General features: G+C 67.4%; 105 protein-coding genes, 1 pseudogene, 1 riboswitch and 1 other annotated feature (1 of these 108 running past the window's edge). Of the genes and pseudogenes, 60 read left to right on the top strand and 46 right to left on the bottom strand.

What is annotated here, in order from left to right; all coding sequences use genetic code 11:
- A protein-coding gene (locus ACW17V_RS00805; RefSeq protein ID WP_492107012.1) for a metallopeptidase family protein crosses the window boundary here: on the top strand, positions 1–105 show its final stretch. Its footprint begins 297 nt before the window's first position; 105 of the gene's 402 nt are visible here — the last part of the coding sequence; its start codon lies off the left edge, out of view; the stop codon is at positions 103–105.
- Positions 105–518, top strand: coding sequence for an SWIM zinc finger family protein (locus ACW17V_RS00800; protein WP_492107011.1), 414 nt, complete (start codon positions 105–107; stop codon positions 516–518). Before ACW17V_RS00805 ends, ACW17V_RS00800 begins: the two co-directional genes overlap by 1 nt.
- A gap of 151 nt (positions 519–669) precedes the next feature.
- Here the strand turns inward: ACW17V_RS00800 and ACW17V_RS00795 are convergent, their stop codons facing one another.
- Positions 670–1,182: a GFA family protein gene (locus ACW17V_RS00795; protein WP_492107010.1), complete on the bottom strand. Its 513-nt coding sequence runs from the start codon at positions 1,180–1,182 to the stop codon at positions 670–672.
- A gap of 206 nt (positions 1,183–1,388) precedes the next feature.
- Positions 1,389–1,730 carry an endonuclease domain-containing protein gene (locus ACW17V_RS00790; RefSeq protein WP_492107009.1) on the bottom strand — a complete coding sequence of 114 codons (342 nt, stop codon included), beginning with the start codon at positions 1,728–1,730 and terminating at the stop codon, positions 1,389–1,391.
- 286 nt (positions 1,731–2,016) lie between these two features.
- Here ACW17V_RS00790 and ACW17V_RS00785 point away from each other — a divergent pair, with 286 nt between their 5' ends.
- Positions 2,017–2,796, top strand: a complete 780-nt coding sequence (locus ACW17V_RS00785; protein WP_492107008.1) for a retropepsin-like aspartic protease family protein — start codon at positions 2,017–2,019, stop codon at positions 2,794–2,796.
- An 823-nt stretch (positions 2,797–3,619) separates the two neighbouring features.
- On the opposite strand, the gene ACW17V_RS00780 is transcribed toward ACW17V_RS00785, so the two are convergent.
- Positions 3,620–4,333, bottom strand: coding sequence for an NAD-dependent deacylase (locus ACW17V_RS00780; protein ID WP_492107007.1), 714 nt, complete (start codon positions 4,331–4,333; stop codon positions 3,620–3,622).
- Positions 4,334–4,475: 142 nt separating this feature from the next.
- On the opposite strand from ACW17V_RS00780, the gene ACW17V_RS00775 reads away from it, so the two are divergent.
- From ACW17V_RS00775 to ACW17V_RS00765, 3 genes are all read left to right on the top strand, one after another.
- On the top strand, positions 4,476–5,603 hold the full coding sequence (locus tag ACW17V_RS00775) for a ferritin-like domain-containing protein (RefSeq protein WP_492107006.1): 1,128 nt from the start codon (positions 4,476–4,478) through the stop codon (positions 5,601–5,603).
- A gap of 90 nt (positions 5,604–5,693) precedes the next feature.
- On the top strand, positions 5,694–6,224 hold the full coding sequence (locus ACW17V_RS00770; RefSeq protein ID WP_492107005.1) for a lipocalin family protein: 531 nt from the start codon (positions 5,694–5,696) through the stop codon (positions 6,222–6,224).
- A 4-nt stretch (positions 6,225–6,228) separates the two neighbouring features.
- Positions 6,229–6,762 carry a lipocalin family protein gene (locus tag ACW17V_RS00765; protein ID WP_492107004.1) on the top strand — a complete coding sequence of 178 codons (534 nt, stop codon included), beginning with the start codon at positions 6,229–6,231 and terminating at the stop codon, positions 6,760–6,762.
- On the opposite strand, the gene ACW17V_RS00760 is transcribed toward ACW17V_RS00765, so the two are convergent.
- Positions 6,759–7,946, bottom strand: coding sequence for a hypothetical protein (locus ACW17V_RS00760; RefSeq protein WP_492107003.1), 1,188 nt, complete (start codon positions 7,944–7,946; stop codon positions 6,759–6,761). The two genes, ACW17V_RS00765 and ACW17V_RS00760, sit on opposite strands and share 4 nt — an antisense overlap.
- A 185-nt stretch (positions 7,947–8,131) precedes the next feature.
- Here ACW17V_RS00760 and mmcB point away from each other — a divergent pair, with 185 nt between their 5' ends.
- Entirely contained in the window at positions 8,132–8,584 is a 453-nt protein-coding gene (gene mmcB, locus ACW17V_RS00755; RefSeq protein ID WP_492107002.1) for a DNA repair putative endonuclease MmcB, read from the top strand.
- Here mmcB and recQ read toward each other — a convergent pair.
- On the bottom strand, positions 8,581–10,425 hold the full coding sequence (gene recQ, locus ACW17V_RS00750; protein ID WP_492107001.1) for a DNA helicase RecQ: 1,845 nt from the start codon (positions 10,423–10,425) through the stop codon (positions 8,581–8,583). The two genes, mmcB and recQ, sit on opposite strands and share 4 nt — an antisense overlap.
- Before the next feature lie 232 nt (positions 10,426–10,657).
- Between recQ and ACW17V_RS00745 the strand changes: the two genes are divergently transcribed.
- From ACW17V_RS00745 to ACW17V_RS00725, 5 genes are all read left to right on the top strand, one after another.
- Positions 10,658–12,619 (top strand): transglycosylase domain-containing protein, encoded by a 1,962-nt coding sequence (locus ACW17V_RS00745; protein ID WP_492107000.1) that lies wholly within the window; start codon positions 10,658–10,660, stop codon positions 12,617–12,619.
- Between the two features lie 141 nt (positions 12,620–12,760).
- Positions 12,761–13,714, top strand: a complete 954-nt coding sequence (gshB, locus tag ACW17V_RS00740) for a glutathione synthase (protein WP_492106999.1) — start codon at positions 12,761–12,763, stop codon at positions 13,712–13,714.
- 118 nt (positions 13,715–13,832) lie between these two features.
- Positions 13,833–15,383 carry a YifB family Mg chelatase-like AAA ATPase gene (locus ACW17V_RS00735; RefSeq protein WP_492106998.1) on the top strand — a complete coding sequence of 517 codons (1,551 nt, stop codon included), beginning with the start codon at positions 13,833–13,835 and terminating at the stop codon, positions 15,381–15,383.
- Between the two features lie 52 nt (positions 15,384–15,435).
- On the top strand, positions 15,436–16,989 hold the full coding sequence (locus tag ACW17V_RS00730; protein WP_492106997.1) for a response regulator: 1,554 nt from the start codon (positions 15,436–15,438) through the stop codon (positions 16,987–16,989).
- A gap of 33 nt (positions 16,990–17,022) precedes the next feature.
- The gene (locus ACW17V_RS00725) at positions 17,023–18,723 is read left to right on the top strand and encodes an AmpG family muropeptide MFS transporter (RefSeq protein WP_492106996.1); all 1,701 of its coding nucleotides are present in this window, start codon (positions 17,023–17,025) and stop codon (positions 18,721–18,723) included.
- A 3-nt stretch (positions 18,724–18,726) separates the two neighbouring features.
- Here the strand turns inward: ACW17V_RS00725 and ACW17V_RS00720 are convergent, their stop codons facing one another.
- From ACW17V_RS00720 to rlmN, 4 genes are all read right to left on the bottom strand, one after another.
- Positions 18,727–19,560 carry a S1 family peptidase gene (locus ACW17V_RS00720; RefSeq protein ID WP_492106995.1) on the bottom strand — a complete coding sequence of 278 codons (834 nt, stop codon included), beginning with the start codon at positions 19,558–19,560 and terminating at the stop codon, positions 18,727–18,729.
- A gap of 25 nt (positions 19,561–19,585) precedes the next feature.
- Complete coding sequence (locus ACW17V_RS00715; protein ID WP_492106994.1) at positions 19,586–20,014, bottom strand: DUF350 domain-containing protein; 429 nt, start codon at positions 20,012–20,014, stop codon at positions 19,586–19,588.
- Between the two features lie 87 nt (positions 20,015–20,101).
- The gene (locus ACW17V_RS00710) at positions 20,102–20,491 is read right to left on the bottom strand and encodes a hypothetical protein (protein ID WP_492106993.1); all 390 of its coding nucleotides are present in this window, start codon (positions 20,489–20,491) and stop codon (positions 20,102–20,104) included.
- On the bottom strand, positions 20,488–21,690 hold the full coding sequence (gene rlmN / locus ACW17V_RS00705; protein ID WP_492106992.1) for a dual-specificity RNA methyltransferase RlmN: 1,203 nt from the start codon (positions 21,688–21,690) through the stop codon (positions 20,488–20,490). Before rlmN ends, ACW17V_RS00710 begins: the two co-directional genes overlap by 4 nt.
- Before the next feature lie 150 nt (positions 21,691–21,840).
- Here rlmN and ACW17V_RS00700 point away from each other — a divergent pair, with 150 nt between their 5' ends.
- Entirely contained in the window at positions 21,841–23,091 is a 1,251-nt protein-coding gene (locus ACW17V_RS00700; RefSeq protein WP_492106991.1) for a UbiH/UbiF/VisC/COQ6 family ubiquinone biosynthesis hydroxylase, read from the top strand.
- Positions 23,092–23,098: 7 nt separating this feature from the next.
- Here the strand turns inward: ACW17V_RS00700 and ACW17V_RS00695 are convergent, their stop codons facing one another.
- Genes ACW17V_RS00695 through ACW17V_RS00685 form a run of 3 tightly spaced genes read right to left on the bottom strand, consistent with a single transcriptional unit; the run spans position 23,099 to position 24,937 of the window.
- The gene (locus tag ACW17V_RS00695) at positions 23,099–23,305 is read right to left on the bottom strand and encodes a Trm112 family protein (protein ID WP_419253144.1); all 207 of its coding nucleotides are present in this window, start codon (positions 23,303–23,305) and stop codon (positions 23,099–23,101) included.
- Positions 23,306–23,345: 40 nt separating this feature from the next.
- Entirely contained in the window at positions 23,346–24,017 is a 672-nt protein-coding gene (locus tag ACW17V_RS00690) for an LON peptidase substrate-binding domain-containing protein (protein WP_492106990.1), read from the bottom strand.
- Positions 24,018–24,028: 11 nt separating this feature from the next.
- Positions 24,029–24,937 (bottom strand): tetratricopeptide repeat protein, encoded by a 909-nt coding sequence (locus tag ACW17V_RS00685; RefSeq protein ID WP_492106989.1) that lies wholly within the window; start codon positions 24,935–24,937, stop codon positions 24,029–24,031.
- Between the two features lie 86 nt (positions 24,938–25,023).
- Here ACW17V_RS00685 and ACW17V_RS00680 point away from each other — a divergent pair, with 86 nt between their 5' ends.
- Positions 25,024–25,557 (top strand): hypothetical protein, encoded by a 534-nt coding sequence (locus ACW17V_RS00680; protein WP_492106988.1) that lies wholly within the window; start codon positions 25,024–25,026, stop codon positions 25,555–25,557.
- Here ACW17V_RS00680 and ACW17V_RS00675 read toward each other — a convergent pair.
- Together ACW17V_RS00675 and ACW17V_RS00670 are read right to left on the bottom strand one after the other, a co-directional pair.
- Positions 25,554–26,060, bottom strand: coding sequence for a prolyl-tRNA synthetase associated domain-containing protein (locus tag ACW17V_RS00675; protein WP_492106987.1), 507 nt, complete (start codon positions 26,058–26,060; stop codon positions 25,554–25,556). The genes ACW17V_RS00680 and ACW17V_RS00675 overlap by 4 nt on opposite strands.
- Before the next feature lie 9 nt (positions 26,061–26,069).
- Positions 26,070–26,624 (bottom strand): AAA family ATPase, encoded by a 555-nt coding sequence (locus ACW17V_RS00670; protein ID WP_492106986.1) that lies wholly within the window; start codon positions 26,622–26,624, stop codon positions 26,070–26,072.
- A 102-nt stretch (positions 26,625–26,726) separates the two neighbouring features.
- On the opposite strand from ACW17V_RS00670, the gene ACW17V_RS00665 reads away from it, so the two are divergent.
- Positions 26,727–27,470: a DUF6065 family protein gene (locus ACW17V_RS00665; RefSeq protein WP_492106985.1), complete on the top strand. Its 744-nt coding sequence runs from the start codon at positions 26,727–26,729 to the stop codon at positions 27,468–27,470.
- An 11-nt stretch (positions 27,471–27,481) separates the two neighbouring features.
- On the opposite strand, the gene ACW17V_RS00660 is transcribed toward ACW17V_RS00665, so the two are convergent.
- The gene (locus ACW17V_RS00660) at positions 27,482–28,210 is read right to left on the bottom strand and encodes a DUF899 domain-containing protein (protein ID WP_492106984.1); all 729 of its coding nucleotides are present in this window, start codon (positions 28,208–28,210) and stop codon (positions 27,482–27,484) included.
- 48 nt (positions 28,211–28,258) lie between these two features.
- Here ACW17V_RS00660 and ACW17V_RS00655 point away from each other — a divergent pair, with 48 nt between their 5' ends.
- The 5 genes from ACW17V_RS00655 (at position 28,259) to ACW17V_RS00635 (ending at position 32,016) form a co-directional block, all read left to right on the top strand.
- Positions 28,259–28,705 (top strand): MarR family winged helix-turn-helix transcriptional regulator, encoded by a 447-nt coding sequence (locus ACW17V_RS00655; protein WP_492106983.1) that lies wholly within the window; start codon positions 28,259–28,261, stop codon positions 28,703–28,705.
- A gap of 106 nt (positions 28,706–28,811) precedes the next feature.
- Positions 28,812–29,213: a VOC family protein gene (locus ACW17V_RS00650; protein WP_492106982.1), complete on the top strand. Its 402-nt coding sequence runs from the start codon at positions 28,812–28,814 to the stop codon at positions 29,211–29,213.
- Between the two features lie 108 nt (positions 29,214–29,321).
- Positions 29,322–29,870 carry a hypothetical protein gene (locus ACW17V_RS00645; protein ID WP_492106981.1) on the top strand — a complete coding sequence of 183 codons (549 nt, stop codon included), beginning with the start codon at positions 29,322–29,324 and terminating at the stop codon, positions 29,868–29,870.
- Positions 29,871–29,872: 2 nt separating this feature from the next.
- Positions 29,873–30,181: a winged helix-turn-helix domain-containing protein gene (locus tag ACW17V_RS00640; protein WP_492106980.1), complete on the top strand. Its 309-nt coding sequence runs from the start codon at positions 29,873–29,875 to the stop codon at positions 30,179–30,181.
- 89 nt (positions 30,182–30,270) lie between these two features.
- Positions 30,271–32,016, top strand: a complete 1,746-nt coding sequence (locus ACW17V_RS00635) for a gamma-glutamyltransferase (RefSeq protein WP_492106979.1) — start codon at positions 30,271–30,273, stop codon at positions 32,014–32,016.
- An 18-nt stretch (positions 32,017–32,034) separates the two neighbouring features.
- Here the strand turns inward: ACW17V_RS00635 and ACW17V_RS00630 are convergent, their stop codons facing one another.
- Together ACW17V_RS00630 and glmM are read right to left on the bottom strand one after the other, a co-directional pair.
- Positions 32,035–34,371: a PAS domain S-box protein gene (locus ACW17V_RS00630; RefSeq protein ID WP_492106978.1), complete on the bottom strand. Its 2,337-nt coding sequence runs from the start codon at positions 34,369–34,371 to the stop codon at positions 32,035–32,037.
- Between the two features lie 153 nt (positions 34,372–34,524).
- Positions 34,525–35,871: a phosphoglucosamine mutase gene (gene glmM, locus ACW17V_RS00625; protein WP_492106977.1), complete on the bottom strand. Its 1,347-nt coding sequence runs from the start codon at positions 35,869–35,871 to the stop codon at positions 34,525–34,527.
- Positions 35,872–36,019: 148 nt separating this feature from the next.
- On the opposite strand from glmM, the gene glmS reads away from it, so the two are divergent.
- Positions 36,020–37,840: a glutamine--fructose-6-phosphate transaminase (isomerizing) gene (gene glmS, locus ACW17V_RS00620; protein ID WP_492106976.1), complete on the top strand. Its 1,821-nt coding sequence runs from the start codon at positions 36,020–36,022 to the stop codon at positions 37,838–37,840.
- Positions 37,841–37,885: 45 nt separating this feature from the next.
- On the opposite strand, the gene ACW17V_RS00615 is transcribed toward glmS, so the two are convergent.
- Positions 37,886–39,067 (bottom strand): class I SAM-dependent methyltransferase, encoded by a 1,182-nt coding sequence (locus ACW17V_RS00615; protein WP_492106975.1) that lies wholly within the window; start codon positions 39,065–39,067, stop codon positions 37,886–37,888.
- Between the two features lie 57 nt (positions 39,068–39,124).
- Here ACW17V_RS00615 and ACW17V_RS00610 point away from each other — a divergent pair, with 57 nt between their 5' ends.
- Positions 39,125–39,586 (top strand): SAM-dependent methyltransferase, encoded by a 462-nt coding sequence (locus ACW17V_RS00610; protein ID WP_492106974.1) that lies wholly within the window; start codon positions 39,125–39,127, stop codon positions 39,584–39,586.
- A gap of 6 nt (positions 39,587–39,592) precedes the next feature.
- Here ACW17V_RS00610 and ACW17V_RS00605 read toward each other — a convergent pair whose 3' ends face one another.
- Together ACW17V_RS00605 and ACW17V_RS00600 are read right to left on the bottom strand one after the other, a co-directional pair.
- On the bottom strand, positions 39,593–40,057 hold the full coding sequence (locus tag ACW17V_RS00605; RefSeq protein ID WP_492106973.1) for a nuclear transport factor 2 family protein: 465 nt from the start codon (positions 40,055–40,057) through the stop codon (positions 39,593–39,595).
- 87 nt (positions 40,058–40,144) lie between these two features.
- Positions 40,145–40,549, bottom strand: a complete 405-nt coding sequence (locus ACW17V_RS00600; RefSeq protein WP_492106972.1) for a YkvA family protein — start codon at positions 40,547–40,549, stop codon at positions 40,145–40,147.
- A gap of 54 nt (positions 40,550–40,603) precedes the next feature.
- Here ACW17V_RS00600 and ACW17V_RS00595 point away from each other — a divergent pair, with 54 nt between their 5' ends.
- Complete coding sequence (locus tag ACW17V_RS00595) at positions 40,604–41,386, top strand: SDR family NAD(P)-dependent oxidoreductase (protein WP_492106971.1); 783 nt, start codon at positions 40,604–40,606, stop codon at positions 41,384–41,386.
- 129 nt (positions 41,387–41,515) lie between these two features.
- Here ACW17V_RS00595 and ACW17V_RS00590 read toward each other — a convergent pair whose 3' ends face one another.
- From ACW17V_RS00590 to ACW17V_RS00580, 3 genes are all read right to left on the bottom strand, one after another.
- On the bottom strand, positions 41,516–42,109 hold the full coding sequence (locus ACW17V_RS00590; protein WP_492106970.1) for a CC0125/CC1285 family lipoprotein: 594 nt from the start codon (positions 42,107–42,109) through the stop codon (positions 41,516–41,518).
- Between the two features lie 107 nt (positions 42,110–42,216).
- Positions 42,217–42,846 carry a LysE family translocator gene (locus tag ACW17V_RS00585; RefSeq protein WP_492106969.1) on the bottom strand — a complete coding sequence of 210 codons (630 nt, stop codon included), beginning with the start codon at positions 42,844–42,846 and terminating at the stop codon, positions 42,217–42,219.
- Positions 42,847–42,888: 42 nt separating this feature from the next.
- The gene (locus tag ACW17V_RS00580) at positions 42,889–43,293 is read right to left on the bottom strand and encodes an MAPEG family protein (protein WP_492106968.1); all 405 of its coding nucleotides are present in this window, start codon (positions 43,291–43,293) and stop codon (positions 42,889–42,891) included.
- 199 nt (positions 43,294–43,492) lie between these two features.
- Between ACW17V_RS00580 and ACW17V_RS00575 the strand changes: the two genes are divergently transcribed.
- Complete coding sequence (locus tag ACW17V_RS00575) at positions 43,493–43,693, top strand: KTSC domain-containing protein (RefSeq protein WP_492106967.1); 201 nt, start codon at positions 43,493–43,495, stop codon at positions 43,691–43,693.
- A gap of 7 nt (positions 43,694–43,700) precedes the next feature.
- Here ACW17V_RS00575 and ACW17V_RS00570 read toward each other — a convergent pair whose 3' ends face one another.
- From ACW17V_RS00570 to ACW17V_RS00555, 4 genes are all read right to left on the bottom strand, one after another.
- Positions 43,701–45,185, bottom strand: coding sequence for a SulP family inorganic anion transporter (locus ACW17V_RS00570; RefSeq protein ID WP_492106966.1), 1,485 nt, complete (start codon positions 45,183–45,185; stop codon positions 43,701–43,703).
- Between the two features lie 54 nt (positions 45,186–45,239).
- Positions 45,240–45,293 (bottom strand) — a sequence feature (sul1 is cis-regulatory element that is thought to sense ions involved in sulfur or methionine metabolism; They are found in Alphaproteobacteria).
- An 89-nt stretch (positions 45,294–45,382) separates the two neighbouring features.
- Positions 45,383–46,615, bottom strand: coding sequence for an argininosuccinate synthase (locus ACW17V_RS00565; protein WP_492106965.1), 1,233 nt, complete (start codon positions 46,613–46,615; stop codon positions 45,383–45,385).
- A 70-nt stretch (positions 46,616–46,685) separates the two neighbouring features.
- The gene (locus ACW17V_RS00560) at positions 46,686–47,048 is read right to left on the bottom strand and encodes a hypothetical protein (protein ID WP_492106964.1); all 363 of its coding nucleotides are present in this window, start codon (positions 47,046–47,048) and stop codon (positions 46,686–46,688) included.
- Positions 47,048–49,024 carry a potassium transporter Kup gene (locus ACW17V_RS00555; protein WP_492106963.1) on the bottom strand — a complete coding sequence of 659 codons (1,977 nt, stop codon included), beginning with the start codon at positions 49,022–49,024 and terminating at the stop codon, positions 47,048–47,050. Before ACW17V_RS00555 ends, ACW17V_RS00560 begins: the two co-directional genes overlap by 1 nt.
- Before the next feature lie 183 nt (positions 49,025–49,207).
- On the opposite strand from ACW17V_RS00555, the gene ACW17V_RS00550 reads away from it, so the two are divergent.
- The 6 genes from ACW17V_RS00550 (at position 49,208) to ACW17V_RS00525 (ending at position 53,394) form a co-directional block, all read left to right on the top strand.
- On the top strand, positions 49,208–49,630 hold the full coding sequence (locus ACW17V_RS00550) for an Rrf2 family transcriptional regulator (RefSeq protein WP_492106962.1): 423 nt from the start codon (positions 49,208–49,210) through the stop codon (positions 49,628–49,630).
- A 269-nt stretch (positions 49,631–49,899) separates the two neighbouring features.
- Positions 49,900–50,505 (top strand): flavodoxin family protein, encoded by a 606-nt coding sequence (locus ACW17V_RS00545; RefSeq protein WP_492106961.1) that lies wholly within the window; start codon positions 49,900–49,902, stop codon positions 50,503–50,505.
- A gap of 215 nt (positions 50,506–50,720) precedes the next feature.
- A complete protein-coding gene (locus tag ACW17V_RS00540) occupies positions 50,721–51,521 on the top strand; it encodes an SDR family NAD(P)-dependent oxidoreductase (protein WP_492106960.1) in 801 nt (266 codons plus the stop codon).
- Positions 51,522–51,579: 58 nt separating this feature from the next.
- Positions 51,580–51,936 (top strand): ArsR/SmtB family transcription factor, encoded by a 357-nt coding sequence (locus ACW17V_RS00535; protein WP_492106959.1) that lies wholly within the window; start codon positions 51,580–51,582, stop codon positions 51,934–51,936.
- Positions 51,933–52,469 (top strand): SRPBCC family protein, encoded by a 537-nt coding sequence (locus ACW17V_RS00530; protein WP_492106958.1) that lies wholly within the window; start codon positions 51,933–51,935, stop codon positions 52,467–52,469. The genes ACW17V_RS00535 and ACW17V_RS00530 overlap by 4 nt, the downstream gene beginning before the upstream one ends.
- A 199-nt stretch (positions 52,470–52,668) precedes the next feature.
- Positions 52,669–53,394 (top strand): hypothetical protein, encoded by a 726-nt coding sequence (locus ACW17V_RS00525; protein ID WP_492106957.1) that lies wholly within the window; start codon positions 52,669–52,671, stop codon positions 53,392–53,394.
- 43 nt (positions 53,395–53,437) lie between these two features.
- Here ACW17V_RS00525 and ACW17V_RS00520 read toward each other — a convergent pair whose 3' ends face one another.
- Complete coding sequence (locus ACW17V_RS00520; RefSeq protein WP_492106956.1) at positions 53,438–54,133, bottom strand: MarC family protein; 696 nt, start codon at positions 54,131–54,133, stop codon at positions 53,438–53,440.
- Between the two features lie 97 nt (positions 54,134–54,230).
- Here ACW17V_RS00520 and pyrF point away from each other — a divergent pair, with 97 nt between their 5' ends.
- Both pyrF and ACW17V_RS00510 read left to right on the top strand, forming a co-directional pair.
- Positions 54,231–54,932, top strand: a complete 702-nt coding sequence (pyrF, locus tag ACW17V_RS00515) for an orotidine-5'-phosphate decarboxylase (protein ID WP_492106955.1) — start codon at positions 54,231–54,233, stop codon at positions 54,930–54,932.
- 4 nt (positions 54,933–54,936) lie between these two features.
- Positions 54,937–55,260, top strand: a complete 324-nt coding sequence (locus ACW17V_RS00510) for a low molecular weight protein tyrosine phosphatase family protein (protein WP_492106954.1) — start codon at positions 54,937–54,939, stop codon at positions 55,258–55,260.
- A 26-nt stretch (positions 55,261–55,286) separates the two neighbouring features.
- Here the strand turns inward: ACW17V_RS00510 and ggt are convergent, their stop codons facing one another.
- Positions 55,287–56,966 carry a gamma-glutamyltransferase gene (gene ggt, locus ACW17V_RS00505; protein ID WP_492106953.1) on the bottom strand — a complete coding sequence of 560 codons (1,680 nt, stop codon included), beginning with the start codon at positions 56,964–56,966 and terminating at the stop codon, positions 55,287–55,289.
- 434 nt (positions 56,967–57,400) lie between these two features.
- Here ggt and ACW17V_RS00500 point away from each other — a divergent pair, with 434 nt between their 5' ends.
- On the top strand, positions 57,401–58,201 hold the full coding sequence (locus ACW17V_RS00500) for a suppressor of fused domain protein (RefSeq protein WP_492106952.1): 801 nt from the start codon (positions 57,401–57,403) through the stop codon (positions 58,199–58,201).
- A complete protein-coding gene (locus ACW17V_RS00495) occupies positions 58,198–58,608 on the top strand; it encodes a hypothetical protein (protein WP_492106951.1) in 411 nt (136 codons plus the stop codon). Before ACW17V_RS00500 ends, ACW17V_RS00495 begins: the two co-directional genes overlap by 4 nt.
- A gap of 104 nt (positions 58,609–58,712) precedes the next feature.
- Here the strand turns inward: ACW17V_RS00495 and ACW17V_RS00490 are convergent, their stop codons facing one another.
- Positions 58,713–58,922: a DUF1674 domain-containing protein gene (locus ACW17V_RS00490; protein WP_492106950.1), complete on the bottom strand. Its 210-nt coding sequence runs from the start codon at positions 58,920–58,922 to the stop codon at positions 58,713–58,715.
- A 97-nt stretch (positions 58,923–59,019) separates the two neighbouring features.
- Between ACW17V_RS00490 and ACW17V_RS00485 the strand changes: the two genes are divergently transcribed.
- From ACW17V_RS00485 to ACW17V_RS00465, 5 genes and pseudogenes are all read left to right on the top strand, one after another.
- Positions 59,020–59,424, top strand: a complete 405-nt coding sequence (locus ACW17V_RS00485) for a hypothetical protein (RefSeq protein ID WP_492106949.1) — start codon at positions 59,020–59,022, stop codon at positions 59,422–59,424.
- Positions 59,425–59,487: 63 nt separating this feature from the next.
- Positions 59,488–60,771 (top strand): RsmB/NOP family class I SAM-dependent RNA methyltransferase, encoded by a 1,284-nt coding sequence (locus ACW17V_RS00480; RefSeq protein WP_492106948.1) that lies wholly within the window; start codon positions 59,488–59,490, stop codon positions 60,769–60,771.
- 238 nt (positions 60,772–61,009) lie between these two features.
- Positions 61,010–61,672 carry a ribulose-phosphate 3-epimerase gene (gene rpe, locus ACW17V_RS00475; RefSeq protein ID WP_419319597.1) on the top strand — a complete coding sequence of 221 codons (663 nt, stop codon included), beginning with the start codon at positions 61,010–61,012 and terminating at the stop codon, positions 61,670–61,672.
- 8 nt (positions 61,673–61,680) lie between these two features.
- A complete protein-coding gene (locus ACW17V_RS00470; protein WP_492106947.1) occupies positions 61,681–63,402 on the top strand; it encodes a heparinase II/III family protein in 1,722 nt (573 codons plus the stop codon).
- 175 nt (positions 63,403–63,577) lie between these two features.
- Positions 63,578–65,485 (top strand): annotated as a pseudogene (locus tag ACW17V_RS00465) (hybrid sensor histidine kinase/response regulator); the annotation flags it as partial.
- Here ACW17V_RS00465 and ACW17V_RS00460 read toward each other — a convergent pair.
- On the bottom strand, positions 65,482–66,711 hold the full coding sequence (locus ACW17V_RS00460; RefSeq protein WP_492106946.1) for an NAD(P)/FAD-dependent oxidoreductase: 1,230 nt from the start codon (positions 66,709–66,711) through the stop codon (positions 65,482–65,484). The pseudogene ACW17V_RS00465 and the gene ACW17V_RS00460 sit on opposite strands and share 4 nt — an antisense overlap.
- A gap of 944 nt (positions 66,712–67,655) precedes the next feature.
- Here ACW17V_RS00460 and ACW17V_RS00455 point away from each other — a divergent pair.
- The 3 genes from ACW17V_RS00455 to ACW17V_RS00445 all read left to right on the top strand — a co-directional run bounded on the left by ACW17V_RS00455 (position 67,656) and on the right by ACW17V_RS00445 (position 70,459).
- A complete protein-coding gene (locus ACW17V_RS00455) occupies positions 67,656–67,964 on the top strand; it encodes a hypothetical protein (RefSeq protein WP_492106945.1) in 309 nt (102 codons plus the stop codon).
- A 26-nt stretch (positions 67,965–67,990) separates the two neighbouring features.
- A riboswitch (ZMP/ZTP riboswitch) is annotated at positions 67,991–68,071 on the top strand.
- A 29-nt stretch (positions 68,072–68,100) separates the two neighbouring features.
- On the top strand, positions 68,101–69,690 hold the full coding sequence (gene purH, locus ACW17V_RS00450) for a bifunctional phosphoribosylaminoimidazolecarboxamide formyltransferase/IMP cyclohydrolase (RefSeq protein WP_492106944.1): 1,590 nt from the start codon (positions 68,101–68,103) through the stop codon (positions 69,688–69,690).
- Between the two features lie 10 nt (positions 69,691–69,700).
- A complete protein-coding gene (locus ACW17V_RS00445) occupies positions 69,701–70,459 on the top strand; it encodes a dienelactone hydrolase family protein (protein WP_492108853.1) in 759 nt (252 codons plus the stop codon).
- A 94-nt stretch (positions 70,460–70,553) separates the two neighbouring features.
- Here the strand turns inward: ACW17V_RS00445 and ACW17V_RS00440 are convergent, their stop codons facing one another.
- The 4 genes from ACW17V_RS00440 to ACW17V_RS00425 all read right to left on the bottom strand — a co-directional run bounded on the left by ACW17V_RS00440 (position 70,554) and on the right by ACW17V_RS00425 (position 79,436).
- A complete protein-coding gene (locus ACW17V_RS00440; RefSeq protein ID WP_492106943.1) occupies positions 70,554–71,753 on the bottom strand; it encodes a DUF418 domain-containing protein in 1,200 nt (399 codons plus the stop codon).
- A gap of 57 nt (positions 71,754–71,810) precedes the next feature.
- Positions 71,811–73,133 carry an MFS transporter gene (locus ACW17V_RS00435; RefSeq protein WP_492106942.1) on the bottom strand — a complete coding sequence of 441 codons (1,323 nt, stop codon included), beginning with the start codon at positions 73,131–73,133 and terminating at the stop codon, positions 71,811–71,813.
- Between the two features lie 50 nt (positions 73,134–73,183).
- A complete protein-coding gene (locus tag ACW17V_RS00430; protein WP_492106941.1) occupies positions 73,184–78,034 on the bottom strand; it encodes an NAD-glutamate dehydrogenase in 4,851 nt (1,616 codons plus the stop codon).
- Between the two features lie 271 nt (positions 78,035–78,305).
- Entirely contained in the window at positions 78,306–79,436 is a 1,131-nt protein-coding gene (locus ACW17V_RS00425) for an AI-2E family transporter (protein ID WP_492106940.1), read from the bottom strand.
- A 97-nt stretch (positions 79,437–79,533) separates the two neighbouring features.
- Between ACW17V_RS00425 and ACW17V_RS00420 the strand changes: the two genes are divergently transcribed.
- A complete protein-coding gene (locus ACW17V_RS00420; protein WP_492106939.1) occupies positions 79,534–81,063 on the top strand; it encodes a helicase HerA-like C-terminal domain-containing protein in 1,530 nt (509 codons plus the stop codon).
- Positions 81,064–81,069: 6 nt separating this feature from the next.
- On the opposite strand, the gene ACW17V_RS00415 is transcribed toward ACW17V_RS00420, so the two are convergent.
- The gene (locus ACW17V_RS00415) at positions 81,070–83,484 is read right to left on the bottom strand and encodes an EAL domain-containing protein (protein ID WP_492106938.1); all 2,415 of its coding nucleotides are present in this window, start codon (positions 83,482–83,484) and stop codon (positions 81,070–81,072) included.
- 130 nt (positions 83,485–83,614) lie between these two features.
- The gene (gene galE / locus ACW17V_RS00410) at positions 83,615–84,598 is read right to left on the bottom strand and encodes a UDP-glucose 4-epimerase GalE (protein ID WP_492106937.1); all 984 of its coding nucleotides are present in this window, start codon (positions 84,596–84,598) and stop codon (positions 83,615–83,617) included.
- Positions 84,599–84,800: 202 nt separating this feature from the next.
- Between galE and ACW17V_RS00405 the strand changes: the two genes are divergently transcribed.
- Entirely contained in the window at positions 84,801–86,108 is a 1,308-nt protein-coding gene (locus ACW17V_RS00405) for a UDP-glucose dehydrogenase family protein (RefSeq protein ID WP_492106936.1), read from the top strand.
- Positions 86,105–87,082, top strand: a complete 978-nt coding sequence (locus ACW17V_RS00400) for an NAD-dependent epimerase/dehydratase family protein (protein ID WP_492108852.1) — start codon at positions 86,105–86,107, stop codon at positions 87,080–87,082. Before ACW17V_RS00405 ends, ACW17V_RS00400 begins: the two co-directional genes overlap by 4 nt.
- Here the strand turns inward: ACW17V_RS00400 and ACW17V_RS00395 are convergent.
- From ACW17V_RS00395 to ACW17V_RS00380, 4 genes are all read right to left on the bottom strand, one after another.
- A complete protein-coding gene (locus ACW17V_RS00395) occupies positions 87,067–87,936 on the bottom strand; it encodes a DMT family transporter (RefSeq protein ID WP_492108851.1) in 870 nt (289 codons plus the stop codon). The two genes, ACW17V_RS00400 and ACW17V_RS00395, sit on opposite strands and share 16 nt — an antisense overlap.
- A 41-nt stretch (positions 87,937–87,977) precedes the next feature.
- A complete protein-coding gene (locus ACW17V_RS00390; RefSeq protein WP_492106935.1) occupies positions 87,978–88,865 on the bottom strand; it encodes an SDR family NAD(P)-dependent oxidoreductase in 888 nt (295 codons plus the stop codon).
- Positions 88,866–88,947: 82 nt separating this feature from the next.
- Entirely contained in the window at positions 88,948–89,823 is an 876-nt protein-coding gene (locus tag ACW17V_RS00385) for a WecB/TagA/CpsF family glycosyltransferase (RefSeq protein ID WP_492106934.1), read from the bottom strand.
- Between the two features lie 124 nt (positions 89,824–89,947).
- Positions 89,948–90,946, bottom strand: coding sequence for an NADPH:quinone oxidoreductase family protein (locus tag ACW17V_RS00380; RefSeq protein ID WP_492106933.1), 999 nt, complete (start codon positions 90,944–90,946; stop codon positions 89,948–89,950).
- Between the two features lie 69 nt (positions 90,947–91,015).
- Here ACW17V_RS00380 and ACW17V_RS00375 point away from each other — a divergent pair, with 69 nt between their 5' ends.
- The 5 genes from ACW17V_RS00375 to ACW17V_RS00355 all read left to right on the top strand — a co-directional run bounded on the left by ACW17V_RS00375 (position 91,016) and on the right by ACW17V_RS00355 (position 97,501).
- The gene (locus tag ACW17V_RS00375; RefSeq protein WP_492106932.1) at positions 91,016–91,891 is read left to right on the top strand and encodes an isoaspartyl peptidase/L-asparaginase family protein; all 876 of its coding nucleotides are present in this window, start codon (positions 91,016–91,018) and stop codon (positions 91,889–91,891) included.
- Positions 91,892–91,954: 63 nt separating this feature from the next.
- Positions 91,955–93,595, top strand: coding sequence for a phosphoglucomutase (alpha-D-glucose-1,6-bisphosphate-dependent) (pgm, locus tag ACW17V_RS00370; protein ID WP_492106931.1), 1,641 nt, complete (start codon positions 91,955–91,957; stop codon positions 93,593–93,595).
- Positions 93,596–94,558: 963 nt separating this feature from the next.
- Positions 94,559–95,191: a DUF2971 domain-containing protein gene (locus ACW17V_RS00365; RefSeq protein ID WP_492106930.1), complete on the top strand. Its 633-nt coding sequence runs from the start codon at positions 94,559–94,561 to the stop codon at positions 95,189–95,191.
- A 119-nt stretch (positions 95,192–95,310) separates the two neighbouring features.
- Positions 95,311–96,966 carry a lysine--tRNA ligase gene (locus ACW17V_RS00360; RefSeq protein ID WP_492108850.1) on the top strand — a complete coding sequence of 552 codons (1,656 nt, stop codon included), beginning with the start codon at positions 95,311–95,313 and terminating at the stop codon, positions 96,964–96,966.
- Positions 96,967–97,291: 325 nt separating this feature from the next.
- Positions 97,292–97,501, top strand: coding sequence for a hypothetical protein (locus tag ACW17V_RS00355; protein WP_419319524.1), 210 nt, complete (start codon positions 97,292–97,294; stop codon positions 97,499–97,501).
- 21 nt (positions 97,502–97,522) lie between these two features.
- Here the strand turns inward: ACW17V_RS00355 and ACW17V_RS00350 are convergent, their stop codons facing one another.
- Positions 97,523–98,164 (bottom strand): S24 family peptidase, encoded by a 642-nt coding sequence (locus tag ACW17V_RS00350; RefSeq protein ID WP_492106929.1) that lies wholly within the window; start codon positions 98,162–98,164, stop codon positions 97,523–97,525.
- A 191-nt stretch (positions 98,165–98,355) separates the two neighbouring features.
- Between ACW17V_RS00350 and ACW17V_RS00345 the strand changes: the two genes are divergently transcribed.
- The 9 genes from ACW17V_RS00345 (at position 98,356) to ACW17V_RS00305 (ending at position 107,169) form a co-directional block, all read left to right on the top strand.
- Entirely contained in the window at positions 98,356–98,835 is a 480-nt protein-coding gene (locus ACW17V_RS00345) for a MerR family transcriptional regulator (RefSeq protein WP_492108849.1), read from the top strand.
- Between the two features lie 44 nt (positions 98,836–98,879).
- Positions 98,880–100,673, top strand: a complete 1,794-nt coding sequence (locus ACW17V_RS00340) for an acyl-CoA dehydrogenase C-terminal domain-containing protein (protein WP_492106928.1) — start codon at positions 98,880–98,882, stop codon at positions 100,671–100,673.
- A gap of 2 nt (positions 100,674–100,675) precedes the next feature.
- On the top strand, positions 100,676–101,839 hold the full coding sequence (locus ACW17V_RS00335; protein WP_492106927.1) for an acyl-CoA dehydrogenase family protein: 1,164 nt from the start codon (positions 100,676–100,678) through the stop codon (positions 101,837–101,839).
- Positions 101,836–102,216, top strand: a complete 381-nt coding sequence (locus tag ACW17V_RS00330; RefSeq protein ID WP_492106926.1) for a hypothetical protein — start codon at positions 101,836–101,838, stop codon at positions 102,214–102,216. Before ACW17V_RS00335 ends, ACW17V_RS00330 begins: the two co-directional genes overlap by 4 nt.
- Complete coding sequence (locus ACW17V_RS00325; RefSeq protein ID WP_492106925.1) at positions 102,216–102,695, top strand: OsmC family protein; 480 nt, start codon at positions 102,216–102,218, stop codon at positions 102,693–102,695. Before ACW17V_RS00330 ends, ACW17V_RS00325 begins: the two co-directional genes overlap by 1 nt.
- Positions 102,696–102,721: 26 nt before the next feature.
- Complete coding sequence (locus ACW17V_RS00320) at positions 102,722–103,927, top strand: acetyl-CoA C-acetyltransferase (protein WP_492106924.1); 1,206 nt, start codon at positions 102,722–102,724, stop codon at positions 103,925–103,927.
- 12 nt (positions 103,928–103,939) lie between these two features.
- Positions 103,940–106,138 (top strand): 3-hydroxyacyl-CoA dehydrogenase NAD-binding domain-containing protein, encoded by a 2,199-nt coding sequence (locus ACW17V_RS00315; protein ID WP_492106923.1) that lies wholly within the window; start codon positions 103,940–103,942, stop codon positions 106,136–106,138.
- A 143-nt stretch (positions 106,139–106,281) separates the two neighbouring features.
- Positions 106,282–106,929: a hypothetical protein gene (locus tag ACW17V_RS00310; protein WP_492106922.1), complete on the top strand. Its 648-nt coding sequence runs from the start codon at positions 106,282–106,284 to the stop codon at positions 106,927–106,929.
- Between the two features lie 39 nt (positions 106,930–106,968).
- On the top strand, positions 106,969–107,169 hold the full coding sequence (locus ACW17V_RS00305; protein WP_492106921.1) for a hypothetical protein: 201 nt from the start codon (positions 106,969–106,971) through the stop codon (positions 107,167–107,169).
- Positions 107,170–107,232: 63 nt separating this feature from the next.
- Here ACW17V_RS00305 and ACW17V_RS00300 read toward each other — a convergent pair whose 3' ends face one another.
- The 4 genes from ACW17V_RS00300 to ACW17V_RS00285 all read right to left on the bottom strand — a co-directional run bounded on the left by ACW17V_RS00300 (position 107,233) and on the right by ACW17V_RS00285 (position 111,903).
- Positions 107,233–109,257 carry a TonB-dependent receptor plug domain-containing protein gene (locus tag ACW17V_RS00300; protein ID WP_492106920.1) on the bottom strand — a complete coding sequence of 675 codons (2,025 nt, stop codon included), beginning with the start codon at positions 109,255–109,257 and terminating at the stop codon, positions 107,233–107,235.
- A 26-nt stretch (positions 109,258–109,283) separates the two neighbouring features.
- Positions 109,284–109,814 (bottom strand): hypothetical protein, encoded by a 531-nt coding sequence (locus ACW17V_RS00295; protein ID WP_492106919.1) that lies wholly within the window; start codon positions 109,812–109,814, stop codon positions 109,284–109,286.
- Between the two features lie 635 nt (positions 109,815–110,449).
- Complete coding sequence (locus ACW17V_RS00290; protein ID WP_492106918.1) at positions 110,450–111,034, bottom strand: polysaccharide biosynthesis/export family protein; 585 nt, start codon at positions 111,032–111,034, stop codon at positions 110,450–110,452.
- A 77-nt stretch (positions 111,035–111,111) separates the two neighbouring features.
- Positions 111,112–111,903, bottom strand: coding sequence for a metallophosphoesterase family protein (locus tag ACW17V_RS00285; protein WP_492106917.1), 792 nt, complete (start codon positions 111,901–111,903; stop codon positions 111,112–111,114).
- A 263-nt stretch (positions 111,904–112,166) separates the two neighbouring features.
- Between ACW17V_RS00285 and ACW17V_RS00280 the strand changes: the two genes are divergently transcribed.
- A complete protein-coding gene (locus ACW17V_RS00280) occupies positions 112,167–112,997 on the top strand; it encodes a transglutaminase-like cysteine peptidase (protein WP_492106916.1) in 831 nt (276 codons plus the stop codon).
- The last annotated feature ends 35 nt before the right edge of the window (positions 112,998–113,032 follow it).

Genomic DNA, 113,032 nt, shown 5'->3' with positions numbered 1-113,032 from the left:
GACGTCACCCTGGGCGAGCTGATCAGCCATGTGCTGGTCCACGAGATCGGCCACCATTTCGGCCTGTCCGACGACGACATCCACCGCATCGAGGACGACGCCTGATGACCCCGCCCCGCTTCGACCTCGACGCCTTCCGCGACCGGATGAGCGAGGGCTCGTTCGCCAACGGCCTGGACCTGGCCCAGGACGGCTCGGTCACGCTGATCGCCCTCGAGGACGAGATTGTCACCGCCCATGTCCAGGGCGGCGAGCTCTATGTGGTCGAGCTGCGTCCGCCGGCCGAAGGAAGCTGCACCTGCCCGGGCTTCGACAAGTTCGGGGCCTGCAAGCATCAGGTCGGCGTGGCGGCGGCGGTCAACGCGCTGGACACGGCCGGCCTGCAGAAGGCCCAGAGCCGCATGGCCCGCCTGCGCGACGGCCTGGCCCTGGAAAGCCAGGACGCCCTGATCGAGCGGCTGGTGGAACTGGCCAGGTTGCGGCCGGACGTTCTGGCGGGGCTTGAGGGCGGGCTATAAAAATCTCCGCTCTCCCCGGCGAAAGCCGGGGCCCAGATCGAACCCAGAGCATCGCGGGCCTGGCATGGGCCGAACGGCGCATCATCCCCAGACGCTCAGGCTGAATCTGGGCCCCGGCCTTCGCCGGGGAGAGCGGTTCTAAAATCGCCCCCTAAACCACATCCGACCAGTCATCGGCCCGCCGCTTCGGCTTGCGCCGGGGCCGCTCCCACATCACGCCGGGATAGCCCTTCAGCGGCGCCAGCGGCTCGCCCGTCCAGGCCCAGTCCGGCGCCTGCTCGATCGCCGTGTGATACCGCGCCTCGCGGCCGGTGCGCTCGACGAACAGGGCGCGAGGGATGTTGACCATGGTCGGCGCCCGCTGGCGCTCATACAGCATCGGCGTGCCGCACAGGCCGCAGAAGCTGCGGATCGTCCCGGCCTGCGCGTCCTCGAACCGGGTCAGGACCTCGGCGCCCTGCAGGATGCGAAACCGGCTGCGATAGCTGCCGACATAGGTCGCATAGGCCGCGCCCTGAGCGTGTCGGCTGGCCGCCGAGTGGTCATGCCAGGCCCAGCGGGCGGGCACGTCGATCTCCAGCTTCACCGCCCCGCAGACGCACTGGCCGCCGGCCTGGACGGCGGAGGCCTTGGCGGTCTTGGGGCGGGGCTGGGCTTTGCGCATGGGGGGCCTTAGGTGGGCGGTTTCTGAAGTGGCCCGGTCGTGCTGGATGGCGCCGCGCGCCCAGCCAGCCCTTCATCTCTTGGAGGCAGCAGCGTGCCGGACTGGACCGGTCAGTCAAGGCCCGGTCTGCGGCGAGGTCGCTAGCCTTAACCCTCTCTCTTTGAGAGAGGGAGGGGCCCGCCGCGAAGCGGTGGGAGGGTGAGAGGTTACAGCTTGGCAGAACGGAGCACCGCCAGGATGTCGTCCGATACGCCGCCGGGATCGGTCAGCACCCGCTCGTTGGGAAACCGCAGAACAACATAGCCAAACAGCTCCAACGTCTGAGTCCGGCGCTCGTCATGGTCCTCGCGCCCCTCATGCGCCGCGCCGTCCAGCTCCACGATTACCTTGGCCGCCTCACAGACGAAGTCTGCGAAGTAGCGATCAATCGCGACCTGCCTCAGGAACCTGAACCCACCCAGACGACGGTTGCGAACAAGGGTCCAGAGCGTTCGCTCCGCCAGCGTCTGGTTCCGGCGAAGGCGACGGGCGTTGGCGGTCTTGTCCATGGCGAGAGCATGGTCTGAGAGGCGCAGGGCGCTCAACGACAGGAATCGAGATTTCTCCGGCCAGCGGTGAAACCTCTCACCCTCCCACCGCCTGCGGCGGCGGGCCCCTCCCTCTCTCTATGAGAGAGGGTTTCGATCAAGGCGCCCATGCCCTCCCATGGCAGGCGTGCTCGACCTATGGCAACGTGAGGCATGGCAGAAAACTCTGGAGCTAGAGCGCCAATAACCAATCGGCTCGTGTCGACATATGGCCGACCCCGCACTCAAGAGACCTAGCGAAGCCCCTATGCCAAACCCGGACGACCCCTGGAAACCCACCCCGCCAGACCAACCGCCAGCGCCCGAGTCCGACTCCGACCGCGGCCGCCCCGTCCTGTGGCTGCTCTTCATCGCCGCCGTCATCGGCATCATCATCGCCATGGCCCGCGCCTTCCCCGAGGCGGTGCGCACCCCCGATGACTGGAGCTATGTGATCTACGGCCTGGGCATGGTGGTGCTGGTCACCTCCGGCCTGTTCCGGATCCGAAGCCGTCTTCAGGTTGCCCAACATCTGCGCCACGCAGCGATCTGGGCCGGGATCGTCGCCGTGCTGGCCCTGGGCTTCGCCTATGCCGACGAGCTGGAGGGCGTGTCGAACCGTGTGCGGATCGCCTTCAGCGGCGGGGCGCCCGTGGCGACGGCCGAGCGCGAGCTGGTCATTCCGCGTGACGAGACGGGGTCGTTCGTCATCGTCGCCCAGGTGAACGGCCAGCGCGTGCGCTTCCTGGTCGACACCGGCGCCACCGAGACCGTGCTCAGCCCCGATGACGCCCGCCGGCTGGGCGTGGACCCCGACGCCCTGCGCTATGACCGCCAGTCCGAGACCGCCAACGGCATGGGCTATGGCGCGACCCATGTGGTCGAGCGGCTGGAGGTCGGGGCCATCCGGTTCGACGCCTTTCCCATGGTGGTCAACAAGGCCCCGATGAGCACCTCGCTGCTGGGCATGAGCTTTCTGGACCGGCTGGAGTCGTACGAGGTTCGGGGACGGACCCTGACTCTGAAATGGCGGGGCGAGGCGGCCTGATTGCGGGGCCCGACCACGGGGATAGCGAGCGCGCCATCCTCGGATATGGACGGGGATAGACGCCGCAAATCCTCCCCCTGAAGGGGGAGGCGGCCGGAGGCCGGTGGGGGAACACCGCATTGATTCAGCAGCACTTCCCCCTCCGATCGCTGCGCGATCGCCTCCCCCGCTAGGGGGAGGACTTGTATGGGCGTTCAGACAATCGACGCAGCCCCCCTGAAACCTCCCGTATTCTGTACCCACCTCGTCGCGAGGAAAGGGCGCAAGGCCAGCGACCATTGCGGCGGCGGGGGGTGATCGAGCGGGACTGGGGTCGAGGGGGATACTCGACCGGTCCGGGGATCTGGTTGCTGGCCAGACCCGCCCGCCGTCGGCGTGGATGAGGACAGACGGGTGTGTTCATTAGTCATTAGATTGGCTCGCCCGCCTCGACCGCTGAGCGGTTCCGGAAACGGAGCGGCCCGGCTCCCGGTAAGGCCTGAACAGGGCCACCTGACGGGACGCTGATGGATAACGGTCACGCGGAGCGAACGGCTTCGTCGAAACGGTATTTTCTATCTCTCATCCGGACGTGGTCCGGACGCTCCGCGACCCTTTCCATCGCCATCGCAGCGAAAGCGCGGGGGTGCGAACGCATGCCTTCTCCCTTCCCCCTTGGATGGGGGAAGGGCGGGGATGGGGGTGACCCCGCCGGACGATTTCACGCAAGGCCAGCCACATCCTGAACCGCTGTCACCCCCATCCCCAACCCTTCCCCCATCGAGGGGGAAGGGGGTCGAGCAGGTGACGGAGGCCAGTGACGAGCCCCGACCAAGGAGCCCCCTCAATCCCCCAGCACCTCGTCCACCCACTGGCTCACCCTCTGCGTCGCCGGACCATAGAGCCGCCGGTCGAAGGCGTGGGCGTTGTCGGATCGCGTCACATTGATCTCGCAGGTCGGGATGCCCAGGGCCCGCGCCTCGGCCACGAAGCCGGCGGCCGGATAGACCGAGCCGGACGTGCCGATGGCCACGAACAGGTCGGCCTCCTCCAGCGCCTGGTTGATCTGGTCCATGAACATCGGCAGCTCGCCGAACCACACCACGTCCGGCCGGGTGGCGCCGACCGTTCCGCATTCCGGGCAGACCTGACGGGCGGTCAGCGGACCCCGGTCGATCCAGTCGCCCGAGCACTGGGTGCAGCGGGTGGCGGTCAGCCGGCCATGCATGTGGACGACCCGCTGGCTGCCGGCCTTTTCATGCAGGTCGTCGACGTTCTGGGTGCAGAGAAAGACCCAGCCGCCCGCGGCGGTCATCTCGCGCTCCAGCCGGGCCAGGGCGATGTGGGCGGCGTTGGGCGCGGCGATCTCCAGGATCTTGCGGCGGGCCGAATAGAAGTCGCGCACCCGGCCGGGGTCCCTGGCGAAACCCTCGGGCGTGGCCAGCTGGGCCAGGTCGTTCTGGGTCCACAGGCCGTCGGAATCGCGAAAGGTCTTCAGGCCGCTCTCGGCCGAGACCCCCGCGCCGGTCAGGATGAAGATGTTCAGCGGCTGGACCATGTCAGCCTTTTCGCCTTTCGCACGAACCTGACGCGCCCGTCATTTTTAATTTGACCCATCCGCGAGATTGAGTTGACAGTGTTTAGATCGTTGGAGGCTGGCGCAAGACCCGCCCCGACCCAAGCCACCGGAGGAGCCCCCCATGACGGACAAGAACATCACCAAGGACGCCATGTACGACGCGGTGGCGCCGGACGATTTCGAGTCGATGCTCGAACTGGACCGCTACAACAACCGCTCCACGGCCTTCGACAAGATCATTTCGGCGACCCATGACCACTTCTGGGATCCGCTGGACAAGGCCTATATCGATTTCGACGTGCCGTTCGACATGGAGAACCAGGCCCTGGTGCCCGAGGATCTCGTGATCGCCCTGTCGACCGATTACGTCTCCAACCACCTCAGCGATCCCAAGACGCGCATCCGCTTCATCAACCAGTCGGTGCTGCGCAGCTTCTCGTCGATCCTGCATGGCGAGCAGGGCGCGCTGAACCTGTCGGCCAGCCTGTGCCATGTGCTCAAGGACCAGGGCGCGCAGGAATACGCCGCCAACCAGACCCGCGAAGAGGCCCGCCACGTCACGGCCTTCGCCAAATATATCAAGACCCGCTGGGGCCGCCCGGTCGAATGCGGCCCGGCCCTGAAGACCCTGCTGGTCGAGATCATCGGCGCGCCCGAGGTCTACAAGAAGATCATCGGGATGCAGATGCTGGTCGAGGGTCTGGCCATGGGCGCCTTCGCCACCTTCTACAACCAGATCAACGATCCGGTCGGCAAGAAGATGCTGCAGCTGGTGATGACCGACGAGGCCTTCCACCACAAGTTCGGCAAGATCTGGGCTGACCGCACGGTGCCCAAGCTGTCGGCCGAAGAGCACGCGATCATCGAGGACTGGGCGGCGCACTGCTTCCAGACCCTGCTGTTCAACCTGGTTTCGCCGCACCAGCAGCTGGACCTCTACGCCGAATTTGGCCTGGATCCCGACAAGGTGGTCGAGGAGTACGGGAAGATCATGACCGACGACGTGCGTCGCGAGGCCATGAAGGAGCAGACCAACATCTTCCGGGTGCTGGTCAAGACGCTGCTGAACGCCGGCATCATCACCGACCGCACGAAGGCCTTCTACGCCATGTATGTCGACCTCGACGAGCTGCGCGGCGAGGGCGAGCGGATGGTGGGCGACGACATCGCCGAGGAGGGCATCCGCCACCTGCAGGCCATCAACTTCAAGGACCGTCCGGTCGGCGCGATCAGCATCGCCGCCGAATAGGCGCCTTCGCGCCGGAGATCAGGCCGCCCGCCCCCGGAACAGGGGCGGGCGGTTTGCGTTTGAGTTCCCTTGTTGGCAAGGTTTCCACCCATGCGCAGTCTCCCCTCGATGATCACCGGCGCGCTGCTCTGCGCCGCCGTGGCGGGCTCGGCCCTCGCCGCCGCCCAGCCCCCGGCCAAGGGCGTCTCGGCTGCGTTCTACACCGGCAAATGGTACGAGATCGCCCGCACGCCGAACGCCGGCCAGCGCGACTGCCAGGCGGCGACCACCCAGTTCACCACCACCAGCGACAGCGGCTTCAAGGTCGTGCAGATCTGCCGCAAGGGCTCGGCCTCGGGCGCGGCCAAGACCTTCAACACCACCGGCAAGATCGTCACCGGAACGCCGAAGAACGCCAAGTTCTCGATGAGCTTCCTGGGCGGCCTGAAGAAGCAGGAATACTGGGTGCTGGACCGCGCCGATGACCAGTCCTGGGCGATCATGGCCACGCCGGGCGGCAACTACGTATGGCTGCTGTCACGCCAGCCGGACATGCCTTCGGACGTCAGGGCGGCAGCCCTGTCGCGGGTCAAGGCGCTGGGCTACGCCGAACTCGAATTCCCCGCCCATCCGGACGTCTGATCACATGAAACCCTGGACCCTCACCCTGACCCTGCCCCTGCTGCTGGCCGCCTGCGTGGCGGGGCCCAGCGGCAATCCCAACCCGCCCCAGCCGGCCAAGGCCGTGGAACTGGATCGCTATCTGGGCCTCTGGTACGAGGTCGCCCGCTACGACATGCGGTTCGAGAAGGGCTGCGAAGGCGTCACCGCCGAGTATTCCAAGCGCCCCGACGGCCTGATCCGGGTGCTCAACACCTGTCACCAGGGCGCGCTGGACGGTCCGGTCAAGAGCAGCGAAGGCCGGGCCAGGGTTGTCGATACGGCCACCAACGCCAAGCTGAAGGTCTCGTTCTTCGGTCCGTTCTGGGGCGACTACTGGGTCATGGACCACGCCGATGACTACAGCTGGAGCATCGTCGGCGAGGGCTCGGGCAAGTATCTCTGGCTCCTGACCCGCAAGCCGCCCACCGACCTGGAGCGCGAGGCCCTGACCGCCCGGGCCAAGGCCATGGGCTATGACGTCTCGATGCTGCGACCGACCCTGCAACCCGCGCCTTAAGGCCGCTTGCCCGGCCAGGTGAGATAGCCATTGGCGTCACGGCCGGCGTAGCGGACCTCCGGCGGCGGGAGGGTCCGCGACGGCGGCGCCTCATAGGGCCGGGCGTAGGGGTATTCCGCATAGGGCGGGAGGGGCTGGGCTGGCGACGACTCCCGGCGAGGCTCCACCTGCGCATAGGCAGCGGCCGGCGAAGCGGGCGGAAGGCTTGATGTCGGCCGTGAGGCCACGACAGGAGCAGGCGCGGCCGCGACGATCGGTGCGCGACGCTCAATCTGCGGCGGCGCAGGCCGGGGCAGAGGCTCGGCGTATGCGGCCGGCGGCGAAAGGCGCTGAGGGCCCGGCGATGGCGACGCCGCTGGCGCAACGGGCGTCAGCACGGCAGTGGCGACGGGCCTGATCGGCGGCGCGCGGTATTCGACCTGCGAGGGCTCGGCAGGACGCGGGAGCGGCGCGATGGCGAAAGTCTGAGCGTCGCGAGGGAGCTGGCGAGAGATCTCCGCCAGGCGCGTGGTCGGCAGATAGAGCGACCTCATGCCGATCTTCAATTGCTCGATGCAGGCTTCCCGTGCGGTCGCGAAATGATCCCTGAGGTTGTCGCCCTTGTCGGTAGGCCGCGAGACCTCGGGAATCTTGATCACCGGCGCCGCCCAACGACATTCGGTCTCGACCGCCACGACCCCCGTAAGCCCGTCGACGATCCGCAGGCTGGCCATATAGCTGGCTTCCTGCCGACCGGCGTCGATGGACGAGCCGGCGAGGTCCCACCGCACGGTGCGGATATCGACGATATAGCGCGCGCCGTCGGCGACCTTGGCGATCGCCTTTGGACGTTCTCCCTTGATACTCATGGGCTGTTCCGTCGTGACCGCCCCGCGCTGCTCGGCGAGAATTCGGGCCACATCACGAGACATCCCCGTGGCGGGATCAACAAGCTGATGCTTCTCGACCAGGTTGGCGCCGGAGACGTGCTCGATCACCGCCTTGGTCGCCACCAGCGCCAGGGCGCCCACCAGACCGCCCTGCACCACCGTGGGCGTAAACGCGCCGTTGGTCATGCTCGCCTGCTTGCGCTCGGTGAAGGCGATGACCTCGGGGTTCGTCCGCAGGACCTCCGCCGGAAGCTTCGAACGGGAAGAGGCCGCGTGCGACAGGTTGGGCGCGGCGCCGACGGCTGAGATTGCCATGGCCGTCACAACAAAGACTTTTCTCACCACACCCGTCCCAGGTCACTGCCGCCACGCTTGATGCCTCCGGGCTATTGCGCCGAAAGGTTGTGGTCAAAGCGTCGCGCTCACGGCGGGAACCCGGCTCGCCCGGCGGGACGCTATTTAACCTTGATCCGCGAACAAAGCTGGAACAGGATCGCGTCATGGACGTCGTGATCGACCTGCGCCCGTCGCGGCCCGAGACCACCGACGCGGTCACCCGAGGGGCCGCGAGGTTCCTGGTGTCGCTGGGCTATGCGCCCCTGGCCGAGGTGACCCTGCCCAACGGTCGCCGCGCCGACCTCATGGCCCTGGGCCCCAAGGGCGATATCCTGATCGTCGAGGTCAAGTCGGGGCTGGAAGACTTCCGCATCGACCGCAAATGGCCGGAATACGCGCCCTATTGCGACGCCTTCTATTTCGCGGTCGCCCCGCATTTTCCGGACGGCATCCTGCCGGAGGAGCCAGGGATGATCGTGGCCGACGCCTTTGGCGGCGCCGTGATCCGCGAGGCGCCGGTCGCGCCGCTGGCGCCGGCCCGGCGCAAGGCCCTGACCCTGGCCTTCGCACGGCTGGGCGCGATGCGGGCCAGTGGCGTCGTCACCGATCGCCTCTAGTTGTCGCGAACCACCTTCAGCACCGCCTCGCCATAACGATCCAGCTTGCCCTGCCCCACCCCGCCGGCCTTGGCCAGGGCGGGCAGGCTGGCCGGTCGCGCGGCGGCGATCTCGGCCAGGGTGGCGTCGTGGAAGATCACATAGGGCGGCACATGCTGGGACTGGGCCTGTTCGCGGCGCCAGGACCGCAGGGCCTCGAACAGGGCCTGGTTCTCCAGCGGCACGGTCAGGGCCTTGCCCTCGCGGCGCTTGCGCGGCGCGCCGGAGCGGGTGGTCGGATCGGACGCCTCCACCTGCTGGCGCAGACTGACCCGGCGCTCGCCGCGATAGACGGCCTTGACGCCCTCGACCTCGCCCAGACCGATCAGGGGGCGGCCATCATTGGGGTCCTCGCGCAGCAGCCCCTCGAACACCAGGGTGTCGAGCAGGTCGCGCCAGGTCGCCGGGCTGAACTCGCGGCCGATGCCGAAGGTCGACATCTGGGCCTCCTGCGGGGTGACGTCCTTGGTCTTGCCCAGCAGGTGGTCGACCAGGCGACCACGCCCGAAGCGTCCGCCCAGGCGGTGGGCGGCCGACAGCGCCTTCTGGGCCGCCTCGGTGGCGTCCACGCCCTTGGGCGGCGAGGTGCAGATATCGCAGACCCCGCAGACGGCCACGCCCTCCTCGCCGAAATAGCGCCGCACGGCGGCGGCGCGGCAGGTGACGCCTTCCAGCATCGAATAAAACTGGCGCAGCTTGCGGGTCTGGACCTGGCGCACCTCGTCGGGCGCTTCGCGGGCCTCGATGCGCTTGCTAGCCCAGGCCATGTCGGCGGAGCCATAAAGTGTGATGCCCTCGGCCGGCTGTCCGTCGCGGCCGGCCCGCCCGATCTCCTGCCAGTAGGCCTCGATGGCGGCGGGCGGGTCGGCATGGATCACGAAGCGGACGTCGGGCTTGTCGACGCCCATGCCGAACGCGATCGTCGCCACCATCACCGCGGCGTCGGCTTCGAGGAACTCCTCCAGCCGACGGGCGCGAACGTTCTTGTCGAGGCCGGCGTGGTAGGCGAGCGCGGGGATACCCTGGGCGATCAGCTTCTCGGCCAGCTTCTCGGTGGAGTCGCGACTGCCGGCATAGACCACGCCGGCCCGGCCGGGGCGTTCGAGCACAAGCTCCACTACCCGGTCATGGCCCTTGCCGCGCTTGCGTTCGGCGTTCAGCGCCAGTTCGGGGCGGGCAAAGCTGTCGACGAACTCGGCCGCGCCCTCAAGGCGCAGTTCGGCGCGGATGTCGTCGCGGGTCCGGGCGTCGGCGGTGGCGGTGACGGCCAGGCGCGGGACGTTCGGGAAGACCTCGGCGATGCGGCCCAGCATCCGGTATTCGGGCCGGAAATCGTGGCCCCACTGGCTGACGCAGTGGGCTTCGTCGACGGCGACGAGGGCCAGGTTCAGCCGCGACAGCCGGTCCAGCATCGACGGCTGCATCAGACCTTCAGGCGACAGGTACAGCAGGTCGAGCTGGCCCTCGTCGATGCGCCGCCAGATATCGGCGCGCTCGGCGGGCAGGGTGTTTGAGTCCAGCCGCTCGGCCGCGACACCGGCCTGCTGCAGTCCCGCCACCTGGTCGGCCATCAGGGCGATCAGCGGCGAAACCACCAAACCAAGGCCCGGCCGGATCAGGGCGGGGATCTGGTAGCACAGGCTCTTGCCGCCGCCGGTGGGCAGCACGGCCATGGCGCTGCGCCCGGCCAGCAGCTCGCCGATCACGCCAGCCTGCAGACCTCTGAAGTCAGCATGGCCGAACGTCCGGCGCAGGACGTCGCGGGCGGTGTCGAGAGGGGTGGAATCAACGATCGTGGGCACGGCGGACTTGTGACAGCGGGGATGCGCAGCGCCAAGCCATTCCTCGCACGGCGACCGGAAGCCAGATCACCTCACTCAACTCCAAATGGCAATATCTGAAATACGCCATCGCGCCACAAGAGCGCCGCCTTCGGCGTTCATCTCTCGTCAATCTTGTCGCGCGTTTTGTGGGCTTCCGCTAAACGGGACGCTGGCGCGCGCCCTGTAGACGCAGCTTGGGATTAGAGACGACATGGCCAACGGCACCTTCGGCGGAAACAGGCCGGCGAAGCCGCAACGCACGCCCCTGCAGGCCGCGCTCTATTGGGGCGCGGTCGTAGGCGTGTGGGGCCTGATCTTCATCGTCGCCTTCTTCGCCGTGTTCGCCAGCGATCTGCCCGACACCTCCAAGCTGTATGACGTCAAGCGCCAGCCCTCGATCAACTATCTGGACCGTTCGGGCGCCCTCCTGGCCGTGCGCGGCAGCCAGTATGCGCCGCCGGTCGATATCGACGCCCTGCCCAAATACGTTCCGGCCGCCTTCGTGGCGATCGAGGACCGCCAGTTCTATCGCCACTTCGGGTTCAACCCCTGGGGCATCATCCGCTCGGTCGCCTGGAACATGACCCATGACGGCCCCCAGCGCGGCGGCTCGACCATCACCCAGCAGCTGGCCCGCAACCTGTTCCTCAGCCCGGCCCAGAACTATCGCCGCAAGGCCCAGGAGCTGATCCTGGCCGTCTGGCTGGAACTGAAGTTCAGCAAGAAGCAGATCCTGGCCCTCTATATGAACCGGGTCTATTTCGGGGCCGGCGCCTATGGCATCGAGGCCGCCTCGCAGCGCTATTTCAACAAGCCCGCCAATCAGCTGACCATCGGCGAGAGCGCCCTGCTGGCCGGCATGATGAAGGGCCCGGCCCGCTATTCACCCGTCAGCGCCAGTGAACGCGCCGCTCGCCGCGCCACCGTGGTGCTGGACGAGATGGTGCGCATCAAGGCCATCACCGCCGAGCAGCGCGACGAGGCCTTCAAGACCCCGGTCCAGGTCTCAGCCACCCTGGCCAACCAGCGCGCCCAGTATTTCACCGACTATATCGACGCCCAGGTCCGCTCGCTGGTCGGCGAACCGACCGAGGATCTGGTGGTCGAGACCACCCTGGACCTGCCGATCCAGGTCGCCGCCGAACGCTCGGTCAAGCTGGGCGTCGAGGGCCACATCAAGCAGGGCGTCGAGCAGGCGGCCCTGGTGGCCATCGACGGCGAAGGCCGCATCCGCGCCTATGTCGGCGGCGCCGACTATGGCGAGACCCAGTTCGACCGCGCCACCACCGCCCGCCGCCAGGCCGGCAGCGCCTTCAAGCCGTTCGTCTATCTGACCGCCATGGAACAGGGCCGCGCGCCCAATGTCACCGTGATCGACGAACCGGTGAAGATCGGCAACTGGGAGCCCAGGAACTACACCAACAAGTATCTGGGCCCGATGACCATCCAGACCGCCCTGGCCCAGTCGATCAACACGGTCGCCGCGCGCCTGGCCAACGAGGTCGGCACCAGCAACGTGGCCAGCACCGCCCGCCGCCTGGGCATCACCAGCAAGATCCAGCTGGACCCCTCGATGGCTCTGGGCGCAGTCGAGGTCTCGCCGCTGGAAATGGCCCAGGCCTATGCCCCGTTCTCGAACGGCGGCTTCCTGGCCAAGGGCTACGGCATCGAGCGCATCCGCACCGCCAGCGGCCAGGTGCTGTACGACCACGGCGTCGAGAAGGTGTCGCGCGCGGCCGTGATCGGCTCGCCCGCCCTGCAGTACATGAACCAGATGATGCGCCAGGTCGTAACCTCGGGCACCGGAACGCGCGCCAAGGTCGCCGGCTATGACATCGCCGGCAAGACGGGCACCACCTCCGACTACCGCGACGCCTGGTTCGTCGGCTACAGCGGCGGCTTCGTCACCGCCGTCTGGACCGGCAAGGACGACAACACCCCGATGAAGAAGGTCACCGGCGGCGGCGCACCCGCCGAGGTCTGGCGCAACTTCATGGCCGCCGCTCTGCCGCGCCTGAAATCGACCCCGATCCCTGGCGGCGTCATCGAGCCGCCGCCCGTGGTCGGCGAGGATCCGATCGGCGATTTGATCGATCCGTCGGCGACGCCCGAGGGCCCGGGAGCGGAAGTCCCGGCCTCGACCACGCCGCCGGCCGATAACCTGCCTTACTGAGGTCGCGCCTCCGCCCTGGCGCGCGGGGTGGGAGAGGGGAAACCCAACTCGCCCCTCGCAATCGCGCCTGCGCCGCCTTAACTAGGCAGTCGCAGCGCGGGACGTCGGACGTCTCCGCGCCAAGCTGATCCGGAGTCGTCCATGTCGCTGAGAGTCGCCGTCCAGATGGATCCCGTTCTGGGGATCAACATCGACACCGACACCACCTTCCAGATGATGATGGAAGCCCAGACCCGGGGTCACAAGCTTTGGGTCTATACGCCCGACAAGCTGTCGATGGAGGATGGCCGGGTGTTCGCCCGCGCCCAGTCGCTGGTGCTGAGCAACACCAAGGGCGCCCACGCCGAACTGGGCGAAAGCGTGCTGCTGGACATGAAGGACGACGTCGACGTGGTGCTGATGCGCCAGGATCCGCCGTTCGACATGGCCTACATCACCGCCACCCACTTCCTGGAGAAGGTCCACCCCCACACCCTGGTGGTCAACAATCCGGCCGAGGTGCGCAACGCGCCTGAAAAGCTGTTCGTCACCGACTTCCCCGGCGTGCAACCACCGACCCTGATCACCAGCGACTATGAGGCCATCTACGACTTCCGCGCCCGGCACGGCGACATCGTGCTCAAGCCCCTCTACGGCGGCGGCGGCTCAGGCGTGGCGCGGCTGCTGGCCGATGACCCCAATCTCGACGCCCTGCTGGAACTGCACGCCATGATCGGCCGCGAGCAGGTGATCGCCCAGAAGTTCGTGCCGGCCGTCAGCAAGGGCGACAAGCGCGTGCTGCTGGTGGACGGCGAGCCGGTGGGCGCGATCAACCGCGTGCCGGCCGCAGGCCAGGTGCGCTCCAATCTCCGCGTCGGCGGCCGGGCCGAGGCGGTCGAGTTGACCGCCCGCGATCTGGAGCTTTGCGCGATCATCGCTCCCGAGCTGAAGCGGCGCGGCCTTCTGTTCGTGGGCATCGACGTGATCGGCGAGTACCTGACCGAGATCAACGTCACCTCGCCCACCGGCGCCCAGCAACTGAAGCGGTTCGGCGGGGCCGACGCCTCGGCGGTGCTGTGGGATCGCATCGAGACGATCCGCGCCACTCAAGCTTGACCTGGGTGAAGTGAGCGCTCCAGAGCACTGATTTCCCGAAACGTTCGTTTTTCGTTCTTGCTACGCCCTTCACGTCATGATCGTGTGTGGATAAGTCCAACCGATCCATGAGGCGGGCATGGCCGCGAAGGTCGTCACGGTGGCTTTCGAGGGCGTCGAGGCGCGCCGCGTCGATGTCGAGGTGCAGCTGACCAGCGGTCAGCAGATCTTCGTCATCGTGGGCCTGGCCGACAAGGCCGTGGCCGAGAGCCGCGAGCGGGTGCGCGGGGCCTTCGCCGGGCTGGGACTGTCGCTTCCCGGCAAACGCATCGTCGCCAACCTGGCCCCCGCCGATATGCCTAAAGAGGGCACCCACTTCGATTTACCCATCGCCCTGGCGGTGATGGCCTCGATCGGGGTGATCCCGCTGGACGCCCTGGATGGCTGGGCGGCGATGGGCGAGCTGTCGCTGGATGGCCGCATCGTGCCCGCCGCCGGCGCCCTGCCCGCTGCGATGGCGGCCGGGGCCATGGGCCTGGGTCTGATCTGTCCGGAAGCCAGCGGGCCCGAAGCGGCCTGGGCCGGCGGCACGCGCATCCTAGCTCCGCGCTCGCTGGTCTCGCTGATCAACCACTTCCGGGGCAGCCAGGTGCTGTCCGCGCCCTCGCCCGGACCGGTGATCGAGGGCGAGCGGGCCAAGGACCTGCGTGACGTCAAGGGCCAGGAGCACGCCAAGCGCGCCCTGGAGATCGCCGCCGCCGGCGGTCACAACCTGCTTTTTGTCGGCCCTCCTGGATCGGGCAAGTCGATGCTGGCCCAGCGCCTGCCCGGCCTGCTGCCGCCCCTGACCTCGGCCGAGCTGCTGCAGACCTCGATGGTCCATTCGGTCGCCGGGCTGATCGCGCGCGGCGCCCTCACCCGCGCGCGGCCATTTCGAGCGCCGCACCATTCGGCCAGCATGGCCGCGCTCACCGGCGGCGGACACAAGGCCAAGCCGGGCGAGGTGTCACTGGCCCATAACGGCGTGCTGTTCCTGGACGAGCTGCCCGAGTTCGGCGTTCAGGCGCTGGACAGCCTGCGCGGCCCGCTGGAAACCGGCGAGGTTATGGTGGCCCGCGCCAATGCCCATGTGCGCTATCCGGCCAAGGTGCAGTTGGTGGCGGCCATGAACCCCTGCCGCTGCGGCCATGGCGGCGCGGGGCGCGGCTATTGCGGCAAGGCCCCGCGCTGTCAGCGCGACTATCAGGGCCGGGTGTCGGGGCCGCTGATGGACCGCATCGACCTGTCGGTGGACATGCCCGCCGTCACCGCCGCCGACCTGGCCCTGCCGCCGCCCAGCGAGGGCTCGGCGGAATTCGCCGCCCGGGTGGCGCGGGCCCGCCAGCTGCAGATCGACCGGGCCGAGGCGCACGACAACGCCGAAGCCCTCAACAGCCGGGCCGAGGGCGCCTTTCTGGAAAGGATCGTCGCTATCGACGAAGCGGGCCGCGCCCTGCTGGCCCGCGCGGCCGAGGCCGGACGGATCAGCGCCCGGGGCTGGACTCGGGTGTTGCGCCTGTCACGGACCATCGCCGATCTGGAAGGCGCCGACGGCGTAAGGCGCGTGCATGTGGCCGAGGCCCTGGCTCACCGCCGCTCGGCCGCGCCGGGCGAGGAGCAAACCGCCCATTTCGGGCAGTCTGCCCTGTAATCGAACGCTGTTTTGACCGGCCGTTAAGCCGTGCACGCTAGGGTCGCGGTCCATGAGCAGCCCCCGCACCTCCGCGCCCCGCGCATCCGCTGGCGTCACGCCCGAGCAACTGGCCACCCTGAGCCATGAGTTCCGCACCCCGCTGAACGGCGTGCTGGGCATGGCCCGTTTGCTGGAGGGCACCCGCCTGACGGCCGAGCAGCGGTCCTATGTCACCGCCCTGCGCGAGAGCGGCGACCACCTGCTGTCGCTGGTCAATGACGTGCTGGACTTCGCCCGCCTGGGCGCCACGGCCATCGAACTGGCGCCGACGCCGGTCGACATCGAGGGCCTGCTGCGCCAGGTGGCCGAGCTGATGAGCCCCCGCGCCCACGAAAAGAACATCGAGATCGCCTGGGCCGTCTCGCCCGGTATGCCGACCATCCTGGCCGACGAGGGCCGGCTGCGGCAGATCCTACTGAACTATGCCGGCAACGCCGTGAAGTTCACCGAAAAAGGCGGCGTGCTGCTGACCGCGACCGCCACGGCCGAAGGCCGCGTGCGCTTCAGCGTCGCCGACACGGGGCCGGGTGTGGCGCCGGAGGCCCGCGCCAAGATCTTCGAAGCCTTCGTCCAGACCGACGCCAGCCACCGCACCCAATTGGGCGGCGCCGGCCTGGGCCTGGCCATCGTCGCCCGGCTGGCCCGCGCCATGGACGGTCAGGCCGGGGTCGGGGGCGAGGTCGGCCAAGGGGCCGACTTCTGGTTCGAGGCGCCGTTCGAAACCGTCGCCGCTCCGGCCCGCGACCTGCCCCTGACCGGGCGCGTGGTGGTCGTGGCCTCGCCCAACCCCATCGTCCGCACCGCCACCGCCCGCCAGATCGAGGCGGCCGGGGGACGCGCCGTGGTCGCCGTCGATATCGCGACCGCCACCGCCGCCGCCCCGTCCGACGCCGTGCTGCTGATCGACGCCGCCCTGGCCGGTCCGCGCGGCGCCCTGAAACCGCCCGCGGGCCACCGCGCCGTGGTGCTGCTGACGCCCGACCAGCGCGGCCGCATCGACCGCCTGAAGACCGCCGGCTTCAGCGGTTATCTGATCAAGCCCCTGCGCGCCGCCTCGATCGTCGCCCAGGTCCTGCAGGCCGGCGCACACAGCCCCGCCCCCGCCGCCGAGCGTCCCGCCGAGGACGACCGCATCGCCCCGGCCGCCGCGCCGGGCGTGCGCGTGCTGCTGGCCGAGGACAATCCGATCAACGCCCTGCTGGCCCGCACCCTGCTGGAACGCGAGGGTTGCAAGGTCGATCGCGTCGCCGACGGCGCCCAGGCCGTCGCGGCCCTGTCCAGCGACAGCTACGACCTGATCCTGATGGACCTGCGCATGCCGGTGCTGGGCGGCCTGGACGCCACCCTGCGCCTGCGCGCCCAGGGCGTGACCACGCCCATCGTCGCCCTGACCGCCGACGCCTTCGACGAGGACCGCCGCGCCTGCCTGACGGCCGGCATGACCGACTTCCTGGTCAAGCCCCTGACCCACGCGGCCCTGCGCGACGTGCTGACCCGCTGGACCGGCCCCAACACCCCCGGCGTCTGGACGAAAACCGCGACGCGGGCCAAGGTCGCCGGCTAAGCGCGGGGCGTTCCTCGCGAGGGGGACCACCGCATGACAGACCAGCCCGCCGCAGCGCCGAAGAAGACCCTTCTTCAGACCCTGGCCTTCTTTGGCGAGCGTCGCAGCCTGGCGATGCTGGGTCTGGGCTTCGCCTCGGGCCTGCCGTTCATGCTGATTTTCGACACCCTGTCGCTGTGGCTGCGCGACGCGGGCGTGTCGCTGGCGGTGATCGGCTTCTTCAGCCTGGCCACCCTGTCGTTCTCGTTCAAATTCCTGTGGGCCCCGCTGATCGACCGCGCCAGGGTGCCGGTTCTGCACAAACTGCTGGGCCATCGGCGGGCCTGGATCCTGGTGTTCCAGACCGCCATGATCCTGGGCCTGTGGACGATCTCGACGCTCAATCCGGCTTCGCAACTGGGCATTCTGGCCGCCGTCGCGGTGGCGGTCGGCTTCGCCACGGCCTCGCATGACGTCGTCCTCGACGCCTGGCGAATCGAGGTGGCCGACAAGGAAGACCAGGGGCCCATGGCCGTGGCCTATCAGTGGGGCTTTCGGGGCGCGATGATCGCCGCCGGGGCCGGGCCGCTGCTCCTGGCCGAACGCTTTGGCTGGAACTTCTCCTACGCCGTGATGGGCTTTGTGGTCGGCATCGGGGTGCTGGCCACCCTGTGGGCCCCACGCGAGGCCGAGCACACCGTTCGGCCCATCCCGACCGGCGACGTCAATCAGCCCCGCGCCTTCGAGATCCTGGAATGGATCGCGCGTCTCGCCATCCTGCTGCTCGGCGCCCTGGCCCTGGGCTCGGGCCTGTCGGGGGATGCGTCCCTGCTGTCCAAACTGATCGGCGGCGAGGCCCTGGCCGAGGCCTGGAAGGCCAAGCCCAACGGCGTCTGGCTGCAGCTGCTGGGCGTGCTGACGGGTCTGGCGATCGTGGTCGTGGCCGCCTGGCCGATCCCCAAGGTGCGCACCAAGCCCGGCGTCTACATGTCGGCGGCGTTCGGCGAGCCGCTGATCGACTTCACCAAGCGCTTCCACGGCGTGGCCGGTCTGATCCTGGCGGCGATCTGCGTCTATCGGGTATCGGACTTCGTGCTCAACATCATGAACCCGTTCTATCGCGACATGGGCTTTACGCTGACCGAGATCGCCGAGATCCGGAAGGTGTTTGGCATCATCGCCTCGATGATCGGCGTGTTTATGGGCGGGGTGATCGTGGCGCGGCTGGGCCTGATGAAGGCCCTGGTGATCGGCGCCTTCGCCCAGCCGATCAGCAACCTGTTCTTCGCCTGGCTGGCCATGAGCGGCCACAATGTGCCGGTGCTGTTCTGGGCGATCTGCATCGACAACCTGGCCGGCGGCGTCGCGGGGACGGCCCTGATCGCCTACATGTCCAGCCTGACGACGGCGGGCTTCACGGCCACGCAATACGCCCTGTTCTCGTCGCTCTACGCCCTGCCGGGCAAGCTGATCGCCTCGCAGTCTGGGCGCATCGTCGAGGCTTCGGCTATCGCGGCAGAGGCCGGCGGTCCGATCGGCGCGCTGAAGGGCCTGTTCACCCGCCTGCCGCCCGAGAGCTTCACCGCCGCCGGCGCCAAGCTGGGCGTCAGCGCCGCGGCCATGGCGGCCGGCTATACGGCGTTCTTCATCTACACGGCCCTGATCGGGGTGGCGGCCATCGTGCTGTCGTTCATGGTGGCGGCGAAACAGGGCGAGATCGAGCGGCGGGCCGAGGCGGAAGCCGAACCGGCTTAAACTCTAAGTCCCCAGACACACCACCTGCGCCACCCGCAGGTCCCGCCGCAAACCATCCGCCACGCGGCCATAGTTCTCGGTGGTGATCGCCTCGCCCATGGCAAGCTCGCCGCTGTTGCGACGGCGGTGCGGGCCCAGCAGGGTGCGCAGGGTCTCAGGGGCCGTGGTGTAGATGCGGCCGCGACGCGGGCTTTCGGCCACGGTGACGCCGATCACGCGGCCGGCGCTGTCGAGGGCCGGCGCGCCGGAAAGTCCGGCCAGGGTGCCCTTCAGGGTGTCAGTGCGACCGACCTCGGCCCAGACCAGCACCGGCTCGGTGCGGGCCCCGCGACCGTGGACGACCAGGTTCTCGCGACCCAGCAGGCGCGAGGCGGCCTCGCCCGGATGGCCCTGCGGAAAGCCGGGGTGATAGGCGCGGGCCCCGCGACGCAGGGGCTCTTCCAGGCCCAAAGGCACGGCCGGCGCCCCGCCCTCGGTGGTCAGGATGGCGGCGTCAGCGCGGGGATCGATGGTGATCCTGGCGGCCACGCCGCGACCGTCAGCCACGACGATGGCGGCCGACTTGCAGCCGTCGACCACGTGGCGGGCCGTCAGCCAGGTGCCGCTATCGCCGACCGAGAAGGCGGTGCCCGAGCCGGGTTCCGGCTTGTTGGGCACCTGCACCACGATGGACGGATCGAACGGCGAGGCCGGCCCCAGCGGCAGACCTTCCTCGCCCGGGACCGGCGGCGGCGGCGGCGGGGCGTCGGAGCGCTCCTGCCGGCCGACCGCGACAATCAGCAGGGCGCTGACGGCGGCGGCGTAGACCAGCCAGTCGGGAAGCTTGGGGAAATGCACGGGACCTGGCCCTCGCCTTTCCCGATCAGCCCGCCACGGCGGCGGCGAGGATCAGGGCGGTGGCCAGCTTGGCGCCCACCAGCAGGGCGGCGGCGGCGACCTCGCCCTCATGGATGCGCTCGGGGAGGCCCTGCAGCACCATGTCGGTGACGCGGAACACCAGCAGTTGCACGGCGATGGTGGCCGCGCCCCAGATGACGATCTCGATCACCGAGGTCGAGGCGGTCAGGGAAATGGCCAGCGGTATGGCCAGACCCACCATCACCCCGCCCAGCGACAGGGCGGCGGCGGAATTGCCCTCGCGGATCAGCTTGATCTCGCGGTGGGGGGTCAGCATTGCATAGAGCGTGGTGCCGATGATCAGCATGAACAGCGTGACGCCGGCGTGCATCAGGGTGACGGGAAAGCCCGTGGCGAAGGCCTGGACCTCGGGCGACTGAAGCTGGGACGGCATGAACGCAAGGACCCTCTGAACCTAGAGGATGAGTTCTATCACGGGTCGGCGAGGGTTGCGTAGGGGGCTCGCCTCGGAGGTGGCCTCTTAGGCGAGGCCGTTACATTGGATCATTGCGATCTTATCGGTCGCGACGTCGTAGATGACCGTCACAATCGAACAGCCGCCATCCAACACATCTGGCAGAGCGGCATAAGGCTCGATCTTGGCCTCGCCGATAGTTGGCGGGTTCGACCAGTCGACTTCAACCCAGCGCCCCTCAATGACCTTGCGGCCCGCGATGGTCGCTCCAGCGTAGTGGCGCTGATATTTCGACAACATTTTTACGTGACGGGGCCGCTTCGCGATGGCTTCCACTCTACTCACTTGAGCGGCGGTAGGATTCCAGAACGGCGCGCCGATAACCTCGGCGGCAGCTACCGAAGCCACAACCATCGATACGGCGAGCGCCGCGAATAGAGCGCCGGCCTTCTTCACGCCGCCTCATCATCCTCGTCGTCGTCGAGCACGCCGGCCATGGCCGCCATCGACAGCTGGCGCAGCGCCGAGGCGCGAACCTTCTCGCTTTCGCTCTTCAGCTGACCGCAGGCGGCCAGGATGTCGCGGCCGCGCGGCGTGCGGATCGGCGAGGAATAGCCGGCCTTGTTGACTATGGCCGCGAAGGCCTCGATCGCGGCCCAGTCCGAGCACTGGTAGTCGCTGCCCGGCCAGGGATTGAACGGGATCAGGTTGATCTTGGCCGGAATGCCCTTGATCAGCTTGATCAGGGCGCGGGCCTCGTCGGGGCTGTCGTTGACGCCTTTCAGCATCACATATTCGAACGTCACCCGGCGGGCGTTGCTGATGCCGGGATAGGCGCGGATGCCGGCGATCAGCTGTTCCAGCGGATACTTCTTGTTCAGCGGCACCAGCACGTCGCGCAGGGCGTCGTTGGTGGCGTGCAGGCTGATGGCCAGCATGGCCTGCGTCTTCTCGCCCAGGGCCTGGAGCTGGGGCACGACGCCCGAGGTCGAGACCGTGATGCGGCGACGCGAGATGGCGATGCCCTCGTTGTCGCTGATGATCTCGATGGCGTCGGCGACCGAGCCCATGTTGTAGAGCGGCTCGCCCATGCCCATGAACACGATGTTGGACAGCAGGCGGTCGTCCTTGTCGGACGGCCATTCGGCCAGATCGTCCTTGGCCACCTGAACCTGGGCGACGATCTCGGCGGCGGTCAGGTTGCGGACCAGAGCCTGGGTGCCGGTGTGGCAGAAGCTGCAGTTGAGCGTGCAGCCCACCTGGCTGGAGACACACAGGGCGCCGGCCCGGCCGACCGACGGGATATAGACCGCCTCGACCTCGATGCCCGGGGCCATGCGGATCAGCCACTTGCGGGTGCCGTCCTTGGACACCTGGCGCTCGACGATCTCGGGCCGCGCGATGGTGAACACCTCGGCGAGACGCGCGCGGGTTTCCTTGGCGACGTCGGTCATCATCGCAAAGTCGGTGACGCCGCGATGGTGGATCCAGCGAAACACCTGGGTAGCCCGCATCTTGGCCTTGCCGTGCTCGGCGACGCCCGACTCGGTCAGGGCGGCGATCATCTGCGGCCGGGTCAGGCCCGACAGGTTGATCAGCGGCTTCTGGGCAGGCGCTGCGCCGGAGACGCGTGACAGATCAAGGGTGACGCTCAAGGGGCGGTCCGGGGTCGGGAGGATTTGCTGGGTCAAGGGCGGCGTATAGCACTTGGCGGGGGTTTTTCCAAAAGGGGCGGGGTGATGTGAGGCAGGGGCGTCCGGCGGCGGCCACTAGACACCCTCCCCGCTCAGGCCCATATCCGCCTCATGCGCACGCACGACGCCGATGTGATCATCGCGGGAGCCGGCATGGCCGGGTCCACCCTGGCCCTGGCCCTGGCCTTAGGCGGCCTCCGGCCGCTACTGGTCGACCCCCAGCCGTTCGAGGCCCAGTTGGCCCCGACCTTCGACGGGCGCTCCTCGGCCATCGCCTATTCCAGTTTCCGCCAGTGGCGGACGATCGGCGCCGGTGAAGCCCTGGCGCCGCACGCCCAGCGGATCGAGCAGATTCTCGTCACCGACGGCCGCACGCCCGGCGCCGCCGCGCGGGGCGCCTCGCCGGCCTTCCTGCGCTTTGACTCCAGCGAGATCGCCGACCGCTCGGACGGCGAGCCCCTGGGCTATCTGATCGAGAACCGCCAGATCCGCGCGGCGCTCTCCCAGGCCGTGACCGACAAGGCCATCCCCGTGATCGCGCCCATGGCCGCGAAAAATCTTGAAGTCGACGCCGCCGGCGCGCGCATCACCCTGGCCGATGGCCGGGTGCTATCGGCCCCGCTGGCGGTCAGCGCCGAAGGTCGGGGCTCGGTGCTGCGCAAGTCGGCCGGGATCGGCGACATCGGCTGGGGTTACGGCCAGAGCGGCGTGGTCGCCACCGTGAAGATGCAGCGTCCGCACGAGGGCGTGGCCCACGAGTATTTCCTGCCCAGCGGCCCGTTCGCCATCCTGCCCCTGACCGACAATCGCGCCAGCCTGGTGTGGACCGAGAGCACGACCCGGGCCGAAGCCCTGCGCGGCGCGCGGCCGGAGGTGTTCCACGCCCACCTGATGCGGCGGTTCGGCGAGTTCCTGGGCGATGTCGAGATCGTCGGCCCGATCTTCGTCTATCCGCTGTCGCTGTCCCTGGCCGAGCGCATGGTCGCCCCGCGCCTGGCCTTGATCGGCGACGCCGCCCATGGCGTGCACCCGATCGCCGGCCAGGGTCTGAACCTGGGCCTCAAGGACGCCGCGGCCCTGGCCGAGGTCCTGGTCGAGGCGATGCGCGGCGGCGAGGATATCGGCAGCGACGTGGTTCTGGAGCGCTATGCCCGCTGGCGGCGGTTCGACACCGTGACCAACGCGCTCGCCTTCGACGGCTTCGTGCGGCTGTTCTCGAACGACAACCCAATCCTGCGCCTGGCGCGGTGCATCGGCCTGGCGACCGTCAACCGCATCGCCCCGGCCCGGCGGTTCTTCATGCACGAGGCCGGCGGCGCGGTGGGCGATCTGCCCCGGCTGCTGCGGGGGCAGGCGATCTAGAGCTCGCCTACTCGCCGTCTTCCAGCGAGCGGGCCTCTTCCGGCAGCATGATCGGCACGCCGTCGCGGATCGGATAGGCCAGCTTGGCGGCCCGGCTGACCAGCTCGCCGCGCACGCGGTTATAGTCCAGCGTGGTGCGGGTGACGGGGCAGACCAGCACCTCAAGCAGGCGCGGGTCGATGTCGGCGGGCGGCGGGGTGGGTGTGGCGGTCATGAAACCTCTCTACCGCTCCACATTCCTACTGAACAGAGGCTCACTGGATAGAGGGCGGCTCGTCGTCGTCGCCGACCGCCGCGTCGATCTCGAGCAGGGCCACCAGGGTCTCGCGCCGGTCGGCCATGGTGGGGGCCTCCAGCAGAGCCTGCTTTTCCATGGCGTCGAACGGCAGGGCCATGGACAGGCTGTTGATCAGGGCGTCAGACGGGGCGGTCTCGGCGCTGGTCCAGTCGATGGCCAGACCGCGATGGTCCAGGTACCGGCGCAGGGCGGCCAGCAGCGGGGCGGGATCGGCGCCGGCCGCGGAGGGACCGTCCTCGCGCAGATCAGCTTCGAAGGACGAGAAGTCGGCCCGCACCTGGCGATAGGGCGTGCGGGTGGGCAACTCGTCACCGGCCCGGAACCGGCAGACCCCGGTCAGGGTGATCAGATAGCGCCCGTCGCTGGTCTCGGCGAAGCTGGTCACCCGGCCCGCGCAGCCGATCGGCGCCAGGCTGGGGCCATGCTCGTCCTCCGGACTCGCGCCATTGGGACGGGTCTGGATCATGCCGATCATGCGCTCGCCCGACATGACGTCGTCCAGCATGTTCAGATAGCGCGGCTCGAAGATGTTGAGCGGCAGCTGGCCGCCGGGCAACAGCAGCACGCCGTCGAGCGGAAACACCGGGATCACCAGCGGCAGGTCGCTGAGCTTTCGAATACCCGGCATCAGCGCGCCTCCTAGCTGAACAGGATGGAGGACAGCCGCTTGCGGCCGGCCTTGGCGACTTCCGACATGGCGCCGGCCGCCTCGAACACGGTCAGCAGCTGCTTGCGGGCCGCATCATCATTCCACGTACGATCGCGAGCGATGATGGTCAGCAGATGGTCGGCCGCCGCCTGAAGATGACCCGCGCCGCCCAGGGCCTTGGCCAGCTCGAAGCGGGCCTCATGGTCGTCCGGATCGGCGGCCAGGCGCTTTTCAAAGGGCGCGGTTTCCGAGGGCGCGTCGGAGGCCAGAGCCAGGGCCGCGCGGACGCTTTCCAGCTCGGGGTCCTTGGCGCCGGCCGGCGCCATGGCGGCCAGCTCGGCGGCGCGTTCGATATCACCGCCGTCCAGATAGCAGCGGGCCAGGCCGCCCAGGGCCTTGACGTTTTCGGGGTCCATCCGCAGAGCCTCGGCATAGGCCTGGGCCGCGCCGCCCAGGTCGCCCAGGTCCAGCGACTCCTTGCCCATGGCCAGCAGGGCGTCGAGGTCGCTCTGAGCGGGCGGGCCGGAGATGCGGGCGATGAAGGCCTTGATCTCGCTCTCGGGCACCGCGCCCTGGAAGCCGTCGACCGGCTGGCCGTTGACGAAGGCATAGACCGTCGGGATCGACTGCACGCGCAGCTGGCCCGAATAGCCGGGGTTCTTGTCGACGTCGATCTTGACCAGCTTGACCGCGCCCCCGGCGGCCGCGACGTGCTTTTCCAGCGCCGGGGTCAGCGTACGGCAGGGGCCGCACCAGGTGGCCCAGAAATCGACGATCACCGGCTGGGTCTTGGAGGCCTCGATGACGTCGGCCATGAAGCTGGCGTCCGTGCCGTCCTTGATGTGCGCGCTCTTGCCACCGGCTTGGATGGGGGCGGGCTTTTCGCCGATCAGGCTCATCGGAAGTCTCTCATGCAGGTCGAAACGCGGTCAGGGCCAAGATGGTCCCTCGAAGCGACAACCGCAATCGGGCGAGCGCCCAAGAAGTGACTTCAGAGCTCTATCGCGAAAGCAATGACAAGCATGCCGGGATGGCGGATGATCTCCCAAAGGGAATGGAGAGATTCATACTGACGAAGGGGCTTGCAACGGTCGCGCTGCTGCTAGCGACGGCCCTGAGCGGCTGCGCAAGCGACAAGCGCACAAGCGCTTCGGCGAACCTTTGCGCGGGGCTTGAGCGGTTCTCTAACGCCAATCAAGACGGAGCGCAGCGCAACGCCCTCATCTTTTGGCCTGCGGATGACAATCCCGACGAAATCAGTTTTCGCGCTGCCCTACAGGCCTCGCCACTCGACGCAGCGGCTGAAGCTTTCTACGCGACCTACGCTCCGACGACGCACTACATCACCATGGAGGAACTTGGCGCTCGCTTCAAAACCTGTCTCACGGGAAACTCTGAGCTTAGGCGTGCTGTGCGCCTAGAGGTCTCGAAAGCGGCTTGCGGCGGCACAGGTTCAAGCCAATCCTGCATTTCGATTACTGTCGATCGCAGCCGCTCAACCAAACGCGGAACGCCTTAGGGCAACACCGTCATCGCCTCGAAATCGACGATCATCGGCGTGATCCCCAGCGCCGACAGGAAGGCGCGCAAGCCGTCCTGCGACACCGCGGTCGTGGCATCATTGCCCAGTGGATGGAAGTTGACCGGATCGGCCCTGGCCAGGGCGGCGTCCAGCACGAAGCGAACGCGGCGGTCCGTGTCATTGATCAGGCCAAAGGCGGTGACCGAGCCGGGCCTGACGCCCAGCGTCTCGACCATCATCGCCTCGGGCCCAAACGACAGCCGGCCCGAGCCGATCACCGTGTGCAGACGTTTCAGATCGATCACCGTCTCGCCCAGGGCCGAGATCAGCCACAGCTGACCCTTGGCGTCCTTGAGGAACAGGTTCTTGGTGTGGCCGCCGGGCAGGGCCGCCTTGATCTCCAGCCCTTCCTCCACCCGGAAGACGGGCGGATGGTCGAGGGTGGAATGGGCGACGCCATGCGCGTCGAGAAAGGCGAAGAGGTCGGCTCGGGTCTTCATCCGCGCTCTTTAGGACGTGACGCTCAGGCGTTCGAGCACGAAATCAACGCGCGCCGCGACATCAACACGCGGCAGCTCGACCAGGGCGTAGCCGAGCGCGGGATAGACCCGCGCCATGGCGACGCAAGTGCGTTCGGCCTCGGCCAGGTCCTGCCGTCGCTCGGCGTCCTGGATGAAGATTTCAGGCCAGGGCGGGGCGATGAAGACCATGGCGTCGTACCGGTAGCGCCGGGCGGCCGCGTCAACGGCAGCGGGGACCGGCAGACCGCAAAGCTCCAGATAGCCGATGATGTCGGGAAGGCCCCGGTCGAAGAACACCGGCCCGGCCAGACCCTCCGCCATCCCATGGGACGCCAGCTCGCGGGCCAGCATCCGCTCCGCATAGGCCTGCCTGTCGCCCCAAGGCAGGGCCGTTCCCCCCGCGCGGACCTCGTCCTGGATGATCGCCCGCCCTGCCTCGACCGAACGCGGAAAGCCCCTGCCCTCCAGAGCGTCGATCAGGCTGGTCTTGCCCGAACCGGGACCGCCGGTGACGACGATCCGGCGCGGAGGAAGGATGGACATCAGGCGGACCTTTCGAAAAGGCGTTACGGGTCAACTGGACGGCCTCGCCCGTTGGGCGCTAGACCTGAGCCAAGGGTCAAGGAAAACAGGAAGACGCGCGGCATGGAACTGGAGTGCTATCCCACCGAGAACCGCCCGCCGGAGATCGTGCCGGGACGCCCGCAACGGGCCTGGATGGATCACTTCGCCGACCGCCACCCCTATCGCTGCCTGCCGCTGTCGATGGCCAACACCTCGGGCTGGGAAATCCTGTGCCCGGTCGGCTTCTCGATGACCTGGGACGGCGGGGCGCACCAGGACTGCATCAAGTTCCAGCCCGACCACCCCTATCCGGGCTTCAAGGAGTTCGTGAAGTCGCACTTCTCGCGCGGCACGGTGACCTTCCATACCGGCTATCTGTTCCGCACCCCGCCCGGCTGGTCGATCCTGACCATGGGGCCGCCCAATCACATCAAGGACGGCATCCAGCCCCTGGCCGGCCTGGTCGAGACCGACTGGCTGCCCTTCCCCTTCACGATGAATTGGCTGTTCACCCGCCCCGGCACGGTGCGCTTCGAAAAGGGAGAGCCGTTCTGCTTCATCATGATGATGCAGGACAAGGTGATGGATGACGTCCAGCCGGTGATCCGCTCGATGAACTCAAACCTCGACCTGCGCCGCCAGTACGACGTCTGGGCCGAGAAGCGCACCGAGTTCAACAGCCTGATCTTCAAGCGCGACCCCGAAGCCACCAAAGAGGCCTGGCAGCGCTTCTACTTCAAGGGCGAATATCCCGAGGAAGTGCAGGCCGAGGCGCCTAGCCACCACGTCAACAAGCGCCGGCTGAAGGCCCCGAAGCTGGGGTAGCGACCGCGCTGTCAGTGACAGCAGGCGGCGGCCGGCGCAGGCGCGGCGTACTCGTCCTTGCGCTTGACGAAGCTCAGCGTGCCGGTCTCGTTGCGGCCCAGCGGGGCGTGATCGAGGATCATCAGGGCCCCAAGCGTCTCTTCGCCGCCGCGAGCATATTGCGAGTAGGTGTGGAAGATCTCGCCCTGCGCATTGCGATAGAAGGCCGACATGCCAGGCAACTCGTCATGGGCCTGCTCGGCAGGGGTTTGCCGGAAGTTATAGGTCACCGCGCCCGACGCCAGCTGCTCGGGCGTGAAGGACACATTGAAATCATAGTTGAAGTCGCTTCCAAGGGACGAGACCCAGGGAAAGCGCCAGTTCATGCGCCGCCTGTAGGCCTCGATCCGGTCGAGGGGCGCGCGGGACACCGTGACCAGCGTCACATCGTGATGGTTGAGATGCGGCAGCATGCCGTCGATGTGGTCGGCGAAGAACGAACAGCCCGGACAGCCGGCGCCCCAGTCCGGACCGAACATGAAGTGGTTGACCATCAGCTGGCTGCGACCGTCGAACAGATCGGCAAGCTGTTGGGGCCCCAGCGGCGTGTCGAAGACATAGTCCTTGTCGACCCGCACCCACGGCAGGGCCAGCCGCTGCGCGTTCACCCTGTCGCGCTGGCGGGTCAGCGCCTTTTCCTGGTCCAGAAGGGCCGTCCTGGCCTCAAGCCACGCCTCTCGGGAAACGACGCGATGTTCCATGAAAGCCCCCGGACTTGATCTTTATGTTGATATCAACCTATATAAATCATGTCAATTGAGCCGGCGATTCCCCTCTCCACCACGATCCATGTTCGGGACGCCTGTCTTTGCCTTCACGCCCAGCGGGCCGCGCGCGCCCTGGCGCGCCGTTTCGACGCCGCCCTGAAGGCGGTCGATCTGACCAACCAGCAGTTCTCACTGATGATGGCCCTCTCCCAGCCCGAGCCGGTCGCGATGGGCCCGGTCGCCAGGCTGCTGGCCATGGACAGAACGACGCTCACGGCGGCGCTGAAGCCGCTGTCAAAGCGCGGGTGGCTTCTGATCGAGCCGGATCCCAGGGACCGGCGTGGTCGCCGCCTGAGCCTGACGCCGTCCGGCCTCGCCGTTCTGTCGGCCGCCGTCCCGATCTGGAGAGCCGTCCATGCGGAGATCGAGGCCGGCATGAGCAGCGACCCCGATCTTCTGCGTCAGGCGCTGCGCGAAGTGGCCGGCTGACCCCGCCGCCCGGGTCAAGGCAAGTCGTCATCAGAGAGCTCTGCTTGACGGAGCACATCGCAACCTTAACAAGCGCCGGCTCAAGGCGCCGAAGCTGGGGCAAGATATGGCCGTGCTGACCTATGTCACGGTGGGGTCCAACCGATTGGACGACGCCAAGATCTTCTATGACGCCCTGCTGGGTTCGGCCGGCATTCCGCCGTTGTTCGACCATCCGTCCGGCGGCCGAGTTTATGGCGTCGATGTTCCGAACTTCGCGGTGCTGGGCCCGTTCGACGGTCAGCCCGCCACGGTCGGCAACGGCGCCATGTTCGCCTTCAGCTTCGACACCCGAGCCGAAGTCACGGCGTTTTACGCCAAGGCCCTGTCCCTGGGCGGAACCTGCGAGGGGCCGCCCGGCGTGCGCGGCCCCGACTGGTGGTTCAGCTATTTCCGCGACCTGGATGGCAACAAGCTTTGCGCCTATTGCCTCACGCCCCCGCAGACCTCCGGAACTGCCACCGCCTAGACGCTCAGAGCACTCTGCTTGACAGAGCGACACGTTCGCCGTAACTCTGTCATTCAGAGCGCTCTGCTCGATCTGGTCGACATCAAACGGGAGGAGACCCTCATGGGCATGACACGCAACGAAGCGGCGGCGGCGCTGTCGGATATCGAACGGACCACCGAGCGCGGGCAGGTGCTGGCCGGCTACCGTATCTCAGGTCCGATCCTGATGCTGTGGGGCCTAGTCTGGGCGGCGGGTTATGTGGCCATGGGCTTCCTGCCCGCGGAGCGCTGGGGCCAGATCTGGATCGTGCTGGATATTGTGGGCGTCGTTGGCAGCCTGGTCCTGAGTCGGGGCGCAGGGCGGGGTGCAGCGATGGCGATGAACTGGCGGATGCTGGTGGGGGTAGTGGCGACTCTGGTGTTTTTCTTCTCGACCTTCGCCCTGTTCCAGGCCTCCCGGGTTGAGCCCTATCTGGCCTTTCCGGGCCTCGTGACCGGCATGATCTATGTCGGCATGGGTCTGTGGAAGATGACCCGCTACCTCTGGATCGGCGTGACCCTGATCATCGCCACCATGGTCGGCTATCTCTTCTTCCAGCCGTGGCTGACTTTCTGGATGGCCGGCTTCGGCGGCGGCGGAATGTTCCTGGCCGGCCTGTGGCTGCGGAAGCTGTGAGCATGGCGGCGCAACCCGACGACCTGATCCACCAGCCGCTGCGCCTGAAGATCATGGCCGCCCTCTACGCGGAGCGGAACGCCGAACCGCTGGAGTTCACCCAGCTCAAGGCCGTCACGCAGGCCACCGACGGCAACCTGGGCAGCCATCTGGCGACCCTGGAAAAGGCCGCCTATGTCGAGATCCTGAAAGACCACGTCGGCAAGCGGCCGCGCACCCGCGCGGTCCTGACCCCGACCGGCCGCAAGGCCTTCCGCAGTCACGTCGCCTATCTGCGCGAGGTCGTCGAGGGGGTAGGCGACGAGGCCTGACCTTCACGCCCATCCCCTCTTCCAGCGGCGCCCCGCCCCGACGCTTCGCGCGTCCGGCCGGGCCGCCGCGCCTGAACAGGACTATCGTGATGAACATCCAGCGCCTGTTTAACCCGATCGCCCTGGCCCTCGCGGCGGGCGTCCTGCTCTCCGCGCCGCCATCGCCGGCTGCGGAACCCGCCGCGGGGAAGACCTTCTGGGGAACCGAAACCGCCGAAGCGGCCGCGTTGCAGTCGCTCTATGCGACGCGGCAGGGAACCATGGGCGTCGCCTCCCGCGCCATGGTCGCCGCCTGCCACGACCGGTCCGTCGAGATCGGCCTGGAGATCCTGCGCCGCGGCGGATCGGCCGCCGACGCCTTCATCGCCGTCACCTTCGCCGACTATGTCCAGACCCCCGGGGCCAGCAGTCTCGCCGGCCCCATGGGCGCCCTGGTCCATGACGCGCGTACAGGCGAGGTCCACAGCCTGGCCGCGCCGCTGAAGACCGTGCGCAGCCTGGGCGGACAATGGACGACCGGCGAGACCGCCATCGGCAAGCAGGTTCTGGTTCCCGGGGCGGTGGCGGGACTTGAGGCCATGCACCGTCGCTTCGGTCGCCTTCCGTGGGCGGATCTGGTGCGGCCCGCCGCCCGGCTGGCCCGCGAGGGCTTTCCGGTCTCGCCGCTGATGGTCGGGATCACTACCGCCTACAAGCCCACCCTGAACGCGTCTGACTATGGCCGGCAGACCTATCTGCGGCCCGATGGGTCACCCCATGCCGTCGGCGAGATCCTGAAGCTGCCCGCGCTGGCCGACACCCTGGACGCCATCGCCGTCGACGGCGCGGCCCACGTCCAGACCGGCGCCTGGGCCCAGGCGGTGGTGGTGGCGGTGCGGGCGCGCGGCGGCGAGATGACCGCCGCCGACCTGGCCGACTATCGCCCTGAATGGAGCGCGCCCCTGAGCATCCGCTATCGCGGCCGCGCCATCCATGGCCTGGGCGGCCACAACAGCGGCGGCGCGCGCCTGCTGCTGGCGCTGAAGGCCCTCGAGCAGGCCGACATCAAGACCCTGGGTCACCCTTCCGAATCCCTGGACGGGCTGGAGGCCATGGTGCGCATCAGCCGGGCGGTCAGCGCCGAGCCGAGCCTGAACACGCACGCCTTCTTCGAGGACCCAAAGGCGCCGGCGGCCCTGTTGGCCGGCCCCGCCCCCGCTCGCATCTGGAGCGAGGTCGCGGCCAGGATCCAGCGTCCGCCGCTGCCCGCGCCCGGATCGCACAGCTACGCCGTCGCCGTGGTCGACGCGCAGGGCGGCGCGGTGACGGGCACCCACACCATCGAGTCCCTGCCCTTCGGAACCAACGGCGTGTTCGTGGGCGGCGTTCCGCTCAACAATACGGGCATCCTGCACCCCTACAGCGCGGACTCGGCCTATGCGACGCCGCCGGGCAGCTATCTGGTCGAGCCGTTGTCGGCCGTGCTGGCCTTCGAGGGCGACCGCCTGGTTCTGGCCGGCGGAGCCTTCTCGGCCTCGCTGTGGCCCGGTGATTTCCAGATGGTCTCCAGCCTGCTCGACTTCGACTGGACGCCGGAACAGGTGGCCCTGACGCCACGCTTCGGCGGCTTCGGGATCGATCTGGTCAAGCTGACCGCCGACATCTCGCTCAATGTCATCGACAAGCGGGTCAAGGCCCAGGTGGTCGAGGCGATGAAGCAGCGAGGCGTCACCCTGTCCCAGGCCGGCTATGTCGACACCGGCATGCTGGTGATGATCAAACGCGACCCGCGCTCGGGCGGCCTGACGGGCTTCACGCCCGAAGCGTTGCCGGAAGGTCGCGCAGCCGGCTACTGAAGCGCCTGTCCGATCGGCTCAGGCCTCGAGCATCTCGCGCACCTTGCCGCCCAGGGCGGCCATGGCGAAGGGCTTGGTGATCACCGCCATGCCGGCGTCCAGCTGGCCGGCCCCGACGGCGGCGTTCTCGGCATAGCCGGTGACGAACAGGACGCGCAGGTCGGGCCGGGTGGTGCGCGCCGCATCGGCGACCTGGCGGCCGTTCATGCCGCCGGGCAGGCCGACATCGGTGATCAGCAGGTCGACCTGCTGGTCCGACTGCAGGATTTTCAGGCCCGAAGGACCATCATGGGCCTCGATGGCCCGATAGCCGCTCTCCTGCAGGATCTCGACGATCAGCATACGGACGGTTGGTTCATCATCGATCACCAGCACCACCTCGCCGACGCCGGGCTCCTGGGGGAGGGGTAAGGCCGGCCCGTCCTCGACCTCGGCCTCGCCCAGATGGCGCGGAAGGTACAGGCGCATCGCCGTCCCCCGTCCTGGCCGGGAGTCGACCCGCACCTGCCCGCCGGACTGGCGTACAAAGCCATAGACCATCGACAGCCCCAGACCCGTGCCCTGGCCCAGAGGTTTGGTCGTGAAGAACGGATCAAAGGCCCGCGAGGCGACCTCGGGCGTCATGCCTGTTCCGCTGTCGGTGACGATGATGGCCAGATATTCGCCGGCCGCCAGCTCCTTGTTGCGGGCGGCGCGGTCGTCCAGCACGGCGTTGCGGGTCTCGATGGTGAGGCGGCCGCCATCGGGCATGGCGTCGCGGGCGTTGATACAGAGATTGAGCAGGGCGTTCTCGAGCTGGGAGCCATCCACCAGGGCGGTCCACAGGTCGTCGCCCGCGACCACGTCCAGTTCAACCTGCGGCCCGATCGAGCGTCGCAGAAGCTCTTCCATGCCGCTGATCAGCCGGTTGGCGTCCACCGCCCGCGGATCCAGGGTCTGGCGACGGGAGAAGGCTAGCAGCCGCTGGGTCAGGGCCGCCGCCCGCCGGCTGGAGGCCTGGGCGGCGTCCATATAGCGGTCCAGATCGGCCAGCCGCCCCTCGCCCATCCGCTTCTGCATCAGTTCCAGGCTGCCGCTGATGCCGGCCAGCAGGTTGTTGAAGTCATGGGCGATGCCCCCGGTCAGATGGCCGACAGCCTCCATCTTCTGGGACTGGCGCAGCGCCTCCTGGGCCAGCAGAAGCTCGCTCTCGCGCGCCTTGTCGTCGGTCAGGTCGCGGCCCACGGCGATGAAATGCACGCCGCCCGGCTCGGGCGACACCGTCCAGCCGATCGGCTTCCACGCGCCGGTCGCGGTCTGGATGCGGTTTTCAAATCGCGTCGGCTGACCGGCATTGCCCATCGACTGCAGGGCCTCGAACGTCACGTCGATATACTCGGGATGAATTATGTCTGCGTACGGATTTGTTAGAAGATCTTGCTCGCTCCAGCCCAGCACCTTGGTCCAGGCCGGGTTCACGGCCTTCAGGTTGCCGGCGTAGTCGGCCCGGGCCAGCATGTCCTCGGACAGCCGCCACAGGCGGTCGCGCTCGGCTTCGGCCTCCTTCTCGGCGGTCACGTCGCGGGCGCTGCAATAGAACTTGCCCTCGACCGGCACCGCCACCCAGGACAGGCAGCGCCAGCCGCCGTCCGCGTGCCGATAGCGGTTCTCGAAGCGCAGCACCGGATCACCTTTCCTGACCCGGTCAAAGGCGTCGTGGCTGCGGGCCAGGTCGTCGGGATGCACGAAATCCATATAGGGCGTGCGGGTGATATGCTCGGGCGACCAGCCCAGGGTCACGGTCCAGGCCGGATTGACGCGTTCGAACAGGCCGTCGGGGGTCATCACCGACAGAAGGTCCGGGCTGACGTCCCAGGTCCGCCCCATCTCGCGCGCGTGCTCGGCGGCGGCCCGCTCCTTGTCGGCCAGAACACGCTGGCTGGTCTCGACCACGATGGCGATCACGCCGGCCGGTCGGCCGCTCTCGTCATAGACCGGAGAGTAGTCGAGATTCATCCACACCTGCTCGGGCTCGCCGTTGCGGTGCAGGGTCAGTTCCTGGTCCTTGTAGGACAGCGTGCCGCCCGCCAGCCCGACCTTCATGACATTGTCGTTGAAGTCGTCGACCTCGGCCCAGCCTTCGCGGACATTGCTGCCCAGCAGATGGGGGTGACGCTCGCCGGCGAACAGCGAATAGGCGTCGTTATAGATCATCACCCCGTCGGGGCCCCACAGCATGACGATCGCGACGGGCGAGGCCACGACCATGGCCGTGGCGTTCTTGAGGCTCTGCGGCCAGTCGGCGATGGGGCCCAGCGGGGTCTTCGACCAATCGAACACGCGAATCCGTTGCGCCAGTTCGCTGGAACCGGGCACGAAACGGGCCGGATCGGCCGTCCTGTCTAGGGTGTCGCTCAGAAGTCCGCCCCAACCTGGCGCCGATCATGCGGCGCAGCTTGCTGCAACACCCGACCGACGAAAAGGTTCCTGCGTTGCCTGGATTTTTCGGCTCTCGGGAAAAATGCCGCCTCAGGCGGCCTTCACGGCCGAGACGATCGACTTGACCACCTTGCGGACCAGGGCCGGATCATCGCCCTCGGCCATGATGCGGATCAGCGGTTCGGTGCCTGAAGCGCGCACCACGATGCGGCCGGCGCCGTTCAGTTGGGCCTCGCCATCGGCGATGGCTTCTTTCACCGTCTTGGCCTCCAGCGGCTTGCCGCCGCCGAAGCGGACGTTTTCCAGCAACTGGGGCACGGGTTCGAACTGACGGGCCAGGGCGCTCATCGGTTGGCCGGTCTCGATCATCACCGCCAGCACCTGCAGTGCCGCGATCAGGCCGTCGCCCGTGGTCGAGAAGTCCGACAGGATCAGGTGGCCCGACTGCTCGCCACCCAGGTTGAAGCCGCCCTCGCGCATGCGGGCCATCACATAGCGGTCGCCGACGCTGGTGCGCTCCAGAGTCAGGCCCTGCTCGCCCAGGAAGCGCTCGAGACCGAGATTGGACATCACCGTGGCGACCACGCCGCCGGCCTTCAGCTTGCCGGCCTTGGCGTAGGCGGCGGCGATGATGGCCATGATCTGGTCGCCGTCTACCACCTGGCCGTTCTCGTCGCAGATCACCAGCCGGTCGGCGTCGCCGTCCAGGGCGATGCCGATGTCGGCGCGATATTCACGCACCAGCTTGGCCATCGCCTCGGGGTGGGTCGAGCCGCACTCGTGATTGATATTGGTGCCGTCCGGATCGACGCCCAGAGGAATGACCTCGGCGCCCAGCTCGTACAGGGTGACAGGCGCCACCTTGTAGGCCGCGCCATTGGCGCAATCGATGACGATCCGCAGGCCGGCCAGCGACAGCTGGCGCGGGAAGGTCGCCTTGACGATCTCGACATAGCGGGCCTGGGCGTCGTCGATGCGCTTGACCCGGCCCAGGCCGCGCGGCGGCGCCAGACCCTCCTGCAGGCCCTCGTCCATCAGGGCCTCGATCTTCAGTTCCTGGGCGTCCGACAGCTTGTAGCCGTCGGGGCCAAACAGCTTGATGCCATTGTCGGCGAAGTCGTTATGGCTGGCGCTGATCATCACGCCCAGGTCGGCGCGCATCGAGCGGGTCATCATCGCCACGGCCGGGGTGGGCAGCGGGCCGAACAGCCGCACGTCCATGCCGACGCTGGCGAAGCCGGCGACCAGGGCCGGCTCGATCATGTAGCCCGACAGGCGGGTGTCCTTGCCGATCACCACCAGATGGCGGCGGTCGTCCTGCGAGCGAAACAGCTTTCCGGCCGCCAGGCCGACGCGCAGGGCGACCTCGGCGGTCATCGGGTGCTGGTTGGCCTGGCCGCGGATGCCGTCGGTGCCGAAATAGGCGCGCTTGCTCATGGTCGCTCTGGTCTAGAGGCGGATCGCGAAACGATCCGAAATGCAGATTTATGTGGGAGAGGTCTGCACGAATGCTAAAGCCCGGCCGACGACATACCCGCGCGGGTAGCCATAATCCCGGCGGGCGCGATTTACAAAGGACCATGGCATGTGCGGCATCATCGGCATCGTCGGAAACCAGCCTGTCGCCGACCGCCTGGTCGAGAGCCTAAAGCGCCTGGAATATCGGGGCTATGACTCGGCAGGCATCGCCGGACAGGTCGACGGGGTGCTGCAGCGCCGCCGGGCCCCAGGCAAGCTGCGCGAGCTGGAAAGCGTACTGGCCCGCGAGCCGCTGATCGCCACCACCGGCATCGGTCACACCCGCTGGGCCACCCACGGCGCACCCACCCTGCGCAACGCCCACCCGCATATCGTTGGCCGCGTGGCCGTCGTCCACAACGGCATCATCGAGAACTTCGCCGAGCTGAAGGCCGAGCTGATCGCCGCCGGCCGCGAGTTCCAGAGCGACACCGACACCGAGGTCGTCGCCCACCTGCTGGACGCCGAACTGGCCACGGGTCTTACGCCGCTGGACGCCTTCAAGGCCACGCTGGACCGCTTGCGCGGGGCCTTCGCCCTGTGCGTGCTGATCGGCGGCGAGGACGAGGTGATCCTGGCGGCCCGCAACGGCCCGCCCCTGGCCGTGGGCTATGGCGACGGCGAGATGTTCGTCGGCTCCGATGGCCTGGCGCTGGGCCCCTTCACCAACCGCGTCGCCTATCTGCACGACGGCGACTACGTGATCCTGGATCACAAGACCGCCAGGATCTTCGACCAGTCGGGCGCCGCCGCAGACCGGCCGATCAAGATCGTCCCGGCCTCGGCCGTGCTGATGGAGAAGGGCAACTACCGGCACTTCATGGAGAAGGAAATCCATGACCAGCCGGAGGGCTGCCAGCGCACCATCGCCGCCTATGTCGACCCGATCACCTCGCGCGCGGCCGTGCCGGGCGGCATCGACTGGGCGTCACTGGAACGCATCCAGATCGTCGCCTGCGGCACCTCCTATATCGCCGGCATGGTCGGCCGCTACCTGATCGAGCAGCTGGCCGACCTGCCGGTGGATGTCGAGATCGCCTCGGAGTTCCGCTACCGACAGCCGGCCATTCGCGCGGGCGCCCTGGCCATCGCCATGTCCCAGTCGGGCGAGACCGCCGACACCCTGGCCGCCCTCCGCTACTGCCAGGCGGCCGGCATGAAGAGCGCCGTGGTCGTCAACGCCACCGAATCGACCATGGCCCGCGAGGTCGACGTCGTCTGGCCGATCCATTGCGGCCCCGAGATCGGCGTCGCCTCGACCAAGGCCTTCACCGCCCAGGTCAGCGTGATGATCGCCCTGGCCATCGCCGCCGCCAAGGCGCGCGGCCGGATCGACGACGCCGAGGAGCAGCGCCTGGTCAAGGTGCTGCTGGAGGCCCCGCGCCTGATCGCCGAGGCCATCGGCCTGGAAGACGCCATCAAGGACATCGCCGTCGAGGTCTCCAAGGCCCGCGACGTGCTCTATCTGGGCCGCGGCCCGATGTCGGCCCTGGCCCTGGAAGGCGCGCTGAAGCTGAAGGAGATCAGCTACATCCACGCCGAGGGCTATGCCGCCGGCGAGCTGAAGCACGGCCCCATCGCCCTGGTCGACGACCAGACGCCCATCGTCATCCTGGCCCCCTATGACAGCTGGTTCGAGAAATCCGCCTCGAACATGAGCGAGGTCATGGCGCGCGGCGGTCAGGTGATCTTCATCACCGACACCGAAGGCGCCAAGCACGCCCCGGTCGGCGCCAAGGTGGTGATCACCGCCCCGGCCTGCGATCCCCTGATCTCGGCCCTGGTGATGTCGGCCCCGATCCAGCTGCTGGCCTATCACGTGGCCGTGCAGAAGGGGGCGGACGTGGATCAGCCGCGGAATCTGGCGAAGTCGGTGACGGTGGAATAAGCGGCGGCCTGATAGATAGCCGCTCCCCCTCTGGGGGAGGAGCGACTAGGCGTCCGCCATGTAATCCCGCGTCAGCGGAACCGCGTCGCGCTTCTTCGCCAGCTGGATCTGGAACACCATGTGTCCGCCATACCGGAAGCCCATCTCGGCGCCGGCCAGGTAGAACTCCCACATCCGCCGGAACCGCGCGTCGAACATCACCGGGATCTCCGGATCAGCCATGAACCGCAGCCGCCAGTGCTTCAGCGTCTCGGCATAGTGCAGGCGCAGGATCTCGATGTCGGTGATCCACAGGCCGACCTCCTCGATCGCTTTGACGATCTCCGACAGGCCGGGGATGTAGCCGCCTGGGAAGATGTACTTGTTGGTGAAGGCGTTGGTCGCCCCCTTGCCTGACGCCCGGCCGATGGAATGGATCACCGCCACCCCGTCATCGGCCAGCAGGCGCTTGAGCGTCTGGAAATAGGTGGAAAACTGCGGCGCGCCCACATGTTCCAGCATGCCCACCGAGACGATGCGGTTGAAGGTCTCGTCAAGGTCGCGATAGTCGGTCAGGCGAAACTCGACCTGGTCCGAGAGCCCCGCCGCCTCGACCCGCTCTCGGGCCAGGGCCAGCTGCTCGGTCGACAGGGTGACGCCGGTCATCTTCGCCCCGTGATCCCTGGCGAGAGTCATCGACAGCCCGCCCCAGCCCGAGCCGATGTCCAGCGTCTTCATGCCCGGCTGGATCCGCAGCTTCTTGCCGATATGCGCCTTCTTGGCGGCCTGGGCCTCTTCCAGCGTCATGTCGGCCCGGGCGAAATAGGCGCAGCTGTACTGCATGTCGGCGTCGAGGAAGCGGCGGTAGAGGGCATTGGAGATGTCGTAGTGGTGGGCGACATTGCGGCGCGAGGCGACGCGGTCGTTCAGCTGCTGGAGCCGGCGCTTGATCAGCTTGCGGGTCCGGGTGGCCCAGGAGCCCCGCCCCTTGAGGCCGCGCGAGCCGCCCTTGCCGACCAGTTCCAGCAGGTCCCACATCGAGCCCTGCTCAAGCACGATGTCGCCGTCCATATAGGCTTCGCCCAGGCCCAGGCCGGGATTGAGAGCCAGCCTGCGCACGCCCTTTGCACTGGCCCGCATGATCACGGGCGGCCCGGTTCCGTCGCCAGCCTTCACGGTGCGACCGCCAGGCAGATGCACGGTGAGGTCGCCGACCTTGATCATTCTGCGCAGGAGGGCTTGGATCATGCTGAAGCTTGCCGTTGCTTACCGACCAGAACCCAGAATGAGCCGACGGAGGAAACCATGTCCATCACCATGACGCCGATCGGCCAGGTTCAGGGCGGTCGCGAGGTTCCGGAAGATGACGATTGGGGCGGAAGCCGCGCGAAGATCGTGCTGGATCCTGCGCGCTTCGACGCCGAGGCGCTGATGGGTCTGGAGACCTTCAGCCACGCCGAGGTGGTCTATGTGTTCGATCGCGTAACCGACGACCAGATCGTCACCGGCGCCCGCCATCCGCGCGGCAACACCGCCTGGCCGAAGATCGGCATCTTCGCCCAGCGCGGCAAGAACCGGCCCAACCGCATCGGCGTCACGGTCTGCAGGATTGTGGCGGTGGACGGCCTGACCCTGGAGGTCGAGGGCCTGGACGCCATCGACGGCACGCCCGTGCTGGACATCAAGCCGGTGATGAGCGGCTTCGCACCGCGCGGCGAGCACCGCGAGCCCGACTGGGCGGACGAGATCATGGAGAAGTACTGGTAGGCCCCGCTACCGCGCCTTCAGTTCCGGGCAGGCGTCAGGCTCGGCCGTCCAGCTGACATCGGCGATGCGCCAGGCGCCCTCCTGCCTGACCAGCGTGAAGACATCGACGCCGCAATGGACGCTGACACCGCCCTTTCTGAACTCGTAAGGCGCGGTGAGGGTGGCCAGGGCGCCGCGCCGCACGACTTGGGGCGACCACATGACCTCCTCCAGGCCAGGCTCGATCCGCTTGCCGAACGAGTCCTCGAAGGTGAAGCGGCGGGTCTGGATCGCGCCGTCCGGCAGGGTCCGCAGAGACATGAACCGGCCGTCGGGCAGCATGGTCGCGCGCATGGCCGCCGGGTCGGCCGCGGCCAGTCCGTCGAAGAAGGCCTGCACGACAGCGACCACCGCCCGGTCCTCGTCGATCGCGGGCGGCGGCTGAGCGGGCGCGGCCAGGACGGCGGCGAGAAGACCGGCGAGAAACGGCATGGCGGGGTCCCTGATGGCTCTTCAGGCGGTCAGCATGCCGCAGCAGAGGCCGACCTGGCCACCCCCATACAGAACCCCCAGCGCGCCTCAGTCGCCGGCGGAAAGCTTGGCCAAAAACGCCTTGGCCGCCTCCCTGTGGCGGGGCCGCAGGTTCTTGCCCACGATCGCGATGACGGCGGCGATCACGGCCGCGTCGTCGGTCATGCCCAGGGCCGGCAGGATGTCGGGGATCACGTCGGTGGGCAGGACGAAATAGGCCAGGGCCGCCATCATCATGCCCTTGGCCGCCGCCGGGGTGGCCGGATCGCGGGCGCACCACCAGACCGACAGGGCCTCGGCGGCGAACGGCACCCTGGCCGCCACGCGCTTGATCTTCGGCAGGAAGCCGCGCGCCACCCGCTCTTCGTTCAGCTTCACCGTCGCCGGGACCAGGGCCTTGGCCGGATCCAGGATCTGGTTGACGTCGGGGGACGGTTTGGCGTCGGCGCTCATCGGTTTAAACCCTTCACAACAGCGATCTTAAACGCAAACCTCAGGGAAACGTCCATGAAACTCGACAACACCGTCGCCGCCGTCGTCACCGGAGGCGCTTCGGGCCTCGGCGAGGCCACCGCCCGCGCCCTGGCCGCCCACGGCGTCAAGGTCGCCCTGTTCGACATGAACGAAGCCCGCGGCGAAGAAGTGGCCAAGGAAATCGGCGGCGTGTTCTGCAAGGTCAATGTGACCTCCGACGCCGATGTCGACGCCGGCTTCGAAAAGGCCCGCGCCGCTCACGGCCAGGAACGCATCCTGGTCAACTGCGCCGGCACCGGCAACGCCGCCAAGACCGCCGGCCGCGACAAGGCCACCGGCGAGACCAAGCACTTCCCGCTCGACGCCTTCGACCGCATCATCCAGATCAACCTGGTCGGCACGTTCCGCTGCATCGCCAAGTCGGCCAAGGGCATGCTGGACCTGGCGCCGCTGGAAGACGGCCTGCGCGGCGCAATCGTCAACACCGCTTCGGTCGCTGCCGAAGACGGCCAGATGGGCCAGGCGGCCTATTCGGCGTCCAAGGGCGGCGTGGTGGGCATGACCCTGCCGATCGCCCGCGACCTGATGAGCGAAGGCATCCGCGTCAACTGCATCCTGCCGGGCATCTTCAACACCCCGCTGATGAACAATGCGCCCGAAGCCGTAAAGGCCGGTCTGGCCGCCTCGGTGCCGTTCCCCAAGCGCCTGGGCAATCCCGAGGAATATGCTCACCTGGCCCTGACGATGATCACCAACGACTACTTCAACGGCGAGGACGTGCGCCTCGACGGCGGCATCCGCATGGCGCCGCGCTAAACCGCATAAAAAAGCCCTCCCCCTTGATGGGGGAGGGTTGGGTGGGGGTGATAGGGCGCTTGCCGGCTGCATCGCCGCATCATCCCCATCCCCGGCCCTTCCCCCATCAAGGGGGAAGGGAGATGCGCTCTACTTCTTCGGCGTCGGCAGAACGATGCTGGACGACAGGTTCTTCATGATCTCGCGGGCGTCATAGGCGCGCGGATCGCCCTCGGGCTTGGCGCCCTTGTGCATGACGATCTCGGCGCCGGCCTCGAAGCGCTCGATGGTGCGCACCTGGCTGCGGTCATAGAAGAAGGGGTCCCCCCAGAAGGGGTCCCAGCTGCGCCAGCCATAGCTGGGGCCGAAATAGCGCCAGGACGGGCGCCAGTAGCCATAGGGATAGCCATAGCCGAAGCCTGGCCGCGCCATCGGATCGGGATCGATCACCGTCCGGGCCGTACGGTCGGTGCGGCGGTCGGCGGTCTCGAACCAGTCATAGCCCTGCTGCACGGTGAGCTCGGCGGCGCGATACAGGAGATAGCGCTCGACGGTCTCGCGCGAGGTCAGGCTATTGCCGGCGAAGCTGACGCGGTAGCGGTCGGCCTCCAGGCGCAGTTCCGAGAACCCGCCGGTGACCGAACCGGACGTGGCCTTGGGCTGGTAGGGTGTGGCGGTCGCGCAGGCCGAAAGTCCGGCGGCGACGACCAGGGCCGCGACGAGGGCGGCTTTCTTCAGGGACATGGACAGCACTCCGGGACCCAAATTCGCGGGTCTAGACTCTAACTCTGGCGACGCTTTGTGGTTTCGCCAAGGCGTTTGATTTCCGCCCGGAAATCCGGCGGCGAAAATCAGCCGCGCGACACGATCAGGATCGCCGCGCAGATCAGCAGGATCCCGACCACGAAGGCGAAGACCCGGCGGAACACCGGCTCGTTCATACGGGTCGACAGGGCCGCGCCGCCCAGGCCGTAGGCGCTCATGCTGATCAGGTCCATGCCGATGGTGGCGCAGGCGAACATCAGCAGCTGCGGAACCAGCGGCCGGTCCACGTCGAGAAACGGCGGCAGGACGGCGGTGAAGAACAGCAGGGCCTTGGGATTGGCGATCTGGACGGTGAAGCCGTCGAGAAACGCCGACTTGCCGCCCCTGACCGTGGCGACCGCGTGACTCTCGGCGTTCTTCCAGCCGGCCCACAGGGACTTGAGGCCCAGCCAGACCAGATAGGCCGCGCCGGCCAGGGCCAGCATGTGGAAGGCGGCTGGAAAGGCGATGATCAGGGCGCCCAGGCCCAGGGCCGAGCCGACGAACCAGATCAGGGTGGCGCAGTTCATGCCCGCCACGCCCAGCAGCGCCGCGCCCTTGCCCTTTTCCATGCCGGTGGCGATGGCGAAAAGGTTGGCGGGCCCCGGCGTGATGGCCATGACGAACATGGCGGCCAGGAAGGCGCCGTAGCGGGCGGGATCGACGGGAAGAGCCATGGTCACGCTATAGGTGAGGCCCCGCCCGTCGAAAAGCGATGTCTAGGCGCCGACCACGACCAGCATCCAGATGACCCGTCCCAGGGCGCCAAACAGCAGAACCGCCGTCGCCAGCATCTGGATCATGAAACCAAGCTCGCGCTTGTCCGCCGAGGCGGCGTAGCCGAGGGCGTAGAGGATGCGGCCCACGATCCAGACCACACCGACGATCGTGGCGACCAGATCGCTCCAGTAGACCGCGAACAGCCACAGCGACGGCAGGAAGATCGGCAGCCATTCCAGCGTATTGGCCTGGACGCGGATATGGCGCTCCAGCTCGGGATCGCCGGTCATGGTCGGGGCATGGATTCCGCTTTTTTTGCGGGCCCCGCCGACGCGAACGCCCATCCAGACGTAGACCAGCAGAGCGACCAGCGTGACGATCGCGACCCAGGAATGTGGCTGCATGTTGTGTTTCTCCCCTTTCGGCCCGCTCTTTTGCGCCAACGCAAAGCGGTTCGCCGACAAGGCGCTAGACCATCATCAATCGGCCGGCGAGGCCAGAGCCACCGCGCGACAGCGCCCCACCCATCAGGGCCGGGGGAACCAGATCGCGCGGAACGTCGCTTTACGTCCGACCCCGGTCCTTTCGCGGAGGCTTCCAGCCATGCAAGTCCACTCCACGGCCATCGCTGAGATCGATTACAGCCCAGAACACGGCAAGCTGTTCGTCACGTTCCGTGACGGCGACGAATACGTCTATGTGGGGGTCCCGGCCCGCGTCAGCGACGCCTTCGTCCGCTCGACGTCCAAGGGCCGCTTCTTCCAGCGGGTGATCCGCGACCGGTACCCCTACAACCGGATCTGAGGCGCGCTCAATGCGCGGCGTCTCCAGCCGGCAGGTGGCTCTTGTCGGACCTGCCGACGCGGTCCACCAGGGTCTGGCCTGCCGCGTTCATGCCGATGACGTCGACCTGCGCGCCCTGACGGCGATAGCGGAACACCACCTTGTCGACGGCCGCCACGCCGGTGAGATCCCACAGGTGGGCCTGCGTCATGTCGATCTCGACGCGGGTAGGACGGCCATGGTGCTCGAAGCTCGCGGCGAACAGATCGGCTGATGCGAAGAACAGCTGGCCGGTGACCCTGTAGCGCAGCACGCCTTCTTCGGGCGTTTCGACCTCGGTCACGGCGATGGTCTTGCCGACCTTGCGCATGAAGAAGATGGCCGAGAGGATCACGCCCAGCACCACACCCTTGGACAGGTCGTGGGTGAAGACCACCGTCAAGGTCGTGGCGATCATGACGATGGACGATTGAACCGGTGTGGAACGCAGGTTCAGCACCGACTTCCAGTCGAAGGTTCCCACCGAGACCATGATCATCACGGCGACCAGCGCCGCCATGGGGATCTTCGCGACCCAATCCTGCAACACCAGGATCAGGAACAGCAGGAAGAGCCCCGCCCACAGGGTCGACAGCCGTCCGCGCGCGCCGGAGGTCACATTGATGATCGACTGGCCGATCATCGCGCAGCCGGCCATGCCGCCAAACAGCGACGCGGCGATATTGGCGATGCCCTGGCCGCGCGTCTCGCGATCCTTATCGGACGGCGTGTCGGTGATGTCGTCCAGCAGATTGGCCGTCAGCAGGGATTCCAGCAGGCCCACGAAGGCCAGGGTCGCCGAGATCGGCCCGATGATCCTCAGCGTCTCCCAGGTCAGCGGCACGGCCGGCAGGTGGAAGGCGGGCAGGGATGACGGCATCTGGCCCATGTCGCCCACGGTGCGCACGTCCAGGCCCAGGAAGATGGCCAGGGCGCTGAGGACGATGATGGCGATCAGGGGCGAGGGGACGGCCCTGGTGATCCGCGGCAGGCCATAGATGATCACCAGGCCGCCGCCGACCATGGCGAAGGTCTGCCAGTTGGCGCCGATCAGCTCGGGCATCTGGGCCAGGAAGATCAGGATCGCCAGCGAGTTGACAAAGCCCGTCATCACGCTCCTGGAGACAAACCGGATATAGCGGCCCAGTTTCAGCAGGCCGATGATGATCTGGAACACCCCGCACAGCAGCGAGGCGGCGAACAGATATTCCAGCCCGTGATCGCGCACCAGCGTGACCATCACCAGCGCCATCGCCCCGGTGGCCGCCGAGATCATGGCGGGCCGCCCGCCCACCAGGGCGATGGTCACCGCGATGATGAACGAGGCATACAGCCCGACGGCCGGATCGACGCCGGCGATGATCGAAAAGGCGATGGCCTCCGGGATCAGGGCCAGGGCAACGACGGTGCCCGCCAGCAGATCACGGCGCGGATTGGCCAGCCATTGCTGACGCGCCGAAGCAAGAAGGGTCATGGAGGGTTCAGTCTGTCGCTCGCGAACCCTGGCGCGGCGCGCTGAAGTCCGTCCGGTTTCCCGAGGGATCGGCGCCCGGGGTAGCCACCCGATCTGGCCGGGTCCTTAGTGACGCGCCGCTGATGCAGCAAAACGTCCACTCGCGCAACAGATGGAGGCTTAGCGCGCCGCCGCTGCCGGCGGCGCGCTCCGGGAAATCAGCCCTTCGTGCGCTGGTCGCGCTTGGCCAAAACCCGCAGACGCAGGGCGTTGAGCTTGATGAAGCCGCCGGCGTCGCGGTGATCGTAGGCGACCTTGCCTTCTTCGAACGTCACCAGATCCTGATCGTACAGGCTGTAGGGGCTGGTGCGGCCGATGATCGAGACATTGCCCTTGTAGAGCTTGATGCGAACCTGGCCCGACACCTTGGTCTGGCTGTAGTCGATGGCCGCCTGCAGCATTTCGCGCTCGGGGGCGAACCAGAAGCCGTTGTAAACCAGCGATGCGTATTTCGGCATCAGCTCGTCCTTCAGGTGCATGGCGCCGCGATCGAGCGTGATCGACTCAATGCCGCGGTGGGCGGCCAGCAGGATCGTACCGCCGGGGGTCTCATAGACGCCGCGCGACTTCATGCCGACAAAGCGGTTTTCCACCAGGTCCAGCCGGCCCACGCCGTTGTCGCGGCCCAGCTCGTTGAGCTTGGTCAGCAGGGCGGCAGGCGACAGGGCCACGCCGTCGATGGCGACGGGGTCGCCCTTCTCGAAGTCCATCGTGAAGACGTGCGGCTTGTCCGGCGCATCCTCGGGCGCGATCGTGCGCATGTGGACGAATTCGGGGGCCTCGACGGCCGGATCCTCGAGGACCTTACCTTCCGACGAGCTGTGCAGCAGGTTGGCGTCGACGCTGAACGGCGCTTCGCCGCGCTTGTCCTTGGTGATCTGGATCTGGTGCTGTTCGGCAAATTCCAGCAGGGCCTCGCGCGACTTGAAGTCCCATTCGCGCCAGGGGGCGATCACGGTGATGTCGGGCTCCAGGCCGTAATAGCCCAGCTCGAAGCGGACCTGGTCGTTGCCCTTGCCGGTCGCGCCGTGGCTGACGGCGTCGGCGCCCATCTTGCGGGCGATCTCGATTTGCTTCTTGGCGATCAGCGGACGCGCGATCGAGGTGCCCAGCAGGTACTGGCCTTCATAGACCGTGTTGGCGCGGAACATCGGGAAGACGTAGTCGCGCACGAACTCCTCGCGCACGTCCTCGATGAAGATGTTCTCGGGCTTGACGCCGGCGGCCAGGGCCTTGGCCCGGGCCGGCTCGATTTCCTCGCCCTGGCCCAGGTCGGCGGTGAAGGTGATGACCTCAGCGCCGTACTCGGTCTGCAGCCACTTCAGAATGATGGAGGTGTCGAGGCCGCCGGAGTAGGCGAGCACGACCTTCTTCACGGACTTGTCAGCCATGAGCGGGGTCCTTAGCGAGGAAACACAAGAGTCGGCGCGTTCAAGGGCGCCGGGGGCGTCGGGTCAAGACCTAAAGCCTGCCTTCGTCCTGCAACGTCTTGATGGCGAAGCGCAGATGCAGCAGCTGGCCCATAGCCAGAAGGGCCCCCAGGGTGGCGCGGACGCACAGCAGCATCATCGCCTCGGCGCCCTGCACGCGGAAGGTCGCGCCCGACAGGGTGAAGGCGAAGATCACCCCGATGGAGATCAGCGGGATCAGCAGCAGGCCCGCCGTGCGCGGCGCGCGCCAGGTCGCCTTGCCGTCGAAACCCCATTGCATCGGCACGGCCACGCCCTTGGGGATGCGCTTGAACGCGCCCAGGGCCGTGGAGGCGATGATGGCCATGGCGGCGATGGACAGGCCATCGCCGATGACGCGGAAGGCGGTCTCCATCAGACGGTGACCTGGGCGCCCAGCTCCACCACGCGGCCCGGCGGGATCTTGAAGAAGTCGGTCGGGTTGGCGGCGTTGCGCATCAGGAAGATGTACAACCGGTCCTGCCACAGCGGCATGCCGCTGTTGGCCGACGGCACGATCGAGCGGCGGCCCAGGAAGAAGCTGGTGGCCATGATGTCGAACTTCAGACCCTGCTTGCGGCACACGGCCAGGGCCTTGGGGAGGTTCGGGCTTTCCATGAAGCCATAGGTGATGACGACCTTCTTGAAGTCGTCATTGACCTTTTCGATCTTGACCCGGTCGTCGTCGGCGATGCGCGGCGTGTCGCCGGTGCGCACGGTCAGGATGACATTGCGCTCGTGCAGCACCTTGTTGTGCTTGAGGTTATGCATCAGGGCGACGGGCGTCATGTCCGGGTCGGAGGTCAGGAAGATCGCCGTGCCGGGGGCGCGGTGCGGGGCGCGGGCCCGCAGGATCTCCATCAGGTCGACCAGGGGCACGCTGTCGCGGCGGGTCTTGGCGGTGAGGATCTGCGAGCCGCGCACCCAGGTGGCCATGATCAGGAACAGCACCGCGCCGATCAGCACCGGCAGCCAGCCGCCCGAGAAGAAGCGCAGGGCGTTGGCGCTGAGGAAGGTGATGTCCAGGGTCAGGAAGGGCACCAGGAAGCACAGGGCCTGCGGCAGGCTCCACTTCCACAGGCGGCGCATGACGATGAAGGCCATGCAGGTGGTCACGATCATCGTGCCGGTCACGGCCAGGCCATAGGCGTGGGCCAGGGCCGACGAAGTCTGGAAGGTGAACATGATCGCCAGCACGCCAAACAGCAGCATGGTGTTCAGCTGCGGCACGAAGATCTGGCCCGACTGGGTTTCAGACGTGCGACGCACGTCCAGGCGCGGCAGCAGGCCCAGCTGGATGGCCTGCTGGGTCAGGGAGAAGGCGCCGGTGATCACGGCCTGGCTGGCGATGACGGTGGCCGCACCGGCCAGCAGCACCAGCGGCAGGCGGAACACGGCCGGGGCCATTTCGAAGAACCAGTTCAGCTCCGGCATCGGCTGCCCTGCGGCCTCCGCGGCGTTCAGGGTGGTGAGGGCGAAGGCGCCCTGACCCAGATAGTTCATGGTCAGGCAGGGCAGGACGAAGAACAGCCAGGCCGCCTGGATCGGCCAGCGGCCGAAATGACCCATGTCGGCGGTCAGGGCCTCGACGCCGGTGACGGTCAGGAACACCGCGCCCAGCACGATGAAGCCGGTCAGGCCATGCTCGGCCAGAAAGCCGACGGCGTAGTGCGGGCTGATGGCCATCAGCACGCCGGGGTTCTGCGCCAGATTGACGGCGCCCAGCAGGAACATCACGCCAAACCACAGGGCGCAGACCGGGCCAAATAGCTTGCCCACCGAGGCGGTGCCGCGGCTCTGGATGAAGAACAGGCCCAGCAGCATGACCGTGGCGATCAGCAGCACGACCTGATTGTTGACGCTGTTTTCCAGCGCCGGAATGGTTCTCAGGCCTTCGACCGCCGACAGCACCGACATGGCTGGGGTGATCAGGGCGTCGCCATAGAACAGGGCCGCGCCGGCCACGCCCAGGGCGAACACCAGCATGGTGCGCTTGCCCATGGCGTGCTGGGCCAGGGCCATCAGCGACAGCACCCCGCCCTCGCCCTTGTTGTCGGCCTTCATGATGAAGACGACATATTTGATCGTCACCACCAGGATCAGCGCCCACAGGGCCAGCGACACCACGCCATAGATTTCGGACCGGGTGACGCCGTCATGGGCGGCCGCGTGCAGGGCTTCCTTGAAGGCGTACAGCGGACTGGTGCCGATATCGCCGAACACGATCCCGACCGAGCCCAGGGCGAGCGCGAAGAAGCCATGGCCCTTCGCGTCGGGTCCATGTTGGTGCGGAATGTCGGAAGGGGCGGGCGCGCAATCCGGGGTCGGGTCGCTGGAGGCTTCGGAAGCCATTCAATGTCTCCGGGCGTCCCCTCTCGCAAAATGCGAGCGGCGGGCCCATATCGATCAAGCGCGGCGCGATACACCCAATCTGATCCGGGTTCAATCGTCACGCGACGTTCGGCGCTGGCGGGAATTTGCCCAAGGCGAGTTTTTGGTTGAACGCGCCCATATCGCCCTTAGGTTCCTTTCGAGATGTCCGACAGCCAAAAGTTTCCCGTGGCGGCTCACGCCCTCGCCTATCTGGCGCACAAGCAGGCCTTTTCGCCTGATCGTGCGGTGGCGAGCGTCGAGCTGGCGGCCTCGGTGCCGACCAATCCCGTCGTCGTGCGGCGGGTGACCGCCATGCTGGGCAAGGCCGGACTGATCGGGGCCCGGGCCGGCGCCAATGGCGGAGCCTGGCTGCTGCGGCCGGCCGAAGAGATCACGCTCGACCTGGTGCTGCGGGCCGTCAACGGCTGCGCCCACCTCGGCGTCGCCCCTCCCGGGGTCAAGGGCTGCCCGGTCGGCGAAAAGATCCCCGACGCCGTCAGCGCCGCCATCACCGCCGCCAATACCGCAGCCCACGACCGCCTGGGCCAGATCACCGTGGCTGACCTGCTGGCGGACGCGCACTAAATCCGCTCTCCCCGGCGAAGGCCGGGGCCCAGATCGAACCCACCGCCATCCGCTAACGCCCCACAGCGCCTGAGCGCATCACCCCCTAACGCTCGGGCTGGATCTAGGCCCCGGCCTTCGCCGGGGAGAGCGGGAGTTTGCATTTCGATCCAGCCTGAATCCCGCCCCAGAAAAACTGCACCAACATTTGTTGCTGATCCCTCTGGCGAGTCCGGAAAGCGACATTACGTAACCGCTACAGGTTCAGTTTCTAAACAAGGGATATCCCCATGACCACCGTCGCCATCGTCTATCATTCCGGTTACGGCCACACCGCTGTTCTCGCCGACAAGGTCGCCCAGGGCGTCCGCGACGCCGGCCAGACCGCCGTGCTGCTGAAGATCGAAAGCGCCGACCAGGACTTCGCGCCCTTTATCGAGACCATCACCAAGGCCGACGCCGTGGTGTTCGGCGCCCCGACCTATATGGGCGACGTCTCGGGCGTGTTCAAAGTGTTCGCCGACGCCACCTCCAGCGCCTTCTTCACCGGCGCCTGGAAGGACAAGCTGGCCGCGGGCTTCACCAATTCGCACAGCTTCGCCGGCGACAAGGGCCACGCCCTGGCCAGCCTGACCATCCTGGCGGCCCAGCACGGCATGAACTGGATCAATCTGGGCGTCCCGTCCCCCGCCGTCACCGCCGCCGAACGCGGTCCCGACACGCTCAACCGCGTCGGCTCGTTCATCGGCCTGGCCGCCCAGAGCGACAACGCCTCGCCCGAGATCACGCCGCCGGCCGGCGACCGCGAGACCGCCCGCCTGCTGGGCGAACGCGTCGCCAAGGCCGCCCTGCGCTGGACCCAGGGCGCCGACGCGGCCCTCGAGAAGGCCGCCTAGGGGCCGCCTAGGCCAAACCTCTCTCGCCGGATCCCTCCCGGCGATCGAGCCGTCGTGATGTGAGCCCACGTCGCGACCCGAGGGGGCGTCGATCCCCAACCCCCGACGCCCCCTCCCCCTTTCTGGTCTGGAAAGGGGCCCTTGCACCCGCCTTGAACCAAATCGCCGGCCGTGCTGGTCTCCAGCGAAGTTTCGCTTTCGCATCGGACACCACCATGGCCCGCCGCCTCGCCCTGATCACCGGCGCCTCCGCCGGCATCGGGGCCGCCTTCGCCCGCATCCTGGCCAGCCATGGCTATGACGTGGCCCTGACCGCGCGCCGCGCTGACCGGCTGGAGGCCCTGGCCGCCGAGATCCGCCTGCGCTTCGGCGTTGAGGCCTACGCCATCGCCGCCGACCTGGCCGACCCGGCCGGGGTCGACGCCGTGCTGGCCGGAGTCGAGGCCCAGGGCCGTGTGGTCGACGTGCTGGTCAACAACGCCGGCTACGGCCTGCCCGGGACCTATGCGACCACCAGTTGGGCCGACCAGGGCAAGTTCCTGCAGGTTATGCTGACCTCGGTCTGCGAGCTGGCCCACAAGGTGCTGCCGGGCATGGTCGAGCGGCGGTTTGGCCGCATCGTCAATGTCGCCTCGCTGGCGGGCTTGGTCCCCGGCGCGGCCGGCCACACCCTGTATGCGGCGACCAAGGGCTTCCTGGTGAAGTTCTCCCAGAGCCTGCACCTGGAGAACCTGTCGACCGGGGTGCATGTCAGCGCCCTGTGCCCGGGCTTCACCTATTCGGAATTCCACGACGTCAACGGCACCCGCGCCCAGGTCAGCCAGTCCCTGCCCGCCTGGCTGTGGCTGGGGGCCGACGAGGTGGCCGCCTCGGGCTACGAGGCCGTCGAGGCCAACCGCCCGGTCTGCGTGCCCGGCGCGCCCAACAAGACCATCGCGGCGATCGCCAAGATCCTGCCCGATGACTGGGCTTTGGCGCTGATGGCCAACCAGGGCGGCCGCTTCCGCAAGGTCTGAACCCCCTCATTCAACCCATTGGTTGACTCTTCAGATCCGCGCCTACATATTCAACCACATGGTTGAATTACACACACAACAGCTGGACACCGTTTTCCACGCCCTCGGCGACGCCACCCGTCGGCGGATGCTGGGCGAGCTGGCGGCCGGCGAGCGCACGGTGAGCCAGCTGGCCCAGCCGTTCTCGATTTCGCTGGCGGCCGCCTCCAAGCACATCAAGGCGCTGGAGACCGCCGGCCTGATCCGCCGCGAGGTGCGCGGCCGCACCCACATCTGCCGCCTCGATCCCGGCCCCCTGGCCAGCGCCCACCAGTGGCTCGGCGTCTATGAGCGCTTCTGGAACGGCCGCCTCGACATCCTCGAAGGCCTGCTGCGGCAAGCCGACGCCCCCACCCCGAAAGGAGACGATCAATGACCGACACCGTGACCCTCGACGCCTATGGCGTCGTCGTCGAACCCGCCACCCTTAAGATCCAGCGCCTGCTGCCCGGCCCCGTCGAGCGGGTCTGGAGCTATCTCACGCAGAGCGAACTGCGCCGCCAGTGGCTGGCCTCGGGCCAGATGGCGGCCGGCGTCGACACGCCCTTCGAGCTGACCTGGCGCAATGACGAGCTGACCGACCCGCCGGGCCAGCGCCCCGAGGGCTTCCCCACCGATCACAGCATGCAAGGCCGCATCACCGCCTTCGACCCGCCGCGCAAGCTGGCCATCACCTGGGGCTCCACGGGCGGCGTGACCTTCGAGCTGGAGCCGCAGGGATCAGAGGTGCTGCTGACCCTGACCCACCACCGCGTCACCGATCCTGCCGTGCTGCTGAACGTCAGCGCCGGCTGGCACGCTCACCTCGACATCCTGGCCGCGACCATGGCCGGCCGGAAGACGGCCAAGCCGTTCTGGGATCACTGGCTGGGCCTGAAGGCGGACTACGAAAAGCGTCTGGCGGGCTGATCAAGCCGCGGCCAAGCGGTCCGCCCGACCCCAGGAGCCGCCCTTGGCTGCTTAGCTCAACCCAACATGAAAGCCGGATATGCCCTCTTCTATCGGCAAGAGCGCCTTCACGACCGCCAACGCGATGACCAGCGGAACGCAATCTCCTCGGCGCGGGACAAGGTCCCCTCTCCATTTCCTGAGCCAGGCCCTGCTTGCCATGGCAGCCGCCACGGCGGTCAGCCCGGCGATCGCTGAAACATCGCGCTCGACAGGTCTGCAGGCCATGCCCGCCGAGCTGGAAATCCGGTTCGCCTTGAGCGCCGTACCCGCGCCGCTTCGAAAGGCGGCGTCAGCCTATATCCTCGATCCCGAGCAGGGCTATCGACTCGCCAGAGTCGGGACCAGCGGCGTCGCCTGTCTTGTCCAGCGCACGGCCTGGGAACTCGGGGACTACCGCGACGACATCTATATCCCGCTCTGCTACGACGCCGCAGGCGCGAAAACCTATCTGAAGGTGATCATGGATGCGGCCGCCTTGCGCGCCCGGGGGCTGTCCGCCAAAGCGCTTGAGGCGCGCATTTCCGGTGACTGGGCTAACGGAACCTACGCCCCGCCGATCAAGCCTGGTCTGTCCTACATGGTCGCCCCCATCATGCGCACCGTCGGCCCTCCCGACATGAAGGTCCACACGATGGCGATGCCGCATCTGATGTTCTACGCAGCGGGCCTGACCAATGCGGATATCGGCGCGGTTCCCGACCTTGCCGTTCCCGCCAGCCTTCAGAACCCGTTCGTCGACCGCCAGGGAAACGACCAGCAGAGCTATATCATCCAGCTGCTGGGCGAAGCCGACAAGGCTCGTATCCTGCTGGACGAACAGGCTCTGGTCGGTGACCTGTGCGCCTATCGCGCGATCCTCTGCCTTCACTCCGAGGAGCACTGAGGCCCGCATCCGGTGCGATGCAAGTATCGCAAGGGCCGAAAGATCACTTCGCTTCCGCGTACGGCGCCTTGGCGTCCTGCCGGACCAGGCCCCGCGTGGCGTCGCCGACGCCGATCAGCACGAACTGCACCGCCAGGGCGCACAGGATCAGGCCCAGCACCCGCACCACGATGCTCATGCCGATCCGGCCCAGCACCCGGCTGATCAGCGGCGAGGCCCAGAACACCGCCACCAGCACCACCGACACCGCGGTGATCACGCCCACGCCCAGGCCCAGGCCCGCCCAGCCGAACGGCTTGGCCTCAGCGGCGTAGATGATCACGGTCGAGATCGCGCCCGGCCCGATCAGCAGCGGCATGGCGAACGGCACGATCAGCCGCTCGAAGCGCTTCTGGGCGTAGGCCCGCGCCGACTGGCCCTCGATGCCCTCGGCCGCATCAGCGAACATGGTGGTGAAGTCGTCACGCAGCATGTCCAGCCCGAGAATGAACAGGATGATGCCGCCGGCGATGCGGAAGGCCGGCATCGAGATGCCGAAGAAGGCCAGCAGGGTGACGCCCGTGAAATAGAAGAAGATCAGGAAGGCCGCGACGAACAGGCCGATATAGACGGCCACCATCCGCCGCCCGGCGGCGGCGGCGCCCAGGGTGGCGGCGGCGAACAGCGGCACGTTGCCGATCGGGTCGATCAGGGCGAACAGGGCGATGAAGAAGTTGACGGCAAGTTTGGCCTCGGTCATTCGACGTCCCTACCTTCCAACGCACCGGATCTTCGCCTGTCTTAAGGTGAAGCGCCGCCATGCGCCAACCCCCGGGGCCCAGACCATGACAGTGACCATGACCGCTGATCCGCGCCTGATCATCCCGCTGGACCTGCCCAGCGTCGACGAGGCCCGCGCCATGGTCGACCGGCTGGGAGACAGCGTCAGCTTCTACAAGATCGGCCTGGAGCTGCTGGCGACCGGCGGCATGGGCCTGGCCGCCGAGCTGAAGAAGGACGGCAAGCAGGTCTTCCTCGACTGGAAACTGCACGATATCGGCGCGACCGTTGAGCGCTCGGCCCGGGTGCTGGCCCAGGCCGGCTGCGACCTGCTGACCGTCCATGCCGAACCGCAGGTGATGCGCGCCGCCGTGCTGGCGCGGGGCGGCTCGGACCTGAAGATCCTGGCCGTCACCGTGCTGACCAGCCTGACCGACGCGGACCTCGTCGAGATGGGCTACGCCTTCGGCGCCCGCGACCTCGTCGAGCGTCGCATCCGCCAGGCCCTCGACTGCGGCGTCGACGGCGTGGTCTCCAGCCCGCACGAGGCGGCTCTGGCCCGTGAGATCGCCCATGGCGCCTCAAGGCCCGACTTCCTGGTGGTGACGCCCGGCGTGCGCCCCGACTGGTCGGCCAAGAACGACCAGGCCCGAGCGGCCACCCCGGCCGACGCCCTGCGCGCCGGCGCCAGCCACCTGGTCTGCGGCCGTCCGATCACGGCGGCCAACGACCCGCGCGAGGCGGCGCTGAAGGTAATCGCGGAGATGGCGGGAGTTTAGGCGCGTGAACGTGCTGTTCGTTTGCAGTCAGAACCGCCTGCGCAGCCCGACCGCCGAGCAGGTGTTCGCCAAATGGCCCGGTATCGAAGTCAGCTCCGCCGGCCTCGACGACACCTGCGGCAACCCTGTGACCCCCGAGGAGCTTGAGTGGGCTGATCTGGTTCTGGTCATGGAGCAGGCGCACAAAAACAAGCTGTCCAAACGCTTCAAGCCGTATCTGAAAAACGCCCGGGTGATCGTGCTGGGCATTCCCGACGACTACCCGTTCATGGACCCGGCGCTGGTGAAGCTGCTGGAGACGAAGGTTCCTCCGTTCCTGCGACGATGATTCCCGCTCCCCTTGCGGGAGGAGGCCTATTGCACCACCAGCGCCACGCCCCGCGCCCGAGGATCCGCCACAGGAACAGGCGTCCCGTCCACCACCTGAATCGCTTCGATATCGCCGTTATAGTCCTGGGTCTCGGTCACGTAGCCCCGCGCCGCCAGCGCCGCCTTCAGCGAGTCCGACGGCGGGGCGTAGGGCTCGAAGAAGATCGTGTTGTCGGGCAATAGCTGGTGGTGGAAACGCTGGACCTTCTGGGCGTCGGCCAGCGACAGGCCGTGGTCATAGACGTCGGCCAGCACCTGGAACACCGAGGTGAAGATCCGCGAGCCGCCCGGCGTGCCGATCACCATCGCGACCTTGCCGTCTTTCGTCAGGATGGTCGGCGTCATGGACGACAGGGGCCGCTTGCCCGGCGCGATGGCGTTGGCCGAGCCCCCCACCACCCCGAACATGTTGGGCGCGCCGGGCTTGGCCGAGAAATCGTCCATCTCGTCATTGAGCAGGAAGCCCGCCCCCTCGACCACCACGCCCGAGCCGAACCAGCCGTTCAGCGTATAGGTGTTGGAGACGGCGTTGCCCCAGCGGTCGACGATCGAGAAGTGGGTCGTCTGCGGCTTTTCCAGCCCCGGAACCACCGCCTGGGTCGGTGAGGGCCTGTCCGGATCGATCCCGGCGGCGCGCCGGGCCACATAGGCCGGGGCGATCAGGGCCGCGACCGGGACCTTCACGAAGTCCGGATCGCCCAGATATTCCGCCCGGTCGGCGAAGACCCGCTTTTCGATCTCCGAGACCAGATGGATGTATTGCGGGCTGTTCAACGGCGCGTCCGCGAACAGCCTGGCCGCGTCCTGCTTCATCAGCAGCAGCTGCATCAGGGCGATGCCGCCCGAACTGGGCGGCGGGGCGGTGATCACGCCATAGCCGCGCCAGTCGGCCCGCAGCGGCTCGCGCCACACGGCCCTGTAGGCGGCCAGGTCCGCCTTCGTGATCAGACCCTTCGCCGGTCCCCGCTGCATCTGGGTGACGATCAGGTCGGCGGTCTGGCCTTCATAGAAGCCCCTGTCGCCCCCCTTGGCGATGCGCTCCAACGTGTCGGCCAGAGCCGGCTGACGGAACATCTGTCCGGCCTTCAGCCCGCCGAAATGCGCCTCGAAATTGGTGGCCGCGAACGGCGCGCGGCTGCCGTCCAGGATGCCGATCAGCTGCGGCGTGACCAGAAAGCCGTCGCGGGCATAGCGGATCGACGGCGCCAGCACCTTGGCCCAGGGCAGCTTGCCAAACCGCTTGTGAGCCATGGCCATGCCGCGCACCGTGCCCGGCGTGCCGACCGCCAGATTGCCGTACATCGACCGCTCGGCCACCGGCTCGCCATCGGCGCCCAGGAACATGTCGGCTCGCGCGGCGGCGGGGGCGGTCTCGCGGTAGTCGAGGAAATAGGGCTTGCCGTCGACCAGCAGGGTCATGAAGCCGCCGCCGCCCAGATTGCCGGCCTCGGGATAGGTCACCGCCAGGGCGAAGGCGGTAGCCACCGCCGCATCCACGGCGTTGCCGCCCGCTTTCAGGATCTCCTCGGCGGCCAGGGCGCCATAGCGGTCAGGCGAGGCGACCGCGCCGGCGGTCAGCGTGGCTTGCGGCCTGGCCAGAACCGGCGGCGCGGCGAACACGAAGGCGGCGGCAAGGACCGCGCAGAACCGGGCGAACAGACGCAAGACAACGGCCTCCTTCGGGTGTGAGCCTGACGTTAACCGATACCGACGGCGCTTGAAGCCCTGCGACGAAGGATGCCGTGAATTTCGGTGGGGCGGGAGTGACGGCTGATTTTAGGTCGCCGTGCCTTCGCCCTCCGCGAAGGGAGCCATCCTTACATCTCACGGCGAAACGATCGCCGGACTGTAGAGGTCTCTCAAGGACCGGTCTTCGACCGGCCGCGCCGCGGCGGCCCGGAGGGCCGTCCTTGACAGACCTCTACAGTCCGGCACGCTACAGCCTCCAAGAGATGTAAGGATGAGCGGGACGCGAGGCGTCCGCTTTCGGGGCAGACGCCAATATCTGCTTTCGACCCATCGCGGACCCGCAACAAGTCAGCTTCTGCGCCGTGCAAAGCTAAGCTATTCGTCGGCCGCAGGTAGTGGCGGAGGCAGGTGTGGATCTCGAAGAAGTTTGGCGTATCCGCGAGGAAGAGATTTACCCAAAGCTCTTTGGACCGCTGAGCCGGGGGATTTTTCCGCTCACCCAAGAGACGTTCAGTAATCGCTTCGGCCAACAAGAGATCGACCCGCGATGGCTGTTCATGGGCGTGATGGAGTTCGCCCCAACCGCCGCCCGTCCCTCGTGGCTCTACGTTACCTCCGGCTATTCCAATCCGTGGCTCGACGATCCAGCCGACTATGATCCGGATGGGGAGTCTGGCGCCGGTGTTGAGTTTACCCTAGCAACCGTAGAGCAGGCTGACTGGGCCATTCAGGCGCTGCAATCGATGCTCGCCTTTGACCTCCTGCTCGACGCTGGCCGCTTTCCTTCCGGCCAGCGCCTTTCCCTCCACGATCGCGTTCCGCTCCATGGCCCTATAGATGGCCGCTCAGATTGCCTGGTGAGAAACCTGATCATGGTCGAGCCGGAGGGCTTCGATCAAGAGTTCGCGCTTCCGTCAGGTGTTGTGATCCTCACGGCGTTCATTGGCGCGACGGACGCGGAGACGGGCTTTGCGCGAACGCAGGGAGCCGGTGAACTGATCGAGCGGCTTCGCGCCGCTGGCCACTTCCCGGCTATCGATCCGCGTCGACCTTCCGTCTGCCAACCACCCCTAGCTGAACTTCGCCCTGTCCGCTTTCCGGCATGGCGGCCAATGTCCGGTTACGGGCGGGGTCATCAATTCCGGACCCGACCCGTTGCGGACGTTCGGCCGGCTAGCAATGCTCCGCTTTGGTTTGGAGGTGCAGGGTGAACAGAAGACATTTCGCCGTGGTCGCGCTTGTGACGATGTTGGCGGCTTACTTGGTGGTAGCTGCCTTACAACTTGGCTATCTCGCGCTCGGCTACACGCTTCGATTTCAGTCCGCGTTAGGGACTGATGTGCAGCACATCGATTTCCCAGGTTGGCGATCAATTGTCGCGATGGCGCTTGCATCGCTTGCATCGCTGGCGGTCATTCTCAGAATGAGGGACATCGGAATTAGCGCTTGGCTGGCATGGCTCACCCTAATCGGCGCGGTGAGTACGGGCGGCTACGATGTATACCGATGGGGAACTATGGGTTCGCCTACCCGACCCGAAGCTTTGGCGCTGTTGCTCGGAATTGCGCTGCTGGTTAGCTACTGGCGAAAGACCAGGATTTCACCGCCGGTCGTATAAAGGCAGGGCAGCTCCCCACCCGTCTCCGACCCTCGCGATGTCCGGTTTCGAGCGGCCGCCTGATTTCCGTTCCCGCCACTGAGAGCAGGGAACGCCCAGCCCCCTCAGAAATCGACCGCCACGCCCTTGCGCTCCCAGTCGCCGAAGCGCGTCGGCTCGGGGCCGTCGCGGCCGCCCTTTTCCTCGGCCATCGCCACCGCCTCGGCGGCGGCGCGGCGGGCGGCGGCTTCCTCCAGCGCGCGGCGGGCGGCGGGGGTCAGCGGCTTGTCGGGGGCGGCGCCCAATTCGGGCGGAGGCGCGGAAAGGTCAGACATGACGAAGGTTTAACATCATCGCGCTTGATCGCGCCAGCACGGCAGTGTTCAACCCCCGGCTTCAAATATCCACGTTCAGATACCGGGGGAATCCGACATGAACACACATCGTTGGCCTCACGCCTTCTTCGCCGCCGCCGCCCTTTACGCCATGATCGGCGTCTCCTGGGGCCTGGCCATGAGCATCTCGAAGGATCACGGCGCCTACTCCGCCCACGCTCACCTCAATCTGTTGGGCTGGGTGAGCCTGGGCCTGATGGGCACGTTCTACGCCGTGCTCGGTCAGGCCGTGGCCAGCTGGGTCAAGCTCGTCAACTTCACCCTCTCCAATATCGGCGTGATCAGCATGATCAGCGGCCTGTACCTCTATCTTGGCCAAAAGGGTCCGCCGTCGGTGTTTGGTCCGCTGCTGGCCGTGGGCGGCCTGTCGGTGGTGGCTGGCTTCCTGGTGTTCGGCCTGACGGTGATCTCCAGCGCGTTCCGCAAGCCCAGGATCGCCTAGGCGGCGCCTGATTTTTCGCTCAAACCGCTTGCGCTCGCCGTCGCCTCGGGGCACGGCGGGGCGGTGAACCAAGAACTCAATGACGGCCTCCCCGCCCGGGAAGCCGCGCTTACCCTCATAGACGCGGCCCTGTCGCGTCGCGGCGGCATCGACGAAGCCGCGTCCGCCCACGGCTTCCGCTTCCTGGAGCCGCGCGAGCGCGCCTTCGCCCGCGCCCTGGCCATGGCCGCCCTGCGCCGCCTGGGACCGATCGACCGCGCCCTGTCGGCCAAGCTGCAGAAGGAGCCGCCGCCGCGCGTGCGCAACCTGCTGCGCCTGGGCGTGGTGCAGGCCTTCTATCTGGATGTGCCCGCCTTCGCGGCCGTGGCCACCAGCGTCGAAATGGCCGGGATCAACAAGGCCAGCCGCCCCTTCAAGGGCCTGGTCAACGCCGTGCTGCGCGGCCTGCTGCGCGACGGCCCGCCGTCCGATGATCCCGAACAGCTGGCCCCGCCATGGCTGTTCACCCGCTGGACCGCCGCCTGGGGTCTGGACACCGCCCGCGCCGTCGCCCTGGAAATCGCCAATGAACCGGCCGCCGACCTGTCGCTGAAGGATCCGGCTCTGGCCGAATCGTGGGCCCAGCGTCTGGAGGGCGAGATCCTGCCCGGCGGCACGCTGCGCGCCAGCCGCAAGGGCGACGTCGCCGCCTGGCCGGGCTTCGAGGAAGGCGGCTGGTGGGTGCAGGACGCCGCCGCCGCCGTCCCCGCCCGCCTTCTGAACGTCAAGGCCGGCGAGACCGCCGTCGACCTGTGCGCCGCGCCCGGCGGCAAGAGCCTGCAGCTGGCCGCGGCCGGCGCCAGCGTGGTCGCCGTCGACCGCTCGGCCGCCCGGCTGGAGCGGCTTTCCGACAATTTCAGGCGCATGAACCTGACCGCCGAGGTCGTGGTCGCCGACGCCGGCGCGTGGGACGATCCGCGCACCTTCGACGCCGTGCTGCTGGACGCGCCCTGCTCGGCCACCGGCACCTTCCGCCGCCACCCCGATGTGCTGTGGGCCGCCCGTCCCGGCGACGTGGCCAGCCTGGCCGGCGTTCAGTCCCGTCTGCTCGACGCCGCCGCCGACAAAACCAAGCCCGGTGGGCGACTGGTCTATTGCGTCTGCTCGCTGGAGCCTGAAGAGGGCGAGGCCCAGGTCGAGGCCTTCCTCGCCCGCCGGCCCGACATGCGCCTGGACCCCATCGCTTCGGGCGAGGCCGGCGCGCCGGCCGCCAGCCTGACCGCGCGGGGCACGCTGCGCCTGCTGCCGCATCAGCTGGATGGCGGTCAGGACGGCTTCTTCGCGGCGCGATTCGTCAGGCTCCCCTAACCCGCTCTTCCCGGCGACCCGAAGGGCGGCGAAGCCAACGCCGGGACCCAGATCGCGCCCAGGGCGCCAGCCTGTCTAGCTCAGAGACCCGGCGCGACATCCCCAGATGCTCAGGCTGGATCTGGACCCCGGCCTTCGCCGGGGAGAGCGGGATGAAAAAGCGACTATGAAAGAACCAGCCAAAAGCGCGACAACGCGCTTGCTTGTCCCACGCCGCGACGCCGGTTAAGCCAAGGGCATGACCGCCGCACCGCTCATCGCCCCGTCCATCCTCGCTTCCGACTTCGCCAAGCTGGGCGCGGAGGTCGCCGCCATCGAGGCCGCCGGCGCCGACTGGGTGCATGTCGACGTGATGGACGGCCATTTCGTGCCCAACATCACGCTCGGCCCCGACATCGTCAAAGCGATCCGGCCGCACGCCAGCATCCCGTTCGACGTCCACCTGATGATCAGCCCGGCGGACCCTTATCTGGAAGCCTTTCGCGCCGCTGGCGCGGACATCATCAGCATCCACCCCGAGGCCGGGCCGCACCTGCACCGCTCCCTCAAGCGCATCCGCGAACTGGGGGCCAAGGCCGGGGTGGTGTTCAACCCCTCCACCTCGATCGACCATGTGGAGTGGATCCTCGAGGACGTCGACCTGCTGCTGGTCATGTCGGTCAATCCGGGCTTTGGCGGCCAGAGCTTCATTCCCGGTCAGCTGCGCAAGGTGGAAGCCCTGCGCCGGATGGTCGACAAGGCCGGGCTGGACATCATCATCGAGGTCGACGGCGGCGTCACCCCGGCCACCGCCCCGCAGTGCGTCGCCGCCGGGGCCACGGCCCTGGTCGCCGGCTCGGCGGTGTTCAAGGGCGGCCCCGGCGCCTATGCCGACAATATCCGCGCCCTGAAGGGCGGCTGATCGTCCTGATGGTCGCCGAACGCTTCGCTCGCGGCTTACCCAGGATCCCGGCGCTTCCGCGCGGCGGCGTTCTGACGCGGGCGATCGGCGCCAATATCAAGAGCCATGTCGAGCGCGAGTGGTTCGGCTCGCCGCCGCACCGGCTGCTGATCTCGCTGCCCAAGCCCCGCGGTCTGGCGGCCCATCCCCACGATCCGCGCCCGGTCGATCCCGAGCATGGCCGCAAGATCCTGGCCGGGGTCATGACCCTGTCGGGCGGCGCCCTGCGGGTCGGCGAGGCGGGCGACCCTTTCGACACCCCCAGCCCCACCCGCCGCTTCGCCGTGGCCCTGCACCGGTTCGACTGGCTGCCCGACCTGATGAGCGCCGGCGGGGCGCGCCGCGCCCTGGGCCTGCTGGATGACTGGCGCCGGGTGTTCGGCCGCTGGAACGCCTTTTCCTGGACGGGCGAGTGCCTTGAGCGGCGGGTGTTCCACCTGGCCTGCGCCGCCCGCGCCCTGGCCGCCGAAGGCTCCGACGCCGAGATCGCCGACCTGTCGATGGATCTGGCCCGTCAGGCCCGCCAGCTGTTCAAGGCCTCCGACGCGCCCGAGCGGGTGCTGGAGCGCGCCGTCACCGCCACGATCGCCGGCTGCGTGCTGTCCGAAAAGCCCGGCGACCGCCTGATCGACCAGGGCCTGAAGATCATCGCCCGCGAGATCGACCGCATCGTGCTGGGCGACGGCGGCCACGCCACGCGCTCGCCCGAGGCGGGGCTGGAACTGCTGTTCGACCTGCTGACCCTCGACGACGCCCTGGGCCAGCGCGGGCGGCCCTCGCCCGAAGCGGTGTCGCGCGCCATCGACCGTCTGGCTTCGGCCGCGCGGTTCTTCACCCTGGCCGACGGCCAGCTGGCCGCCTTCCACGGCGGCGAGGCCGTGGCGGGCGGGCGCATCGCCGCCGCCCTGGCCCATGACGACGCCGGCCCGCGTCCGCCGCATTCGGCCGTCCACAGCGGCTATGAGCGCATGCAGGGCGCCAGCATCCAGGTGATGGCCGACGCCGGCGCCCCGGCGACCGGCCCCCTGAGCCGCGCCGCCTGCGCCCAGCCGGCCGCCATCGAGATCGTCTGCGGCAAGGACCGGCTGATCACCAGCTGCGGCTGGAGCCCGGAAGCCGGCGGCGCCCACGCCTTTCGCCTGTCCGACGCCGCCTCGACCCTGTCGGTGGGCGACGGCTCGGCGGGCCGGCCGCTGTCGGGCTTCCGCGCCCACGCCCTGGGCCCGTGGCTGGTCGACGGCGCCACGACCGTCGAGGTCAAGCGCCACGACGCCGACAACGGCGTCTGGCTGGACATCCTGCACGACGGCTGGAAGCGCCTGGGCCTGTCGCACGCCCGCCGCCTGTTCCTCGACATCGCCGCCGACGAGCTGCGCGGCGAGGACAGCCTGATCCCGCTGGCCCCCGGCGACGCCCTGGGCCCGCGCCGCTACCTGCCCTTCGCCGCCCGCTTCCACCTGCATCCCGACGCCCGCGCCTCGATCGCCCGCGACGGCAAGAGCGTGCTGATCCGCGGACCGTCCAATATCGGCTGGTGGCTGAGGAACGACGCGGTCGACGTCGAGATCGCCGCCTCGGCCCACTTCGACCACGGCCAGGCCCGCAAGGCCGGCCAGATCGTGCTCAAGAGCCAGGTGCGGCCCGAGGTCGGGGCGAAGATCCGCTGGAAGCTGACCCGGGCCGAGGGCTAACCCCTTCCCCAAGCGGGACAAATCGCCGCAGACCGGCGGTTGGCGAACTTCGTTCAGCCGCTCTAAACCGTGAAAGCTTAACCTGAACGCCGAGCGCGCAATGTGAGGTTTCATGATCGCCGGTAACCTGGACCAGCCCTCCGTCGTGGAGGCCAGCTTGCAGGCTGCGCTCGATGTCGTGCCTGAAGGCTTCGCGGTCTTCGACGCCGACGATCGTTGCGTGTGGTGGAATGCGCGCTATGCCTGTCTGTGGGCCCGGTGGGGCGTCACCCTGACGGCGGGAGCGCGCTTCGAGGAGTTGCTGCGCGCGGGCCTGGCCACCGGTCGCTATCCCGAGGCGGCGGCCGACAGCGAGGCCTGGCTGGCCGGACAGCTGGCGCGCCGCAAGCTGGATCACGCCCACGACATCCGCGAAGAGTCCGGCGAGCATCTGCGGTTCGAAAACCGGCGCACCCCGGCGGGCGGCCTGGTCACCACCTGCATCAACATCACCGACCTGCGCCGGCGCGAGGCCGAGGCCCTGGCGGCCCAGGGCTTCCTGGACACCGTGGTCGAGAACACGCCGGCCATGCTGTTCGTCAAGGACGGGGAAACGGGCAAGTTCCTGCTGGTCAACCGGGCCGCCGAAACCCAGCTGGGCGTGCCCCGCGCCGAGCTTCTGGGCAAGAACGACCACGACTTCTTTCCCAAGGAACAGGCCGACCACTTCGCCGCCGATGACCGCCGCGTGATCAAGAGCGGCAAGCTGGTCACGATCGATGAAGAGCCGCTGGACACGCCGCACAACGGCCGCCGCTGGTTGCAGACCCGCAAGATCGCCATTCCGGGCCAGGACGGCCGCCGCCACCTGCTGGTGATCTGCGAGGACATCACCGAACGCAAGGCCAGCGCCGCAGCCCTGGCCGAGGCGCTGCAGAAGGCCGAGGCCGGCAGCGTCGCCAAGAGCGAGTTCCTGGCCAATATGAGCCACGAGATCCGCACGCCCCTGAACGGCGTGGTCGGCATGGCCGAAGTGCTCAGCCGCACCGCCCTGGACGAGGCCCAGCGCGGCATGATGGAGGTCATTCTCAACTCCGGACGCACGCTCAACATCCTGCTCAGCGACATCCTGGACCTGTCAAAGATCGAGGCGGGGGGTCTTGAGCTGTCGGCCGACCCGCTGGACCTGCGCGAGGCGATCACCGCCGCGGTCGCCGTGTTCAGGGCCGTGGCCGAAGACAAGGGCCTAGGCTTCCATCTGACCTTCGCCGACGATTTCCGCGACCACGTCGTGGGCGACGCCCTGCGGGTGCGCCAGGTGATCGCCAACCTGACCAGCAACGCCGTCAAGTTCACCAGCGCCGGCGCGGTCAGTATCCTGGCGCGGACCGACGTCCAGGCCGGCGGGCGGATCGGTCTGACAGTCAACGTGCAGGACAGCGGCGAGGGCTTCGACCCCGCCACCGGCGACCGCCTGTTCGAGCGCTTCCAGCAGGCCGACGGCTCGGTGACCCGCAAGGTCGGCGGCACGGGGCTGGGCCTGCCGATCGCCCGGCGCCTGGCTCGGCTGATGGACGGCGATGTCACCTGCGCCGCCCGGCCTAGGGTCGGCGCGACCTTCACCTTCCAGGCCTCCTTCACGCCCGGCCGGGCCCGTGACCTTTCGTCCGTGGCCAGCGCGTCGACCGAAGGCACGCTGGACCGGCGCCTGCGGGTGCTGCTGGCCGAGGACCATCCCACCAACCAGCAGGTGATCGTCCTGATGCTGGCCGAAGCCGCCGACGTCACCCTGGCCGTCGATGGCCAGGCCGCCATCGAGGCGTTCGATCGCGACGCCTATGACGTGGTGCTGATGGACACCCAGATGCCGGTTCTGGACGGCCTGGCCGCCATCGCCCAGATCCGCGCCCGCGAGCGGGAGCGCAAGGTCAGACGCACACCGATCATCTCCCTGACGGCCAACGCCATGCCCCATCAGGTGGAGGCGTGCCTCGCGGCCGGCGCCGATCTGCACCTGGCCAAGCCGATCAGCATCCACGGCCTGTTCTCCAGCCTGGCCACCGCCCTGGAAACCGCCTCGGAGACCGCCCTGGAGGCCTCCTAGATCACGGCGTGACCCGCGAGGCCGAACACCGCCTCCACCGCCGGATTCGCCGCCCGCCCCGTCACCCGGTCGGCCAGATAGTCGCCCACCATCGGTCCGTGCTTGAAGCCGTGACCGCCGCCGCCGTTGGCCAGCCAGACATTGTCGTAGTCGGGGTGGCGGTCGATGATGAAATGGCTGCTGGCGGTGTTGTCTACCTGACAGGCCCGGGTCTCCAGGATCGGCGCGTCGCGCATGTCGGGGAAGCGGTGGCCGATATAGTCGCGGCCCTTCTTCAGCAGATAGTCCGTGGGCAGACGTTCGGCCGTGTCGGGATCCTGGGTCACGCGGCCGCCGGCCTCGGGCGAGTATTTCAGGCCGCGCTCCAGGCTGCCAAAGCCATAGCCGCCCAGCACATGGTCGTGCCAGGCCGGCTGGTTGGGCCAGGAGAAGCGGGCGTCGCCGGCCGGTGGGCCCCAGTAGAAATATTCGCTGCGATAGACCCCCACCCTTGGCCCGACCAGCTTGGGAAACAGCCTGGCCGCCCAAGGCCCGGCGGCGAAGACGAACTGGCCGGCGGCCAGGCTGCTCCCATCGCCCAGGGCCAGGCTTTCCAGCCGCCGCCCCGCGGCCGCGCCCGGCCGGGCGGCGGCGATGCGGAACTGGCCGCCCTTCTTCTGGAACACTTCGGAGACCAGGATCATGCTGTCGCGCGCCTTGATTACGGCGGCGCTGGCGGCGGTCTCGACAAAGGCAAACTCGACATCGTCGAACGCCATCTGCGGATAGCGCGCCCGCAGCTGGTCGCGCGACAGCACCGCATAGGGCAGCTTGAGGTCGTCGAAAATCTTGCGCTGGGCCAGCATCTGCGGAAGCCAGCGATCGGCCAGCTCGATGCGGTCGTTGGGATAGAGCAGGGTGCGGCCAAACTCGGCCTCGCGCAGCTTCCACATCGCCAGGGCCTGCATCGACCAGGCCGAATAGAAGCCCTGGGCGCCATAGCCCGCCCGGATCGAGCGGGTCTCGCCGGCCGACGAGGCGCGCGGATTGGCCGGGCCGTACTGGTCGAGCGAGACCACCGACAGCCCCCGCTCCCTCAGCGACAGCGCCGCCCAGCCGCCAAAGGCCCCGGCGCCGACCACCGCCACGTCCGGCGCGCCCTTGCCCACGGCGGCGACGGCCGGCGCCGCGCTGGCGGCCAGGGCGCCTCCGGCCGTGACGTTCAGAAAGCTGCGCCTGTCGATCATGGTGTCGCCCCTCAAATGACCCGCCCATCAAACCCGGCCCGCGACGATCCGGGCAGGGAAATCACCACCCGGTTCGGCAATGCCGCCGGTTTGTCCGCCTGTTGAGCGCGAGGCGCCTGCAAGTCCTCCCCCTGAAGGGGGAGGCGGCCGCGGAGATCGAAACCGTCTCCCTTTCGGAGAGGGCTGGGAGAATGGGGATAGCGCGCAGTTTATCCCCGTTCTTTTCAGAACAAACTTCAGCCAGATCAGCCACTTGTAAAATAGTTGATCGCGCCAATCCTCGGAGCTCAAACCGCCCGTATTCTTGGTGCTGTCCCCGTCGCAGGGGGAGGGCGTTTGGTACCGGCCCAAAGCGGCGATGGGGATGGAGCTGAGCGGGGCCGCGACGCCCTGGAAGGCGGGTCGAGGTGTGCGGGCTGTCTCAGAAGGACGGACCAAACGCTGAGTGGCTCGTCGGCCGGGTGAACGCGGGTCGAAGAGGGCGAGGGATCGTAAACCCGCCTATCGCGCATCGTCGGCGTCGAGACGGTTAGCCGATCGACGGGATGCGCGCCCGTACGGGGGCTCTTGGGTATCAGAGCTGAAAGACGCTCGCTTGGCCCGATCCTCACGCAAGAACAGCTTCTGCGAAGCGGACAGGTCGAGCCGAAACGCACAAACAACATCACGGTCATCCGGGTTCGTCCCGGCCGCTTCGCGCCTCCCCGACTAGCTCAGCGGTTCTCCGTTTGAGATCGCGAACTCGCGTCCAATGCCCGGACGCCCCCTCCGTCACGCTGCGTATTCGCAGCGCGCCACCTCCCCCGTTTCACGGGGCAGGAGAAGAGCGCTCCCTCCTGCCCCGTAGCGAAGCGTGCGGGGGAGGTGGCGCGGCGCGAAGCGACGTGACGGAGGGGGCGTCCCGGCGATGGCCGCATCAGCAACCAACCCAGGAGAACACCCCCATGCCCAAGTCCAAACCACCCCGCAGCCGCTATCGCCCGCTTCGCCGCGTCAACAAGGCGACGGAGCGCGCGATGATGATCTATGACCGGCTGGAAGATTTCACCGAAAAGCTGCATCGCCAGATCGCGCCCTTTCTCGACCAGATCCCGGCGCGCGAGCGCACGCTGATGCTGACCCTGCTGGCCGACAACCGCGCCCAGATCGCCGGCGGTCGGGCCGACATCCTGCAGCCCAGCGCCACGCCCGTGCTGGACGAGCTGATCCGGCAGGACACCGAGCGCCGGCGGCGCGAGGCAAGCCGTCATTGACTCCCCCGCCCCCGCCCGTATTTTCCGCCCGTTCGCGTAACTGGCGCTAGTGATGGGCAACCATCGGGGAGCGCGGACCTCATCCGCCGCGCGCCTGGGCTCCCTCACCGTCTTCCACCAGACCCGGAGTCCCGCCGTGCCCGCCGCCCCCGACTATCCGTCCGCCCCCGATCTCGTTTCGCCCAAACGCGCCCTGCTGTCGGTCTCCGACAAGACCGGCCTGGTCGAGGCGGCCAAGGTCCTGCACGAGGCGGGCGTCGAGCTGGTCTCGACCGGCGGCACCAAGGCGGCGATCGCGGCGGCCGGCCTGCCGGTGAAGGACGTGTCGGACCTGACGGGCTTTCCCGAGATGATGGACGGCCGGGTCAAGACCCTGCACCCCATCGTGCATGGCGGGCTTCTCGGGGTTCGGGATGCTCCCGAACATGCGCAAGCCATGGCCGACCACGGCATCGGCGGCATCGATATCCTGTATGTGAACCTCTATCCGTTCGAGGCCACGGTCGCGAAGGGCGGCAGCTATGCCGAATGCGTCGAGAACATCGACATCGGCGGCCCGGCCATGATCCGCTCGGCGGCCAAGAACCACGGCTATGTCGCCGTCTGCACCGATCCCTCGGATCTGGCCGAAGTGCTGGAGGCCCTGAAGGCTGGCGGCACCACCCTGGCCTTGCGCCAGCAGCTGGCGGCCCGCGCCTATGCCCGCACGGCGGCCTATGACGCGGCGATCTCGGCCTGGTTCGCCCAGGCCCTCGGCCAGGACTTCCCGGCCCGCAAGGCCATCGCCGGCGAGCTGCGCCAGGTGATGCGCTATGGCGAGAACCCGCACCAGAAGGCGGCCTTCTATGCCTTCCCCAGCCCGCGCGTCGGGGTGGCCACGGCGACCCAGCTGCAGGGCAAGGAACTCAGCTACAACAACATCAACGACACCGACGCGGCCTTCGAGCTGATCGCCGAGTTCGACCCGGCGGCCGGCCCGGCCGTGGCGATCATCAAGCACGCCAATCCCTGCGGCGTCGCCGTGGGCGGCTCGCAACGGGAAGCCTATGAGCGGGCCCTGGCCTGCGACCCTACCTCGGCCTTCGGTGGCATTGTGGCGGTCAATTCGCGCCTGACCCGCGAGGCCGCCCTGCAGATGGTCGAGATCTTCACCGAGGTGGTGATCGCCCCGGAAGCCGATGACGACGCCATCGCGGTGTTCGCGGCCAAGAAGAACCTGCGCCTGCTGGTGACCGGCGGCCTGCCCGACGCCCTGTCGACCGGGGATACGTTCAAGAGCGTGGCCGGCGGCTTCCTGGTGCAGTCGCGGGATGACGCTCGGATCACGGCGTCGAACCTGAAGGTCGTCACGAAGCGCCAGCCGACCGACACCGAGGTGCGCGACATGCTGTTCGCCTTCACCGTGGGCAAGCACGTCAAGTCCAACGCCATCGTCTATGCCCGCGACGGCCAGACCCTGGGCGTCGGCGCCGGCCAGATGAACCGCAAGGACTCGGCCCGGATCGCGGCCCTGCGCGCCGCCGATTTCGGCCTCGACCTGAAGGGTTGCGCCTGCGCCTCGGAAGCCTTCTTCCCGTTCGCCGATGGTCTGATCCAGGCGGCGGAGGCGGGCGCCACCGCGATCATCCAGCCGGGCGGTTCGATGCGCGACGGCGAGGTGATCGAGGCCGCCGACCGGCTGGGCCTGACCATGGCCTTCACCGGCGTGCGGGTGTTCAGGCACTAGGATCCCGATGATGCAAAGCGCCACCTGGGGAACCAGGGTCATCGAGCACTCGCGGGTGTTCAAGCCTGACGGGCCCGGCCCTTTCCCGGTGGCGCTGATCCTGCACGGCTGCGGCGGCAAGACGCCGTTTCTCGAAGCCTATGCCCAGACGGCGGTCGAGGCGGGCTATGCCGCCATCGTGGTGGACTCGCTGAAGCCGCGCGGGATGTCGCCCCTGGACGCCAAGCTGACGGTCTGCACCGGCGTGCGGCTGCATGGGCTCAAGCGGGCGGCCGACCTGTTCGGCGTAATGGCCTGGCTGGAGGACCAGCCCTGGGCCGACGCCGAGCGGCTGTTCCTGGCCGGCTGGAGCCACGGCGGCTGGACGATCATGGACGGCTACGCGATCGGGGCCAACGCGGCCCGCGTCACGGGTCTGGTCGACGCCGATCCGGCCCGGCTGCGGGTCCGGGTAAGGGGCGCGCTGCTGGTCTATCCGTTCGCCGGCTACCCCGCCCTGACCACCCGGCATGGCTGGGGCGCCGGCGGCCCCCGGGTGTTCTCGGTGCTGGCCGGTCGCGACCAGGTGGTGGGCTGGAAGGCGCCGCAGCGGGCGCTGCAGCGGCTGACCCTGGACGGGCTGAACGTCGACACCGTGTTCCACGCCGACGCCACCCACGCCTTTGACGACGACAAGGCCAATGATCCGCGCTCCCGGTACCGTCCGGACCTGCTGGCCCAGACGCGGGACTATTTCGGGAAGGCCCTGACGGAGACGCTCGGCGACTAGAGCATTTTCGAGCGAAGTGGATTCCGGTTCGCGTGAAGAAAATGCGTCAAAGCAAAGACCTAGAGGCCCCGACTGACGTAGTCAGTCGCAGGCTCTAGGCGGTGGTCGCCTTGCTGCGCAGGATCGGGGTCGGGCCGCGATAGAGGCGGCGCCAGAACCACTCCAGCGGGCCCATGCTGAAGCGGTCCATCCACCACTTCGACCACAGGATCTGGACGATCCAGATGGCGATGACGATCAGGGCCAGGCCGGGCCGGTCGACCTTGCCATGCAGGCTCAGGCCCCGACCGCCATAGAAGATCGCGGTCATGATCAGGGACTGGGCGATATAGTTGGTGAAGGCCATCTGGCCGACGGGGGCCAGGATCTCGGGGATCTTCCTCCAGAAGCCCGCCGACCGCGAGGCGAACACCACCAGGCTGACATAGGCCAGGGTGGTCAGGGGCGCGGTGGCCATCTGGACGACGCCGGCGATCATGCCCAGGGGCCTGGGCAGGCCGGTCACGGCGACGGTGATGAACAGCGCGCCGGTGACCGCCAGGGCCAGCAGGCCGATGACGGTGAGAATGACATAGGTCTTCTTCGAGGCCTCGCCGGTGAAGACGCCGGTCTTGAAGCAGCCCAGGCCGATCAGCATAAGGCTGCTGGTCATCAGGGCGATGACCGGCTCGCCGGCCAGCAGGGGCAGGCGATCCTTGGCGTTCTGGATCAGCGACTGCATGAAGGTGCCTGCGTACTGGGCGGCGGCGGCGCTGTTCCTGGCGGCTTCCTTGGCGGTCTGGGCCGCCTCCTTGGCCGCGTCATGCGGCATCAGCATCGAGGCGGCCATGCCGGCCGCCATCAGCAGCGAGAAGCCGATCCAGATGCCGATCCCGACCTTGAACAGCCGCCTGGGCGCCCAGGAGCGGGCGAGCATCACCATGAAGCCGGCCAGGGCGTAGCTGAGCAGCACATCGCCGAACCAGATGGCGAAGCCGTGCAGCAGGCCAAAGACCACCATCCACATCAGCCGCTTGCGCAGGATCGCGCCGCGCTCGATCTCGGACCGCTCGCCGCCGACCAGGAAGATCGAGACGCCGAACAGCATGGCGAACAGGGTCACGAACTTGCGCTGGAACAGCCACTGGGTGACGACCCAGACCGAGACCGTGTCGGCTTCGGTCCCATGCGGCCAGTGGCGCACCGACTCGGCCAGGCCCGCCGTGACGGCGAAATCCGGCGCGTTGCACAGCAGGATGCCCAGCACCCCCAGACCCCGCAGGGAATCCAGCAGAACGATGCGATTCTTGACCATGAGCCCCCCAAGGCATTGTCGCCCGAGCCTAGTCCGACCGGGGCAGGCTCGACAACCTCAAGTCAGGGCGTCTGGCGACCGGTCGGGCGTCCGGATCAGCACCAGGGCGCCGGCGATCATGAACAGGGCTGAAACCGCCACGGCGATGCGCTGGTCGCCGATGGCCCGCGTGCCGATGGCGATGACCAGCGGGGCCATGAAGGCCGTGGCCTTGCCCGACAGCGCGTACAGCCCAAACCACCGCCCGGTCTCGCCGGCCGGCGCCAGCTGGGCCATCCAGGCCCGCAAGCTGGCCTGGGCGGGCCCGAAGGTCAGGCCGACAAACAGGCTGAAGAATAGGAACATCCGCTCGGGCGTGCTGGAAAACAGCGCCCCGCCCGGAACGGCCGGCGCGACCTTCAGGGTGAAGAACAGCGTGTCGCGGCCCACGCAGCCGACTCCGGCCGCGCCGAACAGCACCACGGCCACGGCGATCAGCACGGTCTTCTTCGAGCCCAGCTTCTGATCGACCCGGCCGCCGATGAAGGTGCCGATCCCGGCCATGACCGACAGGGCGATGGCATAGAGGCCCAGCTGCGTGGTCGTCCAGCCGAACAGGCCGGCGGCCAGCACGCCGCCAAAGGCGATGAAACTGGAAATGCCGTCGCCCAGCAGCATGCGGCCGATCAGGAACTTCAGCATGTGCGGCTTGGCCGGCAGGCTCCTGATCGTCGCCCACAGCTCGGCCAGGGGCCGCGCGCCGGTGGCGGGCGGCGGGGTTGGGGCGCTGATCATCAGCGGCCAGCTGAACATCAGGAACCACACGGCCACCATCGGCCCGACGATGCGGTCGGGCTCGTGCAGCGCCTTGTCGAGACCCAGCAACGGGCGATCGGGCAAGGAAAAGGCGAACAGCACGATGAACAGCGAGATCAGCGCGCCGACATAGGCCAGGGCCCAGGCCGTTCCCGACAGCCGTCCGACCTGGCCCGGCCTGGCGACGATCGGCAGCAGGGCGTTCATCACCGAGCCGCCCAGCTCGGCCGTGACCCCGGCCACCACCAGGCAGGCCAGGATCGGCAGGATGCGCGAAGGATCGCCCGGCGTCGCCAGCCACAGGCCGGCGCTGGCCAGTACGAACGGAACCGCCAGGCCGACCAGCCAGGCGCGCGGATTGCGCCGCGCATCGACGCTGGCTCCGACCAGCGGACTGAGGATGGCGATGGCCAGTCCCGACACCGCCCCGGCATAGCCCAGCAGGCTCTGGCCCCGCGCCGCGTCGCCGACGAAGCCGGCCGCGAAATAGGGCGTGAAGATGAACGTCGCGATCAGCGCCCAATAGGGCTGCTGCGCCCATTCATAGGCCGCCCAGGCGACACGTCGCCGATCACCCTGGTCCATGGTCGCCCCCCGCCCGGTCTCCCCCTCAACGAAAGGGAGACCGGTCTACTTTAGCCCGCGTTGGCCAATTCGCGCAGCGCGGCGTTGGCGATGGTCAGCTTGGCGAAGGTCCACCCGCCGCCGGCGTTCTCGATGTCCTCGACGGTGCGCTTGGCCGAGCGGACGCGATCCATGCGCAGGGCGGCCCACGAGGTCACCGCCGCCTTGGCCGACAGCTCGTCCTCGCCGGCCTGGGCATTGGCCGAGAACTTCAGCACCGCCTGGGTGATGGCCGTCTGCTCGCTGAGCAGGTCCTCGATCAGGCGGCGCACCGCCAGCCGCTCGAAGGCGTCGCCGCCAACGAACGAGCCCGCCGCACCGCGCAGCCGATCAAAGCCGAAGGCCGCCCCGGTCTGGTGGTACAGGCGCGCCACGTCCTTGACGGTCCAGCTGGAGGCGCTGGCCAGGTCGACCAGATCGGCGGCGATGGTCAGAGGCTGCAGCGCGGCCACGCTCTGGGCCAGGGCCTCGGGCGCGCCGTCGGCGACATAGGTCTTGACCCGCTTGGCCACGGCCTTCTGCTCGAAGGTCGACAGCACCGCCGGGGTCATGGCGCGCAGCTCGGCGACGGACGGCCCGTAGCTGTCCACCAGCGCCTTGACCGAGACCTTGTCCCGAAACGCACGCCGCGCCAGCCAGAAGGTCAGACTGCGCAGGGCGTAGGACAGAGCCTTGTAAAGCGCCGTCTGGCCGTCGGCCGAGGCACGGTTGTCCAGATCCGAGACCTGATCCCACAGGGCGTCGACCCCGAGGATTTCGCGGGCCGCCGTAAAGCCGGTGATCAGGGCGTCAGTGTCGCAACCGGCGGCGGCCTTCAGGCGCGTCGCGAAGGTCGGACCGCACATGTTGACCATCTGGTTGCCGACCACCGTGGCGATGATCTCGCGCTTCAGGCGGTGCTTCTGCATCTGGTCGGCGTAGCGATCCAGACCCTTGGGGAAGTAGCCGCGCAGGGTCGCTTCGAACCACGGATCATCCGGAGCGTCGGAGGCGACGATGTCGTCGAACAGGTCCAGCTTGCCATAGGCCAGCAGCACCGCGAGCTCGGGTCGGGTCAGGCCCTTGCCGGCCTGTTTGCGTTCAAGAAGCGTCGTGTTGGTCGGCAAGCCCTCAACCTTGCGGTCCAGGCGGCCCCGGCTTTCCAGATCGACCATGTAGCGGATCTGCGCGTCCACCTCGCTGGTCGCGTCGCTTTCCAGCAGGGTCAGGGCCAGGGTCTGGTCGTAATTGTGCTCCAGCACGTGTTGGGCGACATCGTCGGTCATCGAGGCCAGCAGGGTGTTGCGGCTGGGACGATCAAGCTCCCCGGCCCTTTCGAGCAGGCCGGTCAGGATCTTGATGTTGACCTCGTGGTCGGAGCTGTCGACGCCCGCCGAGTTGTCGATGGCGTCGGTGTTGATGTGGCCGCCATTGCTGGCGAACTCGATCCGACCAGCCTGGGTCAGGCCCAGATTGGCGCCCTCGCCCAGCACCTTGACCCGCAGGTCCGAGCCATTGACCCGGATGGAGTCATTGGCCTTGTCGCCGGCGTCGGCGTTGCTCTCGCCCCTGGCCTTCACATAAGTGCCGATGCCGCCAAGATAGAGCAGCTCGGCCCTGGACTTCAGGATCGCGGTCATCAGTTCGGCCGGCGAGACGGCCTCGGCCTTGATCTCGAACAGGGCCCGGACTTCCGGCGATAGCGGAATGCTCTTGAGGCTGCGGGGGAAGACGCCGCCGCCGGCCGAGATCTTGGACTTGTCGTAGTCGTCCCAGGATGAGCGCGGCAGCTTGAACATCCGGTCGCGCTCTGTCCACGAAGAGGCCGCGTCCGGATTGGGATCCAGGAAGATGTGGCGATGGTCGAAGGCGGCCAGCAGCCGGGTCTGCTTGGACAGCAGCATGCCGTTGCCGAACACGTCGCCGCTCATGTCGCCGACGCCGACCACCGTGAAGGGCTCGGTCTGGATGTCCTTGCCCATCTCGCGGAAGTGGCGCTTGACCGCTTCCCAGGCGCCGCGGGCGGTGATGCCCATGACCTTGTGGTCGTAGCCGACCGAACCGCCCGAGGCGAACGCGTCACCCAGCCAGAAGCCGTAGTCCTCGGCCACGCCATTGGCGATGTCGGAGAAGGTCGCCGTGCCCTTGTCGGCGGCGACGACCAGATAGGGGTCCTCGCCGTCATGCACGACCACCGAGGCCGGCGGCACGACCTTGTTGTCGGCGTCGATATTGTCGGTGATGTCCAGCAGGCCCGACAGGAAGGTCTTGTAGGCGCGGATCGCCTCGGCCTGGATGGCGTCACGATCACCGCCGCGCGGCAGCTGCTTGGGATAGAAGCCGCCCTTGGAGCCGACGGGCACGATAACCGCGTTCTTGACCTGCTGGGCCTTCACCAGTCCCAGCACCTCGGTGCGGAAGTCGTCGCGGCGATCCGACCAGCGCAGGCCGCCGCGCGCCACTGGACCGAAGCGCAGGTGGACGCCCTCGATGTGCGGGGCCGAGATGAAGATCTCGCGATAGGGCTTGGGGGCCGGCAGGTCTTCAAGCTCGCGGGAGGCGATCTTGAAGCTGATATAGGGCTTGGGCTGACCATCCTCGCCGGGCTGGTAGAAGTTGGTGCGCTGGATCGCCCCGACCAGGGCGGCGATGCGGCGCAGGACGCGGTCGGCGTCGAGGCTTTCGACGGCCTGCAGCGCCTCGCTGATCTTGGCCTCGACAGCCTTGGCCTGGACCTGACGATCCTTGAGGTCGGCGACGACGGCCGGGTCGAACTTGGTCTGGAACAGGTCGAGGACCAAGCGCGCGACGCCCGGGTGATCGGCGAGCGCCTGTTCCTGCACCCCCTGGCTGGGATCCAGACCCGATTGCTGGCGATAGCGGGCCAGGGCGCGGATCAGAGCGGCCTCGCGCCAGCCGATGCCCAGCTCCAGCACCAGACGGTTGAAGCCGTCGCTCTCGGCGCAACCGGTCCAGATGGCCACGAAGGCGGCTTCGAAGGCCAGCTTCACGTCGGCGAAGGCCAGATGTTCGCCCTGTTCGTCGCGCAGGATGAACTCATGCACCCAGACGGGCGAGCGCTCGCCATCGGGCGTGGAGGGCGAAACCTTGTGGCCGTCCTCGATCAGGGCCTTCAGGCCCATATGTTCCAGGATGGGCAGGACATCGGCCAGCGGCGCCGCGGCGCCCGGGCGATAGAGCTTGAACCGGAAGGTCACCGGGCTGTCGCCGTCGCGGCGGAAGGCGCGCACCCGCACCGCCTCATCCGCGCCCAGGGCGTCGACGACCTCGATATCGGCCAGGGCCTCGGCGGCGTCATACTGGTCGCGATAGCCGGGCGGGAAGGCGCCGACATAGCGGGCCAGGGTCTCGGCCACCCGACCCGGGGCGCCGCCGTCGCGGATCGCGGCCTCGAAGCGGTCTTCCCAGGTGCGGGCGGTCTCGGCGATGGCGTCCTCTAGGGCGGCCATGTCCGGTTCGCGATGGTCGCCGGGCGTGACGCCGACGATGAAGTGCACCCGCGCCAGGGGGGCGTCGGAGAAACTGGGGTAATAGGCCGAGACGCGGCCGCCAAAAGCGTCGGCCAGCAGCTTGCCAGCCCGCTCGCGAACGCCAGAATCATAGCGCTCGCGCGGCACGAACAGCAGGGCCGAGATGAAGCGGCCAAACGGGTCCCGGCGGGTGAGCAGCCTGACGCGCGGCCGGTCATAGAGGTGCAGCACCCCCAGCGCCATGGTCAGCAACACGGCGTCGTCGGCGTGGAACAGCTCGTCGCGGGGCCAGGTCTCGATGATGTTGCGAAGACGCTTGCCGTTGTGGCTGTCGGGATCCTTGCCGGCGCGGGCCAGGATGTGCGCCACCTTGCGGCGGATCAGCGGAACGTCGTGGGCGGGAGTTTCATAGGCCTCGGCGGTGAACAGGCCCACGAAGCGAACCTCGCCAGAAGGCTTGCCGTCGGCGCCGTACCGGCGCACGCCGACATAGTCCATGTAGCCGCGACGGTGAACGCGCGAGCGCAGATTGGACTTGGCGACCACGATCGGCTCGCCCACCTCGATGTGGTTGCGGACCTGTTGCGACAGGATGGCCGGCTCACTGCCCCGACGCAGCACGGTGCGGGCTTGGTCGCGCAGCACGCCCAGGCTGCCTTCGGGCTGGTACAGCGGCTCCTCGGCCGCATAGCCGCCGTCCGCCGTGCGGGGATATTCGTAGACCCGGGCGCCCAGGAAGACGAAGTGGTCGGAAGCCAGCCAGTCGAGGAAATCCATATCCTCGGCCCGGGCCTCCGCCGGGATGGCGACCTTGCAGTCGCGCAGTTCGACGATGGTGCGGCGCATCAGATTGCGCATGGCCTCGAAGTCCTGCACGGCCAGACGAACATCGGCCAGGGCGTCGCCGACAGCCTGGATCAGGGCCCCCTCGCGGTCTTCGCCCACCGGGGCCAGATAGATCTGGATCATCGAGCGGCGCTGGCCGCCGACCTCGACAACCGGATGGAACATGGCGCGGACCTGGAAACCGGCCTCGGCCACCGCGCCCATGATGCTGTCGACCAGGAAGGGCCGGTCCTGCTGGACGATCTCAAGGAGGTCGCCGCGAAGATAGGTCCCGTCGGGCCTGCGCGCGTGACGCAGCCGGATGGCCGGCTCGGCCACTTCTGTCACGTTCTGACCGAAGCGCCAGAAGTCGGCGAGGGCGTGGGCGGTGTCGCCGGCGTCGAACCCTGGCAGCTCGTCGGCCGACCAGTCATCCTGAGCTTGGGCGAGGAAATGAGCGGCCTGAGCCGGCAACGCATCGGCGGCATGACCCAGGGCCTGGGCGAAAGCCTTCAGCAACGGACCGCTCACGGCCGAAGCCTGGAGGTCATTTTTTTCACCAGACATGGGATTTCCTCGCGAATTTTTGGCGACAACCTAGACTTTTCGGGCCGCGATTCAACCAGGACATCGAGAATCCGCCAAGGATCTTGCCGGTTCAATCCTGCTGGAAATTTAGGGAGAAAACGGAGGCGCCGCCGGTGGGGGAAACCGGCGGCGCTGACCCGCCGGGGGGGGCTGGCGGGCGTTTTCCGCTTCGGACGCGCCGGAGAACCAGGCTGCGTCGCGCGGGGGTCCGACTGGGGGGCGCCGGACCAGACAGAGATAGGCGCCGCGTTCAGGATTTTAAGTCCCCCTTGGCGACTTTCTGTCGGGCGGTCGACTTTGGCTTTTCGGCCTTTGCAGGCTCTCCCGCAGGGGTCACGCCTGGCCCCTGCGGATCGCCATCCTCGGATAGCAGGATAGCGATCCAGCGCGTGCCGTCGAACTGGGCCAGGATGACCATGAAGGCCACCGTCAGGGGCGTCGACAGGAACATGCCCGGCACGCCCCACAGGGCGCCCCAGACGGCAAGGGACAACAGCACCACGGTCGGGTCCATGTTCAGGCTGTCGCTCTGCATGCGCGGCAGGACGATGTTGCCGACCACGAAATAGATCGCCTGCAGTGCGACGAACAGGATGATGGCCGGCAGGAAGCTGTCGGGGAACTGCACGATGGCGAACAGGGGCGGCAGGAAGCATCCGATGGCGCCGCCCAGGATCGGGATGTAGCTGGCCAGAAAGATCAGGAAGGCCCAGAAGAACGCGTTGTCGAGCCCAAGCAGGGCCATGACCAGCCAGGCTCCGACCGCGATGATCAGGCCCGTGACCGTCTGGATCCAGAGATACTGCTCCACGCCGTCGCGGATGCGATGGAACAGGACCATCGCCTTGTCGCGCTCGCCGTGCTGCGGAAACATGGCCACGATCTTGCGGTTAAACCCGCGACGCGAGGCGATTATAAATCCCAGATAGATCAATACCAGAATCGCGCTTGAGGCGAAGTTCTGCAAGCTCTGGGCGGCAGCTCCGATATAGCGCTGCGGGTTGAGCTGGGTGATCAGGTCGGCAACCGTTGGCGCCACCTGGATGCCCAGCGCATGGGCCAGCCTGGCGATGATGTCATTCAGCCGTGGCGCATAGGCCTTGAGCTGATCGACGAAGCTGGCGCTGTTCTCCGCCACGACCCACACCGACAGGCCAAACAGCGAGATCGACAGGACGATGGCCGTGGGCAGGGCAAGGCGTTTGGCAAAGCGGGCCTTGGCCATCAGCACGCGGGCGAAACCGTCGATCATCACCGCCAGGAACACGGCCAGAGCCAGCGGGGTGAGGATGTCGCGCATCCACAGCAGCGCCGCGCCGCCCGCGATGACCGCCAGGAAGACCACGGCGTTGCGAGTAGCGGCGGACGACGAAACGGTCATTCAAGAACTCCTGGAGATCGTAACACTTTGCCTACCGCGATTGGCGCGGCGCAAGGGCGCGGTTAGGCTCAGTGCTTCAGTTTTGAGGATGTTGCATATGACGTTGTCGATTGGTGAAGGCGAGATCCTGATCGGGCTGGGCGAAGGGCCGGTGACGCAGCGACTGGACCGCTCCAATCGGCACGGCGTCGTGGCGGGCGCGACTGGCACAGGCAAGACCGTCACCCTCCAGATCATGGCCCAGGCCTTTTCCGACGCCGGCGTGCCCGTCTTCGCCGCCGACGTGAAGGGCGATCTTTCTGGCATCGCCATCGCCGGCACGCCCAACGAGAAAATGCTGGCCCGCGCCGCCTTGATGGATCTGACCCTGACCCCGGCCGCCCCGCCGACCGTGTTCTGGGACCTGTTCGGCCAGAAGGGCCATCCGATCCGCACGACCATCTCGGAGATGGGACCGGTGCTGCTGGCGCGCCTGCTGGAGCTTAACGATGTGCAGGAAGGCGTTCTGACCATCGTCTTCCATGTCGCCGACAAGGACGGCCTGCTGCTGCTCGACCTCAAGGACCTGCAGGCGGCCCTGAAATATGTCGCCGACCACGCCGCCGACATCGGCACGCTGTATGGCAATGTTTCGCCCGCCACGGTGGGCGCGATCCAGCGCAAGCTTCTGACCCTGCAGAGCCAGGGCGCCGACAATTTCTTTGGCGAGCCGGCCCTGAAGCTGGCCGACATCATGCGCACCGACGTCGCCGGGCGCGGCTATGTGAACCTGCTGGCGGCCGACAAGCTGATCCAGTCGCCCAAGCTCTATTCGACCTTCCTGCTGTGGCTGCTGTCGGAACTGTTCGAGGAACTGCCCGAGCTGGGCGATGTGGACAAGCCGCGCCTGGTGTTCTTCTTCGACGAAGCCCACCTGCTGTTCAACGACGCGCCCAGGCCCCTGCTGGAAAAGATCGAACAGGTCGTGCGCCTGATCCGCTCCAAGGGCGTGGGTATCTATTTCGTCACCCAGAACCCGGCCGACATTCCCGATGCCGTGCTGGGCCAACTGGGCGCGCGCATCCAGCACGCCCTGCGCGCCTACACGCCCGCCGACCAGAAGGGCCTCAAGGCGGCCGCCCAGTCGTTCCGGATCAATCCGTCCTTTGACACGGCCGAGACCATCCAGGGCCTTGGCGTCGGCGAGGCCCTGGTTTCCACGCTGGACGCCAAGGGCGCGCCCTGCGTCGTGCAGAAGACCATGATCCGCCCGCCCGCCTCGCGTCTGGGCCCGCTGACGCCGGAAGAGCGCACGGCCCTTATCGCTCGTAGCCCGGTGTCCGGCCTCTATGACACCGCCCAGGATCGCGCTTCGGCCTATGAGGTCTTGCAGGGCCGCGCCCAGGACGCCTTGCGCCAGAGCGAAGCCGCCGAGGACGCGGCCGAGGCGGAGAAGGTCCGGATCGCTGAAGAAAAGGTTCGGGCTCGGGAAGAGGCGCGCGAGACGCGGGCCGCCCCTCGTCCCCGCGCTTCAAATCGCCAGGGCATGGCCGAGACTTTCGCAAAGTCCCTGTTGCGCACGGTCGCCAGTCAGGCGGGGCGCGAGATCATGCGGGGCCTGCTGGGGGGCCTGAAGCGCGGTCGCTGATCGGACTCAGGCGGCGGAACGCCTGGCGCGCTTTGGCGGCTGGGCGGCAGCCGGGGCTGTGGCCGCCTTGGTCCAGGCGTCGAGGGTGTGCAGCGGGCCGGGCCGACCGATGGCATAGCCCTGCAGCTCGGCGCAGTCCTCGCTGCGCAGGAAGTTGATCTGCTCCTGGGTCTCGACGCCTTCGGCGACGACCGGGATCTCCAGGCTGCGACCCAGACCCAGAACCGCGCGGACGATCACGGTGGCGCGGTCATGGCGGTGGATGTTTTCCACGAAGCTCTTGTCGATCTTGATCTTGTCGAACGGGAACGACTGCAGCGTCGAAAGCGACGAGAAGCCGGTGCCGAAATCATCCATGGCGATGCGAACGCCCAGCGCCTTCAGCCGGCGCAGGTTATCGAGCGCCCGCTGATAGTCCTTGAACAGCGCGCTCTCGGTGATCTCCAGCTCCAGCCGGTGCGGCGACAGGCCGGTGGCGATCAGAACCTCGTGCACCAGGGTCGGCAGGGCGGGATTGTTCAGCTGCAGCGGCGACAGGTTGACCGCGATGCGCAGCGGCTTTTCCCACGAGGCGGCGTCGGCGCAGGCGCGACGCAGAACCCATTCGCCCAGCGGGGCGATCAGGCCGTTCTCTTCGGCCACAGGAATGAAATCGAGCGGCGGGATCATGCCACGGGTCGGATGCTGCCAGCGCACCAGGGCCTCAAAGCCACAGACCTCGCCATCGGAGGCGCGGGCCAGGGGCTGATAATAGACCACCAGTTCGCCGTCAGCGATGCCCTGCTTGAGGTCACGCGCCAGCGAGCGGCGTTCGCGGATTGACTCGTCCATCTCGCGCTTGAAGAAGCGATAGATTCCGCGGCCGCCCTCCTTGGCGCGGTACAGCGCCATGTCGGCATTGGCCATCAGCGACTCGGTCGTGCGGCCGTCATCGGGATAGAGGCTGACGCCCAGGCTGGCGCCCATGGCCAGGTCCTGGCCTTCGAACATGACCGGGGTCGCCAGGGCGTCCAGCAGTCGGCCCGACAGCTCGGCGGCGGCCGTGGGCTGATCGCCAGCGCCCACCTGCACCACCATGAATTCGTCGCCGCCCAGGCGCGCGGCGAAGGAGGGCGCCGAAACGGAATCCTGCAGACGGCGGGCGGTCTCGACCAGCAGGGCGTCGCCGGCCAGGTGACCATGCTGGTCGTTGGCTTCCTTGAAGTGGTCAAGGTCGATGCAGATCACCGACAGGGTCTCGCCCGAGGCCTCGACACGCTCGATGGCGGCGGCCAGGCGGGTCTGCAGCGAGTTGCGATTGGGCAGGCCGGTCAGGCCGTCATGCTCGGCCAGATAGCGGATCTTCTCCTCGGCCGAGCGGCGTTCGCGCAGGTCGCGGACCGCCAGCACGGTGAGGCCCGAGGTCTCGGTGCGGGCGCCGTCGTCCATCAGGCGCGAGAAGACCTCGACGGGAATCTCGCGGCCGCCTTCGACCGGTTGCAGAACGCCTTCGCGGCGCACGCCGTCGCGGGAGGCCTCGTCGCCGCTGAAGGTCAGGATCGCGCCGTACAGCGGCTTGCCCGTAAGCTCGTCGAGCGGCGCTCCGACCAGTTCGCAGAAGGCGGCGTTGGCGTCGTTGATGCGGCCGTCCTGGACGACCACGATGCCCTCATAGGCGGCGTTGGCCATGCGGCGGATGCGCTCGAGGGCCGAGCGCGTGGTCTGGGATTCGATCGCCACGGCGCCGAGGCCGCCCAAGATGATCACGCCGGTGATGCTGGTGACGGCCAGGGTCAGGAAGCCGCCCGAAAGCAGCTGCTCGGGGACCACGATCGAAGTGTCGGGCACGATGGTGATGGCGCCCATGCCGGTGAAATGCAGGGCGCAGACGCCCAGGGTCAGTACGGCGCCGCCCAGAATCTGCTTGCCGATGCTACGGGCGCGGCCCGCCAAGATCAGCGCGGCCGTGGAGCCCGCCACGCCAAAGAGGACAGAGGCGCCGACCGTTGCGTGCTCCCAGACCAGTTGGCCCTGGGTCACGAAGGCGGTCATGCCGGTATAGTGCATCGAGGCGACGCCCATCCCCAGGATCAGGCCGCCGGCCATATCGTTGGTGCGCGTGCGTTGCGCCGAGGCGACGACAAAGCCGGAGCCCATGAAGAGGACGGCGATCATCAGAGACAGGAGGGTGCCGGTCGGGCTGTAACCCGTCTTCAGGCCGGGATCATAGGCGACCATGCCGATGAAGTGGGTGGCCCAGACGCCCGACCCGCACACCAGGCCGGTAAGCAGCAGCCAGGCCGCTCTGACGAGCCCCTTGGCGCCGCGCATGCGTGAGTAGAGTCTGAACGCGGTGAAGCAGGCGGCGAAGCAAACGACGGCCGCCACGCCGACCAACCGATAGTCATGCTCGGTCGTCAGACAGGTCAAAACCTTCAACACACGCGGTTCCCCCGGGTCACAACCCTCAGACGATACCGCGACAGTTACAAATAAACCGTTTCAACGCGGGGTCGTGCGACAATCGGCCATGATCCCCGGGATCAAGGGTCGGATCATCCCTGATCGACCGTCACCGACCGGTGGCGGCTTGCGCCTGATGCCAGCGCCAGGCGCTTCCCAGGATGACGTCGAGATCACGCGACGGCGCCCAGCCCAGCTCGGCGCGGGCCCTGGCGTTGTCGCCGACCAGGATCGGCGCGTCGCCCGGGCGGCGGGCCGCCATCTGCACGGGCAGGGGCTTGCCGGTGGCGCGCTCGACGCCGGCGATCAGCTCCTTCACCGTCGTACCGTGGCCTGTGCCGAGGTTGTAGCTGGTGCTCCTCGCGCCTTCGAGCAGCCGGGTCAGCGCCGCGACGTGGGCGTCGGCGAGATCTAGAACATGGACGTAGTCGCGCACGGCGGTGCCGTCACGGGTGTCGTAGTCGTCGCCGAAGATCGTAAAGTGCGAGCGCTGGCCCAGCGCCACCTGGATGGCTAGCGGGATGGCGTGGGTTTCAGGCTCATGCCACTCGCCGATGCGGCCATCGGGATCGGCGCCGGCGGCATTGAAGTATCGCAGCACCGTGCTGCGGAAGCCGACATAGCGGCCATAGTCGGCCAGGGCCTGCTCGACCATCAGCTTGCTGCGGCCATAGGGATTGAGCGGAGCCTGGGGATGGGTCTCGTCCATCGGCAGAGTCACCGGATCGCCGAAGCTGGCGCAGGTCGAGGAAAACACCATGGATTCGATGCCGGCTCGGCGTGCGGCCTCGATCAGGTTGATCGTGCCGGCGACATTGTTGTCGAAGAAGGCGCCCGGATCCTTGACCGACTCTCCAACCTCGATGCGGGCGGCGAAGTGCAGGACGGCGACGGGCTTGTGGGCGGCAAACACTGCGTCCAGCCGGGCGGCGTCGCGGATGTCGCCAATCTCCAGCGGCCCCCATTGGACGTGTTCGCGGTGGCCGTTGGACAGGTCGTCGAACACCACGGGCTTGAACCCCGCCGCCGCCAGGGCCAGGCAGGTGTGTGAGCCGACATAGCCGGCGCCGCCGGCAACCAGAACGGTCCGCATGAAATCCCCCTTGCGACGCGAGGCTTCTGGCTATCGGCTTTGACCCGAGGTTGAAAGACCGATGTGGTTCATGGCGATCGTCGTCATGATGATGTCATCGCGGTGAGCGTCTTAGCCAGGCGGCTTGCCTCGGCGCCGCGATTGCTGGATTAGGCACAGGCGTCGCCCGTCGGGCGATGATCGATCGGATCAGGATGTTTCGATGCGCGTAGCGATGATTGGCACGGGTTATGTGGGCCTGGTGTCGGGGGCGTGTTTCGCCGATTTCGGTCACGTGGTGACGTGCATCGACAAGGATCCGAGAAAGATCGAACGGCTGGAAAAGGGCGAGATCCCGATCTTCGAGCCCGGTCTGGATGACCTTGTCGCCCGCAACGTCCGCGAAGGCCGGCTGTTCTTCACGCTTGAAGGCGCCGACGCGATCAAGAACGCCGACGCGGTGTTCATCGCCGTCGGCACGCCGACCCGTCGCGGCGACGGCCATGCCGACCTGTCCTATGTCTACGCCGCCGCCGAGGAGATCGCCGGCCTGATCGACGGCTTCACGGTCATCGTCACCAAGTCGACCGTGCCGGTGGGCACGGGCGACGAGGTCGAGGCGATCATCAAGCGCGTGCGCCCCGACGCCCAGTTCGCCGTGGTCTCCAACCCCGAGTTCCTGCGCGAAGGCGCGGCCATTGAGGACTTCAAGCGCCCCGACCGCGTGGTGGTGGGCACCGAGGACGAGCGCGCCCAGGCGGTGATGCGCGACCTCTATCGGCCACTGAGCCTGAACGAGACGCCGATCGTCTTCACCGGCCGTCGCACCAGCGAGCTGATCAAGTACGCCGCCAACGCCTTTCTGGCGATGAAGATCACCTTCATCAACGAGATGGCCGACCTGTGCGAGAAGGTCGGGGCCGACGTGCAGCAGGTGGCCAAGGGCATCGGGCTGGACAAGCGCATCGGCGGCAAGTTCCTCAATGCCGGTCCCGGCTATGGCGGATCGTGCTTCCCGAAGGACACCATCGCCCTGGTCCGCACCGCCCAGCAGTATGGCGCGCCGGTCAAGCTGATCGAGACCACGGTGGCCGTGAACGACGCCCGCAAGAAGGCCATGGCGACCAAGGTCGCCGACGCCATCGGCTTGAGCGACCTGACCGGCAAGACGATCGGTGTGCTGGGCGTGACCTTCAAGCCCAATACCGACGACATGCGCGACGCGCCGAGCCTGGACATCCTGCCGGCCCTGCAGGCCATGGGCGCGACGGTGCAGGCCTATGATCCCGAAGGCGCGAAAGAGGCGGCTCACATGCTGCCGGGCGTGGACTTCAAGGCCGGGGCCTATGAGGCCGCCGAGGGGGCCGACGCCCTGGTGATCCTGACCGAATGGGACCAGTTTCGGGCCCTCGACCTTGACCGCCTGAAGCTCCTGATGGCCGCGCCGGTCGTGGTCGACCTGCGCAATGTCTACAAGCCCAGCGAGATGGTCCGCCACGGCTTTACCTACGCCAGCATCGGACGGGGCTGATGGCTTCACCGATCATCGTCACGGGCGCGGCCGGCTTCATCGGCATGCATGTGGCCGAGCGGCTGCTCGATCGCGGCGAGACGGTGGTCGGCGTCGACAACTTCAACACCTATTACGACCCGGCCCTGAAGGCGGCCCGGGCCGCCCGGCTGGAGGGCCGGACCGGGTTCACGATGGTCCGTCTGGATATCGCCGAGCATGAAGCCCTGCTGGAGCTGGTGAAATCCTCCGGCGCCAGGCGTGTGGTGCATCTGGCCGCTCAGGCCGGGGTCCGCTACTCGATCGACAATCCCTTCGCCTATGAGCGCTCCAACCTGGCCGGCCATCTGGCCGTGCTGGAGGCTTGCCGCCACAGCGGCGTCGAGCATCTGGTCTATGCCTCGTCGAGCAGCGTCTATGGCGACCGGCCGATCGACGGTTCGGGCTTCAAGGAGACCGATCCGGCCGACAAGCCGGTGTCACTCTATGCGGCCACCAAGCGCTCCTGCGAGATGATCAGCCAGAGCTATGCGGCGCTGTATGGCTTTCCGCAGTCGGGCCTGAGGTTCTTCACGGTCTATGGCCCCTGGGGCCGGCCCGACATGGCCTACTACGGCTTCACCCAGAAGATCCTCGCGGGCGAGCCGATCGAGGTCTATGGCGAGGGCAAGATGGCCCGCGACTTCACCTATATCGACGACATCGTCGATGGGATCATCGGCGTCCTCGACCACCCGCCGGCCCAAGACGGGCACGAGGTCTACAATATCGGCGACAATGATCCGGTCGGGCTGATGGAGATGATCTCGACGCTTGAAGCCGCGCTCGGCGCCCCGGCCGTCAAGATCATGCGGCCGATGCAACCCGGCGACGTCACCGCCACCTACGCCAATATCGACAAGCTCCACGCCCTCACGGGTTACAGGCCGAAGGTGAAGCTGGCTGAAGGGCTCCAGAAGTTCGTCGAATGGCGGCGAGCCTATTCCGGCGCCTGAACGGTCAGGGCCGCCGCGCGCTTTGACACCTGATGCTCGCGCCATGAGATGAACAGGGTCGATCCCACGACGATGACCGCCCCGACCAGGGTCGCCGTCTTGGGGACCTCATGGAACAGCAGGAAGCCGACCAGCACGGCGAAGACCAGCCGCGTATAGTCGATCGGCGCCATCACCGCCGCCTCACCTGACTGCATGCCCTTGATATAGGCCCCCTGGGTCAGGGTGCCGATCACGCCCATCGCGGCCAGCAGACCAAGGTCGGGCAGGCTGGGCCAGCGCCAGACGAACAAGGCCGGCGGGATCGAGAACACCAGCCCCAGCACGGCCGCATAGACCAGCAGGGTGAAGGGCGAGTGGTCGCGGGTCATCACCTTCATGCCGGTGATGGTCAGGGCGAACAGCAGCGCCGCCGCCAGGGCCGCCGCCTGGGGCCAGCCCAACCAGCCGCCGGAACCGTCCGCGCCGGGCTGCAGCATGATCAGCACGCCCAGGAACCCGACCACGGCCGCGCCGATCCGCAAGGGACCGATCGGCTCGCGCAGGATCAGGCCGGCGAACGGCACCAGCCAGAGTGTCCGGGTGAACGACAGCGCGTTGGCGTCGGCCAGCGGCAGTTCCTGATAGGCGTAGAAGCTGAGAATCAGGGCCAGCACCCCGGCGCTGGACCGGAAGATCAGGATACCCGGCCGGGTGGTGTAGAAGGTTCCCCGCCAGTCGCGCGCCATCAGCGGCAGCAGGATGATCACCCCCGCCAGCTGCCGGTAGAAGGTCTGCAGGGCGGCCGGATAGCCCGGGCCCAGATACTTGATCAGCGTGGTCATCGCCGTGAAGCCGACCGCCGAGGCCAGCATCCACAGCGCGCCGCGCAGGTTGGGCGTGAGAGCGCTGGCCGTCACCCGACCCCGCCGCCCGCCATTGCCGCCCGCATCTGCTCGGCCTGTTCCGGGGTGATGCCCATGGCCGACAGGATCGGCGAGGGCGCGTTCTTGTCCCAGCTGCTGCGGCCGCCCACCGTGATGCCGCCGTCGACCACGATGTGGGTGCCGGTCACGAACTCGGAATCGTCGCTGGCCAGATAGAGGGCGGCGCGGGCGATGTCCTCGGGCAGGCCGGCCTTGGGGATCGGCTGGATCTTGGGACCCACCTCGGCGATCTGGGCGGCCATCTGGTCGGCGACCTCGCGCGGCAGCCCCATCGAGGCCCCGAAGATCGAGGTGGCGATCAGGCCCGGGCAGATGGCGTTGACCCGGATCCGGTCCGGCGACAGCTCGGCCGCCGCGCAGCGGCTCATATGGATCACGGCGCACTTGGCGGTCGAATAGGCCAGCGGGCCGAAACCCGCCTGCAGCCCGGCGATCGAGGCGGTGTTGATGATCGAGCCGCCGCCGCGTTCCTGCATCAGCGGCGCGGCGTATTTCATGCCGAGAGCCGGGCCGCGCACCAGCAGGGCGAAGGTCCAGTCCCAGCCCTCGGCGGTCATGTCCGCCACGCCCGCCGGCGTGCCGCCGTGACCGGCGTTGTTGAACAGGATGTCGAGACCTCCGAAGGCGTCCTTGGCCATGTTTACCGCCCGGGCGATGTCGGCCTCGACGGTGACGTCGCAGCGGGCGAAGCGGACCTTGTCGGGGAAACGCTTCTCCAGCATCGCGCCCTTGTCGTCCTGCAGGTCGGCGGCGATGACGCTGGCGCCCTCGGCGACAAACAGCTCGACCGCGCCCAGGCCGATGCCCGAGCAAGCTCCAGTGATCACGGCGACCTTGCCGTTCAGACGTCCAGCCATGGCGTTGTTCCTTCGCGCTCCCGTCCCGACCTCTGATGGATCGGTGATCAGCGATCATACTCGCGGAGGACGGAAGGCTTGGCTAGCCTGGAAAGGCGTTCGCGCCGTCGATCTGGGCGGCGGGCCGGGTCAGGAAGGCCTGATGCAGGTCGCCCATGGCCGGGCCGATCAGGAACCAGGGCTCGACGCAGTAGCGCGAGAACAGGCGTTGCGGATCGGCCATCAGGCGAAACAGCCACTCGACGCCCATCCGGCCCATCCAGCGGGGCGCGGCCTTCTGGACGCCGGCCTCGTAGTCGAAGGCTCCGCCGACGGTGAAGTGGGCGCAGGGGCTGGTGATCGCCTTGTGGTTCTCGAGCACCCAGATCTCCTGGCGCGGCATGCCCATGCCGACCAGCAGGATATGGGGCTTGAAGGCGTTGATCCTCTCGACCACCGCCGCGTTTTCGTCCGAGCCGGGGCTGGCGTCGAAATAGCCGTGGTGCGTTTCGAGCTGGACGCCGGGCCAGTCGGCCAGGATCTTTTCGCTCGCCGCCTCGGCCACGCCCGGCGCGCCGCCGACGAAGAAGACCCGCCAGTTTTCCGCGCTGGCCTTGGCCCAGAAGAAGTCGCGCCAGTCCAGATAGGTGCAGCGGTGGAACTGCCGGCTGCTGCGCCCGATCACCCGGGCCCAGGCCAGCAACGGCGTCGAATCCACCTCGACCAGGTCGGCGGCGCTGAAGAAGGCCCGCACCTGGTCGCTCGTGCGGGCCAGGTACAGGCTGTGAAGATTGTGGTTGGCGATGATCGAGGACACGCCCCGCGCCAGCCGCGCGCCGACGAAGTGGAAGACTTCCTCGTGGCGCACCAGATCCATGGTCTCGCCCAGCAGCTTGACCCGCTCGTTGGCCCGCCGCTTGAGGCGGAACGGTCGAGCAGCCTCCTGCGAGGGCGAAACGGAACGGGCAGTCTGCGACATCGGCGGCTTTCGTGAGAACCGCATTCAGTCTTGGGGATGGCCCGTAAGCATCCCGATAAATTTCATCCTTAGCGGGCCTTAACCCTGACGGCGCAACGGGTCCGCCGTCAGGGTCCGGACAGTTCTAGTCGTTGGTCACGACCACCTTGCCCATGGCCTTGCGGCTGGCCAGATGGGCGATGGCGTCGCCGGCCTTGGCCAGCGGGAAGCGCTCGGAAACGTGCGGCTTGATCTTGCCCTCGGCGTAGAGCGCCATCAGCTCCCTGACGTTCTGGGCGTGGGCGGCCGGGTCGCGGGCCACCGAGGCGCCCCAGAACACGCCGACGATGTCGCAGGACTTCAGCAGGGTCAGGTTCAGCGGAATCTTGGGAATGCCCGACGGGAAGCCGATCACCAGGAAGCGACCGTTCCAGCCGGCGGCGCGGATGGTGGCTTCCGAATAGTCGCCGCCGACCGCGTCATAAGCCACGTCCCAGCCGTTGGGGCCGCAGGCCTCCTTGATCAGATTGGCCAGCGCCTTCTGGCCGTCCTTGTCGAACGGGCCGCGCGGATAGACCACGCCGCTGTCGGCGCCGTGGGCGATGGCCAGATCGACCTTTTCCTGGCTCGAAGCCGCCGCGATGACGCGCGCCCCGGCCGCCTTGCCCAGCTCGACGGCCGCCAGGCCGACGCCGCCGGCCGCGCCCAGCACCAGCAGGGTCTCGCCGGCCTTCAGGCTGCCGCGATCCTTCAGGGCGTAATAGGAGGTGCCGTAGGTGAGGATGAAGGCGGCGGCCTCATCGAAGGGCATGTTGTCGGGGATCTTGGTGCAGCGGGCCTCTTCCAGGGCCAGCTTCTCGGCCATGCCGCCCCAGCCGGTCGAGGCCAGCACGCGATCGCCGACCTTGAACTTGGTCACGCCCTCGCCGACGGCGGCGATCAGGCCCGAGACCTCGCCGCCCGGGGCGAAGGGGCGGGTGGGCTTGAACTGGTACTTGTCCTCGATGATCAGCACGTCGGGATAGTTGACGCCGCAGGCCTTCACATCGATCAGCACCTGACCGGGACCGGCCACGGGATCGGGCAGTTCCGACAATTCCAGGGTTTCGGGGCCGCCGACCACCGTGCTGAGAACCGCCTTCATCTGTCTTCTCCCGTCTTTATTCGTTAAGAGGCCGGACGCTAACGCAGGGCGCGCGGCCAAGGAAGCGGAATGTCAAACAAACGTTTTAGTCTCGCCCTGCACGGTGGCGCGGGCTCTGCCCCGGGCCATGACTACGGTCAGGAGATCGCCCACATGGCCGGCCTGGTCGAGGCGGCGCGCGACCGTCTGGCCGCCGGGGCCAGCGCCCTGGACGTCGCCGTCGAGACCGTCGTGGCCCTCGAAGCCAGCGGCCTCTACATCGCCGGCAAGGGCGCCTCGCCCAATGCGGCCGGGGCCTATGAGCTGGACGCCTGCCTGATGGACGGCGCCACCGGCCGCGCCGGCTCGATCGCCGCCCTGCAGGGTTTCGAGAGCCCGATCCTGGCGGCCCGGGCGGTGATGGAGAAGACGCCCCACGTCATGCTGGCCGGCGAAGGCGCCATGGCCTTCGCCCGGTCGCAGGGCCTGAAGGAGATCGTCGATCCGGACAGCTGGTTCACCCGGGCCGGCGCGTTCGAGAGCAATCATCCGCCGGACCACCCGACCGGCACGGTCGGCTGCGTGGTGCGCGACGACCAGGGCCGCCTCGCCGCCGCCACCTCTACGGCGGGCGTGTTCGGCAAGATGCCGGGGCGCATCGGCGACAGCCCGCTGATCGGGGCCGGGGCCTGGGCCGACGACACGGTCGCCGTCTCCTGCACCGGCCAGGGCGAATATTTCATCCGCACGGCCGTGGCGGTGCAGATCGCCCACCGCATGCGCTTTGGCGGCGAAAGCCTGGAGCGCGCGGCGGCGGCCGCCATCGCCGGGGTCGCCGCCCTGGGCGGCGACGGCGGACTGATCAGCATCGACCGGGACGGCAAGGTCGCCATGCCGTTCGCCTCGGACGGCGTAAAGCGCGCCGCCCTGATGCCGGATGGAACAATCTTCAGCGCCGCGTTCTGAAGACAGCCGTCCAGACTCCGCACCGAATTGAACGCCCCACCTTCGATCGATAGGCTTCCCGACATGCATGCACGCGCTGGCCAGCTGGCCCGACCCGAAGACCTGATCGATCTGGCCGCCCTGACCGGCGCCTATCTTGACCTCAAGCCCGACATGTCCAGTCCCGGTCAGCGGGTGGCGTTCGGCACGTCCGGACACCGGGGCTCCAGTCTCGACGGGGCCTTCAACGAGGCCCACATCCTGGCGATCACCCAGTCGATCGTCGAATACCGCGCCGCCCAGGGCATCACCGGCCCGATCTTTGTCGGCCGCGACACCCACGGCCTGTCCGAGCCCGCCTGGCGCAACGTGATCGAGGTGCTGGTCGCCAATGGCGTGGAGACGCTGATCGACGACCGCGACGGCTTCACCCCGACCCCGGCGGTGTCCCACGCCATCCTCGCCTTCAATCGCGGCAAGACCTCGGGCCTGGCCGACGGCATCCTGATCACCCCGTCGCACAACCCGCCCCGCGACGGCGGCATCAAATATAATCCCCCCTCGGGCGGACCGGCCGACGGCTCGGCCACCTCGGCGATCGCCAATCGCGCCAACCAGCTGATCGAAGGCGGTCTGGCCGACGTACGGCGCATGCCGTTCGAGCGGGCGATCGCCCAGGCGGGGCGCTTCGACTTCCTGGGCCGCTATGTCGACGATCTCCCGAGCGTGCTGGATCTCGACATCATCCGCAGCGCCGGCGTGAAGATCGGCGCCGATCCGCTGGGCGGGGCCAGCGTCGGCTATTGGGGTGAGATCGCCACGCGCCACCGCCTGGACCTGACCGTGGTCAACCCGACGGTCGATCCGCGCTGGGCCTTCATGCCGCTGGATACCGACGGCAAGATCCGCATGGACTGCTCGTCGCCTTCGGCCATGGCCAACCTGATCAAGGGCATGGCCGAAGGCGCGGGCTATGACGTCGCCACCGGCAATGACGCCGACGCCGACCGCCATGGCATTGTCACCCCCGACGGCGGGCTGATGAACCCCAACCATTTCCTGGCGGCCTCGATCGCCTATCTGTTCAGCCATCGCGAGGGCTGGGGGCCGGACGTGGCCGTCGGCAAGACCCTGGTGTCGTCCTCGATGATCGACCGCGTGGTGGCCGGGCTTGGTCGCACGCTGCTGGAGGTGCCTGTCGGCTTCAAGCACTTCGTGCCGGGCCTGCTGGACGGCAGCGTCGGGTTCGGCGGCGAGGAATCGGCCGGGGCCGCGTTCCTGCGTCGCGACGGAACCGTGTGGACCACCGACAAGGACGGCCTGCTGCTGGCCCTGCTGGCCGCCGAGATCCAGGGTCGCACCGGACGCAGCGCCAGCCAGCTGTATGACGACCTGGCCAACCGGTACGGCCGCCCGTCCTATGCCCGCATCGACGCTCCGGCCGACCGGGCGCAGAAGGCGCGGCTGGGCGCGCTGAGCCCGTCCGACGTAACGGCGACCAGCCTGGCGGGCGAGCCGATCACCGCCACCCTGACCAAGGCCCCCGGCAATGGCGAGGCGATCGGCGGGCTGAAGGTGGTCACCGCCAACGCCTGGTTCGCGGCGCGGCCGTCGGGCACCGAGGACGTCTACAAGATCTATGCGGAGTCGTTCCTCGGAGATGAGCATCTGAAGGCTGTGCAGGACGAGGCTCGCGAGGTGGTGGCGGGGGCGCTGAAGGGGTGATCGGCCTGCCCCCTCCTGACCGCTTCGCGGTCGTCCTCCCCCCGTAGGGGGAAGACGGCTGCGCAGCAGCCCGTAGGGGGCAAGTGTGGCGGACACGGGCTCACGACCTCGCGCGGAAACCGCCGAGTTGATGGAAAGGGTCGCGGAGCGTCCGGACCACGTCCGGATGAGATAGAAGAATACCGTTTCGACGAAGCCGTCCGCTCCGCGCGACCGTTATCCGTCAGCGTCCCAGCGGGTGGCCCAGTTGGGGCCTTACCGGAACTCGCCTGTCGGGTTTCCTCGGCAGAACGAAGGTCGGGGGGCGTGGGGCCAATCCTGACCAACACTCGCCTTGATCCCCATCCACGCCGACGGCGGGCGGGTCCTGCAACGCCAGGATCCCCGGACGCGCTTCAGTATCCCCCTGAAGCCCAGTCCCGCTCGATCACCCCCCGCCGCCGCAATGGTCGCTGGCCTTGCGCCCTTTCCTCGCGACGAGGTGAGATGATTATGCGGGAGGTTTCGGCGCGTCTGATTGGCGCGATCGATTATTTTGTAGTGCGTTGATTGGGCTGGGGTTTGTTTCGGAAACTACGGGGATACAGCGCCCTCTATCCCCGTGCTCGCCGCCAAGTCCTCCCCCTGAAGGGGGCGGCGGCCGGAGGCCGGTGGGGGAAGACCGCATTGAGTCAGCAGCACTACCCCCTCCGTCGGCTTCGCCGACCCCTCCCCCTTCAGGGGGAGGACTTAATGCGAGCGCCCATCAGCCTTTTCCGAAAAGCCGCCCACGCCCCGCCCTGAATCCTTGGAGGCGAGCTTGCTCTGAGGTCAGGCCGTGTCAATGACCGGCCAGAGGCCGGCCGCGCGCGGCGGCGCGGCGCGCCGTCATTGACACGGCCTGGCCTCAGAGCTCCAATTCCACCAAGGGTTTCAGGGCGCGCCAGCATCCGCTGCGGCGGATGGCCAATAGGAGCGCACTGAGTGACTGACTTTCTAAGGCGCTATACGGACGTTCTTTCCTTGCTGGATATCGTCCGTAACAATCGCATTACGCTACTATCGCCCGCGCGCTGGTACGACCAAAACGACACGTTCGGTTTAAACGAGTACAGCAAACGAAAGGGTGACGGATCGGCCTATGCCCTGTGCATGACTGAAGCATCAGAAACGGGGCATCACTGGCAGATTTTTGCTGGGCATAGTCACGGCCTTTGTATTCATTTTGATCGATCTGAGTTTTTAGAGTTTCTCGATGATGCAAAAGGCCCAGTCATTCATGGCCCGGTGAAATACAGTAACCTCGACCAAATTCGGGCGATGAAGCCCATACCGACCGAAACACTTCCCTTTCTAAAAAGGGATACTTTTAAGTCGGAAAGCGAGTACCGTGTAATTGCATGGGAAGAAAATATATTTGCGGATTATATATACACAATTCCAATGCACGCCGGTCTGATAAAGAAGGTGACATTTGGCGCCTCAATGCCTGAGAATCTCGCCTTCACACTAAAGGATATTGTTGAGTCACATGAAGGATGTGAGAATATAAAATTCTCCAGATCCAAACTGGGCCACAACAAAGTCTGGCACGAGGCGATCATCGAGGAAACTTGAGAGGTTAGCTCAAGGGCATAATGACCTCGCCACCTCCGAATGACCCCTATCGAGGTGAGCCTAGCAAGGTGCCCACCCAAAACCTAGCCACCACCGCCGCTTCCCCCTATACCGCCCGCATGTTTGAAGGCCTCTCCCCCCTCGCCCGCGACGCACGCGCCTGGCCGTTCGAGCAGGCGCGCGCCCTGCTGGCCCGCACGCTGCGTCTGCGCCTGTCCGACGCCGAGCGCGATCTCGCCTCGACCCTGATCAACGCCGGCAAGACCGACGAAGCGGTCGCCACGCTGGAGGCCCTGCGCAAACCGGTGGTGCTGGAGACCGGCTATGGTCCGTCGGGCCTGCCGCACATGGGCACCTTTGGCGAGGTGGCGCGCACGACCATGGTCCGCGCGGCGTTCCGCGCCCTGACCGACGACAAGATCCCCACGCGCCTGATCTCGTTCAGCGACGACATGGACGGCCTGCGCAAGATCCCGCCGAACGTGCCCAATGGCGAGGTGATGATCCCCGACCTCGACAAGCCGCTGACCGTGGTCCGTGACCCCTATGGCGAGCACGAGAGCTTCGGCCATCACAACAACGCCCGCCTGCGCGCGTTCCTGGACGGCTTCGGCTTCGACTATGAGTTCGTGTCGTCGACCGACTGCTATCGCGGCGGCCGCTTCGACGAGACCCTGCTGATCGCCCTGGAGCGCTTCGACGCCATCCAGAAGATCATGCTGCCCTCACTGGGCGAGGAGCGCCGCGCCACCTATTCGCCGTTCCTGCCGATCAGCCCCAAGACCGGCAAGGTGCTGCAGGTCCCGACCCTGGAGCGCAATGTCGCCAAGGGCACGATCGTGTTCCGCGACGAGGACGGCGAGCTGACCGAGGTTCCGGTGACCGGCGGCGGCGTCAAGATGCAGTGGCGCCCCGACTGGGCCATGCGCTGGACGGCCCTGGGCGTCGATTATGAGATGAGTGGCAAGGACCTGATCGACAGCGTCCGTTTGTCGAACCAGGTCTGCAAGGTGCTGGGCGGCTCGCCACCGGAAGGGTTCCACTACGAACTCTTCATGGACGAGAACAACCTGAAGATCTCCAAGACCAAGGGCAACGGCCTGACCATGGACGAGTGGCTGCGCTATGGCGCGCCCGAGAGCCTGGCCTACTACATGTTCCAGAGCCCCAAGTCGGCCAAGAAGCTCTATTTCGATGTCATCCCCAAGGCGACCGACGAATATCTCCAGCAGCTGGACGCCTACGCCAAGCAGGAGCCGGGCAAGCAGATCGACAACCCGGCCTGGCACGTTCATTCGGGCAAGCCGCCCGAGCAGGGCTCGCCGGTGTCGTTCAGCCTGATGCTGAATCTCGTCTCGGCCGCCGACGCCTCGACCAAGGACATCCTGTGGGGCTTCCTGGGCCGTTACGTGGATGGCGCGACGCCGCAGACCCAGCCGCTGCTGGACCGCCTGGCCGGCTATGCGATCAATTACTACGAGGACTTCGTGAAGCCCTCGAAGACCTTCCGCGCCCCGACGGATGTGGAGCGCGCGGCGATCGTCGATCTGCGCGGGCGCCTCGCGGCCCTGCCCGCCGATTGCCAGGACGCCGAGCTGATCCAGAACGAGGTGTTCGCGGTCGGCAAGGACCACGCGTTCGATCCGCTGCGGGCGTGGTTCCAGGCTCTGTACGAAGTGCTGCTGGGGCAAAGCCAGGGCCCGCGCTTCGGCTCGTTCGCGGCGATCTTCGGTCTGGACCGGACCATCGCGCTGATCGACGAGAAGCTGGGGTAGAGTCTCTCGACACGGTTCTTTTTTCGTCATCCCGGGACTTGTTCCCGGGACCCAGGGTTCAGCTTCAGCGTGAGAACGCTTTTTGGCTCTGCCTGCGCGGCCGACAAATGGGTCCCGGGAACAAGTCCCGGGATGACGACGGTCTAGAGTTCGCGGCGGCAGCCCCCACCACGCGCATCCAAAGCCCCGCTTCTCCCGCCTCCGGTGAGTCACCGCGCCTGCGACACCATGTCCGCTAAGATGAACAAGGCCTGAATTCCCGGTTAAGGGAATGTCCGCAATTGTGGGCGTAAGGTTCGAGGATCAGAACCCCAAGGTTAGTCCAATGGCTTCGTTCACCCTTCGCCCGTCAGACCGTTCGGAATTCGATTCTCTGCTCGGAGATCTGACCTCCAAGTTCCCCGGCGCCCATGTGGAAGCCGCGCACAACGACATCTGGGGCTCGTATCGGGTCGACGTGTCCTGCGACGCGCCCTGGGAGGGCGATCTGCTGGCCTATATCAACGGCCAGCACGGCAACTGCCCGCGCACCTAGGCTTTACTGGCTGGCCCCCAATTACTGGCTGGCCCAAAGGATCCGCGCGATCCAGGCCACATCGCCACGCTCCAGCACGCGGTCGCCATAGTCCCGGTTCAGCGAGGTCAGCTCGATCGTCCGGGCGGTGACGCGCGCCAGTTCCTTGGCCATCACTTCTCCCGCATTGGTCTTGACCACCACCCGGTCGCCCCGACGCGGCTCGATCGAGGGCGAGACCAGGATGCGGTCGCCGTCGCGGAACACCGGGACCATCGAGTCCCCGGAAATCTCCAGCGCATAGACGCCGTCTTCCTGCAGGCCGGGAAAGGCGATCTCGTCCCAGCCCTCGCCGGCGGGAAAGCCCGCATCATCGAAGAAGCCGTCCGAGCCCGCCTGGGCGAAGCCCAGCAGCGGCACGCCGCGCGCCGGCGGGCGCTTGGCGTTTTCGGTCAGGGCGGCGAACTCGGAAAAGCCCACGCCGGTGGCCTCCAGCACCTTGGCCAGGCTCTCGGTCGAGGGCCAGCGCGGACGCGCCTCGGCGTCGGATGAGGTGCGCTTGGAGCGGTTGAAACTGGTGGGGTCCAGCCCCGCCATCTTGGCCATGGCCGAGGGGCTCATGTCGAAACGCTTTGCGAGCGCGTCGATCGCGGTCCAGATTTCGGTATGCGAAAGCGCCGTCATGTCGCGGGATCCAGCGTGGCCGTGGCGGCAAGAAAATAAGCCGCAAGGCTAGGAAAGTAAACCTATCGACATCGCGTCAAGTTGACGTTTACGTAAACGTTGACGTCAACGGAAACCCGGAATAGGGTGATCAACGATAACAAAGCGGCCCCGCCGCGTAGCTGGGCCTTTCCTCTTGGGAGGTTTCTATGTTGGCCGACCTGCGTCGCCCCGAGCGGACGTTCACGATCCGCAATCTCTGCAACGAATTCAAAGCCACGCCGCGCGCGCTGCGCTTCTATGAGGACAAGGGCCTGCTGTCGCCGGCCCGCGAAGGCCTCAACCGCGTCTATTCCCACAAGGACCGCGTCCGCCTGCAGCTGATCCTGCGCGGCAAGCGCGTGGGCCTGTCGCTGTCGGAAATCCGCGAACTGCTGGACCTGTATGACGAGAACGACGACGGCGCGGCCCAGATGGCCCGGTCGCTGAAGAAGTTCCGCGAGCGCGCCACCGCGCTGGAGCAGCAGCGCGAAGACATCGACGGCGCCCTGATCGAGCTCCACCAGGCCTGCGCCCGTCTCGAACGGCGCCTGGCCGAGATCCGCCCCGACCTGCTGCCCCGCGCCGCCGACTATGACCAGGTGCTGCGCGCCCGGCTGGACGGTCACGCGGACGCCGCACTGGGCAAGTAAGACACCCTCTCCTCTTTCTACCCCTCCATCTTCCAGGACTTTTCATGACCTACCAGGCGCCCGTTCGCGATCACGTCTTCATCCTGCGCGACATGCTGAACATCGATCAGCATGGCCAGCTGCCGGCCTTCGCAGACGCCTCGTTCGACACCGTTGAACAGATCCTGGAAGCCGCCGCCCAGTTCACCGGCGAGGTCCTGGCCCCGCTGAACACCGTCGGCGACAAGACCGGCTGCGTCCTGAACAAGGACACCAACGAGGTCACCACCCCGCCGGGCTTCAAGGAAGCCTACAAGCAGCTGTGCGAAGGCGGCTGGACCGGCCTGGGCTCCGACCCCGCCTATGGCGGTCAGGGCCTGCCGCACGTCGTGAACCTGGCGTTCAGCGAGATGTCGAGCTCGGCCAACATGGCGTTCTCGATGTATCCGGGCCTGGCCCACGGCGCCTATTCGGCCATCCACACCGGCGGCACAGACGCGCAGAAGGAACTCTACCTGCCCAAGATGGTGACCGGCGAATGGACCGGCACCATGAACCTGACCGAGCCGCACTGCGGCACCGATCTGGGACTGCTGCGCACCAAGGCGGTTCCCCAGGCTGACGGCACCTATCGCATCACCGGCCAGAAGATCTGGATCAGCGCCGGCGAGCACGACATGGCCGACAACATCGTCCACCTGGTGCTGGCCCGCATCGAAGGCGCCCCGGCCGGCGTCAAGGGCATCTCGCTCTTCATCGTGCCCAAGTTCCTGCCCAAGGAAGACGGCTCGGTGGGCGAGCGCAATGTCGGCGCCAAGTGCGTGGGCCTTGAAGAGAAGATGGGCATCCACGGCAACGCCACCTGCGTGATGCAGTATGAAGACGCCAAAGGCTGGCTGATCGGCGGCGAGAACGCCGGCCTGAAGATCATGTTCGTGATGATGAACGAGGCCCGCCTGGGCGTCGGCATGCAGGGCGTGGCCCAGGGCGAGGCCGCCTATCAGGCCGCCGTCGCCTTCGCCCGGGACCGTCTGCAGGGCCGCTCGCTGACCGGCCCGAAGAACGCCGACGGCCCGGCCGATCCGATCATCGTCCACCCCGACGTGCGTCGCATGCTGCTGGAGAGCAAGGCCCTGATCGAAGGCGGTCGCGCCTTCCTGTTCTGGACCGCCCTGCACGGCGACCTGGCCCACGCCCACCCCGACGAGAAGGTGCGCGAAAAGGCCGAGGACTATATGGGCCTGATGACGCCGGTGCTGAAAGGCTACCTGACCGACAAGGGCTTCAAGATCTGTTCCGACGCGGTGCAGGTGCATGGCGGCAGCGGCTTTACCGAGCACTTCCCGGTCAGCCAGTTCATGCGCGATTGCCGCATCGCCCTGATCTATGAGGGCACCAACGGCATCCAGGCCCTGGACCTGGTCGGCCGCAAGCTGGCCTCCAAGGGCGGCCGCGCGGTGATGACCTTCTTCCAGGAAATCGACCAGTTCATCGGCGAGAACGACAGCGACGAAGGCCTCAAGCCGTTCATCACGGCCCTGGCCGAGGTGAAGGCCCAGCTGCAGGACGGCACGATGTGGCTGATGCAGAACGGCCTGCAGAACCCCGATAACGCCGGCGCGGCCTCGACCGACTACATGCACCTCTTCGGCCTGACCGGCCTGGCCTACATGTGGGCCCTGCAGGTCAAGGCGGCCCAGGCCAAGATCGCGGCCGGCTCGTCCGACCCGTTCTATTCGACCAAGGTCGTCACGGCGCAATATTTCATCGAGCGCATCTTGCCTGACGCAGGGGCGCATCTGACCAAACTCAAGACGGGTTCGGCGACCCTGATGGCGCTGCCCGCGGAGGCTTTCTGATCATGAGCGTGCTCGACGTCGCAAAACCGGCTTTCATGGCCGAGGAAGACATCGCGATCTTTGAAGACGCGGTGGGCAAGTTCTTCGACGAGCACGCGCCTGAAGCGACGGTCGCCCAGTGGCGCAAGAACCACTGCGTCGACCGTTCGATGTGGACCAAGGCGGGAGAGGCCGGCTTGCTGGGCCTCTCCACGCCGGAAGAATATGGCGGGGCCGGCGGCGACTATCGCCACGAGGTCGTGCTGATGGAACAGCTGGGCCTGAAGGGCGTGGATGGCTTCGGCATCAGCCTGCACAACGCGATCATCATGCCCTACTTCGTCCATTACGGGACCGAGGAGCAGAAGCGCCGCTGGCTGCCGAAGCTGGCGACCGGCGAACTGGTCGGCGCCATCGCCATGACCGAGCCCGGCGCCGGGTCTGACCTTCAAGGGGTGAAGACCACCGCCAAGAAGGTCGGCAACCAGTATGTCATCAACGGCTCCAAGACCTTCATCACCAATGGCCAGACCGCCAATCTGATCATCGTGGTCGCCAAGACCGACGTAGACGCCGGCGCGCGCGGCACGTCGCTGATCATCGTTGAGACCGACGGGGCCGAAGGCTTCGAGCGCGGCCGCAATCTCGACAAGCTGGGCCAGGAAGCCCAGGACACGTCGGAGCTGTTCTTCAACGACGTCAAGGTTCCGACCGAGAACCTGCTGGGCACGGATGAAGGTCGCGGCTTCTTCCAGCTGATGGGCCAGCTGCCACAGGAGCGGCTGAACATCGCCGTCCAGGGCATGGCCACGATCGAGCGGGCGCTGGAGCTGACCATCGCCTACGTCAAGGAGCGCAAGGCGTTCGGCAAGGCGATCATCGACTTCCAGAACACCCAGTTCGTGCTGGCCGAGTGCAAGACCGAAGCGACCGTGGCCCGGGTCTTCACCAACCACTGCATCGAGCAGCATCTGGCCGGCAAGCTGGACGCCTCGACCGCCTCGATGGCCAAGTACTGGGTCAGCGACCTGGAGAACAAGATCGTCGACCGCTGCCTGCAGCTGTTCGGCGGCTATGGCTTCATGAACGAGTATCCGATCGCCCGGATGTACCGCGACAGCCGCGTCCAGCGGATCTATGGCGGCACCAACGAGGTGATGAAGATCCTGATCGCGAGGACGCTGTGATCCTGACGCTCGCCCTGATGGCCCAGGCCGCCACGGCGGCCCCCAAGCCCGCCGCGCAGGACGCGCGCGCCGCCGTGGTCTGCGTTCGCGCGGCCCCCGGCGGTCGGCGGCCCCTGAGCTTCAACGGGACCCTGGTGGGCAAGCGTCCGCAGCCGGGAGCCTTCAAGCTGCCGCTGACGCCAGGCAGCGACGTCTGCAACAATCTGCTGCGCTCCAAGATCGCGACCTGGTCGCTGGAGGTCACCACCTCGGGCTTCACGCCCTGCGTCCTGCCCGCGCCGGAGTTCGGACAGCGGGTGACCTACAGCGCCAAGGCCGGCGCCCGCGGCCTGCAATGCGCCCAGATCGCCAAGAGCCCCATCGGGACCTGGAAGTAATGTCGGTCCACACCGCCACCATCAGCTGGACCCTGAAGCCCGACGAGGATTTCGCCCGGGGCCGCTACAGCCGTGTCCACACGCTGTCCTTCGACGGCGGTGTGACCACGACCGGCTCGGCCTCGCCCTCGGTGGTGCCCCTGCCCTGGTCGGACCCCGCCGGCGTCGATCCGGAAGAAATGTTCGTGGCGGCCCTGTCGTCTTGCCACATGCTGACCTTCCTGGACCTGGCCCGCCGGGCCGGCTTCGTGATCAGCGCCTATGCCGATACAGCCGAAGGCGTGTTGAGCAAGAACGACCATGGCGCGCACTGGATCAGCAGCGTCACCCTGCGGCCAGACATCACCTTTGACGGCGCCGCGCCGGACGAGGTGACCCTGACCGCCCTGCACGAGGCCGCTCACCACACCTGTTTCATCGCCAATTCGGTCCGCACGGATGTGCGGATCGAGCCCGCGTTCCACCCACACCCCGCTTAAAAAGATACGCAGGAAGGAGCCATCAAATGGCCGACGCTTATATCTTCGACGCCGTGCGCACCCCGCGCGGCAAGGGCAAGAAGGACGGATCTCTGCATGAGATCACCTCGCTGTCCCTGGCCAGCCAGGTCCTGGAAGCTCTCCGCGACCGCAACAACCTCGACACCTCCTATGTCGACGACGTCGTGCTCGGCTGCGTCGCCCCCGTGGGCGAGCAAGGTTCGGACATCGCCCGCACCGCCGTGCTGACCGCCGACTACGCCGAGAGCGTGGCCGGCGTGCAGATCAACCGCTTCTGCGCCTCGGGCCTGGAAGCCGTGAACATGGCGGCCGCCAAGGTCGCGTCCGGCGAGGCCCAGCTGGCCATCGGCGGCGGCGTCGAGAGCATGAGCCGCGTGCCCATGGGCAGCGACGGCGGCGCCTGGCCGACCGACCCCTCGTCGGCCTTCAAGACCTATTTCGCCCCTCAGGGCGTCTCGGCCGACCTGATCGCCTCGCTGTACGGCTTCAGCCGCGATGACGTCGACGCCTACGCCGTCGAGAGCCAGCGCCGCGCCGCCGCCTCGTGGGCCGACGGCCGCTTCAAGAAGTCGGTGATCGGCGTGAAGGACCAGCTGGGCCTGACGATCCTGGATCACGACGAGACCGTTCGCGGCTCCACCACCATGCAGACCCTGGCCTCGCTGAACCCGTCGTTCACGGGCATGGGCGAGATGGCGTTCGACGCCGTGGTCACCCAGCGCTATCCGCAGGTGGAAAAGATCAATCACGTCCACCATGCCGGCAACAGCTCGGGCATCGTCGACGGCGCCGCCGGCGTGCTGATCGGCAGCAAGGAAATGGGCGAGGCCCTGGGCCTGAAGCCCCGCGGCCGCATCAAGGGCGCCGCCTCGATCGGCAGCGAGCCCTCGATCATGCTGACCGGCCCGTCGCTGGTCACCGAGAAGCTGCTCAAGCGCCTGGGCATGGGCGTGAAGGACATCGACCTCTATGAGCTGAACGAGGCCTTCGCCGCCGTCGTCCTGCGCATGATGCAGGCGCTGGACATCCCGCACGACAAGATGAACGTCAACGGCGGCGCCATCGCCATGGGTCACCCCCTGGGCGCCACCGGCGCGATGCTGATCAGCACCATGCTCGACGAACTGGAGCGCTCCGACAAGGAGACCGCCCTGATCACCCTGTGCGTCGGCGCCGGCATGGGCACCGCCACCGTCATCGAACGCGTCTAAGGAGCTAACACCATGGAAAACTTCAAGATCGAGGTCGATTCCGACGGCGTGGCCCTGGTCACCTTCGACGTGCCCGGCCGGACGATGAACACCCTGACCGCTTCGGTGATCAAGGAAATCGGCGACGTCGTCGAGACCATCAAGAGCGACGCCAACATCAAGGGCGCCGTCATCACCTCGGGCAAGACGACCGGCTTCTGCGCCGGCGCTGACCTGGGCGAACTGGGCGGCTCCGGCGGCCTGGGCGGCGGGGCTGGCGGCGAAGAGGGCCTGAAGGCCGCCTTCGAGGCGGGCTTTGCGCTCAACAAGGCGTTCCGCGCCCTGGAAACCTGCGGCAAGCCGGTGGCCGCGGCCATCAATGGCCTGGCCATGGGCGGCGGTCTGGAAATCACCCTGGCCTGCCACTATCGCGTCGTGGCCGATAACCCCAAGATCCAGCTGGCCCTGCCGGAAGCCAAGGTCGGCCTGCTGCCGGGCGCCGGCGGCACCCAGCGTCTGCCGCGCCTGATGGGCGTGATGAACGCCGCGCCCTACCTGCTGGAAGGCAAGTCGATGAAGCCGGCCGAGGCGCTCGCCGCCAAGGTCGTGCATGAAGTCGTGCCCGCCGATCAGGTGGTCGAGGCCGCCAAGACCTGGGTCAAGACCAAGGGCGATCCCGTCGCGCCGTGGGACAAGAAGGACTTCAAGCTGCCCGGCGGCGGCCCCTACAGCCCGGGCGGCAGCCAGGTGTTCGTGATGGGCAACGCCATGCTGCGCAAGAGCACCTATGGCAACTATCCCGCCCAGCTGAACATCATGAAGGCGGTCTATGAGGGCACCCAGGTGCCGTTCGACGCCGCCCTGCGGATCGAGACCCGCTACTTCCTGAAGACCATGATGACGCCCCAGGCCAAGGGCATGATCCGCACCCTGTTCCTCTCCCTCCAGGAGCTGGGCAAGGGTTCGGGCCGTCCCGCCGGCGTCCCGCACTATGACGTCAAGAAGGTCGCCGTTCTGGGCGCCGGCATGATGGGCGCGGGCATTGCCTACGTCCAGGCCATGGCCGGCATCGAAAGCGTGCTGATCGACCAGACGCAGGAAGCCGCCGACAAGGGCAAGGGCTACGCCGAAGCCCTGGTCAAGAAGGCCGTCTCGCGCGGCAAGATGACCGCCGAAAAGGGCGAGAAGGTCCTGGCCCTGATCACCCCGACCACGGACTACGCCCTGGTCAAGGGTTCGGACCTGGTGGTCGAAGCGGTGTTCGAGAACCGCGAAGTGAAGGCCGACGTCACCAAGAAGGCCGAGGCCCAGCTGGCCGACACCGCCATCTTCGGCTCCAACACCTCGACCCTGCCGATCACCGGCCTGGCCAAGGCTTCGGTGCGCCCGGCCTCGTTCATCGGCATCCACTTCTTCTCGCCGGTCGACAAGATGGGCCTGGTCGAGATCATCATGGGCGAACAGACCAGCCAGGAAGCCCTGGCCAAGTCGATCGACTACGTCCTGAAGATCAAGAAGACCCCGATCGTCGTCAACGATAGCCGTGGTTTCTATACGTCGCGCTGCTTCGGCACCTTCGTGCAGGAAGGCCTGGAGATGATGGCCGAGGGCATCGCCCCCGCGATCATCGACAATGTCGGCCGCGCCACCGGCATGCCGCGTGGCCCGCTGGAGATGAACGACGACGTCGCTCTGGACCTCTCCTACAAGATCGGCGAGCAGACCAAGAAGGACCTCGGCGACAAGTACGAAGAGCGTCCGTTCTCGCCGGTCATCGAGAAGATGGTCGTCGAGCTGGGCCGTTTCGGTCGCAAGAACGGCAAGGGCTTCTATGACTATCCGGAAGGCGGCCAGAAGAAGCTGTGGCCGGGTCTGGCCGAGCTGATGCCGGTGACGACCACGGACGCCGACAAGGCCCTGATCGAGGAGGTCCGCACGCGGCTGCTCTATCGTCAGGCTGTGGAAGCCGCCCGCTGCTTCGAGGAAGGCGTCATCGTCGATCCGCGCGAAGCCGATGTCGGCGCGATCCTGGGCTGGGGCTTCGCGCCCTGGACCGGCGGTCCGATCAGCCTGATCGACGGCGTGGGCGTGAAGGCCTTCGTCGAGACCTGCGACCAGCTGGCCCAGAAGTTCGGCGCCCGCTTCGCGCCGCCCAAGCTGCTGCGCGAAATGGCCGAGAAGGGCGAAACCTTCTACAGCCGCTTCGGCGTCAAGACGAAGGCGGCGGCGTAAAGCTTCCTCCATCGCTAGACAGGACAGGGCCCGGCGGCGACGCCGGGCCCTTTTCATTTCAGCGCCGCGATGTAGCGGCCATGCTTGCGCCGCACCCCGTCCCTACCGGTAACGCTCGTTTTGGACGGGCGAGACAGACACCGATGCCGGCGGCCCTCGCCCTGATCGCCGACAGACGCGCGCCGCGCCGACGGGGCCGCGCCACGCCGTGGATCGTGCTGGCCTCGACGGTCGCGCATCTGCTGGTGCTGGGCGGCCTGATCTCCGGCGTCCGCGTCATGCCGCAGCGGGTCGAGCCGCCGGCCCTCAGCGTGGAACTTCTGCGGCCTGTCAGACCTGACCCGCCGGCGACGTCGCCCGTCCGGTCCGCGCCCGCGACGCCGGCAGCCCAGGCCGTTGCGGCCCCCGTCGCGCCAGTCGCGCCCGAGGTCGCGAAACCGGCCTCCCCGCCCGCGCCGCCGACCTCGGCCATCGCCCCGCCCGGCTTCAGGGCCCAGGGCCTGACCGGCGGCGGCCAGGCCCTGCGCGAGGCGGCCCGCGCCGGCGTCGGTTGCCGAAACGCCGATGTCCTGGCCCTGACCAGGGCCGAGCGCGCCGTCTGCGACGAGACCCTGGGCGAGAAGAACAAGAACCGCCCGGCGATGTACGCGGTGATCGATCCCGCCAAGAAGGCGGCCTTCGATGGCGACTGCAAAAAGGACGATGACTGGTGTCTCTATCGCACCGGCAAGGGTCCCTATCCGGGGATCCTGGCCCTGGGCCGGAAGAAGAAGATCAAGGGCTGGGACTGAGCCATGGCGCTCGCCGCGCCGGAGGACTAGGCTGGCCGCATGCGCAACACCCTCACCGGCGACGACCGTGTCCTTCTCGACCGCTATATCGAGAGCGTCCTGCTGCGATTTGGCGACAACCGCTACAATCTGGGCGAAGCGACCCAGGAACTGGCGCAGGCCTTCGTCCGGGTCGCGGCGGGCGAGCCGGACTGGCTGGCCCACATGCGCGGCGTGGTCGAGGCCGGCGACGACGCCTGAGCCGCAACGAAAAAGGGCCCCGCCTTGCGGCGGGGCCCTTCGCTCTCCAGCGCTAGTTCAGGCTTACCAGCTCTTGGCGACGCCCAGCATCACGCGACGCTCGGCTTCCAGGCCGCTGCGACCCTTGGCCTGCGACTGGCGTTCGGTCAGCAGGTTCTGGCCGTTCAGAGACACTTCGGCGCCCGGCGCGAACACATAGGCGACCCGACCGGCGACCGTGGTGTAGCCCTTGACCGGCTCCAGCAGGTTGCCGTTGTAGGAGCTGAACTTGCTCACGAAGTGAGCGTAGCCGTCCAGGCTCCACTTGTCGTTCGACCAGCCCGCGGCGAGGTTGCTGCGGTATTTGGGCGAGGTGGCCTCGAAGTTCACCTTGCGCAGCACGATCGAGGACAGCGTGGTGAACGGCGCGTCGTTGACGTTGGTGTAGGTGGTGTCGGCGCTCCAGCGGAAGCCGCCGTCCAGCTTGCCCGAAGCCGACAGCTCAACGCCGCTCATCTTGGAGTCGGAGACGTTCTTGTAGGTAAAGGTGGCCCAGGTCGTCGCGGTGGGCGCGATGTCGAGCGCCGAGGCGCTGAACTGGCCCTTCACGCTTTCGGTCTTCTGCGTGAACAGCTTGATGCTGGCCTTGGCGTTGAGCGACGGCAGGGCGCGGTCATAGGTCAGCTGATAGTTGCTGACCAGGGCCGGTTCCAGCAGCGGGTTGCCGGTGATCAGGCCGCCGGTCGGCGCCGGCGTGGCCGGCGGGATCAGCAGGCCGCCCAGTTCCAGAAGGGTCGGAGCCTGAACGCCGCGGGCATAGGTGAGGCGCAGGGTGTCCTTGTCCGAGACCTTGTAGACCCCGCCCAGATTGACGCTGGTCTCGGTGATGTCGCGATCCCAGAGCGCGTTGTTCGTCTGGGAGGCGCCGGCAGGGAAGGGACCCGTCCGCTTCAGGCTCAGCTTGTCGACCCGCGCGGCCGCGGTCAGCGACAGCTTGGGGTTGACGACCCAGTTCCACATGGCCGAGGGGGCCAGCACGGTGTAGCTGATCTTGGCGCCCTGGTACGAGGCGGTGTCCAGCTGGTTGTCGCGATATTCCACGCCCACGCGGATGGTGTGCGCCGCGCCGATCTTGAACAGGTCTTCAAGGCTGTAGACCGTGATGTTGTTCAGGTAGCGACGGCCGGGGGTCAGGGCGTCCAGATTGTTGCGATAGGCCTGGGCCTGCAGGAGACCGAAACCGGTTTCCGCGTTCAGGGTGGCCTTCATCGAGTCGGTTTTGACGCGATGCGAGGCGTAGGCGAAGGTCGAGATGACCTGGGTCGCCGCGCTGTTGGACATCGAGCCTTCGACGCGCAGGGTCGCCTTGTCCGTCAGCTGGGCCACGGCGTCGATATTGGCGCGGGCCGTCGAAGGGTTGTGGATCTGCGAGGCCAGAACGACGCCGGTGCCCGAGGTCGTGTTCTTCCATTCGTCGGCGTGATCGACGCCGCCCGAGATGCGGAAGGACAGACGCTCGCCCAGGCGAACGGTCTTCACGGCCGAGACGCTGGTGCTTTCGCCCGTGCCCGCCCGCAGTTCGATGACATTGGTGTCGTCAAACTTGGGGTTGAAGGTGATGATGTTGACGACGCCCGACACGGCGTTGAAGCCGAAGATGGCGCTGTTGGGACCGCGCACGACTTCGATCTGGCGGATTTCGCTCAGGGCGATCGGCAGCGAGGCCCAGTCGGTGTAGCCGAAGTGGTCCAGATAGACCTGGCGGCCGTTGATCAGCACCAGCAGGCGCGGCGAGCGGGCCTGATTGTAGCCACGGATACCGACGTCGGACTGACCGGCGGCGAAGTTCAGGACATCCACGCCCGCGACGCGGCTGAGGATGGTCGGCAGGTCGCCAGCGCCCGAGCGCTTGATGTCGGCGGCCGAGATGATGGTCATGTCGACCGGGGCCTCGGTGGCGCGCTGGGGCGAACCGGTGGCGCTGGTGGTGACGGGTTCGTTGAACAGCTGCTCCATGGCGCCGTAGTCGATCGACTGGGCGGAAGCGGCGGTGGCCGAAGCCAGGATGATCAGGCCGACCGAAGCGCCGGCGAAGAGAGTCGTTTTCATGGTTTTGTCTCGTTCGTTCGCTGGGGTCAGACTTCGCGGATCATCATGCGGAAGGCGGCCTTGAAGACCGCGCCGACCGCGGCGGCCGCCGCGCGGCTGACCACGATTTCCACCTTGGGGTCGGCCGAGACGCTCATGACGCAGGCGCCGCTGGTGACGCAGGACATGTCCGAACCGATGGTGATGATCTTCTTGCCCTTGGCGGCGGCGCCGACCGGGCCGGCGTTGACGCCAGTGGTGATGTAGAGGGCCGCGACGCCCGACACGCCGGCGACGTCGTCGGCTTCGACAGGCTTGCCGACCAGGGTCAGGGCGCCGGCGCTGAGGCCCGCGCCGATGGCGGCCATGACGGCGTTCTTTTCGGCGACGGAGGCCGGCTTGGACGGGTCGAAGACGACGCCCAGCGTGGCTTTGCCGGTCGGGCCGTTTTCGAGGAAGGTGAGCGCGCGGCCCGCGACCTGCAGGTCCTTGGCGGCGTCGGCGTGAGCGCTGATCGGCGCGGCGACGAGCGCCATGGCGCACAGCGCCAGGACGCCAGACTTGGTCTTTTTCAACATGCTGTTTATCCCCTGCCCAATTTCAGTCGGGCTTTCCTGCAGGGGAAAAAGAGCCCGATTAGTAAATAGAGTGTAACTTAGCTTGGGGTAACGCCGTTACCTGAGCGCAGCTTTAAGTTACTTATAGGTATATTGTGGTACCCAATATGGGTTTATGCTACCCTTTTACAGAAACTGTGTAGACCCAAGAACTATCTATACCTTAAAGGCTGAGAATATAAGGACGACTATTTGTGGCCTTGGCTTGAATGATCGGAAAACCGACGTTTTCCCCGCGCGGCCGAAAGAACAGCAAAAGAAATCCGCGCCAAGAAATCCGGCTTTGCTGAACGGCAATAGCTGAAACGGACATTTTGTCGCATTGGCGCGCAAAGCGTCGAAAATGGCCCTTTTGGGGCTCAGTCCAGAGTCTATTTTGGCTTTCGTATGGCGGCTCATCGATCCAGAGCGGCGCCCGTCGAGGTGCGAAACGCCTGGCGTCACGCCCGGAGTGGCCCTTCAGACGCCCCTTGAACCGCGCGCTGTGGCCACAACACGGCAAGGCCAAACCCAGGGCTCCATGCATGCGGAGCCCTGGGTCCTTGTTCACGCATTGTCTTCAGGCCAAGCGGTATCCGCCTGGCTTGAAAAGGCTTCTAGAAGAAGCGCTCGCCGATCCGGATGGTGTCGCCCGGAGCGACCGTGACGGTCGGATCCAGCGTCAGCTTTTGCTCTTCGGTGGCGCCGTTGCGCTTGACGAAGACCTGCTTCTTGTCGGCCCGGTAGGTATAGCCGCCGGCCGTGGCGACGGCGTTCATCACCGTCAGGCCAGAGGTATAGGGATAGGTGCCGGGCTTGCTGACTTCACCCAGGATATAGAACGGGCGGAAGGTCAGAACCTCTGCGCTGACGCGCGGGTCCTTCAGATAGCCGTCGCTCAGCGAGGTCTGCACCGCCTGCTGGAACTGGCTGAGGGTGAGGCCGGCGGCCTTGACCTCGCCGATCAGCGGCAGGGAGACAACGCCGCTGCCCGTAACGAAGAACTCGCCCGAGAGGGTGGGTTCGCCATAGACGGTGACGCGGACCTTGTCGCTGGATCCCAGCAGATAGGCGCCGTCCTGCGCGGCGGGGGGCGGCGGCTGTTGCCGGGCGTGCGCTGGCGCGGCGCCCAGGGTCCCGAGGACAAGCACACTCGCCAACAGGACAAAGAGCCAATTTTGGTTTCGTCTGACGATAGTCATCGGATTGAAGTCTCTGAATAAGCGTGTCCCTACCCGCGTGTCATGACACGGGCGCAGAGCAGCGACAAGCATGCGACTTAGGCGCGACGAGACTTTCGCGCCTGAAGAATGACCGGCGATCCCTCGATCAGGCGAACGGCGGTGAGAACGCCCGTCGCATAGGCTCCCGTATCAATATTAATACGGTCAGGACCGATGAAGGGCTCCTCGTCCGGCGTGTGTCCGTGGACTACGACGCAAGGCAGCCGGTGGGGTTGCGAGAGAAAGTCGTTTCGGATCCACATCAGATCCTCGGGCGTCTGACGGTCCAGCGGCACGCCGGGCCGCACCCCCGCATGCGCGAAGAAATAGTCGCCATAGGTCGCCGACAGCTCCAGCGCCTGCAGGAACGCCACGTGACTGGCCGGCACCTGCGTCTGGAAACTGGCCTGGATGTTGCGCCAGGCTTCCTGGTCCACCCGACCGATCGGCCGGGCCACGCCATAGGAGGTCATGGTGTCTGCGCCGCCGAACTCGACCCAGGCCGCGCCGGCCTCGGGATTGTCGAGGAACGACAGCATGGTCTGCTCGTGGTTGCCCATCAGGGCGCGAACCTCGAAGACGCCCTGCTGGGCCGAGGCGGCGGTTAAGGCGATCAGCCGGTCGATGACCCCGCGCGAGGCCGGGCCGCGATCCACATAATCGCCGACGAACACCAGCACGGGACGGTCATGGCGACCCAGCGTGGCGAAATCCCGCGCGATCACGTCCAGCAGTTCATCCAGCAGCTCCAGATGGCCGTGGATGTCGCCAATCGCATAGACGACGCGCCCTCCCGTCGAGGCGGCGGCCGCCGGGCTGGGCTTGGGGCGGAAAAACTTGAACTTCATCACCTGTCCACTCGGGCGCTTCGACTGCCCACTGAGGCGGGACGCAACTTGCCTGAGACGGGGAGGTCCAGCAACCACCCGCCTGAGAACGTTACCAGCCAATATACCACACTCTAATACGTCACGTTCACCACAGTTATTCGCACGTCATTATTCCTAATTGCTTAGTTACCATTTGTATTCATTCCCAAATCACCAGTCTTTTTAAGCTGATAATTGGGCACTAATTGCATTGTTACGTCGTCATTAAGGGCGATGTTTCGATGAATATCCGCAAACAACTCATCAAGTTCGCAAGCGTTGCTTTCATGCTGGCGGGCGCCACGGCGGCAAACGCTGAAGCCCGACCCTTCATGGCGCGCGGTGATACGGTTCAGGCCCCTCCGGGCTTCACCTTCATGTGCGAACGCGATCAGGCCGCCTGCGAAACGGCCGTCGCGGCCGCCGCCCCGTCCGCCACCCTGGCGATGTCGGCCCTCAGCACCTCGTCGTTGGGCCGGACCTGGCCGATGGCCATGGCCGCCGCCGAGCGCCAGTCCTTCGACGCCGCCGAGGACGCCGCCCAGCTGGGCCTGGTCATGATTGAAACCCTGCAGGCCTGGCGCCCCGAGGCGGTCGAGGATTTCCTGCCCGCCGGCGTGCTTCGTCCCGTCGCCGCCGCCCCGACCGTCGCCCCGGTCGCGCTGGCCGCCGGCCCCGCCCAACTGGGCAAGGGACAGCTGAAGCTGATCACCAGCATCAATCGCGACGTGAACCGCGAAGTTCAAAAGGCCAACGACTTCGATCTCTATGGCATGCCGGAATACTGGACCCTGCCGCAGGTCGTCGACGGCAAGATGTATGGCGACTGCGAGGACTATGCGCTGGAGAAGCGCCGCCGCCTGATCGAGGCCGGCGTCTCCGCCGAAGCCCTGTCGATGGCCGTGGTCGTCACCCGCCGCGGCGAACGCCATGCGGTTCTGGTCGTGGCGTTCGAATCTGGCGATGTGGTGCTGGACAACCTGACCCCGTGGCCCACCCCTTGGGCCGACCTCGGCTACACCTGGATCCAGCGTCAGGTCGGCAGCTCCAACGCCTGGACCACCGTCAGCTAGAGCCTTTGGCGCGCAAGGGCCGCCGGCCCGCGCCA

The organism is Caulobacter sp. FV2ye17ST, assembly GCF_058680955.1.
Note: the sequence above shows the minus strand (reverse complement) of the source record. Positions and strands in the feature narration are given on the sequence as shown.

Coding starts and splice junctions, on each gene's coding strand:
- ACW17V_RS00800 (WP_492107011.1), top strand. CDS start 105: ATGACCCCGCCCCGCTTCGACCTCGACGCCTTCCGCGACCGGATGAGC.
- ACW17V_RS00795 (WP_492107010.1), bottom strand. CDS start 1,182: ATGCGCAAAGCCCAGCCCCGCCCCAAGACCGCCAAGGCCTCCGCCGTC.
- ACW17V_RS00790 (WP_492107009.1), bottom strand. CDS start 1,730: ATGGACAAGACCGCCAACGCCCGTCGCCTTCGCCGGAACCAGACGCTG.
- ACW17V_RS00785 (WP_492107008.1), top strand. CDS start 2,017: ATGCCAAACCCGGACGACCCCTGGAAACCCACCCCGCCAGACCAACCG.
- ACW17V_RS00780 (WP_492107007.1), bottom strand. CDS start 4,333: ATGGTCCAGCCGCTGAACATCTTCATCCTGACCGGCGCGGGGGTCTCG.
- ACW17V_RS00775 (WP_492107006.1), top strand. CDS start 4,476: ATGACGGACAAGAACATCACCAAGGACGCCATGTACGACGCGGTGGCG.
- ACW17V_RS00770 (WP_492107005.1), top strand. CDS start 5,694: ATGCGCAGTCTCCCCTCGATGATCACCGGCGCGCTGCTCTGCGCCGCC.
- ACW17V_RS00765 (WP_492107004.1), top strand. CDS start 6,229: ATGAAACCCTGGACCCTCACCCTGACCCTGCCCCTGCTGCTGGCCGCC.
- ACW17V_RS00760 (WP_492107003.1), bottom strand. CDS start 7,946: ATGGCAATCTCAGCCGTCGGCGCCGCGCCCAACCTGTCGCACGCGGCC.
- mmcB (WP_492107002.1), top strand. CDS start 8,132: ATGGACGTCGTGATCGACCTGCGCCCGTCGCGGCCCGAGACCACCGAC.
- ACW17V_RS00745 (WP_492107000.1), top strand. CDS start 10,658: ATGGCCAACGGCACCTTCGGCGGAAACAGGCCGGCGAAGCCGCAACGC.
- gshB (WP_492106999.1), top strand. CDS start 12,761: ATGTCGCTGAGAGTCGCCGTCCAGATGGATCCCGTTCTGGGGATCAAC.
- ACW17V_RS00735 (WP_492106998.1), top strand. CDS start 13,833: ATGGCCGCGAAGGTCGTCACGGTGGCTTTCGAGGGCGTCGAGGCGCGC.
- ACW17V_RS00730 (WP_492106997.1), top strand. CDS start 15,436: ATGAGCAGCCCCCGCACCTCCGCGCCCCGCGCATCCGCTGGCGTCACG.
- ACW17V_RS00725 (WP_492106996.1), top strand. CDS start 17,023: ATGACAGACCAGCCCGCCGCAGCGCCGAAGAAGACCCTTCTTCAGACC.
- ACW17V_RS00715 (WP_492106994.1), bottom strand. CDS start 20,014: ATGCCGTCCCAGCTTCAGTCGCCCGAGGTCCAGGCCTTCGCCACGGGC.
- ACW17V_RS00700 (WP_492106991.1), top strand. CDS start 21,841: ATGCGCACGCACGACGCCGATGTGATCATCGCGGGAGCCGGCATGGCC.
- ACW17V_RS00695 (WP_419253144.1), bottom strand. CDS start 23,305: ATGACCGCCACACCCACCCCGCCGCCCGCCGACATCGACCCGCGCCTG.
- ACW17V_RS00690 (WP_492106990.1), bottom strand. CDS start 24,017: ATGCCGGGTATTCGAAAGCTCAGCGACCTGCCGCTGGTGATCCCGGTG.
- ACW17V_RS00685 (WP_492106989.1), bottom strand. CDS start 24,937: ATGAGCCTGATCGGCGAAAAGCCCGCCCCCATCCAAGCCGGTGGCAAG.
- ACW17V_RS00675 (WP_492106987.1), bottom strand. CDS start 26,060: ATGAAGACCCGAGCCGACCTCTTCGCCTTTCTCGACGCGCATGGCGTC.
- ACW17V_RS00670 (WP_492106986.1), bottom strand. CDS start 26,624: ATGTCCATCCTTCCTCCGCGCCGGATCGTCGTCACCGGCGGTCCCGGT.
- ACW17V_RS00665 (WP_492106985.1), top strand. CDS start 26,727: ATGGAACTGGAGTGCTATCCCACCGAGAACCGCCCGCCGGAGATCGTG.
- ACW17V_RS00660 (WP_492106984.1), bottom strand. CDS start 28,210: ATGGAACATCGCGTCGTTTCCCGAGAGGCGTGGCTTGAGGCCAGGACG.
- ACW17V_RS00655 (WP_492106983.1), top strand. CDS start 28,259: ATGTCAATTGAGCCGGCGATTCCCCTCTCCACCACGATCCATGTTCGG.
- ACW17V_RS00650 (WP_492106982.1), top strand. CDS start 28,812: ATGGCCGTGCTGACCTATGTCACGGTGGGGTCCAACCGATTGGACGAC.
- ACW17V_RS00645 (WP_492106981.1), top strand. CDS start 29,322: ATGACACGCAACGAAGCGGCGGCGGCGCTGTCGGATATCGAACGGACC.
- ACW17V_RS00640 (WP_492106980.1), top strand. CDS start 29,873: ATGGCGGCGCAACCCGACGACCTGATCCACCAGCCGCTGCGCCTGAAG.
- ACW17V_RS00635 (WP_492106979.1), top strand. CDS start 30,271: ATGAACATCCAGCGCCTGTTTAACCCGATCGCCCTGGCCCTCGCGGCG.
- glmM (WP_492106977.1), bottom strand. CDS start 35,871: ATGAGCAAGCGCGCCTATTTCGGCACCGACGGCATCCGCGGCCAGGCC.
- glmS (WP_492106976.1), top strand. CDS start 36,020: ATGTGCGGCATCATCGGCATCGTCGGAAACCAGCCTGTCGCCGACCGC.
- ACW17V_RS00615 (WP_492106975.1), bottom strand. CDS start 39,067: ATGATCCAAGCCCTCCTGCGCAGAATGATCAAGGTCGGCGACCTCACC.
- ACW17V_RS00610 (WP_492106974.1), top strand. CDS start 39,125: ATGTCCATCACCATGACGCCGATCGGCCAGGTTCAGGGCGGTCGCGAG.
- ACW17V_RS00605 (WP_492106973.1), bottom strand. CDS start 40,057: ATGCCGTTTCTCGCCGGTCTTCTCGCCGCCGTCCTGGCCGCGCCCGCT.
- ACW17V_RS00600 (WP_492106972.1), bottom strand. CDS start 40,549: ATGAGCGCCGACGCCAAACCGTCCCCCGACGTCAACCAGATCCTGGAT.
- ACW17V_RS00595 (WP_492106971.1), top strand. CDS start 40,604: ATGAAACTCGACAACACCGTCGCCGCCGTCGTCACCGGAGGCGCTTCG.
- ACW17V_RS00590 (WP_492106970.1), bottom strand. CDS start 42,109: ATGTCCCTGAAGAAAGCCGCCCTCGTCGCGGCCCTGGTCGTCGCCGCC.
- ACW17V_RS00585 (WP_492106969.1), bottom strand. CDS start 42,846: ATGGCTCTTCCCGTCGATCCCGCCCGCTACGGCGCCTTCCTGGCCGCC.
- ACW17V_RS00580 (WP_492106968.1), bottom strand. CDS start 43,293: ATGCAGCCACATTCCTGGGTCGCGATCGTCACGCTGGTCGCTCTGCTG.
- ACW17V_RS00575 (WP_492106967.1), top strand. CDS start 43,493: ATGCAAGTCCACTCCACGGCCATCGCTGAGATCGATTACAGCCCAGAA.
- ACW17V_RS00570 (WP_492106966.1), bottom strand. CDS start 45,185: ATGACCCTTCTTGCTTCGGCGCGTCAGCAATGGCTGGCCAATCCGCGC.
- ACW17V_RS00565 (WP_492106965.1), bottom strand. CDS start 46,615: ATGGCTGACAAGTCCGTGAAGAAGGTCGTGCTCGCCTACTCCGGCGGC.
- ACW17V_RS00560 (WP_492106964.1), bottom strand. CDS start 47,048: ATGGAGACCGCCTTCCGCGTCATCGGCGATGGCCTGTCCATCGCCGCC.
- ACW17V_RS00555 (WP_492106963.1), bottom strand. CDS start 49,024: ATGGCTTCCGAAGCCTCCAGCGACCCGACCCCGGATTGCGCGCCCGCC.
- ACW17V_RS00550 (WP_492106962.1), top strand. CDS start 49,208: ATGTCCGACAGCCAAAAGTTTCCCGTGGCGGCTCACGCCCTCGCCTAT.
- ACW17V_RS00545 (WP_492106961.1), top strand. CDS start 49,900: ATGACCACCGTCGCCATCGTCTATCATTCCGGTTACGGCCACACCGCT.
- ACW17V_RS00540 (WP_492106960.1), top strand. CDS start 50,721: ATGGCCCGCCGCCTCGCCCTGATCACCGGCGCCTCCGCCGGCATCGGG.
- ACW17V_RS00535 (WP_492106959.1), top strand. CDS start 51,580: ATGGTTGAATTACACACACAACAGCTGGACACCGTTTTCCACGCCCTC.
- ACW17V_RS00530 (WP_492106958.1), top strand. CDS start 51,933: ATGACCGACACCGTGACCCTCGACGCCTATGGCGTCGTCGTCGAACCC.
- ACW17V_RS00525 (WP_492106957.1), top strand. CDS start 52,669: ATGGCAGCCGCCACGGCGGTCAGCCCGGCGATCGCTGAAACATCGCGC.
- ACW17V_RS00520 (WP_492106956.1), bottom strand. CDS start 54,133: ATGACCGAGGCCAAACTTGCCGTCAACTTCTTCATCGCCCTGTTCGCC.
- pyrF (WP_492106955.1), top strand. CDS start 54,231: ATGACCGCTGATCCGCGCCTGATCATCCCGCTGGACCTGCCCAGCGTC.
- ACW17V_RS00490 (WP_492106950.1), bottom strand. CDS start 58,922: ATGTCTGACCTTTCCGCGCCTCCGCCCGAATTGGGCGCCGCCCCCGAC.
- ACW17V_RS00485 (WP_492106949.1), top strand. CDS start 59,020: ATGAACACACATCGTTGGCCTCACGCCTTCTTCGCCGCCGCCGCCCTT.
- rpe (WP_419319597.1), top strand. CDS start 61,010: ATGACCGCCGCACCGCTCATCGCCCCGTCCATCCTCGCTTCCGACTTC.
- ACW17V_RS00470 (WP_492106947.1), top strand. CDS start 61,681: ATGGTCGCCGAACGCTTCGCTCGCGGCTTACCCAGGATCCCGGCGCTT.
- ACW17V_RS00460 (WP_492106946.1), bottom strand. CDS start 66,711: ATGATCGACAGGCGCAGCTTTCTGAACGTCACGGCCGGAGGCGCCCTG.
- ACW17V_RS00455 (WP_492106945.1), top strand. CDS start 67,656: ATGCCCAAGTCCAAACCACCCCGCAGCCGCTATCGCCCGCTTCGCCGC.
- ACW17V_RS00445 (WP_492108853.1), top strand. CDS start 69,701: ATGCAAAGCGCCACCTGGGGAACCAGGGTCATCGAGCACTCGCGGGTG.
- ACW17V_RS00440 (WP_492106943.1), bottom strand. CDS start 71,753: ATGGTCAAGAATCGCATCGTTCTGCTGGATTCCCTGCGGGGTCTGGGG.
- ACW17V_RS00435 (WP_492106942.1), bottom strand. CDS start 73,133: ATGGACCAGGGTGATCGGCGACGTGTCGCCTGGGCGGCCTATGAATGG.
- ACW17V_RS00430 (WP_492106941.1), bottom strand. CDS start 78,034: ATGTCTGGTGAAAAAAATGACCTCCAGGCTTCGGCCGTGAGCGGTCCG.
- ACW17V_RS00425 (WP_492106940.1), bottom strand. CDS start 79,436: ATGACCGTTTCGTCGTCCGCCGCTACTCGCAACGCCGTGGTCTTCCTG.
- ACW17V_RS00420 (WP_492106939.1), top strand. CDS start 79,534: ATGACGTTGTCGATTGGTGAAGGCGAGATCCTGATCGGGCTGGGCGAA.
- galE (WP_492106937.1), bottom strand. CDS start 84,598: ATGCGGACCGTTCTGGTTGCCGGCGGCGCCGGCTATGTCGGCTCACAC.
- ACW17V_RS00405 (WP_492106936.1), top strand. CDS start 84,801: ATGCGCGTAGCGATGATTGGCACGGGTTATGTGGGCCTGGTGTCGGGG.
- ACW17V_RS00395 (WP_492108851.1), bottom strand. CDS start 87,936: ATGCTGGCCTCGGCGGTCGGCTTCACGGCGATGACCACGCTGATCAAG.
- ACW17V_RS00390 (WP_492106935.1), bottom strand. CDS start 88,865: ATGGCTGGACGTCTGAACGGCAAGGTCGCCGTGATCACTGGAGCTTGC.
- ACW17V_RS00385 (WP_492106934.1), bottom strand. CDS start 89,823: ATGTCGCAGACTGCCCGTTCCGTTTCGCCCTCGCAGGAGGCTGCTCGA.
- ACW17V_RS00380 (WP_492106933.1), bottom strand. CDS start 90,946: ATGAAGGCGGTTCTCAGCACGGTGGTCGGCGGCCCCGAAACCCTGGAA.
- ACW17V_RS00375 (WP_492106932.1), top strand. CDS start 91,016: ATGTCAAACAAACGTTTTAGTCTCGCCCTGCACGGTGGCGCGGGCTCT.
- pgm (WP_492106931.1), top strand. CDS start 91,955: ATGCATGCACGCGCTGGCCAGCTGGCCCGACCCGAAGACCTGATCGAT.
- ACW17V_RS00360 (WP_492108850.1), top strand. CDS start 95,311: ATGTTTGAAGGCCTCTCCCCCCTCGCCCGCGACGCACGCGCCTGGCCG.
- ACW17V_RS00355 (WP_419319524.1), top strand. CDS start 97,292: ATGGCTTCGTTCACCCTTCGCCCGTCAGACCGTTCGGAATTCGATTCT.
- ACW17V_RS00350 (WP_492106929.1), bottom strand. CDS start 98,164: ATGACGGCGCTTTCGCATACCGAAATCTGGACCGCGATCGACGCGCTC.
- ACW17V_RS00340 (WP_492106928.1), top strand. CDS start 98,880: ATGACCTACCAGGCGCCCGTTCGCGATCACGTCTTCATCCTGCGCGAC.
- ACW17V_RS00335 (WP_492106927.1), top strand. CDS start 100,676: ATGAGCGTGCTCGACGTCGCAAAACCGGCTTTCATGGCCGAGGAAGAC.
- ACW17V_RS00325 (WP_492106925.1), top strand. CDS start 102,216: ATGTCGGTCCACACCGCCACCATCAGCTGGACCCTGAAGCCCGACGAG.
- ACW17V_RS00320 (WP_492106924.1), top strand. CDS start 102,722: ATGGCCGACGCTTATATCTTCGACGCCGTGCGCACCCCGCGCGGCAAG.
- ACW17V_RS00315 (WP_492106923.1), top strand. CDS start 103,940: ATGGAAAACTTCAAGATCGAGGTCGATTCCGACGGCGTGGCCCTGGTC.
- ACW17V_RS00310 (WP_492106922.1), top strand. CDS start 106,282: ATGCCGGCGGCCCTCGCCCTGATCGCCGACAGACGCGCGCCGCGCCGA.
- ACW17V_RS00305 (WP_492106921.1), top strand. CDS start 106,969: ATGCGCAACACCCTCACCGGCGACGACCGTGTCCTTCTCGACCGCTAT.
- ACW17V_RS00300 (WP_492106920.1), bottom strand. CDS start 109,257: ATGAAAACGACTCTCTTCGCCGGCGCTTCGGTCGGCCTGATCATCCTG.
- ACW17V_RS00295 (WP_492106919.1), bottom strand. CDS start 109,814: ATGTTGAAAAAGACCAAGTCTGGCGTCCTGGCGCTGTGCGCCATGGCG.
- ACW17V_RS00290 (WP_492106918.1), bottom strand. CDS start 111,034: ATGACTATCGTCAGACGAAACCAAAATTGGCTCTTTGTCCTGTTGGCG.
- ACW17V_RS00285 (WP_492106917.1), bottom strand. CDS start 111,903: ATGAAGTTCAAGTTTTTCCGCCCCAAGCCCAGCCCGGCGGCCGCCGCC.
- ACW17V_RS00280 (WP_492106916.1), top strand. CDS start 112,167: ATGAATATCCGCAAACAACTCATCAAGTTCGCAAGCGTTGCTTTCATG.